General features: G+C 50.4%; 96 protein-coding genes and 9 tRNA genes (1 of these 105 running past the window's edge). 50 read left to right on the top strand and 55 right to left on the bottom strand.

What is annotated here, in order from left to right; genetic code table 11:
- Window positions 1–172: 172 nt before the first annotated feature.
- Entirely contained in the window at window positions 173–1,282 is a 1,110-nt protein-coding gene (apbC, locus tag J5224_RS03680; RefSeq protein ID WP_264624074.1) for an iron-sulfur cluster carrier protein ApbC, read from the bottom strand.
- Window positions 1,283–1,508: 226 nt separating this feature from the next.
- Between apbC and metG the strand changes: the two genes are divergently transcribed.
- From metG to fdnI, 5 genes are all read left to right on the top strand, one after another.
- Window positions 1,509–3,536: a methionine--tRNA ligase gene (metG, locus tag J5224_RS03685; RefSeq protein WP_264624212.1), complete on the top strand. Its 2,028-nt coding sequence runs from the start codon at window positions 1,509–1,511 to the stop codon at window positions 3,534–3,536.
- Between the two features lie 472 nt (window positions 3,537–4,008).
- Window positions 4,009–6,963 (top strand): hypothetical protein, encoded by a 2,955-nt coding sequence (locus J5224_RS03690; RefSeq protein WP_264624075.1) that lies wholly within the window; start codon window positions 4,009–4,011, stop codon window positions 6,961–6,963.
- A gap of 303 nt (window positions 6,964–7,266) precedes the next feature.
- Window positions 7,267–10,314 (top strand): formate dehydrogenase-N subunit alpha, encoded by a 3,048-nt coding sequence (gene fdnG, locus J5224_RS03695; RefSeq protein WP_264624076.1) that lies wholly within the window; start codon window positions 7,267–7,269, stop codon window positions 10,312–10,314.
- A gap of 11 nt (window positions 10,315–10,325) precedes the next feature.
- Window positions 10,326–11,216 (top strand): formate dehydrogenase subunit beta, encoded by an 891-nt coding sequence (gene fdxH / locus J5224_RS03700; protein ID WP_264624077.1) that lies wholly within the window; start codon window positions 10,326–10,328, stop codon window positions 11,214–11,216.
- Window positions 11,213–11,851, top strand: a complete 639-nt coding sequence (gene fdnI / locus J5224_RS03705; RefSeq protein WP_264624078.1) for a formate dehydrogenase-N subunit gamma — start codon at window positions 11,213–11,215, stop codon at window positions 11,849–11,851. Before fdxH ends, fdnI begins: the two co-directional genes overlap by 4 nt.
- A 71-nt stretch (window positions 11,852–11,922) precedes the next feature.
- On the opposite strand, the gene pgl is transcribed toward fdnI, so the two are convergent.
- Window positions 11,923–12,921 (bottom strand): 6-phosphogluconolactonase, encoded by a 999-nt coding sequence (gene pgl / locus J5224_RS03710; protein ID WP_264624079.1) that lies wholly within the window; start codon window positions 12,919–12,921, stop codon window positions 11,923–11,925.
- Between the two features lie 96 nt (window positions 12,922–13,017).
- Here pgl and J5224_RS03715 point away from each other — a divergent pair, with 96 nt between their 5' ends.
- Window positions 13,018–13,839, top strand: a complete 822-nt coding sequence (locus tag J5224_RS03715) for a pyridoxal phosphatase (protein ID WP_264624080.1) — start codon at window positions 13,018–13,020, stop codon at window positions 13,837–13,839.
- Between the two features lie 32 nt (window positions 13,840–13,871).
- On the opposite strand, the gene modC is transcribed toward J5224_RS03715, so the two are convergent.
- From modC to J5224_RS03735, 4 genes are all read right to left on the bottom strand, one after another.
- Entirely contained in the window at window positions 13,872–14,930 is a 1,059-nt protein-coding gene (gene modC / locus J5224_RS03720; protein WP_264624081.1) for a molybdenum ABC transporter ATP-binding protein ModC, read from the bottom strand.
- A complete protein-coding gene (gene modB, locus J5224_RS03725) occupies window positions 14,930–15,619 on the bottom strand; it encodes a molybdate ABC transporter permease subunit (protein WP_264624082.1) in 690 nt (229 codons plus the stop codon). Before modB ends, modC begins: the two co-directional genes overlap by 1 nt.
- Window positions 15,616–16,392 carry a molybdate ABC transporter substrate-binding protein gene (gene modA, locus J5224_RS03730; protein ID WP_264624083.1) on the bottom strand — a complete coding sequence of 259 codons (777 nt, stop codon included), beginning with the start codon at window positions 16,390–16,392 and terminating at the stop codon, window positions 15,616–15,618. The genes modB and modA overlap by 4 nt, the downstream gene beginning before the upstream one ends.
- A gap of 174 nt (window positions 16,393–16,566) precedes the next feature.
- Window positions 16,567–16,716 (bottom strand): AcrZ family multidrug efflux pump-associated protein, encoded by a 150-nt coding sequence (locus J5224_RS03735; protein ID WP_264624084.1) that lies wholly within the window; start codon window positions 16,714–16,716, stop codon window positions 16,567–16,569.
- Between the two features lie 363 nt (window positions 16,717–17,079).
- Here J5224_RS03735 and modE point away from each other — a divergent pair, with 363 nt between their 5' ends.
- Together modE and modF are read left to right on the top strand one after the other, a co-directional pair.
- Window positions 17,080–17,871 carry a molybdenum-dependent transcriptional regulator gene (gene modE, locus J5224_RS03740; protein WP_264624085.1) on the top strand — a complete coding sequence of 264 codons (792 nt, stop codon included), beginning with the start codon at window positions 17,080–17,082 and terminating at the stop codon, window positions 17,869–17,871.
- Between the two features lie 101 nt (window positions 17,872–17,972).
- Complete coding sequence (gene modF / locus J5224_RS03745; protein ID WP_264624086.1) at window positions 17,973–19,457, top strand: molybdate ABC transporter ATP-binding protein ModF; 1,485 nt, start codon at window positions 17,973–17,975, stop codon at window positions 19,455–19,457.
- A 182-nt stretch (window positions 19,458–19,639) separates the two neighbouring features.
- Here the strand turns inward: modF and J5224_RS03750 are convergent, their stop codons facing one another.
- The 3 genes from J5224_RS03750 to J5224_RS03760 all read right to left on the bottom strand — a co-directional run bounded on the left by J5224_RS03750 (window position 19,640) and on the right by J5224_RS03760 (window position 25,902).
- Window positions 19,640–23,674, bottom strand: coding sequence for a hypothetical protein (locus J5224_RS03750; RefSeq protein WP_264624087.1), 4,035 nt, complete (start codon window positions 23,672–23,674; stop codon window positions 19,640–19,642).
- 676 nt (window positions 23,675–24,350) lie between these two features.
- Window positions 24,351–25,067, bottom strand: coding sequence for a PAS and helix-turn-helix domain-containing protein (locus J5224_RS03755; RefSeq protein ID WP_264624088.1), 717 nt, complete (start codon window positions 25,065–25,067; stop codon window positions 24,351–24,353).
- 160 nt (window positions 25,068–25,227) lie between these two features.
- Window positions 25,228–25,902, bottom strand: coding sequence for a transcriptional regulator (locus J5224_RS03760; protein ID WP_264624089.1), 675 nt, complete (start codon window positions 25,900–25,902; stop codon window positions 25,228–25,230).
- A gap of 737 nt (window positions 25,903–26,639) precedes the next feature.
- On the opposite strand from J5224_RS03760, the gene galE reads away from it, so the two are divergent.
- The 9 genes from galE (at window position 26,640) to J5224_RS03805 (ending at window position 40,630) form a co-directional block, all read left to right on the top strand.
- Window positions 26,640–27,656, top strand: coding sequence for a UDP-glucose 4-epimerase GalE (gene galE, locus J5224_RS03765; protein ID WP_264624090.1), 1,017 nt, complete (start codon window positions 26,640–26,642; stop codon window positions 27,654–27,656).
- Between the two features lie 19 nt (window positions 27,657–27,675).
- On the top strand, window positions 27,676–28,719 hold the full coding sequence (gene galM, locus J5224_RS03770; RefSeq protein WP_264624091.1) for a galactose-1-epimerase: 1,044 nt from the start codon (window positions 27,676–27,678) through the stop codon (window positions 28,717–28,719).
- Window positions 28,720–28,858: 139 nt separating this feature from the next.
- Window positions 28,859–29,269 carry a hypothetical protein gene (locus J5224_RS03775; RefSeq protein ID WP_264624092.1) on the top strand — a complete coding sequence of 137 codons (411 nt, stop codon included), beginning with the start codon at window positions 28,859–28,861 and terminating at the stop codon, window positions 29,267–29,269.
- A 64-nt stretch (window positions 29,270–29,333) separates the two neighbouring features.
- Window positions 29,334–29,720: a copper-binding protein gene (locus tag J5224_RS03780; protein WP_264624093.1), complete on the top strand. Its 387-nt coding sequence runs from the start codon at window positions 29,334–29,336 to the stop codon at window positions 29,718–29,720.
- Between the two features lie 12 nt (window positions 29,721–29,732).
- The gene (locus J5224_RS03785) at window positions 29,733–31,010 is read left to right on the top strand and encodes a TolC family protein (RefSeq protein ID WP_413544640.1); all 1,278 of its coding nucleotides are present in this window, start codon (window positions 29,733–29,735) and stop codon (window positions 31,008–31,010) included.
- Entirely contained in the window at window positions 31,007–32,533 is a 1,527-nt protein-coding gene (locus J5224_RS03790; RefSeq protein WP_264624094.1) for an efflux RND transporter periplasmic adaptor subunit, read from the top strand. Before J5224_RS03785 ends, J5224_RS03790 begins: the two co-directional genes overlap by 4 nt.
- Window positions 32,530–35,661 (top strand): efflux RND transporter permease subunit, encoded by a 3,132-nt coding sequence (locus J5224_RS03795; protein WP_264624095.1) that lies wholly within the window; start codon window positions 32,530–32,532, stop codon window positions 35,659–35,661. The genes J5224_RS03790 and J5224_RS03795 overlap by 4 nt, the downstream gene beginning before the upstream one ends.
- A 207-nt stretch (window positions 35,662–35,868) precedes the next feature.
- Window positions 35,869–36,621 carry a 2,3-diphosphoglycerate-dependent phosphoglycerate mutase gene (gpmA, locus tag J5224_RS03800; protein ID WP_264624096.1) on the top strand — a complete coding sequence of 251 codons (753 nt, stop codon included), beginning with the start codon at window positions 35,869–35,871 and terminating at the stop codon, window positions 36,619–36,621.
- Window positions 36,622–36,892: 271 nt separating this feature from the next.
- Window positions 36,893–40,630, top strand: a complete 3,738-nt coding sequence (locus J5224_RS03805) for a hypothetical protein (RefSeq protein ID WP_264624097.1) — start codon at window positions 36,893–36,895, stop codon at window positions 40,628–40,630.
- 182 nt (window positions 40,631–40,812) lie between these two features.
- On the opposite strand, the gene aroG is transcribed toward J5224_RS03805, so the two are convergent.
- The 3 genes from aroG to J5224_RS03820 all read right to left on the bottom strand — a co-directional run bounded on the left by aroG (window position 40,813) and on the right by J5224_RS03820 (window position 43,694).
- Entirely contained in the window at window positions 40,813–41,868 is a 1,056-nt protein-coding gene (aroG, locus tag J5224_RS03810; protein ID WP_264624214.1) for a 3-deoxy-7-phosphoheptulonate synthase AroG, read from the bottom strand.
- Window positions 41,869–42,081: 213 nt separating this feature from the next.
- Window positions 42,082–42,810, bottom strand: a complete 729-nt coding sequence (gene pnuC, locus J5224_RS03815; RefSeq protein WP_264624098.1) for a nicotinamide riboside transporter PnuC — start codon at window positions 42,808–42,810, stop codon at window positions 42,082–42,084.
- A 167-nt stretch (window positions 42,811–42,977) separates the two neighbouring features.
- Complete coding sequence (locus J5224_RS03820) at window positions 42,978–43,694, bottom strand: DUF554 domain-containing protein (protein ID WP_264624099.1); 717 nt, start codon at window positions 43,692–43,694, stop codon at window positions 42,978–42,980.
- Window positions 43,695–43,965: 271 nt separating this feature from the next.
- Between J5224_RS03820 and J5224_RS03825 the strand changes: the two genes are divergently transcribed.
- Window positions 43,966–44,817: an SDR family oxidoreductase gene (locus tag J5224_RS03825; protein ID WP_264624100.1), complete on the top strand. Its 852-nt coding sequence runs from the start codon at window positions 43,966–43,968 to the stop codon at window positions 44,815–44,817.
- Window positions 44,818–44,865: 48 nt separating this feature from the next.
- Here J5224_RS03825 and J5224_RS03830 read toward each other — a convergent pair whose 3' ends face one another.
- From J5224_RS03830 to J5224_RS03840, 3 genes are all read right to left on the bottom strand, one after another.
- Window positions 44,866–45,297 carry a winged helix-turn-helix transcriptional regulator gene (locus J5224_RS03830; RefSeq protein WP_264624101.1) on the bottom strand — a complete coding sequence of 144 codons (432 nt, stop codon included), beginning with the start codon at window positions 45,295–45,297 and terminating at the stop codon, window positions 44,866–44,868.
- Between the two features lie 98 nt (window positions 45,298–45,395).
- On the bottom strand, window positions 45,396–45,980 hold the full coding sequence (locus J5224_RS03835; RefSeq protein WP_264624102.1) for a TetR/AcrR family transcriptional regulator: 585 nt from the start codon (window positions 45,978–45,980) through the stop codon (window positions 45,396–45,398).
- A gap of 208 nt (window positions 45,981–46,188) precedes the next feature.
- Window positions 46,189–47,238 (bottom strand): aldo/keto reductase, encoded by a 1,050-nt coding sequence (locus tag J5224_RS03840; RefSeq protein ID WP_264624103.1) that lies wholly within the window; start codon window positions 47,236–47,238, stop codon window positions 46,189–46,191.
- 109 nt (window positions 47,239–47,347) lie between these two features.
- Between J5224_RS03840 and J5224_RS03845 the strand changes: the two genes are divergently transcribed.
- Window positions 47,348–47,863 carry an SDR family NAD(P)-dependent oxidoreductase gene (locus tag J5224_RS03845; protein ID WP_264624104.1) on the top strand — a complete coding sequence of 172 codons (516 nt, stop codon included), beginning with the start codon at window positions 47,348–47,350 and terminating at the stop codon, window positions 47,861–47,863.
- A gap of 110 nt (window positions 47,864–47,973) precedes the next feature.
- Here J5224_RS03845 and J5224_RS03850 read toward each other — a convergent pair.
- From J5224_RS03850 to sdhC, 22 genes are all read right to left on the bottom strand, one after another.
- Window positions 47,974–48,049 (bottom strand) — tRNA-Lys (locus J5224_RS03850).
- Window positions 48,050–48,106: 57 nt separating this feature from the next.
- Window positions 48,107–48,182, bottom strand: a tRNA-Lys gene (locus tag J5224_RS03855).
- A gap of 57 nt (window positions 48,183–48,239) precedes the next feature.
- Window positions 48,240–48,315 (bottom strand) — tRNA-Lys (locus J5224_RS03860).
- Between the two features lie 172 nt (window positions 48,316–48,487).
- Window positions 48,488–49,279: a cell division protein CpoB gene (cpoB, locus tag J5224_RS03865; RefSeq protein WP_264624105.1), complete on the bottom strand. Its 792-nt coding sequence runs from the start codon at window positions 49,277–49,279 to the stop codon at window positions 48,488–48,490.
- A 9-nt stretch (window positions 49,280–49,288) separates the two neighbouring features.
- Entirely contained in the window at window positions 49,289–49,795 is a 507-nt protein-coding gene (pal, locus tag J5224_RS03870) for a peptidoglycan-associated lipoprotein Pal (protein ID WP_264624106.1), read from the bottom strand.
- 31 nt (window positions 49,796–49,826) lie between these two features.
- Window positions 49,827–51,119 (bottom strand): Tol-Pal system beta propeller repeat protein TolB, encoded by a 1,293-nt coding sequence (tolB, locus tag J5224_RS03875; protein ID WP_264624107.1) that lies wholly within the window; start codon window positions 51,117–51,119, stop codon window positions 49,827–49,829.
- Between the two features lie 151 nt (window positions 51,120–51,270).
- The gene (gene tolA / locus J5224_RS03880) at window positions 51,271–52,461 is read right to left on the bottom strand and encodes a cell envelope integrity protein TolA (RefSeq protein ID WP_264624108.1); all 1,191 of its coding nucleotides are present in this window, start codon (window positions 52,459–52,461) and stop codon (window positions 51,271–51,273) included.
- Between the two features lie 77 nt (window positions 52,462–52,538).
- Window positions 52,539–52,961: a colicin uptake protein TolR gene (gene tolR / locus J5224_RS03885; RefSeq protein WP_222160037.1), complete on the bottom strand. Its 423-nt coding sequence runs from the start codon at window positions 52,959–52,961 to the stop codon at window positions 52,539–52,541.
- 12 nt (window positions 52,962–52,973) lie between these two features.
- Entirely contained in the window at window positions 52,974–53,657 is a 684-nt protein-coding gene (gene tolQ, locus J5224_RS03890; protein WP_222160036.1) for a Tol-Pal system protein TolQ, read from the bottom strand.
- Window positions 53,654–54,058 carry a tol-pal system-associated acyl-CoA thioesterase gene (gene ybgC / locus J5224_RS03895; RefSeq protein ID WP_264624109.1) on the bottom strand — a complete coding sequence of 135 codons (405 nt, stop codon included), beginning with the start codon at window positions 54,056–54,058 and terminating at the stop codon, window positions 53,654–53,656. Before ybgC ends, tolQ begins: the two co-directional genes overlap by 4 nt.
- Before the next feature lie 134 nt (window positions 54,059–54,192).
- Complete coding sequence (gene ybgE, locus J5224_RS03900) at window positions 54,193–54,486, bottom strand: cyd operon protein YbgE (RefSeq protein WP_195314803.1); 294 nt, start codon at window positions 54,484–54,486, stop codon at window positions 54,193–54,195.
- Window positions 54,483–54,605, bottom strand: coding sequence for a cytochrome bd-I oxidase subunit CydX (gene cydX / locus J5224_RS03905; RefSeq protein ID WP_195314819.1), 123 nt, complete (start codon window positions 54,603–54,605; stop codon window positions 54,483–54,485). The genes ybgE and cydX overlap by 4 nt, the downstream gene beginning before the upstream one ends.
- Before the next feature lie 15 nt (window positions 54,606–54,620).
- The gene (gene cydB, locus J5224_RS03910) at window positions 54,621–55,760 is read right to left on the bottom strand and encodes a cytochrome d ubiquinol oxidase subunit II (protein WP_264624110.1); all 1,140 of its coding nucleotides are present in this window, start codon (window positions 55,758–55,760) and stop codon (window positions 54,621–54,623) included.
- 13 nt (window positions 55,761–55,773) lie between these two features.
- Entirely contained in the window at window positions 55,774–57,342 is a 1,569-nt protein-coding gene (gene cydA, locus J5224_RS03915) for a cytochrome ubiquinol oxidase subunit I (protein WP_264624111.1), read from the bottom strand.
- A gap of 704 nt (window positions 57,343–58,046) precedes the next feature.
- A complete protein-coding gene (sucD, locus tag J5224_RS03920) occupies window positions 58,047–58,919 on the bottom strand; it encodes a succinate--CoA ligase subunit alpha (RefSeq protein WP_264624112.1) in 873 nt (290 codons plus the stop codon).
- Window positions 58,919–60,085: an ADP-forming succinate--CoA ligase subunit beta gene (gene sucC / locus J5224_RS03925; RefSeq protein ID WP_264624113.1), complete on the bottom strand. Its 1,167-nt coding sequence runs from the start codon at window positions 60,083–60,085 to the stop codon at window positions 58,919–58,921. The genes sucD and sucC overlap by 1 nt, the downstream gene beginning before the upstream one ends.
- Window positions 60,086–60,240: 155 nt before the next feature.
- On the bottom strand, window positions 60,241–61,461 hold the full coding sequence (odhB, locus tag J5224_RS03930; protein WP_264624114.1) for a 2-oxoglutarate dehydrogenase complex dihydrolipoyllysine-residue succinyltransferase: 1,221 nt from the start codon (window positions 61,459–61,461) through the stop codon (window positions 60,241–60,243).
- Between the two features lie 15 nt (window positions 61,462–61,476).
- On the bottom strand, window positions 61,477–64,284 hold the full coding sequence (sucA, locus tag J5224_RS03935) for a 2-oxoglutarate dehydrogenase E1 component (RefSeq protein WP_264624115.1): 2,808 nt from the start codon (window positions 64,282–64,284) through the stop codon (window positions 61,477–61,479).
- A 312-nt stretch (window positions 64,285–64,596) separates the two neighbouring features.
- Window positions 64,597–65,313, bottom strand: coding sequence for a succinate dehydrogenase iron-sulfur subunit (locus tag J5224_RS03940; RefSeq protein WP_264624116.1), 717 nt, complete (start codon window positions 65,311–65,313; stop codon window positions 64,597–64,599).
- A gap of 18 nt (window positions 65,314–65,331) precedes the next feature.
- A complete protein-coding gene (gene sdhA, locus J5224_RS03945; RefSeq protein ID WP_264624117.1) occupies window positions 65,332–67,098 on the bottom strand; it encodes a succinate dehydrogenase flavoprotein subunit in 1,767 nt (588 codons plus the stop codon).
- Window positions 67,098–67,445: a succinate dehydrogenase membrane anchor subunit gene (gene sdhD / locus J5224_RS03950; protein WP_264624118.1), complete on the bottom strand. Its 348-nt coding sequence runs from the start codon at window positions 67,443–67,445 to the stop codon at window positions 67,098–67,100. The genes sdhA and sdhD overlap by 1 nt, the downstream gene beginning before the upstream one ends.
- Window positions 67,439–67,828 carry a succinate dehydrogenase cytochrome b556 subunit gene (gene sdhC, locus J5224_RS03955; RefSeq protein WP_264624119.1) on the bottom strand — a complete coding sequence of 130 codons (390 nt, stop codon included), beginning with the start codon at window positions 67,826–67,828 and terminating at the stop codon, window positions 67,439–67,441. The genes sdhD and sdhC overlap by 7 nt, the downstream gene beginning before the upstream one ends.
- A gap of 651 nt (window positions 67,829–68,479) precedes the next feature.
- Between sdhC and J5224_RS03960 the strand changes: the two genes are divergently transcribed.
- Window positions 68,480–69,766, top strand: coding sequence for a citrate synthase (locus J5224_RS03960; RefSeq protein ID WP_264624120.1), 1,287 nt, complete (start codon window positions 68,480–68,482; stop codon window positions 69,764–69,766).
- A 57-nt stretch (window positions 69,767–69,823) separates the two neighbouring features.
- Here J5224_RS03960 and nei read toward each other — a convergent pair whose 3' ends face one another.
- The 9 genes from nei to J5224_RS04005 all read right to left on the bottom strand — a co-directional run bounded on the left by nei (window position 69,824) and on the right by J5224_RS04005 (window position 77,411).
- Window positions 69,824–70,615 carry an endonuclease VIII gene (nei, locus tag J5224_RS03965; RefSeq protein WP_264624121.1) on the bottom strand — a complete coding sequence of 264 codons (792 nt, stop codon included), beginning with the start codon at window positions 70,613–70,615 and terminating at the stop codon, window positions 69,824–69,826.
- Window positions 70,616–70,653: 38 nt separating this feature from the next.
- Window positions 70,654–71,301 carry a pyroglutamyl-peptidase I gene (gene pcp, locus J5224_RS03970; protein WP_264624122.1) on the bottom strand — a complete coding sequence of 216 codons (648 nt, stop codon included), beginning with the start codon at window positions 71,299–71,301 and terminating at the stop codon, window positions 70,654–70,656.
- A 35-nt stretch (window positions 71,302–71,336) separates the two neighbouring features.
- Window positions 71,337–72,074: a 5-oxoprolinase subunit PxpA gene (pxpA, locus tag J5224_RS03975; protein ID WP_264624123.1), complete on the bottom strand. Its 738-nt coding sequence runs from the start codon at window positions 72,072–72,074 to the stop codon at window positions 71,337–71,339.
- Window positions 72,064–72,996, bottom strand: coding sequence for a 5-oxoprolinase subunit PxpC (gene pxpC, locus J5224_RS03980; RefSeq protein WP_264624124.1), 933 nt, complete (start codon window positions 72,994–72,996; stop codon window positions 72,064–72,066). The genes pxpA and pxpC overlap by 11 nt, the downstream gene beginning before the upstream one ends.
- Entirely contained in the window at window positions 72,990–73,646 is a 657-nt protein-coding gene (gene pxpB, locus J5224_RS03985; RefSeq protein WP_264624125.1) for a 5-oxoprolinase subunit PxpB, read from the bottom strand. The genes pxpC and pxpB overlap by 7 nt, the downstream gene beginning before the upstream one ends.
- Before the next feature lie 167 nt (window positions 73,647–73,813).
- Complete coding sequence (locus J5224_RS03990; protein ID WP_264624126.1) at window positions 73,814–74,557, bottom strand: type 2 GTP cyclohydrolase I; 744 nt, start codon at window positions 74,555–74,557, stop codon at window positions 73,814–73,816.
- 8 nt (window positions 74,558–74,565) lie between these two features.
- Entirely contained in the window at window positions 74,566–76,020 is a 1,455-nt protein-coding gene (gene phrB / locus J5224_RS03995; RefSeq protein WP_264624215.1) for a deoxyribodipyrimidine photo-lyase, read from the bottom strand.
- A gap of 22 nt (window positions 76,021–76,042) precedes the next feature.
- Window positions 76,043–76,999 (bottom strand): DUF523 and DUF1722 domain-containing protein, encoded by a 957-nt coding sequence (locus J5224_RS04000; RefSeq protein ID WP_319802417.1) that lies wholly within the window; start codon window positions 76,997–76,999, stop codon window positions 76,043–76,045.
- Between the two features lie 205 nt (window positions 77,000–77,204).
- Complete coding sequence (locus J5224_RS04005) at window positions 77,205–77,411, bottom strand: YbfA family protein (RefSeq protein WP_264624128.1); 207 nt, start codon at window positions 77,409–77,411, stop codon at window positions 77,205–77,207.
- Window positions 77,412–77,790: 379 nt separating this feature from the next.
- On the opposite strand from J5224_RS04005, the gene kdpE reads away from it, so the two are divergent.
- The 3 genes from kdpE (at window position 77,791) to J5224_RS04020 (ending at window position 80,867) form a co-directional block, all read left to right on the top strand.
- A complete protein-coding gene (kdpE, locus tag J5224_RS04010; protein WP_264624216.1) occupies window positions 77,791–78,474 on the top strand; it encodes a two-component system response regulator KdpE in 684 nt (227 codons plus the stop codon).
- 112 nt (window positions 78,475–78,586) lie between these two features.
- The gene (locus J5224_RS04015) at window positions 78,587–79,015 is read left to right on the top strand and encodes an EamA family transporter (protein ID WP_264624129.1); all 429 of its coding nucleotides are present in this window, start codon (window positions 78,587–78,589) and stop codon (window positions 79,013–79,015) included.
- 1,237 nt (window positions 79,016–80,252) lie between these two features.
- Window positions 80,253–80,867, top strand: a complete 615-nt coding sequence (locus tag J5224_RS04020) for a response regulator transcription factor (protein WP_264624130.1) — start codon at window positions 80,253–80,255, stop codon at window positions 80,865–80,867.
- A 159-nt stretch (window positions 80,868–81,026) separates the two neighbouring features.
- On the opposite strand, the gene pgm is transcribed toward J5224_RS04020, so the two are convergent.
- Both pgm and seqA read right to left on the bottom strand, forming a co-directional pair.
- On the bottom strand, window positions 81,027–82,670 hold the full coding sequence (pgm, locus tag J5224_RS04025) for a phosphoglucomutase (alpha-D-glucose-1,6-bisphosphate-dependent) (protein ID WP_264624131.1): 1,644 nt from the start codon (window positions 82,668–82,670) through the stop codon (window positions 81,027–81,029).
- A 39-nt stretch (window positions 82,671–82,709) separates the two neighbouring features.
- Entirely contained in the window at window positions 82,710–83,243 is a 534-nt protein-coding gene (gene seqA / locus J5224_RS04030) for a replication initiation negative regulator SeqA (protein WP_264624132.1), read from the bottom strand.
- A gap of 345 nt (window positions 83,244–83,588) precedes the next feature.
- On the opposite strand from seqA, the gene ybfF reads away from it, so the two are divergent.
- Both ybfF and ybfE read left to right on the top strand, forming a co-directional pair.
- Entirely contained in the window at window positions 83,589–84,374 is a 786-nt protein-coding gene (gene ybfF / locus J5224_RS04035) for an esterase (RefSeq protein WP_264624133.1), read from the top strand.
- 174 nt (window positions 84,375–84,548) lie between these two features.
- A complete protein-coding gene (gene ybfE / locus J5224_RS04040) occupies window positions 84,549–84,836 on the top strand; it encodes a LexA regulated protein (RefSeq protein ID WP_264624134.1) in 288 nt (95 codons plus the stop codon).
- Between the two features lie 75 nt (window positions 84,837–84,911).
- Here ybfE and J5224_RS04045 read toward each other — a convergent pair whose 3' ends face one another.
- The gene (locus J5224_RS04045; RefSeq protein WP_264624135.1) at window positions 84,912–86,588 is read right to left on the bottom strand and encodes a methyl-accepting chemotaxis protein; all 1,677 of its coding nucleotides are present in this window, start codon (window positions 86,586–86,588) and stop codon (window positions 84,912–84,914) included.
- Between the two features lie 454 nt (window positions 86,589–87,042).
- Here J5224_RS04045 and fldA point away from each other — a divergent pair, with 454 nt between their 5' ends.
- Both fldA and fur read left to right on the top strand, forming a co-directional pair.
- Complete coding sequence (gene fldA, locus J5224_RS04050) at window positions 87,043–87,570, top strand: flavodoxin FldA (protein WP_264624136.1); 528 nt, start codon at window positions 87,043–87,045, stop codon at window positions 87,568–87,570.
- A gap of 336 nt (window positions 87,571–87,906) precedes the next feature.
- Window positions 87,907–88,353 (top strand): ferric iron uptake transcriptional regulator, encoded by a 447-nt coding sequence (fur, locus tag J5224_RS04055; RefSeq protein ID WP_264624137.1) that lies wholly within the window; start codon window positions 87,907–87,909, stop codon window positions 88,351–88,353.
- 79 nt (window positions 88,354–88,432) lie between these two features.
- Here fur and glnS read toward each other — a convergent pair whose 3' ends face one another.
- Both glnS and nagE read right to left on the bottom strand, forming a co-directional pair.
- Window positions 88,433–90,091 (bottom strand): glutamine--tRNA ligase, encoded by a 1,659-nt coding sequence (glnS, locus tag J5224_RS04060; protein ID WP_264624138.1) that lies wholly within the window; start codon window positions 90,089–90,091, stop codon window positions 88,433–88,435.
- A 227-nt stretch (window positions 90,092–90,318) separates the two neighbouring features.
- A complete protein-coding gene (nagE, locus tag J5224_RS04065) occupies window positions 90,319–91,815 on the bottom strand; it encodes an N-acetylglucosamine-specific PTS transporter subunit IIBC (protein WP_264624217.1) in 1,497 nt (498 codons plus the stop codon).
- Window positions 91,816–92,119: 304 nt separating this feature from the next.
- Here nagE and nagB point away from each other — a divergent pair, with 304 nt between their 5' ends.
- The 10 genes from nagB (at window position 92,120) to J5224_RS04115 (ending at window position 98,196) form a co-directional block, all read left to right on the top strand.
- Window positions 92,120–92,920, top strand: a complete 801-nt coding sequence (nagB, locus tag J5224_RS04070; protein ID WP_264624139.1) for a glucosamine-6-phosphate deaminase — start codon at window positions 92,120–92,122, stop codon at window positions 92,918–92,920.
- Window positions 92,921–92,941: 21 nt separating this feature from the next.
- Entirely contained in the window at window positions 92,942–94,090 is a 1,149-nt protein-coding gene (gene nagA, locus J5224_RS04075; protein ID WP_264624140.1) for an N-acetylglucosamine-6-phosphate deacetylase, read from the top strand.
- A gap of 78 nt (window positions 94,091–94,168) precedes the next feature.
- Window positions 94,169–95,392 (top strand): DNA-binding transcriptional regulator NagC, encoded by a 1,224-nt coding sequence (gene nagC, locus J5224_RS04080; RefSeq protein ID WP_264624141.1) that lies wholly within the window; start codon window positions 94,169–94,171, stop codon window positions 95,390–95,392.
- A gap of 280 nt (window positions 95,393–95,672) precedes the next feature.
- Entirely contained in the window at window positions 95,673–97,334 is a 1,662-nt protein-coding gene (gene asnB, locus J5224_RS04085; protein ID WP_264624142.1) for an asparagine synthase B, read from the top strand.
- A 245-nt stretch (window positions 97,335–97,579) separates the two neighbouring features.
- Window positions 97,580–97,656, top strand: a tRNA-Met gene (locus J5224_RS04090).
- A gap of 9 nt (window positions 97,657–97,665) precedes the next feature.
- Window positions 97,666–97,750: transfer RNA gene (locus J5224_RS04095), tRNA-Leu, on the top strand.
- A gap of 40 nt (window positions 97,751–97,790) precedes the next feature.
- A tRNA-Gln gene (locus J5224_RS04100) sits at window positions 97,791–97,865 on the top strand.
- Window positions 97,866–97,894: 29 nt separating this feature from the next.
- Window positions 97,895–97,969 (top strand) — tRNA-Gln (locus J5224_RS04105).
- A gap of 69 nt (window positions 97,970–98,038) precedes the next feature.
- Window positions 98,039–98,115, top strand: a tRNA-Met gene (locus tag J5224_RS04110).
- Window positions 98,116–98,121: 6 nt separating this feature from the next.
- Window positions 98,122–98,196, top strand: a tRNA-Gln gene (locus tag J5224_RS04115).
- Between the two features lie 133 nt (window positions 98,197–98,329).
- Here J5224_RS04115 and dinQ read toward each other — a convergent pair.
- From dinQ to ubiF, 3 genes are all read right to left on the bottom strand, one after another.
- Window positions 98,330–98,413: a damage-inducible type I toxin DinQ gene (gene dinQ / locus J5224_RS35760; protein WP_413544641.1), complete on the bottom strand. Its 84-nt coding sequence runs from the start codon at window positions 98,411–98,413 to the stop codon at window positions 98,330–98,332.
- A gap of 411 nt (window positions 98,414–98,824) precedes the next feature.
- Window positions 98,825–99,154 (bottom strand): SMR family transporter, encoded by a 330-nt coding sequence (locus J5224_RS04120; protein ID WP_264624143.1) that lies wholly within the window; start codon window positions 99,152–99,154, stop codon window positions 98,825–98,827.
- Window positions 99,155–99,230: 76 nt separating this feature from the next.
- Window positions 99,231–100,412, bottom strand: coding sequence for a 3-demethoxyubiquinol 3-hydroxylase (gene ubiF, locus J5224_RS04125; RefSeq protein ID WP_264624144.1), 1,182 nt, complete (start codon window positions 100,410–100,412; stop codon window positions 99,231–99,233).
- Window positions 100,413–100,621: 209 nt separating this feature from the next.
- Here ubiF and miaB point away from each other — a divergent pair, with 209 nt between their 5' ends.
- From miaB to J5224_RS04170, 9 genes are all read left to right on the top strand, one after another.
- The gene (gene miaB, locus J5224_RS04130; protein ID WP_264624145.1) at window positions 100,622–102,046 is read left to right on the top strand and encodes a tRNA (N6-isopentenyl adenosine(37)-C2)-methylthiotransferase MiaB; all 1,425 of its coding nucleotides are present in this window, start codon (window positions 100,622–100,624) and stop codon (window positions 102,044–102,046) included.
- Between the two features lie 167 nt (window positions 102,047–102,213).
- Entirely contained in the window at window positions 102,214–103,296 is a 1,083-nt protein-coding gene (locus J5224_RS04135; RefSeq protein ID WP_264624146.1) for a PhoH family protein, read from the top strand.
- Window positions 103,293–103,760 carry an rRNA maturation RNase YbeY gene (ybeY, locus tag J5224_RS04140; RefSeq protein ID WP_264624147.1) on the top strand — a complete coding sequence of 156 codons (468 nt, stop codon included), beginning with the start codon at window positions 103,293–103,295 and terminating at the stop codon, window positions 103,758–103,760. The genes J5224_RS04135 and ybeY overlap by 4 nt, the downstream gene beginning before the upstream one ends.
- A gap of 282 nt (window positions 103,761–104,042) precedes the next feature.
- A complete protein-coding gene (corC, locus tag J5224_RS04145; protein ID WP_264624148.1) occupies window positions 104,043–104,921 on the top strand; it encodes a CNNM family magnesium/cobalt transport protein CorC in 879 nt (292 codons plus the stop codon).
- 7 nt (window positions 104,922–104,928) lie between these two features.
- Window positions 104,929–106,458 (top strand): apolipoprotein N-acyltransferase, encoded by a 1,530-nt coding sequence (gene lnt / locus J5224_RS04150; protein ID WP_264624149.1) that lies wholly within the window; start codon window positions 104,929–104,931, stop codon window positions 106,456–106,458.
- A gap of 438 nt (window positions 106,459–106,896) precedes the next feature.
- Window positions 106,897–107,796 carry an amino acid ABC transporter substrate-binding protein gene (locus J5224_RS04155; protein ID WP_264624150.1) on the top strand — a complete coding sequence of 300 codons (900 nt, stop codon included), beginning with the start codon at window positions 106,897–106,899 and terminating at the stop codon, window positions 107,794–107,796.
- A gap of 215 nt (window positions 107,797–108,011) precedes the next feature.
- The gene (locus tag J5224_RS04160) at window positions 108,012–108,752 is read left to right on the top strand and encodes an amino acid ABC transporter permease (protein WP_264624151.1); all 741 of its coding nucleotides are present in this window, start codon (window positions 108,012–108,014) and stop codon (window positions 108,750–108,752) included.
- On the top strand, window positions 108,752–109,429 hold the full coding sequence (gltK, locus tag J5224_RS04165; protein ID WP_264624152.1) for a glutamate/aspartate ABC transporter permease GltK: 678 nt from the start codon (window positions 108,752–108,754) through the stop codon (window positions 109,427–109,429). The genes J5224_RS04160 and gltK overlap by 1 nt, the downstream gene beginning before the upstream one ends.
- Window positions 109,426–110,151: an amino acid ABC transporter ATP-binding protein gene (locus J5224_RS04170; RefSeq protein ID WP_264624153.1), complete on the top strand. Its 726-nt coding sequence runs from the start codon at window positions 109,426–109,428 to the stop codon at window positions 110,149–110,151. The genes gltK and J5224_RS04170 overlap by 4 nt, the downstream gene beginning before the upstream one ends.
- A gap of 71 nt (window positions 110,152–110,222) precedes the next feature.
- Here J5224_RS04170 and J5224_RS04175 read toward each other — a convergent pair whose 3' ends face one another.
- Window positions 110,223–110,708 (bottom strand): zinc ribbon-containing protein, encoded by a 486-nt coding sequence (locus J5224_RS04175; protein WP_264624154.1) that lies wholly within the window; start codon window positions 110,706–110,708, stop codon window positions 110,223–110,225.
- Window positions 110,709–111,117: 409 nt separating this feature from the next.
- On the opposite strand from J5224_RS04175, the gene leuS reads away from it, so the two are divergent.
- The 4 genes in view from leuS to nadD are tightly spaced (at most 14 nt apart) and all read left to right on the top strand, a layout consistent with a single transcriptional unit that may run on beyond the window.
- On the top strand, window positions 111,118–113,700 hold the full coding sequence (leuS, locus tag J5224_RS04180; protein ID WP_264624155.1) for a leucine--tRNA ligase: 2,583 nt from the start codon (window positions 111,118–111,120) through the stop codon (window positions 113,698–113,700).
- A 14-nt stretch (window positions 113,701–113,714) separates the two neighbouring features.
- A complete protein-coding gene (gene lptE / locus J5224_RS04185) occupies window positions 113,715–114,272 on the top strand; it encodes an LPS assembly lipoprotein LptE (protein WP_264624156.1) in 558 nt (185 codons plus the stop codon).
- Complete coding sequence (gene holA, locus J5224_RS04190) at window positions 114,269–115,306, top strand: DNA polymerase III subunit delta (RefSeq protein WP_264624157.1); 1,038 nt, start codon at window positions 114,269–114,271, stop codon at window positions 115,304–115,306. The genes lptE and holA overlap by 4 nt, the downstream gene beginning before the upstream one ends.
- Window positions 115,299–115,343, top strand: partial view of a nicotinate-nucleotide adenylyltransferase gene (nadD, locus tag J5224_RS04195; RefSeq protein ID WP_264624158.1) — the 5' end (the start) only. 612 nt of this gene lie beyond the right edge of the window; the window shows 45 of its 657 coding nt (coding positions 1–45); its start codon is at window positions 115,299–115,301; the stop codon falls past the right edge of the window. The genes holA and nadD overlap by 8 nt, the downstream gene beginning before the upstream one ends.

A 115,343-nucleotide genomic window follows, 5' to 3' on the forward strand; every position in this document is an offset into this window, starting at 1 on the left:
AAACAGTAACGAGCGAATTATAGGGAGTTAAGGCAGGCAGCGCCAGCCCTACTCATGGTCATTTCTGGTTTGCAAAAGGATCGGTGAACACGGTCGCTATATTCGACGTTAACACGTGCAGAAATATCAACTGAAGCGCGGGAACGCTATAGGTTCCCACGCCGTTAACCGGTCACACCGCGCGGAACGAAATCTCGGTCGGAATGACTTCACCCAGCCAGTACAGTTGCGCAGCCACTTGCCCGGCCAGTTCGCGATACAGTGAGGTGAACTCGCTGTCTGGTTTGCAGGCAACAGTAGGTTCACCGCGATCGAGATCCTCACGCAGAGAAATATGCAGCGGCAGTTGCCCCAGCAGAGCACAGTTGTATTTCTCCGCCAGTTTCTGCGCGCCGCCCGTGCCAAAAATCGGCTCCAGATGACCGCAGTGGCTGCAAATATGCACGCTCATGTTCTCGACGATACCCAACACCGGCACGCTGACTTTCTCAAACATGGTGATGCCCTTCATGGCATCCACCAACGCAATGTCTTGCGGCGTCGTCACCACCACCGCGCCCGTCACCGGCACATTCTGCGCCAACGTCAATTGGATATCCCCGGTGCCCGGCGGCATATCCAATACCAGATAATCGAGATCCGGCCAGAGCGTATCTTGCAGCAGTTGCAACAGCGCTTTACTCGCCATCGGGCCGCGCCACACCATTGCATTATCATCCGTCACCAGATAACCGATAGAGTTGGTCGCCAGGCCGTAAGCCATGATCGGTGCCATGTGCTGACCATCCGGCGAAGTCGGGCGCTCGCTGGCGGTGCCTAACATGGTCGGAATGGACGGGCCATAGATGTCAGCATCGAGAATACCCACCGACGCACCCTCTGCGGCCAGTGCCAACGCCATGTTCACCGCGGTGCTGGATTTCCCCACGCCGCCCTTACCAGAGCTAACGGCAATAATGTTTTTAACACCTTTGACACCCGCTTGGTTGTTAACGCGGCGCAGTGTGGCAATACTGTGCGTCAGGCGCCATTCCACATCCTTGGCACCGGTTAAACGCATCAACTCGGGACTGACGGTCTCTTTTAATACTTCTAACCCACTCAACCAGGCAAACGGCATCACCAGTTCAATGCGCAGCACCCCATCCAGCAAAGCGCAGTGATGCAGGGCATTAAGCGTCGTCAGGTTATTTTTCAGCGTCGGGTGCTTAAACGTGGAGAGGACACCGGTCACCAGTGCCTTCAGCGTATCGGGGGTTTGCTCAGGGATTGTTGCGTTCATCCCGGCTCCTTATCGTTCTCATTATTTTGTGGAAAAACAGCCATAGCATAACAGAATGCCCCGCCCCGATCGTTGACCTCAGTGAAAAAATCGGCCCAAGCTGCGTCAACGCCGTATTGCCGGCGTTTGGCAGTATTTTCCGCTTGCAGCGGTTTACGCCGTAAGGACCTATCGGTTAACATCGGGATTCCTTCTCATCATCATGAAAGAAAGTAAGTTCCCCACTATGACTCAAGTCGCTAAGAAAATATTGGTAACCTGCGCGTTGCCTTATGCTAACGGATCAATCCACCTCGGCCACATGCTGGAGCATATCCAGGCTGATATCTGGGTCCGTTATCAGCGAATGCGCGGTCACCAGGTTCACTTTATCTGTGCGGATGACGCCCACGGTACGCCAATCATGTTGAAAGCACAGCAGATGGGTGTGGCACCGGAGCAGATGATTGCGGACGTGAGTCAGGAACATCAGCGGGATTTCGCTGGCTTTCAGATTAGCTACGACAATTATCACTCCACTCACAGTGAAGAGAACCGGGAGCTGTCCGGTCTTATCTATGGTCGTTTGAAAGAGAACGGTTTTATCAAGAACCGCACTATTTCGCAGCTCTACGATCCGGAAAAAGGCATGTTCCTGCCGGACCGTTTCGTCAAAGGCACCTGCCCGAAATGTAAAGCGGCCGATCAGTATGGCGATAACTGCGAAGTGTGTGGCGCGACCTACAGCCCGACAGAACTGATCGATCCCAAATCAGCGGTTTCCGGTGCGACGCCGGAGATGCGCGAGTCAGAACATTTCTTCTTTGATTTGCCCGCATTCAGCGAAATGCTGCAAGCCTGGACGCGTTCCGGCGCATTGCAAGAGCAGGTCGCCAACAAGATGCAAGAGTGGTTTGATGCAGGCTTACAACAGTGGGATATCACCCGTGACGCGCCCTACTTCGGTTTTGAAGTGCCGGATGCGCCGGGCAAATATTTCTACGTCTGGCTGGATGCGCCAATCGGTTACATGGGGTCGTTTAAAAACCTGTGCGACAAACGCGGTGATATCGATTTTGATGAATTCTGGCGTAAAGAGAGCAGCGCTGAACTGTATCATTTCATCGGTAAAGACATCGTCTATTTCCACAGCCTGTTTTGGCCTGCCATGTTGGAAGGCAGCGGTTTCCGTAAGCCAACCAACCTGTTTGTGCACGGCTATGTGACGGTAAACGGTGCCAAAATGTCCAAATCGCGCGGCACCTTTATCAAGGCCGAGACCTATCTGCAACATCTGGATGCGGATTGCCTGCGTTATTACTACGCGGCCAAACTGTCGTCACGCATTGACGATATCGACCTCAATCTGGAAGATTTCGTACAGCGCGTTAATGCCGATATCGTTAACAAAGTGGTTAACCTCGCGTCGCGTAACGCCGGTTTCATCAATAAGCGTTTTGGCGGGAAACTGGCGGAAACGCTGGCCGATGCCGAGCTTTATGCCACCTTCGCCACTGCGGCTGACAGCATTGCCGAAGCCTACGCCAACCGCGAATCCGGCAAAGCCATCCGCGAGATCATGGCGCTGGCCGATATCGCCAACCGCTATGTGGACGAACAAGCCCCGTGGGTGGTGGCAAAAGAAGAAGGCCGCGATGCGGATTTGCAGGCGATTTGCTCGATGGGCATCAACCTGTTCCGCGTGCTGATGACCTACCTGAAACCGGTATTGCCAGCGCTGGCCGAGCGCGCCGAAGCGTTCCTCAACACCACGCTGACCTGGGATGCAGTAGCACAACCACTGCTGGGTCACGACGTGAAAGCGTTCAAAGCGTTGTTCAACCGTATCGATCTCGACAAGGTCAATGCGATGGTTGATGCCTCCAAAGAGGACATGAGTGCCAAGAAAGTGGTGACCGGCCCGCTGGCTGACGATCCGATTCAGGACACCATCTCTTTTGACGATTTTGCCAAAGTGGATATGCGCATTGCGCTGATCAAACAGGCTGATTTCGTGGAGGGATCTGACAAGCTGCTGCGATTGACGTTGGATCTCGGCGGTGAAACGCGCCAGATTTTCTCCGGCATCCGCACGGCTTATCCCGATCCGAAAGCGTTGGAAGGCCGTTTGACCATCATGGTCGCCAACCTTGCTCCACGTAAAATGCGTTTCGGCGTATCGGAAGGCATGGTGATGGCCGCAGGTCCTGGCGGCAAGGAAATTTTCCTGCTCAGCCCGGATAGCGGTGCACAGCCGGGCATGCAAGTGAAATAACCCATCAAGCCGCCTCCGGGCGGCTTAGCGCCGACTCAAATAGATGTTATTGGCGTAGCCAGTTTGGACACGGAAAGTGTGCAGAAACCGGAGCCTACACGAAGTACGTGAAGGTTTCGGACACTGCCCAGGGACAATTGTAGTAGGCTCTTAGCTTACGCTTACCCCCTTCCCCTTGAATCCCCCTAGCATTACCGATACTCGCCTCCCAATACCAGCAAGCCTTGCCTGCCTTGCTCTCTGCACACTTTTACTAATTCAAGAAATACATCAACGACAGCTATTTAACTAAACGGAGCTTGAACATCAGATGGTATAACTCACAGATTCACACAAATATGCTATTTCGGTTAAAGAATAAAATAGAATCCTTATTCTATTATTCGTTATAAAAATACACTGTAGTACGCTTCACTCATTCGTCGATGTTGTCTTCAGGTATGCAATCAAATTCATTATTTTGGAGTTTATAATGGTTTCAGTAAACACGCTCAACTCTAGTGTCATTAAAGAAAGGATAGAATCAAAATCTCATAAATCTCCCCCAAAAACAAAATGGATAGAACAAGAGCAAGATAACAGCAACCTCTCCCCCCCACACATCACCCCATCATTATATGAACGCATCAACACTTTAAAAGCATTACATGAAGTAAAAAAATCAAAAAAAACACAGCAAACCGACACTCCATACATCATGGTTAATAATCAAGATAAATTAATTGAAAAACGTTCAGAAATAGATGGCGAGGTGAAAATAAATTTAGAAAAAATGCCCACATTCAAACATTTAGACTCTCAAGAAAATGAAAAATTACTAGATTATTTTTTCCCTAAAAATAACATTAACACACCAAATATTAAAAAAGAAAAATTGATTTCGGCGGTAGCGAATTACATGTACACAGATCCAACAGACGATATGTCAATCAATACAAACAGGATCATCGCCCTAGCGACCAACGTTTTCTCACCAATAATCAACTCCAAACAAAATGGTGGTCTTAGATTTCAAGAAGCAGAGTCTATGTTATACCAATGGTTTTCCCAAAGTATATTTGAAGAAAAATCCCCAATAGAATATTGCGTGTCCGAGATCGCCAAAAGAAATAGCGACATTGACACCATAGGTAAATTACATGCTTACTTGCTGAATAAAAAAAACAGTCTATTTTCAACACCATTATTCTCTGATAGCGATCGAAAAAATATCGATAGAATATGGAATGACACTCTATTTAAAGAAATGCCTTTTCTCAAAAAAACAGACAGTGAAATAGAAAAAATGAAACTGAAAGATTACAATTTTATATCTCTTTACACTGGTTCTCTTTTTCTGGATAAGATCGGATTAGAGACGTACACATCACAAGAGGCTATAATGGCAGGTGAGTTATTGTGGGATACAGTTGAAGACAGTGAACAACTCGATAAAATCAATTTCTTTCAATCTCCAGCAAAGATTTTCATGGCAACACATGCATCAAAATGGTTTGATGAAAATAAAAAAGAAAAAAACATAGGTGATTTCTGCATTCAAGAGCATAAAAAATACCGTGATGGAATTAAGAGTATCAGCCAGGATATTTCAAGAATTTACAATAACTATAGTACTGCTGTGAGTAATTGGCTAAGCAAAGGAAAACTCGCAGATAAAATTATTAGGCAATGTCCTAAAAATGAACTCTCCGAGTTTTATAAGAAGGAAACCGTACAGTCTACTTACAAAGAATTATACTTAAATGGTTTTACAAAACCCTGCGATAGCGCACCAGAAAACCTAGATGATGAATATCAAAAACTGACAAATGACATTGCAGACAACTTTTATGAGATTGATAGATATCTCATTTCCTCTGCATTAAACAGTCTTCCCTATGAGGAACGTGAATTCATCTCATCCATTAAATCCACAATCTCCCATGTAGATTTTAATATGAGAACAGTAAGGCCTTTTGTCGGTGGTTTTTTTCAAGGACTAACACATAATGAAAATATCAATTTAAAAAACACAATGTTATTGGGCATTATTAATGATAAAGAAGAAAGAATTTACGCGCTACATGATAAAAAAGACGGTCATATCGAGGGTTATGATATGATTAGAGTCGATCGAGATATAAAAAAATACATCGAGAAAAATCTTCTTGAAAAGAATAATATCAGCGAGGATTACATCATAAAAGAAAACCTTATAGAATCAAAGCTAGAAGATGTTAGATATGAAATTAAAATAAACAATGACAAGGTGATTTCTAAAAAATTTAGGCCAACTGATTTAGTAGACTACATTAGCAAAATTCATAGAGACGATTACTACAACTATCTCTATGCTGCTGGAGATGATAAATCTGATCTTCAAAAAAAATGGGAATTTTTGAAGATGTTCATCCCTTTCTACCAATGCGCAGAAGGGATTAATAAAAATGCTCCAGAAGAATATATCCCAGATTGTCTTATAGATGCACTCTCATTTATACCTACTTTTCGCATGGCTGCAAATTTGGGTAAAAATTTTAGCACATCAGCGATCTTAACATTCCTTTCAGTAAAGAAATTATCTTTTAAAGAAGTATTCCAAAAATCAAGTAAAACCATATTAAATAGAATTCCCACCCCAACTGCAAAAGAGATAAAAACCATAGGAAAAACCATATTAAAAGACGCAGACCCCGGTTTTATATTATTGGGGAAATTGAGCAACAGATTATCCAACAAATTATCATCATCAGTAACAACACCTGATTTTATAAAAAAGCACATAGGAAAATTATCAACAAATGGAAGCTCCACGCCATTATCTATAAATAAAAACACCGTAGCAAAAAGTAATAAAGCCACAAAAACGAACTCTTCCTACATACCTAATCCATGTGTAGGTGCATCAGGCCGAGCAAAACGACAGCCATGTCAATTAGATAATGAAATGAATGCAAACTCTATTTTTGAACAATCTGGTTTCTCTCAACCGCTTTATCGCGCAGATAGAAAAAGTTATGAAGAACTAAAAATAACAAATGGCTTTACTCCTTCGGAAGACTTTGGTGCTGTGTCCAACATGCTAAAAGACACCGAAACATTGATCGTTGCGGAGGATTTAACAGGGCTACTACGTTACATCAGAGCTAATAGGGCAAGTTATCATATTTATAAAATAGACGGGTCAACAGTAAGGGGAGCATCGCTAGTCACTAATATTGAAAAAAATCCGGTAGGGTTAGCTAAATTCCTTGAGGCAACCTCAGACGCAGACAACACCATAGACTGGCTCTATGAAACTCAAGGTGCCAATAAATTATATGAGGCACATGTGAAACTTTCAGATGTGACCTTGGATAAAATTACTTATCTGGGTAAAGGCTCCAGCAAGGAGCTCAGCGATAAGATCGATTCTCTAGAGCCCGGCGATTGGCAGGATTATCTATAACGACTCCGACCAACATAGCAACATCGTAGCATATCCCCCTCTTTTCTGTTGCTTAATTGTATCTTTTTTGTACGGCGATTTTTTGCCGTTTTGGCTATTTTTGCAGCGAAAAAACAACCAGCAGATTACAAAAATGAAACCAAACGCTATATAATCTATTATATATCGCCATAAAAACATACCTTTAAAGGAGTAAAAAGGTGTTTTAAATACTTAAATTTTGATTTCGCGCAAAACCCCTATCGTGAGTGTTGTTAAATTGCCTGCAACAAAAAATAAACAAACAATCACATAGGGAAACTAATGCAAATCAATCGAAGAGGTTTCTTTAAAGTTTGTGCAGGAGGGATGGCTGGCACCACCCTCGCTGCACTGGGCTTTGCCCCCACGGAAGCAATGGCATCGGTACGTCAGTACAAGTTACTGCGCGCCAAGGAAACACGTAACAACTGCACCTACTGCTCTGTCGGGTGCGGTGTGTTGATGTACAGCCTGGGTGATGGCGCGAAAAACGCTAAACCGGCCATTTACCATATCGAGGGGGACCCAGATCATCCGGTAAGCCGTGGCTCGCTGTGCCCGAAAGGCGCGGGGCTGGTTGACTACATCCACAGTGAAGGCCGTCTGAAACACCCCGAGTATCGCGCGCCAGGCTCCGACAAATGGCAGCGCATTAGCTGGGATGACGCCATTGACCGCATTGCACGCCTGATGAAGGCAGACCGCGATGCCAACTTTGAACGCGTCAACGCCAAAGGCACCGTGGTTAACCGTTGGTTGACCACCGGCATGCTCTGTTCTTCTGCCGCCAGCAATGAAACCGGTATCCTCGATCAGAAATTTGCCCGCTCACTGGGCATGATCGCTATCGACTGCCAGGCACGCTTGTGCCATGGCCCAACCGTTGCCGCACTCGCGCCCACGTTTGGTCGCGGTGCCATGACCAACAACTGGGTGGATATCAAAAACGCCAACCTGATTATCGTGATGGGCGGTAACGCCGCAGAAGCCCACCCGGTGGGCTTTAAATGGGCGGTCGAAGCGAAAACCCATAACGACGCCAAGCTGATCGTGGTGGACCCGCGCTTTAACCGATCCGCCGCCGTGGCCGATCTCTATGCCCCGATCCGGGCAGGTTCTGATGCTGCGTTCCTGCTGGGGATTATCAACTACCTGATCACCCATGATAAAATTCAGCACGAATACGTGAAGTCTTACACCAGCGCCAGCCTGATCGTGCGTGAAGATTTCGGATTCGATGAAGGGCTGTTCAGCGGTTATAATGCGGATGCCCGCCAGTACGACAAAACCAGTTGGAACTATGAACTGGATGCCAACGGCTTCGCCAAACGCGACATGACGCTGACGCATCCGCGCTGCGTTTGGAACCTGCTGAAAAACCACGTTGCTCGCTACACGCCTGAAATGGTGGTTTCCCTGTGCGGTACGCCAGCGCACCATTACGAAGAGATCTGCCGCTCTCTGGCAGAAACCAGCGCCCCCGATAAAACCGCGACCTTCATGTACGCGCTGGGTTGGACACACCACACCAACGGCGCACAGATTATCCGTGCCGCAGCCATGATCCAACTGCTGCTGGGCAATATCGGCATGGCCGGCGGCGGTGTCAACGCCCTGCGCGGTCACTCTAATATTCAAGGCTATACCGACCTGGGGCTACTGAGCCTTAACCTGCCGGGCTACATGCCGCTGCCGTCGGAAAAGCAAACTGACCTGAAAACCTATCTCAAGCAGATCACGCCGGATGCGCTGCTGCCGGATCAGGTTAACTACTGGAAAAATACGCCAAAATTCTTTATCAGCATGATGAAGAGCTTCTATGGCGACCACGCGCAAGCGGACAACCAGTGGGGCTACGAGTGGCTGCCGAAGTGGGATCGCAGCTACGATGTCATGATGCAGACCGAGCTGATGGTTGAAGGCAAGATGCACGGTTATATTGTGCAAGGCTTCAACCCGCTCGCCGCGTTCTCCAACAAGAACAAAGCGACGGAAGCACTCTCCAAATTGAAATACATGGTGGTTATCGACCCACTGGCGACCGAGACCTCCACCTTCTGGCAGAACCACGGCGAATTTAACGAAGTCGACAGCGCCTCCATCCAGACCGAAGTGTTCCGTTTGCCCTCCAGCTGTTTTGCGGAAGAGAACGGCTCCATTGCCAACTCCGGCCGTTGGTTGCAATGGCACTGGGCGGCGGCTGAGCCACCGGCAGAAGCGCTGCACGACGGGAAGATCCTCGGCAAACTGCTGATGCGCCTGCGCGAGCTGTATCGCGAAGAAGGCGGCGTGTGCCCTGAGCCGTTGATGAACATCAACTGGAACTACCAGGACCCGGAAGACCCTACGCCGGAAGAAATTGCGCGTGAAAGTAACGGGATGGCGCTGGCGGATATTTATGACGACAAAGGCACGCTGATCCTGAAAAAAGGCCAGCAACTGGCTGACTTCTCACAACTGCGCGACGATGGTACCACCTCCAGCTTCTGCTGGATTTACGCCGGTAGCTGGACGGAAAAAGGCAACCAGATGGCGAACCGCGACAACAGCGATGCCGGATTGGGGGCAACGCCGGGTTGGGCGTGGTGCTGGCCGCAAAACCGCCGCATCCTGTATAACCGCGCCTCCGCTGACCTGCAAGGGAAACCGTGGGACAGCAAGCGCAAGCTGCTGGAGTGGAACGGCCAGAAATGGCAAGGCATTGATGTGCCGGATTTTGCCGCCACCGTACCGCCGGGCAAAGACACCATGCCGTTTATCATGTTGCCGGAAGGTGTGGCGCGTCTATTCTCCGTGGACAAACTGGTCGATGGCCCGTTCCCGGAACACTACGAGCCGATTGAAACACCGCTCGACACCAATCCATTGCACCCGTCCGTGGTTTCCAGCCCGGCGGCGCGACTGTTTGCCCGCGATGCGAAAACCATGGGCAAGGCAAGCGACTTCCCGTATGTCGCCACCACCTACTCCATTACCGAGCTGTTCCGTCACTGGACCAAGCATGCGCGCATCAACGCCATTATCCAACCCGAGCAGTTTGTCGAGATTGGCGAGAACCTGGCGCAGAGCAAAGGGATCAAAGCGGGAGATGAGGTGAAGGTTTCCTGCCAGCGCGGCTATATCAAAGCCAAAGCGGTGGTCACCAAACGAATCAAGACCTTGACCGTCGCCGGTAAAGCGATTGAGACCGTCGGGATACCTTGCCACTGGGGCTTTGAAGGCACCACGCGCAAAGGCTTCCTGGCAAATACCCTCACGCCCAGCGTCGGTGACGCTAACTCGCAAACGCCAGAGTTCAAGGCGTTTTTGGTGAATGTGGAAAAGGTGTAAGGTAGCGCGCTATGTCAATGCAATCTCAAGATATTATCCAACGTTCGGCTACCAGTAGCCTGACACCGCCACCGCACGTGAGAAACGACAAAAGCGAAGTGGCGAAACTGATTGACGTCACCACCTGTATTGGTTGTAAAGCCTGTCAGGCGGCTTGCTCCGAGTGGAACGACATCCGTGACGAAGTGGGCCATAACCACGGGGTGTATGACAACCCGATGGATCTGAGCGCCAAATCCTGGACGGTAATGCGCTTTTCTGAAGTGGAAAGTGCCGATCGTCTGGAATGGCTGATCCGTAAAGATGGCTGTATGCACTGTAGCGATCCGGGCTGTTTGAAAGCGTGTCCGTCTGCCGGTGCCATCATTCAGTACGCCAACGGTATTGTCGACTTCCAGTCCGAGCACTGTATCGGCTGCGGTTACTGTATCGCAGGCTGCCCGTTCAACGTTCCGCGTCTGAACAAAGACGATAACCGGGTGTACAAATGTACCCTGTGCGTGGACCGCGTGAGCACGGGTCAGGAACCGGCCTGTGTGAAAACCTGTCCGACCGGTGCCATTCATTTCGGCACCAAGGAAGACATGAAGGTGCTGGCGGAAGAGCGCATCACGCATCTGAAAAAACGTGGCTATGACAACGCCGGCCTGTACGACCCGCAAGGGGTGGGCGGTACTCACGTGATGTACGTACTGCACCATGCCGATAAACCGTCGCTCTACAACAATTTGCCCGACAATCCGCAGATCTCCACACCGGTTAATTTGTGGAAAGGTATCCTCAAACCGCTGGCAACGCTCGGCTTTGTCGCGACCTTTGCCGGTTTGATTTTCCACTATGTTGGCGTTGGGCCAAACACGGAAGAAACGGAGCATGACCACGACGAGGAGGAGAAGCAATGAGCAAGCAGAAAATGATTGTGCGCACCAAATTCGTTGACCGCATCTGTCACTGGATTGTGGTGATCAGCTTCTTCCTGGTGGCGCTGTCCGGGATTGCGCTGTTTTTCCCCACACTGCAATGGCTGACGCAAACCTTTGGTACGCCGCAGATGGGGCGCATCATGCACCCGTTCTTCGGCATTCTGATCGTGGTTTGTCTGGTGCCAATGTTCTTCCGGTTTGTGAGCCACAATATTCCGAAACGAGGCGATATTCCCTGGTTCCTGCATATTGTTGAGGTACTGAAAGGCAATGAGCACAACGTCTCGGATGTAGGCAAATACAACCCGGGCCAGAAGCTGATGTTCTGGAGCATCATGGGGTTGACGCTGGTGTTGCTGATTACTGGCATCATCATGTGGCGGCCTTACTTTGCTCACCTGTTCCCGATCGATATCGTGCGTTACGCCATTCTGGTGCACGCGGCGGCAGCTATCGTATTGATCCACGCCATCCTGATTCATATGTACATGGCGTTCTGGGTACGTGGTTCCATCAAGGGCATGATCGAGGGCAAAGTCTCTGCCAAATGGGCGCGTAAGCACCACCCGCGTTGGGCGCGTCAGGTGCTTAACGAAGAAGAAGAGAAGAAGTAAATCGAGCTTCCCGGCGACAGGCCGGGAATATCCTGTTGGGGTTCCCTCACTGCGCGGGAACCCCGTCTGGCTTAATCAAGCGCCAATACACTCACCCACATCGGCCCCTGCCCTACGGCATAGCGCGCCAGTGGTTGCAGCTTTCCGCTTTCCTGATCGATGCGATACACCTCAATGTGCTGAGACTTCTGCCCAGCAGAAATCACAAACTCACCGCGATGATCGATGTTAAAACCGCGCGGTTGTGTCTCCGTCGGTTGATGTCCCACCAGCGTCAAGGTGCTGCCATCCTCGGACACCTGGAAAATACTTAACAGGCTGGCAGTACGATCGCTGCAATAAAGGAAACGGCCATTCGGCGTCAAATGAATATCCGCTGCCCAGCGAGTATCCGCAAAGCCCTGCGGCATGGCATCCAGCGACTGCACGGTGCGCGCGTTGCCCGCCACTGAATGCAGCTCAATCACGTCAACCGTACTGTTCAACTCATTGACACAGTAAGCAAAACGCTGGTTGGGATGAAAATCCATATGCCGTGGGCCAGCCCCCTCCACCGCGTGCAGGTCCGCTTGCGCCGCAACGGACAGCTCACCCTCGGCAGAAACGTCATACAACCGAATGCGATCTTCTTTCAAACACGGTGCCCACAGCACCCGGTTTTCAAGATCGATATTGCTTGAATGGCAACCTGATAGCCCATCCAGTTGTTGAATAGGCTCTCCTACAATACCTTCGGCATCAATCGGGCTGACGCTCAACGTTTCACCACTGTAGGATGCGCTAAACAGAAAACGCCCTTGGCGGTCAGTGGACAAATGCGTCGGACTTCCCGGCAACGAAGCAGAACCAACCTGCGTCAACAAACCTTGTGCATCGATACGGTAACTGATGGCCGAGAACGTCGGGCGTACCCCAACGTAAAGATGCTGTTTGTTGGGGGATATCACCATCGGCTGCACCTGACCCGGCGCATCAACAACCTGTAACAACGTGAGTTGCCCCGAGGACGCCAACTGCCAGACGTGAATCTGCTGGCTTTCCGGACTGGCGATATAGACCACTTGCTGCATGCTTTTCTCCTTGGTTTGTCGCATTTTGCGCCATGCCACTTAGGGTGTAACATTATGGGCATTAACGCAATTCTAGACTCTCTTAATAGGACCGCTATGACGTATCGTATCATTGCTCTTGATTTGGATGGCACATTGCTGGACAAACAAAAGAAAATTTTACCGGAGTCCCTCACTGCGCTGGCGCTGGCGCGCCAACAAGGGGTCAAAGTGGTGATCGCCACTGGGCGGCACCATTCCGCGATTCATCCGTTCTATCAGGCGTTGGATCTGGATACACCCGCGATTTGCTGCAATGGCACCTATCTGTACGATTATCAGAATAAACAGACATCGCAAGCCAATCCATTGACAGCGACACAAGCTAAAAACGTGCTGACCTTGCTAGGCGAGTATGGCATTCACGGGCTGATGTATGCCGATGACGGCATGCTGTATCAAGAACCGACCGGCCATGTGATTCGCACTCAGGCGTGGGGTGAAACCCTGCCGCCACACCAGCGCCCCACCTTCGTTCACGTTGACAGCCTGTTGAACGCTGCCGATCGGGTGCAAAATATCTGGAAATTCGCCCTGTCGCATTCGGATACGCAAGCGTTAGACAACTTTGCCAATCGGGTTATGGATGAGTTTGGCCTGACCTGCGAGTGGTCCTGGCAGGATCAGGTTGACGTTGCCCAAAGCGGAAATAACAAAGGCAAGTTGCTGAGTGAATGGGTCACATCTCAGGGGTATTCCATGAGCGAAGTGCTGGCCTTTGGCGATAACTTCAATGACATCAGTATGCTGAAAGCCGCAGGGCTCGGCGTTGCTATGGGCAACAGTGATGATGCCGTTAAAGCGCACGCCGATCTGGTTATCGGGCACAATGAAGAGCCTGCAATTGCACAGTTAATTCGCCAGCGCGTATTGCAGTAACACCGTTATCCCCGGCGAACGCCGGGGAATGACTACGCCGTTATCGACACGCTCTTGATCTGCGCATACAGCCACATATCGGCATGCAGTCTCAGATCATCGCGCGCCCAGGGTGAAATCCGCGCCCACAGGATTTGTCCCCCCACTGACAGCTTCACTTCGACCTGTTCATCGACGTCGATGCATTCCAACACCTTCGCGGGCAACACGTTACGAATACTGCTCGCCGTTGGTGGTTGCAGCACCAAAGAGACATCGACCGCGTTAACACGAATACGCAACGGCGTTTTCAACGGCATGGAAACCCGATTCACCCACAGCCGTTGCTCGCCCAGCGACAGCGCCGTCATAGCATAACGCTCATGCTGTTCCATCACTTTCACGTTGAGAATGCTGCTTTGCTCATCGCTCGGTAACCAGGGACGCATCGCGCTGCTCGCCCATACCTCTTCCAACCGACCTTCCGCTTTAACCTTACCTTTATCCAGCACCACCACCCGATCGGCAAGCCGCACGATCTCTTCCATACTGTGGCTGACATACAGGATAGGAATATTGACCTCTTTCGCCAACGTTTCCAGATAGGGCAGCAGCTCACGTTTGCGCGGCAAATCAAGCGACGCCAGCGGCTCATCCATCAGCAGCAGTTCCGGTGCGGTCAGCAACGCACGACCGATCGCCACACGCTGTTTTTCGCCACCGGAGAGGGTGAGGGGTAAACGGTTTAACAGTGCCTCAATGCCCAGCAGTGCCACAATGGCATCAAACTGCGATTTCATGGATGATGCCATGCCATAGCGCAGATTACCTTGCACACGGTAGTGCGGAAACAGCCGGGCATCCTGAAACACATAACCCACATGGCGCTTTTCGGGCGGCAGGCAGATACGTTTTTCCGCATCCATTAGCACGCGGTCGTTGAGCACAATTCGACCAGACTGTGGACGCGTCAGGCCCACCACCGCATTGATCAGCGAGGTCTTTCCTGCGCCTGATACGCCAAACACCGCAGAAATGCCTGATGCGGGCAATTGGGTATCCACACGCAAATCAAGATCGCCGAGGCGTTGATGAAAATTAAGCTCCAGCATTACACCCCCAACCGTTTGCGGCCCCAGCGGGTTAACCACTCAGAGAGCAGCAACGACGCCATTGAGAGCAGAATGGCAATCACACACAGGCGCGCGGCGTCAGCTTCTGCGCCAGGGGTTTGAATCAGCGTGTACATCGCTGACGGAATCGTGCGCGTTTCTCCCGGAATATTGGACACAAACGTAATGGTTGCACCAAACTCACCCAGCGAGCGAGCAAATGCCAATACGGTGCCTGCCACAATGCCGGGAAATGAGAGCGGTAACGTGATGGTCAGAAATACGCGCCAAGGATTGGCACCCAGCGTTCGGGCAGCCAGCTCCAGTCGCGTATCCACCGCTTCCAGCGCCAAACGGATCGCACGTACCATCAGTGGAAACGCGATCACCGCAGAGGCTAATGCGGCACCGCGCCAACTGAAACTGAAGCTGAGGCCAAACCATTCATAAAGCCACTGGCCAATAACGCCTTTTTTGCCCATCCCGATCAGCAGCAAATAACCAATCACCACCGGTGGCAACACCAGCGGCAAATGGATAATGCTGTCCAACAGCGACTTTCCGGGAAAACGGCAACGCACCAACACCCATGCCGCCAGGATCCCTAGCGGCAGGCTGAATATTACAGCGGTGATGGAAACTTTAAGACTGAGTTCAATGGCTTGCCATTCGTAATCCGTGAGAATCATCCGCGCGGCGTGAAACCATAGCGTTTGAACACGTCCGCAGCGGCAGGGGTTTTCAGGTAGTCGTAGAAACCCGTCACCGTCGCGTTGTTATGATCTTTGATGATAGCCATCGGATATTCGACCGCCTTGTGGCTCTCTTTCGGGAAAATGCTGACCACTTTCACCTTGTTACTGGCAACCGCATCAGAGCCATACACAATGCCCAGAGGGGCTTCTTCACGTTCTACCAGCGCCATAGCGGAGCGCACGTCATTAGCACGCGCCATCAGCGGTGATAACTCATCCCACGCTTTCAGATTTTGAAGTGCTTCTTTCGCGTAGATCCCTGCAGGCACATGGTCTGGGTCACCAACGGCCAAACGTCCACCTTTCAGCAGGCTCTTCCAGTCGGTTTTATCCGTGATGGCAAAATGCTTCACGTCGCTGGTTTTCGGTGCAATCACCACCAGCGCGTTACCCAGCAGGGTGTAGCGGGTCGCGGTATCCGTCAGTTTTTTATCCTGAGCGTAATCCATCCACTGCTGGTCGGCAGAGATAAACAGATCCGCAGGTGCGCCTTGCTCAATCTGGCGAGCCAGCGTTGAAGAGGAGGCAAAAGAGGAAACGATATCGACGTTTTTCTCTTTCTTATATTGCGCGGCAATTTCCTGCAACGCATTGGTGAGCGAAGCGGCGGCAAACACAGTGATTTTTTGTTCTGCTGCGAAGGCTGGCACCGCCAGGGTTGCACTCAGGGTTAGTGCAACACCCCATTTCATCCATTGCTGTTTCATCGGTCTCTCCCAAGAGTAATTACATCAGGACGTTATCGTTGTATTCGGGATAATATAACGATAAATCCTATAATGTCATGCGCTTTTGATCGCATACTCCGAAGAGAGTACATACAAAAAAATAATGCCCGGTCGACGAGACCAGGCATCAGAAAAAGAGAAAACGTGGCGGGATTATTTTCTTACAATGCGTTCATCGGCATGACCAATGCGGGAAAAGACGTTAAAGACTTCGCCTAAACCGTAGATAGCACCGAGGATGATCGCCATCATCACGGGCACCATGGCAACTGCAAACAGCAGGCTTTTGAGCAATTCCAACATGTTTACCTCACTTATCGGTAACGGTCCGTTTCTCAATATACCCGTCATACTTCAAGCTGCAGGTGCGTTGGCTACACGCATTCACCCGAATCACTTACCTGAGTAAGCTCATCGGGATTCATTCGCTTGCCGCCTTCCTGCAACTCGAATTATTTAGGGTATACACGCGACATTCATCGCGAATCTCAACGTACCGCAACGAAAAATCATTACGGGTGATGATGAATAGTGTACCGTAACTGTAAGAATTAATGCGACCATTTGTGCGGTTTGCCCAACACAGCTCAAACGCGCGACAATAGCGCTGTACCGAACGTCACACACGCTCGGTTTTGTCTTTTTTAATCTCCCTGGACCGTGACCATGCAAGCTGAAATCCTTCTGACACTCAAATTACAACAACGTCTTTTTGCCGACCCACGGCGCATTGAGCTGATCAAACAGATTCGTCACACCGGTTCCATCAGCCAAGGTGCCAAGCTCGCAGGTATCAGCTATAAAAGCGCCTGGGATGCCATCAACGAAATGAATCAACTGGCAGAACAGACCATTATAGAACGCATGACCGGCGGCAAAGGCGGCGGTGGGGCCACGCTTACGCGCTATGGCGAACGACTGATTCAGCTCTATGATTTGCTGGCACAAATACAGCAAAAGGCGTTTGACGTTCTGCAAGATGATAATTTGCCGCTGGACAGCCTGCTGGCTGCCATCGCGCGTTTTTCACTGCAAACCAGCGCCCGCAACCAGTTCTTTGGGACGGTACAAGCCCGCAGTCGGGATACGGTTCAGCAGCACCTGAGTGTACTGTTGGCCGATGGAAAGACGGCGGTGAATGTATTACTGACCCAACAGAGCGCCGAGCGATTGGGGCTTAATGAAGGTAAAGAAGTGCTGGTGTTGATCAAAGCGCCCTGGATTGCGGTATACGATGCCACAGCACCCCGACCACAATCCGATAACGAACTGACAGGTGCCGTGTCATCGCTGGAAGTGGGACAGGATAGCAGTGAAGTGCTGATTGCGCTGGCAAGCGGTGAGACACTTTGCGCCACGGTGCCAAACGAGCAAGTGACACAACAGCAACTGCGCGTGGGAATGGCGGTGACAGCCTGCTTTAATGCCGATCGTGCAATTGTCGCAACCTTGTGCTGATCGCTGGCCCCGCGCGACAAACTTCGCCATAGGAACAGCTTGACAATGGCGGCAATGCCCTTTATTTCTGAGTGCATTACTTGCTAAAAAAGAGATAAAGAATGTCGTCATTGCAAATTATGCAAGGTGTTTTTCGCATAAATGACACACGCGTTTTGCGCATTGATGCCTTAACGCTGGAAGGAAAATCACAGTGGGCCTTTGTGGGCGCGAATGGCAGCGGAAAATCTGCGCTGGCACGTGCACTATCGGGAGAACTCCCGTTGCTGGAAGGCTCACAACACAGCGATTTTCCTCGCGTGGCACGTCTCTCCTTCGAGCAGTTGCAACAGTTAGTCACGCAAGAGTGGCAGCGTAACAATACTGATATGCTCAGCGCTGATGAAGACGATACCGGGCGTACTACCGCTGAAGTGATTCAGGACGATATTCACGATCCTGCCCGTTGTGCCACACTGGCCGCCCTGTTCGGTATCACTCCTCTGCTCTCTCGCCGGTTTAAATACCTCTCTACCGGTGAAACACGCAAGGTCATGCTGTGTCAGGCGCTGATGCCAAAGCCCGAACTGCTGATTCTGGACGAACCCTTCGATGGTCTCGATGTCGCTTCCCGCGCACAGTTGGCAGAACATCTGGCAGAGCTGGCGCAGCGCGGCTACACGCTGGCGATCATCGTGAACCGGTTCGATGATATTCCTGAGTTTATCAACCATGTCGGTATTCTGGCGGACTGCACGCTGACCCGCACCGGTACGCGTGAAGCAGTATTGGCCGATGCCTTGATCGCCCAACTCGCGTTTAGTGAAACGCTTTCCGGCACTGCGCTACCGGCCCCTGAAGACCCGCTGCATACGCCGGCGCTCCCTGCCGGTCAAGCGCGCATCCTGCTGAGAGATGGCGTAGTGCAATATAACGATCGTCCCATTCTGCACCATCTTAATTGGGAGGTGTTACCCGGTCAGCATTGGCAAATCGTCGGCCCTAACGGTGCAGGAAAATCCACGCTGCTAAGCCTGATTACCGGCGATCACCCACAGGGATACAGTAATGATTTAACGCTGTTTGGACGCCGGCGTGGCAGTGGTGAAACCATTTGGGATATCAAACGGCATATCGGTTACGTCAGCAGCAGCCTGCATTTGGAATACCGCGTCAGCAGTAGCGTACGCCATGTTATTACATCAGGCTTTTTCGATTCGATCGGCATTTATCAGGCCGTGTCCGATCGTCAACGTTTCTTAACGCAGCAATGGCTTGACCTGCTGGGGCTCACTGCACAAGCGGACTCCCCGTTCCACGCATTGTCATGGGGGCAGCAGCGTCTGGTCTTGATCGCACGCGCGCTAGTGAAACATCCGGCACTGTTGATTCTTGATGAGCCTTTGCAAGGGTTAGATCCGCTCAACCGGCAGTTAGTACGGCGCTGGTTGGATGTCTTGATCGGCGAAGGAGAAACACAGTTACTGTTTGTTTCCCACCATGCGGAAGATGCCCCGGAATGCATCACACACCGCCTCACCTTTGTGGCGCAGGGAGAGGTCTATGGGTATCAGTTTGAAACACTGGAATGCAGCAACAGTGGTTAAGATAGGAAGTCAGTCCGCGTTTTTGTCCATGTGTGCAATGAATTCAGTGGGGCCTGTCTGTTCGAAATAGGGACATCTTACACCTACTGTCGCCATGATATCCCCGTAAAAAAGTGAGGATTATTGACTACAAAACCTATTGGATATATTAACACACAAGAGCCTATCCCATTATGGCTATTTTACTTGGATTTAAATTCATCAAGGGGTTCAATGAGATCGAAAAAAATTTTATTTTTTTCGTCAATTTCTGATATTAAATACTTACTCATTTCTACATTGAATGCTTCATTCAGTTGAGTCATTTGCGTTTTCGCTGTTGTATTCCAACTCAGCCCTGTACTTTCTTCAACTATTTTTTGAACAATGGGCGTTAGTTCATTTATACGCTCATCTATAATGGATTCCCATACTGCATAATGATCCAAAAAGTTATTTAGATAATTTTCGTCACCCTTAGCTTTCGCTAAAATAATAATAATCTCAGTGAGTGAATCTGCATTATTAGAAACCTCTGGCAATTCCAACTTCGATTTAATTAACAATTTTGTTATATCATGTTTCCCATCCAAATGTAATAACTCAATATACCCGGCACGGTCAGTTGTATTTTCAATAATGTGAGAAAACTCATGTATTATAGTTCTGACTAAGTTTTCCTTTGCTAGTTTTAATTTTTCAGCACGCGAAGCTGAAAATGAACCTGAAGTGATATGATCGACACTTTTCTTATAGGCCGCATAATTAACAGCAATATACTTTTCATTATTTTGTGCATACGGTGTTATTTGCGCGAGAAAGTCTGAGGTTTCATCAATAACAAACACGGTTTTTTCCTGTAAGTTAGTATTTAACAATGCATTTCTAAGACCATTTAATAGATCAATAAATCTTTGTTCATTTTGTCTATTCGTAAATATTTTCAGCAACGCACGAACTCTGGGTAGATATTTATCATCAGTTGCAATTTCATGTGCTGCCTTTATTTTTTTTATGGATTTTTTTTGCGCTGTCACTAAAACTTTATTGATTTTTTTAAGTTTTTTATTATTCTTCAACAATTCTTTGTTAAAAAGTGAGTCATCGATAAAATGTGATGAATTTGCAGGTATATCTTTACTCCCCGCAATAAAAGAGGTAGCGTCTGCATCAACATCAGAAATTGATTCAATAAGATTGTCACTTTCTAGCCCCCCTCCCAGCAAGCCAACATTATCATTATAGTTCCATTTATCTTCCGATAAATATTTAATTGCAGGACCATAGTTTAATCCGGTCGGTGTATCTTCTTCAACCATTCTCCATGTATATAGGTTTGAGTCCCACTTGACTTTATATACATCATTATTATTTTTAATATAATAGTTAGGGTATGATAATTCATGTTCTGAGACTGCTTTATACACTCCTTTGAATCTCCCTTGCTGAATGCAGGGCTCTAATTGAAGATTGTTCTCTTTGTATTGTGAAATAATATCATAAACTTCGCCCTTTACTTTTACTATTCCACTTTTTTTTGTTAGCGTTGCGTTGGTTATTTCTCTAGAAGAGAGAGGGCTAACCTCGCTAACTAAAGAGTTATCCAATGAAATGTACTCATTTATTACATTTGTTTTCGTCGATGACTTTGCAATGAATTCAGACAGTCTCGCTCCAGATAATTTATTTTTTTTGCCTACGGCATATAAGTGATTTATTCCTAACAATATCTCATTGCTTATTTTTTTTAAAGGAAATGATATTTGAGATAATAAAGGACCCATAAATACAACATCCATTATAATGCTAAACCTATCCATTTTATAATGTTTGTCTGTTATTTTATAATAAAACTCTCTGTAGAACGGGATGAAAGACTCTGTTATTTCCTGGAATATACCTTTTATATCCAGTTGTATTTTTTTATATTTTGCAATTTCATTTAAACATAAATGAATGGATTTTTGGACAGAGTCTTTGACTGATGAAGGATTATCGTGCTTGCTCTCAATTATCAGTTCGTACCGAATGTCTGAGTTATTAGATTCAAAATCATCACCAATAATTAACTCTGTGATGAGGTTTTTCTCAGTTAAAGGTAAAAAGTCTAATGGTTTTTTATTTTTTACATGCTTAAGTAATTCTTCAAAAACAATACCTCTAACTAACTTCACTTGAAAATCCCCTTGCAGCGCACTGATAATTATATAATCAGAATTTTTTAGTTTAATGATGTTTATTTTTTCTTTTTGAGTTTTATATGACTTTACCGGCCATCTCAGACCAGACATTTTAGTTTCTTCAATTGTTAATTCTAATGTGAACCACTGTGTTGGTTTAAATGACAATGTCTCAGGGTAGATATTTAGTTGACTAAGAAATAAAGGTGTTAATAATTTCGACTCATATTCACTCGAACCATTATCAATATATTCGTTAAATTGTGATGTGAACTCTGATTGAGAGTTACATTTTTTTGATGTTTTGAAGTTATTACTCGATATGTAACCTTGTGGTTCCTCATCAACGAATGTATAAATTTCTTTGATTAACGCAGTTATTCTTTGGTCATGAAAAACTCTGGCTTTAAGAAAATCAAAAACACTGATATTGTATGGGTAATTTAATTTGTAAAATATAGCTGATGTGATGTTTTCCAAAATATCAGAAACTTTATTATCTGAAGCAATAATCCTATCATACTCCATGAGCAATTGAGCATCATTCAACTTGAAAGTATCTATATCGACGTTCTCATGTATTTTATAGTATATGGGTAAAGCTAATTTTTTTGACTCATTTATCGTATTGAAATCGTTTATGCCATTGGTATTAAATTTTCCCATATCTATTGCATTGATCATTTCCAATGCCGATGTATAAGTATCTATATATTTATATAAAGTATACGCATGATATTTTGCAATATTCAGATAGGCTAATTCGTCTTTATCGCTTGAAGATATATTTTTTTTATCTTTAATCAGCAACTCATTTTTTGTGATATTGAATATTGCTTGCCAAAATAATTTTATAGGTGCTGAATTACTGTGGGCATGCATTAGTCCCTCGGTGTATGCAATTCCTTTGATAAATAATATGTTATCTTTTTTATTTATTTCTTCTGCCGAAGGAAAAATTGTGTAATAATTATGAAGATTCTCTATGTACTTCTCTTTATCAATCTCATCAGGATAAAGATCATAAATCATTTTTTTGATATTATCTATGTCTATTGGTATTGACAGTGCGTTAATTATCTTTATTTCTTCGTCTTTTATTGGCATTTCATTCTGACTATTGGTTGCCAGGAAAATCATTTTCCGTAGCTTTAGTAAATCATTACACAGTATTTTATTATCTATATTTAAAGCAATTAATATTAGTAACTCATTGCTAGAATATCGCAGCGAATTACTTATGGATTCGCCCGGATTTTGATGGAAGATTATTTGTAATAATTTATCAAGGATTGCAGCACTTTGATTGTCGAGATCATTTAATTTTATGTTTTTGAAATAAAAAAAGGCTCTCTGTTGCTCCCACCCCCCTAAACTCCATTTACTATTCTCATGACGTATCTGTATTTGTTCTCCTTTTTTGTTTTTTAAAAAAAAGGTTAAATTACTGGTATCTTCTATCACCTCCCAATAATGAGGTTTAATGAAAATGTATTGTTTTTCTTTGTATGACAGTATACCATTTTTTTCATAGTCAACCAAAAAAGGACTGATATCAACATTTGTTCCTTTCCATTTACTCTCAAGCCACCAAGATAGATTTGATTCATTTGTATTAATCCAGTCATATGCACTGGTATTATAGAAAGATTTTATAGTATTAAGGTCTAATTTAAATCGATTCTCCAGTTGTTCTAATAAAATCTCTAATGCACTTTTCTTAAATTCAACCTGAGACTCCTGTATTAAATGATTATTTTTCGGAACATATTCATTCCCAAGGATTAAATTGTGCTGAGTTTCTGTTTTTTTATGCATTACACTTTCTACAAATTCAATTAAATCTTGTTTCTGCACCGAACCCTGCGTTGTTACCTTTCCTTTAATCTCTTCATTTTTTATATTTTTACTTATTACAGAAGTGCTTTTTTTAGACAAGTTAAATATACTGTTATTTATAATTAAGGTTTTTTCTATACTTTGTATTTCCCTAACCTCTTCAATTTGTCTAAAATGAGAGGAGATATATTGATATGAACTAATATTAGTTATTGACATGAATTACCACCTGCCATTTTATTGCTACTCATTTATATGATTAAATTACCCCACGCTCCAATATAAAAATACAGTCATCACAATTGCATTTATCAATGTAAATAAATACTCATTATCTTTATGATAAAAATAATAAATTTAATCTCATACGTTTCTCTCTTAGATAGAACAGACACCGATTCAAAGGGCAATAGCATACTAATAAAGATAGCGCATCAGGTAAGTAATAGGGAACGTCTGGCGACGGATTAAATTATTTAACGAATTGCTTAGCCCTTCATATTTACATAAATACACACTCTCATAAATATATAATAAACGAAGGAGCAACACATAAAGATAAATTTTATTAATCACCAAAATAGCTCCTTGTGTTGGTTTTAGAAAGTATCGTCTTTGATGCTTTACAGTATTTGTTATCCGGTAACATGGATCAATAAAAAATCACTCCTTACCGATACCAGAGAATAAATTCAGATAATGGTTTAATTTACGTTCAAGTGAGAATTAAATTTATTTAAAAAACAGGAAGTTGCCGTGATGAGGGACAATGATTATTATCCATAGAAAAAAGAGAGTTGAAGATATCAGTTTGAATATAGCGAAAATGAAAGGAATAGCAGGCCAGAAGACGATTTGCTAACGCCCCCGGATGTCCCCGAGGGCGGAGCACAGGTTACCATTCATCCAAATCGTAGTTGTTTTCAAACATCGCACGTTTACATTCGAGAAAACGGCGCGGGAGATAGCGATGATAATTTCTGTTGTGGCAAAACTCTGCAAAATCATCAAAATGAGAAACACCCACTTTGGTGTAAAGCCGTTGCAGGGCACTTTCAATGGTACGAGGTGAAAGAAAAAGCATATCACCAATCGTTTTGCATGTCTGACCTTGAAGCTTCAAAAATATGATTTCACATTCTTTTTCGGTAAAAAAATCATCAGGTCGATTCAGCAATAAAGAACCGGGACAGCGTCCATTAATAAAATCATTGGGCGTGAAGGTTTGTAATGTTTTTGCATAAGTAATGACTCCAACGCATTGGTTATTATCATCATAAAAAGGCAGCTTTTTTACAATGTAAGGGTAACTAACAGCTTCAGGATGAATTTCCAACATATTGAGCCCCACCTTAGACGTACTAACTTGCTTGTCTTGGCATTGCCACTCTTTAACCACACTTTCATTCTCAGTCAGCCTTGAACAAAGTTCATATTCAGTTCTGTGCAAAAAATCATTTGGCGATCTCACACCAGCCAGCTTTGCCGTAGGCAAATTAGCATATATATAACTAGAATGTAAATCCTTGATAAAATATGGATCAGGAAGTTGATCTAAAAAATTTGTAAAAACTCTAGGAAGATAATTATCATTGTGAACATCGCCATTCATAAGTGCCTCCATTTGTTTTATATAAAAATACAAATCGCTTATATAAATTACTTATAATAAAATCAAAAAAACAATGAAATCATCATCTGGCGATATCAAGAACCACAATAAAGCATATGACCACATACCTCAGTCACTGAATCATCTAAAAGATTATGGACTAACTTTCAATAAACCGCCTTGGTAGATAACGATGATAATTTCTTTTATTACAAAACTCCGAAAAATCATCAAAATGCTTCACGCCAGCCTTATAATATAACTCTTGCAACATATTTTCCACATCGAGGGGTGAGCTAACAAGTCGCCTAGCAATACTCTTCGACATTTGACCTTGCAGTTTTAAGAATATAATTTCAGATTCCTTTTCATCAAAGAAATCGTCAGGCTTTGTCAATAAAAATGAACCTGAAAGATGACTAGCGAATAATTCATTAAAAGCAAAACCTTCAATATTTTTGCAATAAACAACTATTCCCTTACATTGATTAATCTCATTGTAAAAAGGGAATTTCTTGACAATATAAGGTGATGAAATAGTACTAGGATTTATCTCTAACGTATCTATATTCTTCTTAAACTCAGTTACCTGCTTATCCTGCCATTGCCACTCTTTAATAATATCTTTATTCTCCGTTAAGTGGGATGAAAGATCATTCTCATTTTTGTATAATAATTCACTTGGCGAATTCAACCCCAATTTTCTAGCTGCAGGGGCATTAGCATAAATAAAAGTTGAATCCACTCCCTTAATAAAATATGCATCATGATGTTGATCGAGCAGCGTGGTCAACATTCTGGGTAGAACTACATTGTCATGTTTATCACTATCCATAACAACCTCTTTTCCGTGGATGAGTTACTTCAAACTCAGTGTCATAAAATAGAAATATCAAAAAAATGCTCAACGGAGTACCACAATTCGATTTACATTACACGAAGGCTAAAGGGTTTAGAAACCACTACAGTAAAATTATTCGCACGGCATTTAGCTTTCATTTAATAAACATTATACGTTAAGCGAGAGCAAGCACTAATACATAAAAAAATCTCATCACCACGATATCAGGCGTTTTTTTATAGTAACAACTACCTATTCTACCGCGTAGCTATCTCGGCTAATTTTTGTGGTGCAATACGCTCCCCAATAAATAAAAATAGATTATGATGCTTATCAAATAAAACACAATATTCTGTTTTCCCTAAACATATTATAAAAATATTGCTGCATTTGCCTTCACCAGGGACCTTATAGCTAATCGAGTAAACTATCACGCAGAGTGCCCTCCCCTTTTCACGACATATGAAGTACCCCTCATCTCCCATATATGGTATTTTTCCCCTGCCTGCGCGGCGCAGGAGGGAGGGTTTCTTATTGATGGATCAAAGTGATAGCGATACCACGCTATGATGACGCCACTATTTGATGGATTTTTCAGGTGTGAAACGGATTACTCTTCTCGGCAAAATTGATGAAAAACCTCATAATTTCAGCGAATTTCTTCGTTGCAGATCACCTTTTCCCCCCACAGGCTATGCTAGTTTTATTCAACATTGGTTATCGAGGTTCTTATGAATGTTTTAGTGACAGGTGGTAGCGGTTACATCGGCAGCCATACCTGTGTTCAGCTGTTAGAAGCCGGGCATCAACCGATTATTCTGGACAATCTGTGCAACAGCAAAGCCAGCGTGGTGGAAACCCTTACTCGCCTCACCGGAAAAACCGTGCCGTTTTATCAAGGCGACATTCGCGATGGCGTCTTGTTAGACCGCATTTTTGCCACTGAAAATATCGATGCCGTGATCCATTTTGCTGCACTAAAAGCGGTCGCAGAATCCGTCAGCAAGCCCGTTGAATACTATGATAACAACATCTACGGGACTCTGACGCTGGTTAAAGCGATGGAAAAAGCGGGCGTAAAAAACCTGATATTCAGTTCCTCAGCAACGGTCTATGGCGATCAGCCACGCATCCCTTATCAGGAGAGCTTTCCTACCGGCATGCCTGCCAGCCCTTACGGGCGCAGTAAGTTGATCGTCGAACAGATCCTGACAGACTTACAGAAAGCCCATCCAGAATGGAGCATCGCCTTGCTGCGCTATTTCAATCCGGTGGGGGCCCACCCTTCGGGAGAAATGGGTGAAGATCCGCAAGGCATACCTAACAATTTAATGCCCTTTATCGCACAAGTCGCCGTTGGTCGCCGCGAATCACTTTCTGTTTTCGGTAGTGACTACCCAACGGAAGATGGCACTTGTGTCAGAGATTACATTCACGTGGTCGATCTGGCCGATGGTCACGTGGCAGCAATGAAAGCGCTGCACCAACGCCCGGGAGTACATATTTACAATCTGGGTGCAGGTGTCGGCTACAGTGTATTGAATGTCGTGCAAGCATTTAGTCAGGCATGCGGCAAACCGCTGCCCTATCACTTCGCCCCGCGCCGCGAGGGCGATCTTCCCGCCTATTGGGCCGATCCAGAAAAAGCAGCCAATGAACTTCATTGGCGCGTTACCCGGACGTTAGCGCAAATGGCGGAGGATACCTGGCGCTGGCAATCCAAACATCCCAATGGCTATCCCGACTGATACCCTGAGGAGCAGGTGTATGCTGAACGAAAAAAGTGCTGAGTTGGCCCCCGATGGCCAGCCTTTTACCCTGACTACACTACAAAACCGCGCAGGAATGCGCGTTATGTTGATGGATTGGGGCGCAACCTGGCTCTCTTGTCAGGTCCCTCTGCCAGAGGGAGAAGTGCGTGAAGTACTGCTCGGCTGCACAACACCTGCGGATTATCCGCGCCAACAAGCCTATCTTGGCGCGTCTATCGGGCGTTATGCCAACCGAATCAACCACGCGCGTTTACAGCGCAACGGTGCAACCTACACACTGACACCTAATCAGGGCCAGCACCAGTTGCATGGTGGGCCCGATGGATTTCACGCGCGCCGCTGGCGCATTGTGCAGCAGGATGCTACGCAAATAACGTATCTGCTGGTTTCTCCCGATGGCGATCAGGGCTACCCGGGGCAACTGACCGCACAGGCTCGCTATCGCTTAACCGAGCACAATGCGCTGGAAATTGAGTATTCCGCCCTGACGGAAAAAACCTGCCCGGTGTGTCTGACTAACCACGCCTATTTCAATCTGGATGGGCATACCAGCGATGTGCGCCACCACCGTTTACAACTGTTCGCCGATCATTATTTGCCCGTGAACAGTGAGGGGATCCCCGTTGACGGGCTTGCTCTGGTAAACCAGACGGGTCTGGATTTCCGCCAGCCTAAGACGCTATTGCAGGATTTTTTGCGCGATGACGATCAGAAAGCAGTCAGCGGTTACGATCACGCTTATCTGCTGCATCGTACCTGCGGCTCCAGCGAATGCCCTGCGGCAAATCTGTGGTCTGCGGATGAGAAAGTGATGATGAGCGTCTTCACCAGCGCTCCAGCCTTGCAGCTTTACAGTGGAAACTTTCTTGCCGGAACCCCCGCCCGTGGCGGCAATCCGTATGACAACTACGCTGGGGTGGCGCTGGAAAGTGAATTTTTGCCCGACAGCCCCAATCACCCGGACTGGCCACAACCAGACTGTTGGCTGAAACCCGGTAAGCAATACTGCTCACTGACAAGTTATCAATTCTTTACATAACGCCAGCAAGACAGACTGGGCACGCTTTTGCACGGTAAATTTATGTCAAGAGCGTGCGCAGCGAACAATTCACGCTTTCGCTTACGCAAGATTTATTGTTATATGTAGGGCTATTCGACTACTCCGTAGGAAACTCCGCATGTTTGGGTTGCCTTTCAGACAATTACCGCAACGCAAGCGCCGCCTCTTGGCGTTTGGCGTGGTTGTCTGTTGGCTGATGCTCAATACCCAACTGGCGTTGGCAGCCCATCTGTGCGATGTTCAACCGGTGGTGCAAACCACGCAAGTGGTCAGTCACCACGGCATGAACATGACGCAGGCGCCTCACCACGCCTCAGTCATGGTGAAAGCGCCGCTGTGTGATAAACACTGCACCCCGGATACTGCGCAAAAAACCGCTTCCCCGCTGCACCTCGATGCCATGGCGCATGACACGAGCACACTGCTGGTGTTGGCGAGCGATACCAACATCCCTGACCAACACACGTGGTTAACCCCGCCGCGAACCGGGCCACCGGCCGAGATCGTATACTGCCGTTTTAGAGAATAAATCCAGATAAAACAACATATTGGTTTTCTATCATTTGTTATGTTTTATTCTGGAGATATTGATTATGCGCACGTTACTGACCGCTATTGCCCTGTTTGCTGCTGTTACCTCTACTTCTACAGCCCCTGCTTTTGCCGAAACCTCACCTGCCTCCGCACACGATCACAATGCCATGATGTCCATGCCAATGGATCACAGCAGCATGAACCACGGCACTCAACCCACCAGCGCCGCTACCGTATATCAAGGCACCGGAGTGGTAAAAGCCTGGTCGGACACCAGTGTTACCTTTGCACACAAACCGATTCCCGCACTTAACTGGCCCGCCATGACCATGCGTTTTGGCCTCAGTGCCTACAAAGGCGGCCCGTTAAGCGTAGGACAAACGGTGAACTTCACCTTTATCCAAAGCGCCTCCGGCTACGATCTGATTTCAGCATCCGCTAACTGATTCGAGGTCGATATGTTGACGCTTCGTCTACAACAGGCGGGCTATGCCCTGCCGTGGTTTTTTGGCTGTGCGATGTTTACGGCTCAGGCCACAACGCTCGATCAAACCCTGGCGGCCGCTGAACAGTATTCGGCAGAAATTTCTGCCAACCATCACCAAGTTAACGCCTTGAATAACATGGCGGATTCCGCCATGCAGTTGCCCGATCCCAAGCTGAAAGTCGGGATTGAGAACTTTCCGGTTAGCGGCCCCAATGCCCACCGCTTTACACGAGCCGATATGACCATGCAACGGGTCGGCATCATGCAGGATTATGTCAGCAGCACGAAACGCGAGCGCAAATCAGATGCGATTCGCGCAGAAGCGCGTAAAGCGGAGGCTAATCAGGACGTGATTCGCGCCGGGTTGCAGCGAGAAGCTTCGCTGGCCTGGTTCGAGCTGGCGCTGGGGCAACATGCACAGGAAGCCATTGAACGTCTGCTGAGCGACACGCAGCGGCAGCTTGGCATGCAAAAAGCCGGAGTCGCGAGTGGTAGCAACAGCGCGAGCAGCGTTCTGGCACTACAACTCACTGTCAATGAAATGAAAAATCAATTGGATAACGCCAAACGTGACGTGGAGGTAGCGCGTTCTCGGCTTAAACAATTGACAGGGACCGACATTACGCGCGTCAGCGGCGATTTCCCCGTCATCACCCGGCTTCCCGCCAGTCAAAGTGCGTTGATTGATGCCATCAAGCAGCACCCCGAAATCATTCAGGCCGCGCGCGAAGCGGATGCCGCCAAGGCAAAATCAGCGCAGTCTGCCGTTGCCGCCATTCCCGATGTCGGGGTGGAAGTGTATTACGGCAAGCGGGCCGATGGATTAGAGGATATGGGCGGTGTGATGCTGACGGTCGATCTGCCCTTATTCAAATCACAGCGGCAAGATAAAGATTACGCGGCTGACCTCTCCCGAACCTACGAAGCCAACGATCAGTTGACCTTACTGACACGTGCGCATCAGGCCGCGTTGGATGCACTTATCGCGCAGTATCAGGCGGCGAAATCCATCTACGATCGTCAGGCCAATGAGGTGATCCCACTGCAACGCTCTCGGCTCAACGTGCTGGATGCGGAATATCGCACTGGCAGCAGCGGGCTGGCAGAAAACCTTGATGCCAGACGCGCGCTGCTGAACAGCGAAATTGAACAGATCAACGCGCAAAAAGCACTCGCTGCCAGTTGGGCCGCTATTCGTTATTTGATCCCTCAGGATACCAAGCTACTACCGCAGGATACAAAACAATGAAACCGATCGTTACGTTAAGCGTCGTCGCTATTGCCGTTGCTGCTGCGCTCGCCGTGGGATACCAACTGGGTGCCTCCTCTGGCCACGGTGCAAGCCCGGTTGCCAGTGCAGCAACGACTGCGCCACAAGAAACGCAAAGAAAAGTGCTCTATTGGTATGACCCGATGACGCCAGGGCAGCGCTTTGATAAACCGGGTAAGTCGCCTTTTATGGACATGGACCTGGTGCCGCGTTACGCGGATGAAACCCAGGATGACGGCGGTATCACCATCAGTGCACGCCAACAGCAAAATCTGGGCGTGAAAACAGCGCAGGCAACGCAGCGCACGTTAGATCTGCAACTGTCGGCCTTTGGTACCGTCGCCACGGATGAACGTGGTATTGAAACCCTGTCAGCGCGAGCAAACGGGCTGGTAGAAAAACTGTATGTGAAAGCGCCACAGCAGTTCGTTCAACGTAACGATCCACTGGCACAGTTGTGGATGCCGCAGTGGTCAGCCGCACAGCAGGAATACCTCGCCATTCGCCAGTGGGGTGATGCATCTCTGGTTGCCGCCGCACGCGAACGCCTGCAATTGCAGTTTATGCCGGAAGAGATCGTCAAAGCCGTCGAACGTTCGGGAAAACCGCAAACCCGTATCACGCTGCGCGCACCCACGCAGGGGTACATCAACAAACTGGACGTGCGTGAAGGCGCGCAGGTCAATGCCGCTCAATCCCTGTTTGAATTGGCGACGCTCGACCCGGTATGGATTGTGGTGGATTATCCAGAAAGCCAGGCCAGCCTGCTGTCGCGCGGCAGTGACATCAGCGCCACCACGGACAGTTGGCCGGGGAAAACCTTTCATGGCAAGGTTGACGAGCTGTTGCCCAATTTGGAAGCCTCAACGCGCACGCTGAAGGCCAGACTGACACTGGAAAACCCGGAACATTTGCTCAAACCCGGCATGATTCTCAACGTGACGCTGACGCACCCTGTCACTACGCCTCCTGTGGTTGCCATTCCCGACGAAGCGCTCATCACCACCGGCACGCACAATCGGGTGCTGCTGGCGGACGGTAACGGCCACTTCACGCCAGTCGAGGTGAAAACGGGCCGTAGCCAACAGGGTTGGATAGAAATTACGCACGGCCTTAAAGCAGGCCAGTCTGTGGTTACGTCCGGCCAATTCCTGATTGATTCTGAAGCAAGCCTGAAAAGCGCACTGCCGCAAATGACAGGCGATCAAACCCAGCAGGAGTCCTCAGCGACCAGCGCTGCCCCCACCTACAAAGCGGAAGGGAAAATCGAGGCGATAGACGGCGATACCATTACGATTTCGCACGGCCCGGTTGCCGCGCTGAACTGGGGCCCGATGACCATGGACTTTGTTGCCTCTGCTGAACTGCGTCCTGCTTTGACCGTTGGTCAGCACGTCAGCTTCACCTTCGTGCTGCCAGAAGAAGGTGCTCGGTTGGTCAGCGTGACACCCGTTGCGACAGGCGATGCGAATGCCCGCCAACATGAAGGACATCAACAATGATTGCTGCCATTATTCGTTGGTCACTGCACAATCGGCTATTGGTGCTGCTCAGCGCCATACTGATGGCCGCCTGGGGTTGGTGGGCGATACAAAAGGCCCCGCTTGATGCGTTGCCCGACCTCTCCGATGTGCAGGTGATCATCAAAGTCGGCTACCCCGGCAAGGCACCGCAGGTGGTGGAAGATCAGGTGACCTATCCGCTCACCACCACCATGCTCTCCGTACCCGGTGCCAAAACGGTACGCGGCTTCTCCATGTTCGGCGATTCTTACGTCTACGTGCTGTTTGAAGACGGCACCGATCCCTACTGGGCGCGCTCGCGCGTGCTGGAGTATCTCAGTCAGGTGCAGTCAACGCTGCCGCCTCAGGCAAAGGCCTCTCTTGGTCCCGATGCCACCGGCGTTGGCTGGGTGTATGAATATGCATTGGTAGACAAAACCGGCCAGCACAGCCTTGGCGACCTGCGCGCCATTCAAGACTGGATCATCAAATATGAGCTAAAGACCGTACCCAACGTATCGGAAGTCGCGAGCGTCGGCGGCATGGTTAAACAGTACCAGATTGTGCTTAATCCGGACCGATTGCGCGCCCTCAATCTCTCCCACGAGATGGTGATAAGCGCGGTACAAAACGCCAATCAGGAAGGCGGCGGTTCCGTTGTCGAGCTTGGGGAAGCGGAGTACATGGTGCGTACCTCGGGCTATCTCAAAACACTTGATGACTTTAAGCACGTGGTGATCGCCACCCGAGACGGCATTCCCATTATGCTGTCGGATGTCGCTACCTTGCGCATCGGTCCAGAAATGCGGCGTGGCATTGCTGAACTCAATGGTGAAGGCGAAGTCGCGGGCGGCATTATCGTGATGCGTTCAGGAAAAAATGCGCTGGAAACCATCGATGCGGTCAAACTCAAGCTGAACGATATCAAGCGCAGCCTGCCCGCAGGCGTGGAGATTGTTCCCGTTTACGATCGTTCGCACTTGATTGAAAACGCCATTACCACGCTCACACACAAGCTGATCGAAGAGTTTATCGTCGTTGCTCTGGTGTGTACGCTGTTTCTGTTCCACTTCCGCTCGGCTCTGGTCGCTATGGTGACACTGCCGCTGGGGATTCTCGGCGCGTTCATCGTCATGCACTATCAGGGGGTGAACGCCAACATCATGTCGTTGGGCGGCATTGCTATCGCCATCGGAGCCATGGTGGATGCGGCCATTGTGATGATAGAAAACATGCACAAGGTGCTGGAACAGTGGCGGCACGAGCATCCTGACAGACAACCCGCCTCCGATGACTATTGGAAGATTGCCGAAAAAGCCGCCGTGGAGGTTGGCCCGGCGCTCTTCTGTAGCTTGCTGATCATTACCCTGTCGTTTATTCCTGTGTTTTCGCTTGAAGCGCAGGAGGGGAAAATGTTTGCCCCGCTCGCCTTCACCAAAACCTACGCTATGGCAGTATCCGCAGGGCTGGGCATTACGTTGGTGCCGGTGCTGATGGGCTACTTTATTCGTGGCAAAATTCCCGATGAACACGCCAACCCGATCAATCGCTGGCTGATCCGCGCCTATGAGCCGTTGCTGGATCGCGTATTACAGTGGCCGAAAGTGACATTGGCGGTAGCCGCTGCCCTGTTAATCGCCACGCTTTATCCGCTTTCCCACTTGGGCAGCGAATTCATGCCCGCATTGGATGAAGGCGATTTGCTCTATATGCCTTCCACCCTGCCGGGAATTTCCGCGCGGGAAGCTGGACGTTTGTTGCAACAAACCGACCGACTCATCAAAACGGTGCCAGAAGTCGACACCGTGTTCGGCAAAGCCGGTCGGGCTGAAACCGCTACCGACCCCGCCCCTTTGACCATGATCGAAACCACGATACGCTTTAAGCCCAAAGATCAGTGGCGACCCGGTATGACCATGGACAAGCTGGTCAGCGAACTCGATAGCATTGTGAAAGTACCGGGGATTGCCAATATCTGGGTACCGCCCATCCGCAACCGACTGGATATGCTGGCAACAGGGATCAAAAGCCCGGTGGGCATCAAAGTGAACGGCAGCAACATTGCACAAATTGAAGCCGTAGCCGAGCAGATTGAGCAAGTGGTGCGTGGTGTGCCTGGCGTGACATCCGCGTTGGCAGAGCGTTTGGCGGGTGGTCGCTATATCGATATCGATATCGATCGTGCCAAGGCGGCGCGTTATGGCGTGTCGGTCAAAGAGTTGCAATCCATCGTTTCTGTGGTGGTCGGCGGGGAAAATATTGGCGAAACCATTGAGGGGCGCGAACGTTATCCCATCAACCTGCGCTACCCACGCGAGATCCGCGATTCGCTGCAAAAACTCAAGAATCTGCCAGTAATTACCGCGAGCGGTGGGCAAATTTCGCTCTCGGAGTTGGCTAATATTCGCATCAGCGATGGGCCGCCTATGCTAAAAAGCGAAAACGCGCGTCTTTCGGATTGGATCTACGTCGATATTCGCGGCCGCGATCTGAAATCTGCCGTGCAGGATATGCAACGTGCGGTAGAACAGCAGGTGAAATTGCCAGAAGGCGTGTCATTGAGTTGGTCCGGGCAATTTGAGTATCTGGAACGCGCGACGGCTAAGCTCAAAGTGGTATTGCCGTTCACACTGCTGATCATTTTTATTCTGCTCTATGTGACATTCAGCAAGGTGAAGGATGCGTTGTTAATCATGGGCACCCTGCCGTTCTCACTGATTGGTGGCGTATGGCTGCTTTATCTGCTGGGCTATAACTTATCGGTGGCAGCAGCGGTGGGTTTTATCGCGCTTGCCGGGGTGGCAGCCGAGTTCGGCGTTATCATGGTGTTATACCTCAACCACGCCATTGAAAAACGTCAACACACTGATGAGACGCTGGCGTTACCTCTGTTGCGCGAGGCCATCCATGAAGGTGCCGTGTTGCGCGTGCGACCCAAAGTGATGACAGTCGCCACCATCATGGCCGGGCTATTGCCTATCATGTGGGGCGGCGGCACCGGAGCAGAGGTGATGCAACGCATTGCCGCACCGATGGTAGGCGGTATGGTAACCGCCCCCCTGCTCTCGATGCTGGTGATCCCCGCGTTCTACCTGCTGACACACCGTAAACGAGGCGATAGCGCCTGAGTGGCAATTCCGTGATGTCGGCCCATACTCATCTTGGGTCGACAGACCATTGCTGTGAGCTGAAACGAGCAAGCGATAACGTGATAATGAGCAAAGTTAATGCAGATAAATCAGGTTTATCGGTGACTATTGATTGCCGTTAATTGCGGCGCAGCAATATAATGAGATCAGTTATCACTGAAATCTTAGGAATGAAGGAGTTTAGCTATGGCTGTAACTAAGCTGGTACTGGTGAGACACGGTGAAAGCCAGTGGAACAATGAAAACCGCTTCACAGGCTGGTACGACGTTGACCTGTCCGATAAGGGCCGTTCAGAAGCCAAAGCCGCTGGTACATTGCTGAAAAATGAAGGTTTCTCCTTCGATTTCGCGTATACCTCTGTGCTGAAACGCGCCATTCACACACTGTGGAACATCCTGGACGAGCTGGATCAGGCTTGGCTGCCGGTGGAAAAGAGCTGGAAACTGAACGAACGCCACTACGGCGCGTTGCAGGGTCTGAACAAAGCAGAAACCGCAGAAAAATACGGTGATGAACAGGTTAAACAATGGCGTCGTGGTTTTGCTATCACCCCGCCTGCGCTGACCCGCGAAGATGAGCGTTTCCCGGGTCACGACCCGCGTTACGCCTCTCTGACTGATGCTGAACTGCCGCAGACGGAAAGCCTGGCGCTGACTATTGAACGCGTTGTTCCGTTCTGGACCGAAACCATTCTGCCACGCATCAAGAGCGGTGAGCGCGTTATCATCGCTGCACACGGTAACTCCCTGCGTGCGCTGGTGAAATACCTGGACAACATGGGTGAAGATGAAATTCTCGAACTGAACATCCCGACAGGCGTACCGTTGGTATATGAGTTTGATGAGAACTTCAAGCCGATCAAGCATTACTATCTGGGTGATGCTGATGAAATCGCTGCTAAAGCCGCTGCTGTTGCCAACCAAGGCAAAGCGAAGTAATTTCATCCCTACAGAAATAACCTAAGTAAGATGAATTAGGTAAATAAAAGAGGTTGTGATGCATTGCATTCAACCTCTTTTTTATTTTTTTCACCTGAAATCCATACGTTTCTCACCCCAAACATCATTTTCTCAGTGAGATTTCTTCACCCACTGCCTTTTCAACAAGTATAAAATACAATACTTATTGTATTTTATATCCATTTTTATAAAGAATATATGCCCACTATTGTTTATATATTTAGCCTTTATCAAAATGGAGTTTTTTCCGATGCCTTTACCTATAAAAGAACCAGACTATTCAGCACTGAACTTATCCCCATCGGTATCATTTGAAAATGAAAATAATGGTGACCATACTATTTCCATTCTCAACGATGTGTCAAATATATCTATATCTCAAGGCACCTCTCTTAATTCAACTCAACATCATCTAGAAAAAAGAGAACAGAGTGGTATATTAAATAAAATTAAAAATATTTTTTATGGCAATAACGTATCTTCTCAAGATGAAAATGACACCACATTAGAACATATTCTAAATGAAGGGAGTCATCTTAGAAATGAAGTATTAAACATGCAGTGCAGCCCTGTTTCAGAAAACGCCCATTCCGCCATGAACCTTACGCACAAACATAAAATTGGGTTTGGTTTATTATTATTAGGTAGTGCAGCCGGTGGCGCTGCATTTTTTTTGCATAAGAGGAATGAAGCTCATCATCACGCTCAGCAAAAACTATCTTTATCAGAAGGCCTTCCAGAGTATTTTTCACCCTTCTCTATGAATAATATCTCCGATTCATCTCATAACAATACACTTACCTCTACCCATAAAAGACATTTACCTTTTCATCACTCACCTATTTTAGACGAAAATTTATTTGAAGAAAATGCAGAATATATGCACGACATTAAACATGACATGACGATCAACACGATAAAAAAAAGAGCGTACATACCTGATAAAAAATATAATTCCACACCAATACCTGATGATGTGAAAATTAAAAAACTCACCTATTGCTACGACGAAAGAGAGTCTCTTTCATCAGCAAGAATAATGAGAATCGTCAGTAAAACACTACAAAGCCCTGTCAGTTCACTGATCAAAGAAGGGCGAATTGTACTTAACTATAACGTCTATGGTAATGGTTGCATAGGGAATGAATCCTTCGATAGCATGGCGGAAAAAATAGAATCAGGAATACAAAATTTATTATCATCACTTCCTATATATGGTAGAGTCAGAATGGTTACACTCCTCGCATCATCACTTATAGATATGATAGCTGACGCCATAGAGAATAAAAATCTTTCTTTAACCAGTGCGAGTGAGGTGCAAGATTACACCATAAGCCTTGCGAAAGACTTAGTCATATCATCACTAACCAAACAATTTGCAAAAAAAGAAAACCCACATGAAATTGATGACATCATAAAAAGCATTAAGTTTGAAAAAAATAAAATGTATCTTGATGCTGGTTCTGGAAAAAAAAGAATTGAAGTATATGATTATAACCATCATATCACTGACGTTAATAGCAATGGCTATTTATTTTATACCAATGAAAAAAAGTGGGTACAAAGAAATGATCCAAAATTCATGGGAAACATCAAGAAATCTTTAAATAAAGCATATAGGCTTTGGGGAGAAGATGCGAATATTGATTTCCTTCAAAATAGTGGCCCTGCATTATACCGCGACGGACTGCTCATTAATCACAAGGCAACCTTATACAGTTTTGTCGAAGACACATTACTCCCTGTATCTGAAGTTGAAATTACAGATGATGTATTTAGATATATGGTCACTCAGAACGAAAAAGAAAATCCGATTGTCGTTAAACAAGGAAAGTGGGTTTTTGAAGATGCGACATCATCAATCCTCACTAAAAAGTCTCTCTCTTTCTTTAACGACCATGATGTCATAAGAAAAAGGCTTATCGATAAATCAATAGCACACCAGGATGTTGGGCCAACAGACCTTAATATTCCCTTGCATTATGACAAGTTTCATAATAAATATATAAAAATAAAAAATGACTACTATGCATTGAAAGTAGACAAGTACAACGATTACTATCTTTCAGGAGAATATGATGTTCTTCCGTTAAAAATAGCGGGTAATAAATATGCATTGCAATCTCAATATTTAGATGGTGTTTACGACTGTTATCGGGAGCAGTTAAATACACTACCGTTTAAAAAGAATCAAGAAATTTATTATCTCGACAACACCATCCTTAATGAGATAAAACAGAAATCCCCTTCATGGAAAGAAATAAAATCATTATCTACATCTTTTTTTAACAAAGAACAGAGGTTCTCAGAAAGCACTATACCAGGAGCTTTAAATATAGCTGAAAACGATTACATCTCTCATAATGGAAAACTTATTAAAATAAGATCAAATGGTGATGACACTTTTATTTTAGGGTATGATGATGACGCTAAAAATCTTATTCGAGCTTATAAAAACCCCAAGAGTAACACCTATTTTTTAATGCCAGACAAAGTTAATGGCATTAAAAAAAATAAAAACTATCGTCCACGAAAAGGACATTGCATATCAAAAAGACAAATATTTTCCTTATGTAATGCAGAATTCAACGAATCAATAAACATCTCAAAAAAACTAAAAGACAATAAAATTAACGGAATAGAAATTAATGATCCAACAAAACACCTTGATCCTTATGGGGATATAAATGGGTTTTATAAGAAAAAAAACAACCCCGATGAAATATATTATCAATCTAGAGATGGAGTTTTTTTTCATGCTGAAGAAGTACGGCAAATTTCTAATCAGCTAACCCCAGAATATTTTAATCTTTATGGTAAAAATAAAGATGGAAGTATAGACAAAAATTTTCTTATTGAACAGGTTTGCGTAATCAAAGATTTTGACACGCATAAAATGATATTGAGTACACCAGACGAAGCGATGAATACTATTTTTGGCACAGATCTGAAAATGTCGAAACAATTATTGGAACGAAATAAAAACAGTGAATTAAAAGAATCCTTCAACATTGAAGAAATAAAAGATGAACTGGTAAATAGCCATAATCGTGATGATATGGATGATGTCCACGATTTATTTGACCGTTTTGCCAAGAAAAATATATTTTCTAAACATGAAACTATCGATATGATTTCCGGTCTCAAAACGTTAAAAATAGATGATGTGGGTTCTTCTGATTTTAAACGTTTTTCAGAAATCGCTGATGAAAATATAGGTTCAAGTAGATTAAGAGTGAAGCTCAGCATATTTGAAGATGCATTGCATAAAGCCTCTAAAGAGTTAAACAACGTTATCTTGGAAATGAATAAAAGTGATAGCAAATTTAATTCTTATTTTTATCAAAACACAAAAATCAACAATAATACATTAATAAATTTTTTCAAATACACTTTAATAAAAAAACTTAAGAGAATGAATTTCATTTTAGATGAGAAAAACAAAGATAACATTATATTTATTGTTAATAAGTTCATAAGTAAAGGTATCACACCAGGCATGACATTAGGGTTTAGTTATACTGGTGATCCTCTGGATAGAATCTTTATTAATTCGGCAGTGATCCCCGACGATTTTAATCCTAACTTAAGTTCACTTACAGATTTCCAAAACAGAGAAAAATATATAAACTCGATATCTAACACTATGCTACATGAATCGGTACATGCAACGGGAGTCCCTTTTGACTTTTTTTACATTAATACTAATGAGTCATTGGATTATGTTAGTCTTGAAGATTCACTACAACAAATTGAAAATGTAATAAGCAGTAAAACACTTACGACTAACAGTGATTTTATCTACCTTTGTAAACTGTATTTTGCCAGTAACCCGATTTATAATAAGTATCATTTTAAAAGTTTAATTACACCAGATAATCTGGCACACATATTTAAAAATGATGATTACTTCAAACTGATATTATTATTAAATAATCCAGATTCGATTAGTCATATAATCCGTGATTACGCTAAACATGGTTTCTGAGCAAAAGAGCTAAGCGATTCTGATGACACGTAAAGATATGGCGATGAGATAGCGTAGGTGGGTAGAGATACGTTTGGCTTATTATTTTCTCACCAATTCGTTCGTGATGGGTCACTCATCACACCGTTATCTTCGGCAAATGCCGAGGATAACGGCGGTAAGTGTAGAAAAAGTGTTAGCTATCAGCCCATGCGGCGCAGTTTAACCGCATCTGCTAATTGACGCAGCAGTGTATCGGTATCTTCCCAACCAATACACGCATCCGTCACGCTGCGGCCATAAACCAGCGGCTCACCGCTTTCCAGGCTCTGGTTGCCTTCTACCAGGTGGCTTTCCACCATCACACCAGTGATGGCACGTTCACCGCCCGCAATCTGCGCGCAGACATCAGCTCCCACTTCCATCTGCTTCTTGAATTGTTTGCTGCTATTAGCATGGCTGAAATCGATCATCACCTGCGGGCGCAGCCCGGCTTTTTCCAGACCATCCTTGACGGCGCTGACGTGCTCTGCGCTGTAATTTGGTGCTTTCCCACCGCGCAAAATAATATGGCAGTCGTTGTTGCCGCTGGTGTTGACGATGGCGGAGTGACCCCATTTGGTCACCGACAGGAAGCAGTGCGGCGCACTCGCGGCGTTAATGGCATCGATCGCTACTTTAATCGTGCCATCGGTGCCGTTTTTGAAGCCAACCGGACAAGAGAGACCGGAAGCCAATTCGCGGTGTACCTGAGATTCCGTAGTGCGTGCGCCGATGGCACCCCAGCTCATCAGATCTGCCAGATACTGCGGCGATATCATGTCCAGAAACTCACCCGCAGCAGGTAACCCGCTATCGTTGATTTCCACCAGCAGTTGACGGGCGATCCGCAATCCATCGTTAATCTGGAAGCTGTTATCCATGTGCGGATCGTTAATCAGCCCTTTCCAGCCCACAGTGGTGCGCGGTTTTTCGAAATAGACACGCATCACAACTTCCAATTCGTCGCTCAGTTCGTTGCGCAGCGTAAGCAAACGGGCGGCGTATTCTTTTGCAGCCTTGGTATCGTGAATCGAGCACGGGCCAATCACCACCAGCAGACGATCGTCAGTGCCATGCAGAATCTTGTGAATTGCCGAGCGGGTAAATGAGACCGTTTCTGCCGCGCGCGCGGTAGCTGGAAATTTCTCTAACAGCGCGACAGGAGGTAACAACTCACTGATCTCTTTAATTCTTAAGTCATCATTTTGGTAATTCATCATTCATCCATCGATTCTTGCGCAGAACATGCCACATCTTGCCAATAGGAAACGGTTGCAGGGTGATTACCCTGGCGTTTAAAAACGGAACTGTTCATATTGCAGCGCGCAAATGATAAGTCAAGCGTATGGCGTACCCACGGCAATATCGCGTAATTTTACGCGATAAAATGCTGTTAGCTTACCGCTATGCCGCGTTTTCCAACGCGCTTTTTACACTCGACGCTGTAGGTACGATGGCGTTGGATGCTGGCGCGCGTCCTTGATCCACAGCCAGGTGCCGTTGAGGGCAATTCCCGTCAAGATCAGGTATTCCAACGCCATCACATAAACCCCCTGGTAAGTGAAGATCACCACGCTGATAATGTTAACCACGACCCACAGAATCCAGTTCTCCACATACTTACGCGTCATCAAGATCATCGCTATCATGGAGAGCACCATCATGCAGGAATCCCAGAAGGGAAACGCATCCGGCTGCAAGGTCGGCATGGTCACCTGTACCCCCGCCCCCTGCATCACGCTCACCGCGACGCCCGTCAGCACGGCAAACACCGCATCAATATAGACGGTCATCAAACCAATCGTGAGTGCGCCCAACACTGACCAGGCAAGCAATCTGGGGAGCGACAGCCAGCGTATTTTCAAGGCAATATCCTGCTGTTCCGTGCGGCGTGTCCAGGCATACCAACCATAAACATTGGCAACAAAGAAAAAGATTTGCAGCAGCAGGCTGGCATAAAGCTGAATCTGGAAAAATATAACGGCAAAGAGCGAGACGTTGATCAAACCAAACAGGTAATTGATGGTTTTTTCCAGGCTGGCGAGCCAGATACAGAGCAGGCCACACAGCGCGCCAACGGCTTCAATCCAGGAAAGATCGTACCCTCCCGCTCCGAACGGGATATGAATCAAAATGTTGCTGGTACTGAAAAAGTCCATCTTGCCACCCCATAGTTATCGTCAAATGAGGAAATCCTGCTTCTGCCAGACTCCCAAGCGGGGTATATGGTAGCAGTCGGTTAGCAAGAAGGCACTTAATGTTTTACATACTAAACAAATAAGGGGTGATTCGTTCAATTATCTCCTTTTGTTTAGCAAATACAAAACTAACCAAACCAGCGATGCCAATAAATCGACAGTGGGATGATAAACAGCAGTGCAGGCAAGAAATTCACCACGGCGAACATTTTGATCTGCGCGATACGCAGTCCTACCGCCATCATGATAATGCCGCCACAGGCTGCAAAATCCCCCATGGTGATGTCATTCATAAACGGCATGATCAATTGCGCAGAAAAAAATAACAGCGCCTGAACCAGAAATTGTGGTACCGCGATTGAAATCACTGCCGCGCCGAGCGTGATAGAAAAAATCAGCGCAGTGAACACATCCAGTGCCGATTTGATAATCAGCAGTTGATAATCACCCGTCAACCCTTCCGTCAGCGCACCAACCACGCCCGTACCACTGGCACAGAACAGCACGATCAAGGCAGTAAAATTCTGCGTATACACATCCGCAGGCAATTTGTGCCGAGGCGGCGGCAGAACACGGCTTAACACCCGTTGGATCCAGATGCCTGCGAGCTGTATACCGTGCTCCAATCGCAACAGTTCACCCAAGGCAACCCCCAGCACCACCGCCAGTGCGACCGCGGGTAACTGATGCACCTTGATCACCAAGGTTATTCCCATCGCAATGGAGATCATGGCAAACGCAGGGGGGAGACCATCGCGAAGACGCTGGGGAATAAAACGACTCAGGGAAATACCCAGTAGGCCGCCAATAATAATGGCGGAACCGTTAATCAGAGGACCAATCATAATACTCCTTACACCCACATCTGCGTATTACAGACAACGAGACTTCAGTGGGTTTGCCCCGGTAATCACAGCGGGCAGAAAAATACAAAGAACCTACTATACTCCCACCAGACCCCGGCAGGATGCAATATCAGGTATAAGTCAGCCAGGCACGCTCAGGTGAGTCATCAGGATTGTAGCACTTACGTTTATGTAAGTACTTACTAAAAGTTATTTAAGGTCTTATAGTGAGTTCCACATCAATCACGCCATCCGGCGAAGGAGTAGGATCATGACGATTGCCGTAACGGGAGCCACCGGCCAACTGGGCCAGTTAGTTATCGCCAAACTCAAACAAAAAACCGCAGGCAGTAATATTGTTGCGCTGGTGCGCAGCCCAGAAAAAGCCAAAAGCCTGGGTGTCACCGCGCGCGCGGCCGACTATGCACAACCGGCCACGCTCGAAGCTGCCTTGTCCGGTGTAGAAACCCTGCTGCTCATTTCTGGTAATGAAATTGGCCAACGCGCGGTACAACACGCCAATGTGATCGCTGCGGCGAAAAAGAGCGGCGTAAAGCGCATTGTGTATACCAGCTTGTTGCACGCTGACACGTCACCGCTCAATCTGGCACCGGAGCACGCTGAGACAGAAAAAACCCTGAAAGCCTCTGGCATTGACTACACGATCCTGCGCAATGGCTGGTACACCGAAAACTATACGGGCTCTATCGCTCCAGCACTGGCTAACGGTGCTTTCTACGGCAGCGCCGGAGAAGGGAAAATTGCCTCTGCCGCACGTGAAGATTTTGCTGAGGCTGCCGTTGTGGTGCTCACACAGCCAGGTCACAGCGGGAAAACCTATGAATTAGCCGGCGATGAGCCTTATACGTTGGCACAGTTGGCTGCTGAAGTATCGAAGCAAAGCGGTAAGCAGATTCCGTACAACGATATTCCTGAAGCTGATTACGCCGCAGCACTGAAAGGCGCGGGACTACCGGAAGGGTTCGCCGCCGCTATCGCATCATGGGATGTGGGTGCGTCAAAAGGTGGGTTGTATGAAGCCTCACATCAGCTCTCCGCGCTGATTGGTCGCCCAACCACACCGCTGTCCGTTTCAGTCGCGGCAGCATTAAAAGCACTCTGATGCTACCCGTCCTGCCTTTCTGGCAGGACGGTTTGTGTAAACGACCGGCTATTCCAACGGGTTTTCCGCTGACAGCGGTGTCTGTTCCTGCAAAATGGCCGGTAGATTGACTTCTATCCAATCCGCCAGGTCACGCACCTTTTCCGCCGCTTCCCGCCCTAAGGGCGTAAGGGTGTATTCCACATGCGGGGGAACGGTGTTGTAGACATGGCGATGAACCATGCCATCGGCTTCCAGCCATTGTAACGTCTGTGACAGCATCCGCTCGCTAATGCCCTCAATGCTGCGCCGTAATGCGCTAAAGCGCTGTGTGCCCGGCAGTAACACAATCATCACCAACACGCCCCAGCGGCTGGTGAGATGCTTAAGCACCTCGCGTGAAGGGCAATTGGCCGCCAAGACATCACCGCGTTCGAGTTTTTCCGAGAGGGTGCGAGTTTGCTGGTCAATATCAGTCTGTGGTGTAGGAGATGTGGTCATTACACGCTTACCTGGGTGCTCGTACTAACTAAAAGTAATTGAATGCTACGCCAGTCGCTGTCCACACGTCAATCAGGCCAAAGCCGTTTTAGATGCGTTTATACCGCAGCGCCGATCAATGCGTTTTTGGCCGACAGAAGAAACGCATCTGACAATGCATCCCCGGCAGTGGCTCGCGCCAGTGTCAACGCGCCCAACAGTAGTGATAATTGCACCAACGTGTGCTGTCTACGCTGTTCGACGTCTTGAATATCGGAAACAGACTCCAGCCGCTCCAGCAGCGCCTTAACGCCATCAAGATAGACGTCGCGCACCGGTTTAGCTTCCCCCTCGCGGGCCACATCGCTGGCTAACGCGGTTATTGGACATCCATCCTTCGCCGCGTCGCGGTGTGTTGAGGACAGATAAGCCTCTACCAACGTGCGAAAATTATCATGGTGTGGCTGATGCCTGATTTCCTGCCAGCGGGAGGCAGAGTCATCAAGCGCCTTACGGCTGGCAATCGCCGCCAACTCATCTTTAGAAGAAAAATGCCCATAAAAACCGCCATGCGTTAATCCCGCGGCAGCCATCAGATCATTAACACTGACCCCATTCAGACCGCGTTCACGGAAAAGCTGTGAGGAAACCTGAATAATTTCCTCTCGATTACGCGCCATCTGCTGTTTTGATACACGGGCCATGATGTTCTCCTTTTCAGTCAGGCATCATCTTAAGTGATGGAAAAATAAGACTCAATATACCCGTCATACTTCACGTTGCAGTTGTGTTGACTGCGTTCGCTCACCCAAATCACTTACCTGAGTAAGCTCATCGGGATTCACTCCCTTGCCGCCTTACTGCAACGCGAATTATTTAGGGTATAGATGATGCCTTTCATCAATACTTCGCTCAGGCGCGTGGTGCCCGCGGAGAAATATAGTGAACGCCCTCTCCCCCCTGTGCCCGAGGCAGCGTACCAGCGATTTGTTCGTGTGGTGTACCGAGTGAAATTGCACTGACTTCATCCAGCCGCGCAACCTGATCGTCGCTCAGCGTGATATCCAAAGCCAGCAGCGTGTCATTCAATTGCGCCAGCGTGCGCGAACCCAGAATAGGAATCAGGCTGGTGCTGGCACGCGCGGCTTTATAGCGCAGCCAGGCGATAGCAACCTGCACAGGGATCGCGTTCAATTCCTGTGCAATGGCAAAGACCGTATCCAGTAAGGCTGTGTCCTGCTCAACGTGTACCAATCTTCCGCCGAACCCCTTCAATCGTCCTTCTGCACTTTGGCGATATTTTCCCGTCAGTAGCCCCCCGCCCAGCGGCGACCACGGCGTCACCGCCAGCCCTAGTGCTTCTGCCATCGGCAGCAGTTCTCGCTCGGCGGTACGTTGAACCAGGCTGTACTCCACCTGAACGCCAGCAATACGCGACCAGCCGCGTAGCTCTGCGATGGTATCGGCGCGAGCAATGCGCCACGCAGGAAAGTTGGATAATCCGGCATACTGGATTTTCCCTGCGCGGATAAGATCGTCAAACGCGCGCACGATCTCTTCGATGGGGGTCAGTTGATCGTCAAAGTGGGCCCACAGCACATCAATGCGATCGGTGCGCAACCGCTGAAGACTGTTTTCAACCGACGAAATCATATTTTTACGGCTGTTACCGCTGCGAGAGATACCGGCATTGGGCAAAGCGCTCAGGGTGTATTTTGTCGCTACGACAAAATGATCGCGATCGGCAGCAATAAACTCCCCGACCATCTGCTCAGATTGGCCAAACTGATAGGCATCTGCCGTATCGATAAAGTTACCACCGGCATCCACATAACGATCGAAAACCTGTTTTGCCTGCTCTTTTTCAGAACCGTATCCCCAGCCCGTGCCGAAGTTACCGGTGCCAAGCGCCAATTCAGATACCCGTAAACCCGTGTTACGTCCAAACGTGGTGTATTGCATAGGGCCGCCCTCATTTAAATGTCGATTGACATTTAAAATATATGTCATGCATCATCTATAATGCAAGCATGATATTCATCCTCTATTTATCAGACACGAGAGCACATTTATGAACACAGACCTTTCCGTTCTCATCACCGGCGCCTCATCGGGCATTGGCGCTACCTATGCTGAACGCTTCGCCCGTCGCGGCCACAACCTGGTGTTGGTCGCTCGTGACTGTGCGCGCCTGGAAACCTTAGCCACCCGCATGCGGCAAGAGCATGGCGTTACCGTCGATATTCTTCCCGCCGACCTCACCCAACCAGACGACCTCGCCGCCGTAGAAGCGCGACTACGCGATGACGATCGCATCGGGATTCTGGTAAACAATGCCGGTATGAGTCTCTCGGGGAGCTTTGTTGAGCAGACAACCGACGATATCGCAAAGCTGGTAACGCTCAACACAACAGCCTTGGTGCGTCTTGCCAGCGCAGAGCAACTGTCTGAAATAGGTTCCCTGATTGAGTCCGGCGCAATCAAACCGATCATTGATCGGGTATTTCCATTTGATGCAACAGCGGACGCACTGGCTTACGTCGAAACCGGGAGAGCAAAAGGGAAAGTTATCATCAGCATGAAATAGCGTTGCTGTCTCGCTTCGCGAGACTAGAACCTGAACGCAGCTTCTCACCTGCACGACAGGTGCAAATAAACATTCAGCAATTGAGATTTATAAAAAGGGTATCTAGAAGATGGTGGGTCGTGCAGGATTCGAACCTGCGACCAATTGATTAAAAGTCAACTGCTCTACCGACTGAGCTAACGACCCGCTGTACGCTATGGCAATGTATCGCGGTGACAACAACTTCAATTTCAACGTCGTAAATGGTGGGTCGTGCAGGATTCGAACCTGCGACCAATTGATTAAAAGTCAACTGCTCTACCGACTGAGCTAACGACCCGCTGTACGCTATGGCAATGTATCGCGGTGACAACAACTTCAATTTCAACGTCGTAGATGGTGGGTCGTGCAGGATTCGAACCTGCGACCAATTGATTAAAAGTCAACTGCTCTACCGACTGAGCTAACGACCCATCATGGTGCTACCTTGGCGTTTTCACCTTGCCTTGGCAACGGCGGCATATATTACTAACTTATCCGCTCAGTGCAACCTATTTTCCTGAAAAACGGTTCAACTGCTTAATCATCAAACGACAAAGCACAAAAATCGCTCATAGCGCGCAATTTTTGTGCCTGAAAAGGGGGTTAAAGCCCAGTCAGCCGTTTTTGTGCCTGCTTGGCACTTTCGGTGTTGGGATACTGCTTGATGACCTGCTGGTAGACAGCCTTCGCTTTATCCGTCTGCCCCTTTTCCTGCATGATCACCCCAACCTTGAGTAAGGCTTCAGAACTTTTGGGGGATTTCGGGTAATTCTTGACCACGTTCGCAAAATAGTAAGCGGCGTCGTCTTTCTTACCTTTGTTGTAGTTCAACTGACCCAGCCAATAGTTGGCATTCGGCTGGTAGGTTGAATCAGGATATTTTTTGACAAATGCCTGAAAAGCGGCAATTGCTTGATCGTACTGCTTTTTCTCTAGCACCAATGCCGCCGCAGCGTTGTAGTCACTGTTGGCGTCACCGGTACTCGCTGGCGCAACAGCCGCGCCCGCACCATTGCTGGCGGGGCTAGCGGTGGATGCACCCGTATCGGTTGCTGGCGCAGAAGACGCCGACGGCGTTGACGACGAGGAGCCCATACTATCCATTTGCTGATAGATTTGCTTCTGGCGTTCAACAACCTGATTCAACTGGTACTGATTTTCCTGAATCTGCCCGCGTAAACTGTCAATATCGCGCTGCGTATCAGAAAGCTGCTGCTGAAGTTGAGTTAATAGCTGGCTATGAGCGTTAGAAATACGCTCCATTTGGGTGACTCGGTCTTCCACCGAGCCAGAGCCGACATTACTGATTGGCGCTTGGGCAGTAGCGGCCCAAGGGACCGCTACGCCAACCAATAACGACAGACCCACGAGATGACGTCTGAAGTTACTGTTCATGCAATGCTCTTAGTATACCAGGACCGCACGACGGTTTTTGGACCATGCAGCTTCGTCATGACCCAGAACCGCAGGTTTCTCTTTACCGTAAGACACGATAGAGATCTGATCGGAAGAAACACCTTTGCCTTGCAGGTACATTTGAACAGCGCTCGCACGGCGTTCACCCAGGGCGATGTTGTATTCCGGCGTACCGCGTTCATCCGCATGACCTTCGATAGTCACTTTGTAGGACGGGTTGCTGCGCAGGAAGGAAGCGTGCGCATCCAGCATCTGAGCGAAGTCAGAACGGATATCGTACTTGTCCAGATCGAAGTATACGATGTTGTTGCGTTGCAGTTCTTGCATTTGCAGGCGAGCCTGCTCAGAAGAAGACATATTGCCGTTTTCATAACCGCTGCCTGCAGTGCCAACGGTAGACTGGTCATTGCCGTCTTTCTTGTGTGAACTACATGCGGCGATAGCCAGCACCGGCAGAGCCAACATCAGGCCTTTCAGTACTTTATTGAATTGCATCTCTTATGTCCTTTGAAAAAATTATTTATGTTTATAAATACGGCGACCAGGCAGGGAATTTAACCTGTCCATCAGTTGCCGGAAGACGCGCTTTGAAACGTCCGTCAGTAGACACCAGTTGCAGCACTGAGCCCAGCCCTTGTTTAGAGCTGTAAATTACCATCGTGCCGTTCGGTGCGATACTCGGCGTTTCGTCCAGATAGGTGCCCGTAATGACTTGAACGGCCCCCGTCACCAGATCTTGTGTAGCAATATGCTGAGCGCCACCGTTGGAGCTCACCATCACTAGCATTTTTCCATCGTCACTGACTTCTGAGTCCTGATTCTGCGACCCTTCCCAGGTGATACGCTGCGGGGCTCCGCCATTGACGTTAATTTTGTAGACTTGTGGACGTCCAGCCTGATCCGAAGTATATGCCAAAGTCTGGCTATCGGGGAACCAGGTTGGCTCAGTATTGTTGCTGCGACCATCCGTCACTTGACGGATCTGACCGGAACCAATGTCCATAACATACAAGTTCAGGCTACCGCTTTTGGAAAGCGCAAAGGCCAGTTTGCTGCCATCCGGGGAAAACGCCGGCGCACCGTTGTGACGCGGGAAGGACGCTACCTGACGGATCGCACCATTGGCCAACGTCTGAATCACCAGCGCAGAACGACCGCTTTCAAAGGTGACATATGCCACTTTGCTGCCATCCGGCGACCAGGCCGGTGACATTAGCGGTTCTGGAGAACGGTGCACCACAAACTGGTTGTAGCCATCGTAGTCAGAGACGCGCAGTTCATAAGGGAACTGACCGCCGTTGGTCTGCACCACATAAGCGATACGGGTACGGAAGGCACCTTTGATACCGGTTAATTTCTGGAACACTTCATCACTGGCGGTATGCGCGGCATAACGCAGCCACTGTTTGGTGACCTTGAACTGGTTTTGCGCCAATACGCTGCCCGGATTACCCGAAGTATCAACCAGTTGGTAAGAGATCACGTAGCTACCGTCTGCACCGGGCTGAACCTGACCCACGATGACAGAGTCAATCCCCAGCGCCGTCCAGGCAGCCGGCGTGACTTCCGAGGCAGAACCCGGTTGCTGCGGCATACGGCTGGGATCGATCGGATTGAATTTACCGCTGTTGCGCAAATCCGCACCAACGATACCACCAATATCTTCCGGCGCTGCGCCACCGCCAGCCCACTTGAACGGAACCACAGCGATAGGGCGTGCCGAGTCAACCCCTTGGGTAATCTCGATACGCACTTCGGCGTGCAGTGCTGTGACCCACAGCATTAAAAAACCTAGTGCAACTTTACATGCCTGCTTCATTTCATCTCCCTTATCCAGAGGTATCGCCTCGGATAAATTAGCAGAATTTTAACAAACCGGTATCACCAAAACACAATACCCATGGGTGGTGCTATCATCCTTGTCCTAAAGGTGCTGTGCGGCACCGTTAGGCTCGTACTGCACGCCACGATTATTGCGGTTTGAAATCAATCGGTGCGTTTTTGAAAGCTTCATACACATCTGTACTTGGTGGCTTCGGTATTCTTGCCTGCTTCGCAGCGGCAATCGCCGCCTGACACAGTGCCGGATCGCCACTTTCCGCTTCAACGGAAACTAACAGACCGTCCGGTGCCAGTTTGATGCGCAATGTACAGGTTTTCCCCCGATAAAGCTGCCAGTCATAGAATTTACTCTGGATCGCCGCGCGCACCTGGCCGCCATAACTGTCCAGAGCGGCACCTGAAGCACCGCTCTTTTTCGCCGCACCAGCACCGGCTGGCGCACCGCCACCTGATTTAGGCGCGTTTTTCGACGACGCCAAACCACCGAGCAGATCGTCAACGGAATCAGACTGTGCAGCGGCTTCCGCGGCGGCTTTTTTATCCGCCGCTGCCTTGGCTTTTGCGTCTGCGGCGGCTTTGGCTTTGGCATCAGCAGCCGCTTTCGCTTTCGCATCGGCTTCCGCTTTCGCCTTGGCGTCTGCTTCCGCCTTCGCTTCTGCGGCCTTCGCTTTAGCATCGGCTTCCGCTTTCGCCTTGGCCTCCGCATCCGCTTTGGCTTTCGCATCAGCGACCGCTTTGGCCTTCGCTTCGTCTTCCGCCTGCTTTTTCGCAGCAGCAGCGGCGGCGGCCTGTTTCTTCACTTCTTCTTCAGCTTTTTTCTTCGCGTCAGCAGCAGCTTTGGCTTGTTGTTCAGCTTCGGCTTTCGCTTTCGCGGCAGCGGCTTCCGCCTGCTGTTGCTGTTCTTTGGCCTTAGCGGCAGCGGCTTCCGCCTGCTTACGCTGTTCGGCCTGCTCTTGCGCCTGCTGCTTAGCGTTTTCTTGCGCTTGAAGACGTTCTTTCTCAAGCTCTTTTAAACGCTGTTGCTCAGCAGCCTGCTTTTGCTGCAACTCTTCAGCCTGCTGTTCAGCCTGCTTTTTACGCAACTGTTCCGCGCGTTTTGCATCACTCTGTTGCTGCTGCTGGCGGTTGTACTGTTCAACGACGGCATTGGGATCAACCATTACCGCATCGATTGCCGAGCCGCCACCGCCGCCGCCACTGGCATCCATAGAGGAGTGGAATGAGCTCCACACCAGCAAAGCAATCAGTATGATGTGCAAAACGGCCGAGACAATAATGGCGCGTTTCAACTTATCAGGTTTTTCGGTGGCCTTTAGCACAAGCGGTTCCCAAATACTGTGTTGCCGTAATAAACGATTGCCAGAAAAAACATCACGCTTTGACTGCAACGCATTGATTATATAGGCTGAGTCATCAGACCTACTGATTTGACCCCAGCCTGGCGCAGCAAGTTCAGCGCTTTGATGATCTCATCATAAGGCACGTCTTTCGCCCCCCCGATCAGAAACACCGACTTGGGGTTTTCAGCCATACGCGCCTGGGCTTCTGCCACAATCTGCTCAGCGGGAAGTTGTTCCATCCGCTTTTGTTCAATCACCAGACTGTACTGACCGACGCCAGACACTTCGACAATCACCGGTGGATTATCGTTGCTGGAGACGGTTTTGGAATCTGTCGCATCAGGCAAATCCACTTCCACGCTCTGCGTGATGATAGGTGCCGTCGCCATGAAGATCAGCAACAACACCAGCAGCACGTCCAGCAATGGAACGATGTTAATTTCGGATTTTAGATCCCGGCGACCACGTGAACGAGCCATGCTGCCTCCTGATTACTTACTACTTTCAGTGAAGGCCTGACGATGCAGGATAGCGATGAACTCTTCCATGAAGTTGTCGTAGTTCTGCTCCAGTTTGTTCACACGCTGATTCAGGCGGTTATAAGCCATTACCGCCGGGATCGCCGCAAACAGACCAATCGCGGTCGCAATCAGTGCCTCGGCAATACCCGGAGCAACCATTTGCAACGTGGCCTGCTTAACTGCCCCCAACGCGATAAAGGCGTGCATGATCCCCCACACGGTACCAAACAGGCCGATATACGGGCTGATAGAGCCAACGGTTCCCAAAAACGGGATGTGGGTTTCCAGCATTTCTAATTCGCGGTTAAAGGAGATGCGCATCGCACGCGAAGCACCCTCTACCACCGCCTCTGGCGCATGGCTGTTAGCCCGATGCAAGCGGGCAAATTCTTTGAAGCCGGAATAGAAGATTTGCTCTGAACCTGCCAGCGAATCGCGGCGCGTCTGGCTTTCCTGATACAGTCGGGAGAGTTCAATGCCTGACCAGAATTTATCTTCAAAGGCTTCAGCTTCACGCGTGGCGTTGTTCAAAATACGCGTGCGTTGGATGATGATCGCCCAAGAGGCGATAGAAAAACCAATCAAAACCAGCATGATAAGTTTCACTAAAAGACTGGCTTTCAGGAACAAATCAAGGATATTCATGTCAGTCACTGCTTAAACTCCGCGACAATAGACTTAGGAAGCGCGATGGGCTTCATGTGATGTGGATCGATACAAGCGATCAATACGTCGGCCTGACTCAACAGATCGCCGTGAGAATTGAGAATACGCTGAGCAAACGTGAGAGAAGCACCGCGTATCACTGTGATTTCACTCTCTACGTTCAATAAATCATCCAGACGCGCCGGAGAAAAATACTCGACCGCCATACGGCGCACAGCGAAAGCCACATGCTCTTCCAGCAAGGCGCACTGATGAAAGCCGTGCTGGCGTAACATTTCTGTCCGCGCACGCTCATAGAAGGCGATATAACGGGCGTGATACACCACGCCACCGGCGTCTGTGTCTTCATAGTAGACACGCACAGGCCAACGAAACAACGTATTGCTCACTCTACATCCCGGTAATACAACGAAACACCGCTACTATACGCAAGAGAAATGAGGTTTGGAATGGGTTGCTTAGAGGGAAATAAAATAATTATGGGTTGCGGGCAACCCATAACTAAACGGAATAGAACGTAATACTAGCGAAAGAAGTAAATAAGCCCTGCGAGCAGGATCACAAAGGCAGGAAAAGGCGCAAAAATCACGCGCCACAGCAGGCGCTGTTGGCGGAACCCTACCCCGTAGATCACCCCGGTGCAAACGGCCCATACCAGCAACGGGCCTTGCCACACTTCCAGCGCGCTGGTGCGCGCCGCAAAGCGTGTTGGGTCCCACATCACACAGCCGGCCATCAGCAACGCCATGAGCAGGGCAAGAGCCCGTAACGGGCCCTTGTCCATCAGTTGGTAGAGTTTATCAACCAGACTGCTCATTGCGCGTTGTCTTCTGCCGCTTTCGCTTTAGTGGCTTCACTCTGCTCTAACGCCAGAGCGGTAATAATCCCCAGCGAGCAAGCAAGAAGCGTTCCGAGTATCCAGGCGAAATACCACATCATTAAGCTCCTTACTTAGTACAGAGAGTGGGTGTTCTGTTCAATATGCTCTTTAGTAATGCGACCGAACATTTTGTAGTAACACCATGCCGTGTAAGAGAGCACGATGGGTACAAAAATAATGGCGACGATCGTCATCACTTTCAGCGTGTACAAGCTGGAGGTGGCATCCCACATGGTCAGGCTCACGTTCGGTTGCGTGCTGGACGGCATCACAAACGGGAACATGGCAACCCCAGCGGTCAGAATAACGCAGGCGATAGTCAGCGAGCTGAACAGGAAAGCCAGACCGCCCTTGTCCGCACGCGCCATTGCGATGGTCAGCAGCGGCAGCACTACGCCCAGCAACGGGATAGCCCACAGCACCGGATGCGCCGTGAAGTTCGCTAACCAGGCACCGGCCTGATGCGCCACTTCTTTGTGCAGCGGGTTAGACTCAGCAGCCTTGTCCAATACGGAGGTAATGGTATAACCATCAATACCGTAGATCACCCACACACCCGCCAACGCAAAGGTCACCATCATCACCAACGCTGACAGTTGAGCCGCACCTTTTGAGCGAACATGCAGGTCGCCATTGGTACGCATCATCAGGTAGGTAGCGCCTTGCGCCAAGATCATGGTCAGGCTGACAATGCCTGCCAACAGGCCAAACGGGTTCAGCAGTTGGAAGAAGTTACCAGTATAGAACAAGCGTGCATTGGCATCGATATGGAACGGCACGCCCTGCAACAGGTTACCGAACGCCACACCGATCACCACTGGCGGCACAAAGCTACCAATGAAAATGCCCCAGTCCCACATGTTACGCCAGCGCGCATCTTCCAGCTTGGAGCGGTAGTCAAAACCGATCGGGCGGAAGAACAACGATGCCAGCACCAGAATCATCGCGATATAGAAACCGGAAAACGCTGCGGCATACACCATCGGCCAGGCAGCAAACAGCGCCCCGCCCGCGGTGATCAGCCACACCTGGTTACCGTCCCAGTGCGGAGCGATGCTGTTGATCATGATACGGCGTTCTACATCATTACGCCCCATCACGCGCACCAGCACACCGACACCCATGTCAAAGCCGTCAGTAATGGCGAAACCAATCATCAGCACGCCAATCAACAGCCACCAGATAAAACGTAATACTTCATATTCAAACATAGTGGACTCCTGTTTACCGTGCGTCCTGAGCCAGCGTCAACGGCTGTTCAAAGTGGTAACGCCCTGTTTTCAGGCTGCTTGGGCCGAGGCGCGCGAATTTGAACATCAGATACATTTCGGCGACCAGGAACAGGGTGTACAAACCGCAAATCAAGCCCATCGATAGCAGAATGTCACCCGCCGTCAGCGAAGAGTTCGCCACTGCCGTCGGCAACACTTCACCGATAGCCCACGGTTGACGACCGTATTCGGCAACAAACCACCCGGCTTCAACCGCAATCCACGGTAACGGAATACCGAACAAGGCAGCACGTAACAGCAGCTTGTTTTTACCGATACGGTTTCTGATCACGCTCCAGAACGACAGGCCGATAATCAGCAGCATCAGCACGCCACAGGCCACCATGATACGGAACGAGAAGTAGAGCGGCGCAACGCGAGGAATGGAGTCCTTAGTCGCCTGCTGAATTTGTGCTTCAGTCGCATTAGCAACGTCTGCGGTGTAACGTTTGAGCAGCATGCCGTAACCCAAATCCTGTTTGGACCGGTTAAAGGCTTCACGCACGGCCGGATCGGTATTACCCGCGCGCAGTTGCTCCAACAACTCATACGCTTTCATGCCGTTACGAATACGCACCTGATGACCATCCATCAGTTCACGCAGCCCCAGCACCACGCCGTCCGTCGAACGCGTGGCGATAAGCCCCAGCATAAACGGAATGCGCACCGCGAACTGGTTCTCCATTTTCTCCTGATTGGGAAGGGCGAACAGCGTAAAGCTGGCGGGTGCCGGTTGAGTTTCCCACTCGGCTTCAATCGCGGCCAATTTGGTTTTTTGTACGTCACCCATTTCATAGCCGGATTCATCACCCAGTACGATAACCGACAGCACAGCAGCAGTGCCGAAGCTGGCAGCAATGGCGAATGAACGTTTAGCAAAGGCCAAATCACGGCCCTTAAGCAGATAGTAAGCACTGATACCCAGAATGAACATGGCACCGGTGGTGTAACCTGCGGCAACGGTATGAACGAACTTCACCTGCGCAACCGGGTTCAGTACCAGTTGTGAGAAGCTCACCATTTCCATACGCATGGTTTCGAAATTGAATTCAGAAGCGATGGGGTTTTGCATCCAGCCGTTCGCCACCAGAATCCACAGCGCGGAGAAGTTAGACCCCAACGCCACCAACCAGGTCACGGCCATGTGTTGCACTTTGCCCAGACGATCCCAGCCAAAGAAGAACAAGCCAACAAACGTTGATTCGAGGAAGAACGCCATCAAGCCTTCAATCGCCAGCGGCGCGCCGAAAATGTCCCCGACATAGTGAGAGAAATAAGACCAGTTAGTACCGAACTGGAACTCCATAGTCAGCCCGGTGGCCACGCCCAGCGCAAAGTTGATACCAAACAATTTGCCCCAGAACTTGGTCATATCCTTGTAGATTTGTTTGCCCGTTAACACATAGACCGTTTCCATGATCGCCAACAAAAACGCCATCCCCAGCGTTAATGGTACGAAAAGGAAATGGTACATTGCGGTTAAGGCAAACTGTAAACGTGACAGTTCGACTATATCAAACATCTTGACTCCTTGCTCCTCGCAGGAAGGTTTTAGCTTGTCAATGCAAACAAGCCGCTAAACACCCAAAAAGAACACAACAGAAAATTGCTTCAGAACCGGCTTTTATAAACAGCGAGAGTTCACCGTTAACCCAATAACACGCCAAAGAAAACACGTTAAGAATAGCTAAGAACGCTACCACAAATAGGGTAGCGGCTATATTACGCCTGTAATCCCCTACAATAAATAGGTTTTTACGTGACACAGATTGTGTTTTTGGTTTCAAATCAACTTTCCTTCTCCGGCGCACCTTAGACGAAAATTGATATGGCGCAATTTAAACGTATTTCTCTATTTATAGCCAGCTTAAGATTTTGATCTGACGCAAATAGTACATCCAATGTTAATTTCTGGTTTGCTAAGGTTTCGTCATACGATTAGTTGTTAACTAAATGTAGAAATAAAAACAACGACAGCATCAATTAGCAAACCAATTGTTGACTTACTCGCACAGATTTAATTTAAGGCACTATCAAGCGTAGATGATTTAATCATAACCACAGCGTTTAAATTGTTAATTTAATGTTGCCACGGTTAATATATTGAGTGGTGAGTTAATAACGGTTCTTAATTATTTTTTGTTTTCATCTTTTATTACTGTACTGACAATAAAAAAGGGCCATCCAAAGATGGCCCCTGTTGCTCACCGCGCAATAATAAAGAAACTAGCGCGCCAACACAGCTTTCAGCGCATCGCCGATATCCGCAAGACTGCGCACCGTTTTCACGCCAGCGGCTTCCAGCGCTGCGAATTTGTCATCCGCCGTGCCTTTCCCCCCGGCAATGATGGCACCGGCATGGCCCATACGCTTGCCCTTCGGTGCCGTCACACCAGCGATGTACCCTACCACTGGTTTGGTGACATGCGCTTTAATATAGGCGGCCGCTTCCTCTTCCGCTGTACCACCGATTTCACCGATCATTACGATGGCCTCGGTTTGCGAATCCTGTTCGAACAGCGCCAGAATATCGATAAAGTTAGAACCCGGAATCGGGTCACCGCCGATCCCCACACAGCTTGACTGACCCAATCCGATGTCAGTGGTCTGTTTCACCGCTTCGTAGGTCAGCGTTCCTGAGCGAGAAACGATTCCCACCTTGCCCGGTTTGTGAATATGGCCGGGCATAATACCAATTTTGCACTCACCGGGGGTGATAACGCCGGGGCAGTTAGGGCCAATCATCCGCACGCCGCTTTGTTCCAGCTTCGCTTTCACGACCAGCATATCCAGCGTTGGGATACCTTCTGTGATACAAATGACCAGCTCAATGCCCGCATCAATAGCTTCCAGAATAGAGTCTTTGCAAAATGGTGCCGGGACGTAAATCACTGAAGCCGTCGCACCAGTCGCGTCCACCGCTTCGCGCACGGTATTGAACACAGGTAAACCCAAATGTTCTGTGCCGCCTTTACCGGGCGTTACACCGCCCACGAGCTTAGTACCGTAAGCGAGTGCTTGCTCAGAGTGGAAGGTGCCTTGGCTGCCGGTAAATCCCTGGCAAATGACTTTAGTGTGTTTATCAATCAGAATAGACATTATTTACCCTCCGCTGCCTTCACAACCTGCTGAGCTGCATCTGTCAAACTGGTGGCGGCGATAATATTCAAGCCGCTGTCAGCCAGTTTCTTGGCACCCAGTTCCGCATTGTTTCCTTCCAGGCGCACCACCACAGGTACGTTAACGCCCACTTCGGCTACCGCACCGATGATGCCGTCAGCAATCAGGTCACAGCGCACGATACCGCCAAAGATATTGACCAGTACCGCTTTCACGTTATCGTCGGAGAGAATAATTTTAAAGGCTTCGGTCACACGCTCTTTGGTTGCGCCACCGCCCACATCCAGGAAGTTGGCCGGCGCGCCACCGTGCAGCTTGACGATGTCCATGGTACCCATGGCAAGACCTGCACCGTTCACCATACAACCAATATTGCCATCGAGCGCCACATAGTTCAGTTCCCACTGTGCGGCATGCGCCTCACGGGAATCTTCCTGGCTCGGATCGCGCATTTCGCGCAGTTCCGGCTGACGGAACAGCGCATTGCCATCAGCACTAAGTTTGCCGTCCAGACAGACCAGATCGCCCTGCTTGGTGATCACCAGCGGGTTAATCTCCACCAGTGCCAGATCGCGTTCCAGGAACAGCGTTGCCAATCCCATGAAAATCTTGGTGAACTGCGCCACTTGCTTGCCGCTCAGCCCCAGTTTAAAGGCCAATTCACGCCCCTGATAAGGCTGCGGGCCAGTCAGCGGGTCGAGCGCGGCTTTATGAATCAGTTCCGGCGTCTCTTCCGCCACTTTTTCAATTTCCACCCCGCCTTCGGTCGAGGCCATAAACACCACACGACGCGTAGCGCGATCAACGACGGCACCGAGGTAGAGTTCTTGATCGATGTCGGTTGCGGCTTCCACCAGAATCTGATGCACAGGCTGGCCTTGCGCATCTGTTTGGTAAGTAACCAAACGTTTGCCCAGCCAATTTTCCGCAAACGCGCGAATATCTTCTTTGCTGCTCACCACTTTTACGCCGCCCGCTTTACCACGGCCACCCGCATGCACCTGGCATTTCACCACCCACGGACCGGCACCAATTTTCGAGGCGGCCTCTTCTGCTTCGCGCGGCGTGGTGCAGGCATAACCGGTCGGCGCCGGCAGGCCATATCGAGCAAAGAGCTGTTTTGCCTGATATTCATGTAAATTCATGATGTTCTATCCATCTCGGTTTGAAGATAAGTCGCATGACTTTCTTGATATTATTGGATAACGCCGCCTAAGGCGGCTGCATAGCACAATGTAAACCAATACCTTTCCCGTATGACCGCCGCTCGGCAGGCGGCGGCGGTCTACGCCATCACGCGCTATACATCCAGCAGCAGGCGTGTTGGATCTTCCAGCATCTCTTTTACCGTGACCAAAAAGCCCACGGATTCACGACCATCAATCAACCGGTGATCGTAAGAAAGCGCCAGATACATCATTGGCAGAATCACCACCTGCCCCTCCACGGCCATCGGTCTGTCTTTGATGGCATGCATGCCCAAAATCGCACTCTGTGGCGGGTTAATGATAGGGGTGGACATCAGGGAGCCGAACACGCCACCGTTGGTAATGGTAAAATTACCGCCGGTCAGTTCTTCTACCGTCAGCTTGCCGTCGCGCCCTTTCACCGCGAGATCTTTGATTTTCTTCTCAATGTCAGCCATACCCAGCGCATCGACATCGCGCAGCACTGGCGTAACCAGACCGCGCGGCGTGGAGACCGCGATACTGACATCGAAATAGTTGTGGTACACCACATCTTCGCCATCGATGGAGGCGTTCACCTCGGGGTAGCGTTTCAGCGCTTCCACCACGGCTTTGATGTAGAACGACATAAAGCCCAGACGCACGCCGTGGCGTTTTTCAAACGCTTCACCGTACTGCTGACGCAGGTCCATAATCGGCTTCATGTTGACTTCGTTAAAGGTCGTCAACATAGCGGTACTGTTTTTCGCTTCAAGCAGGCGTTCAGCAACGCGCTTACGCAGGCGCGTCATTGGCACGCGTTTTTCGCTGCGATGCGCCAGCGCCGGTGCTGCTTCTGCGGCTTTCTCCGCTTTTTTGTCACTGCCATTGGCAGCCTGCAACGCCAGATGTTTTTCAACATCTTCACGCGTGATACGGCCACCGACGCCACTGCCTTTGATCGCAGCCGCATCCAGACCGTGCTCACCAATCAGGCGACGAATCGCCGGGCTGAGCGCGTCGCTGCTCTCTTCCGTCAACCCTGCAGTATGACGCTGGGCTGGCGTAGACTCTTTGCTCTGCGCTTTTTCGCTGGTTTGCTTGCCGGAGCTGTCGCCACGGCGCAGACGCCCAAGAATTTGGCGCGATATCACCGTCGCGCCTTCACTTTCCAGCACGGCATCCAGCACGCCCGCTTCGGGTGCAGGCACTTCAAGCACCACTTTATCCGTTTCAATTTCGACCAGCACTTCATCACGCTGGACGCTGTCACCCGGCTTTTTGTGCCAGGTCGCCACGGAAGCATCCGCTACCGATTCGGGAAGGTCAGGGACAAGAATATCTACGCTACTCATTATCTATCCTTTTATTTAATCAACGTTCAGCGCGTCGTTAACCAGATCTTGCTGTTGTTTCTGATGCACAGACATATAACCGACCGCCGGAGAGGCGGAGGCCGGGCGTCCGGCGTAACGCAAAGACGCCCCAAAGGGAATCACTTCGCGGAAATGGTGCTGGCTGCAATACCATGCTCCCTGATTGAGCGGCTCTTCCTGACACCAGACAAAATCATGCACGTGTGCAAACGGCGCTAACGCTGCCTGTACCGCCTGTAGCGGGAACGGGTAGAGTTGCTCGATGCGCACAATCGCCACATTGTCCTGCTCATTCTTACGACGCTGTTCCAATAAATCATAGTAGACCTTGCCAGAACAGAGCACGACGCGCTTCACTCCTTGCGGATCAAGTTCGTCAATTTCACCGATAGCCGGTTGGAACGCGCCGTTTGCCAGCTCTTCCAGCGAAGAGATCGCCAGAGGATGGCGCAACAGCGATTTCGGTGACATCACCACCAGCGGACGACGCATACCGCGCAGCGCCTGGCGACGCAACATATGGTAAACCTGCGCCGGCGTCGACGGAATGCACACCTGCATGTTTTGCTCAGCGCACAGTTGCAGATAACGTTCGAGACGCGCGGAGGAGTGCTCAGGACCTTGGCCTTCATAGCCATGCGGCAGCAGCATCACCAGGCCGCACATGCGTCCCCACTTCTGCTCACCAGAGCTGATGAACTGATCGATCACCACTTGAGCACCGTTGGCGAAATCACCGAACTGCGCTTCCCAGATGGTCAACGTGCGCGGCTCTGCCGTGGCATAGCCGTATTCAAACGCCAGAATCGCCTCTTCGGACAATACTGAGTCCCAGACGTTAAAGGTGCCCTGCGCGTTATGCACGTGTTCCAGCGGCGTGTAGCTTGAGCCATTCTTTTGGTTATGCACCACAGCATGGCGATGGAAGAAAGTGCCACGACCGCTGTCTTCACCGGAGATACGGATAGGAATGCCATCATCAACCAGCGTGGCGTAGGCCAGGGTTTCCGCGCCGCCCCAGTCGAAGGGCTTGTTACCCAGCGCCATTTCGGCACGATCGGCATACACCTTGACGACGCGCGGATGCATTTCAATGGCTTCCGGCACTTCACTGATGCGTTTTGCCAATTCTTGCAGGCGTTTCATCTCCACTTTGTGCGGATAAGGCTCATCCCACTCGTGGTTCAGGTAAGGCGTCCAGGTGAAGGATTGCATGTCCATTTCACGCCACTCTTCCACCACACATTCGCCGGCATCCAGTGCGTCGCGATACAGGTTAACCTGCTCGGTGGCATCCTCCAGCGTGATGTTTTTTTCCAGCTCCAGGCGATCGGCATACACCTTGCGCGGCGTCGGGTGTTTTTTAATCTTCTGGTACATCATCGGCTGCGTCGCACTTGGCTCATCCGCTTCGTTGTGACCATGGCGGCGATAGCAAATCAGATCGATAAACACATCGCGTTTGAATTCATTGCGGAAATCCAACGCCAGACGCGTCACATAAGCGACCGCTTCCGGATCGTCAGCGTTAACGTGGAAAATCGGTGCCTGCACCATCTTGCCAATGTCGGTACAATATTCTGTGGAACGAATATCCAGCGGGTTAGAGGTGGTAAAACCAATGCGGTTGTTGATCACGATACGCAGCGTACCGCCCACTTCATAGCCACGTACGGTGGACATGTTCAGCAGTTCCTGCACCACGCCCTGCCCGCTGATGGCGGCGTCGCCGTGAATGGTCACTGGCAATACGCGCGGACCGCTCTCACTGCTGAGACGATCGAGACGTGCACGCACGGAGCCGGTCACTACCGGGCTGACAATTTCAAGGTGCGAGGGGTTAAACGCCAGCGCCAGATGCACCAGACCGCCTTCGGTGGCGAATTCGGACGAAAAGCCCTGATGGTATTTCACATCACCGGTGCCGAGATGCTCTTTATGCTTACCGGCAAATTCATCGAACAAATCCTGCGGCTTTTTCCCCAACACGTTAACCAGTACGTTGAGGCGGCCACGGTGCGCCATGCCCAACACCACTTCGCGCGTGCCGTTGTTGCCCGCGTGGCGGATCATCTCTTTGAGCATCGGTACCAGCGCATCGCCACCTTCCAGCGAGAAGCGTTTCGCACCCGGGTATTTGGCACCCAAATAGCGCTCCAGCCCTTCCGCCGCCGTCAGCTCTTTCAGGAAGCGACGTTTCTCTTCCAAACTGAAAGCAGGCTGACCAGAAATGGATTCGATACGCTGCTGAATCCAGCGTTTCTCATCGGTGCTGGTGATATGCATGTACTCGGCACCGATAGAACCGCAGTAGGTGCGCTTCAGGGCATCATATAATTCACCGAGTTTCATGGTTTCTTTGCCGATGGCGAAAGAACCCACGTTATAAGAGTCCTGAAGGTCATCAGCCGTCAGGTTATGGTAAGCCAGATCCAGTTCGGCAACCGGCGCTTGCGGACGTAAATCGATCGGGTCCAGCTTGGCCTGCTGATGTCCACGGAAACGAAACGCGTTTATCAGCTGCAATACTTTGACCTGCTTGGCGTCAATGTCAGGATCGGTCACAGAGGGGCTAAAGCGCGAGGCATCTTTCGCCAGACGGCGGAAATAGTCGCGCGTTTTGGAGTGCAGTTGATCGGGTTTGACCCCCGCCGTAGGCAACTGCTGGAAGATAGACCGCCAGCTAAGATCGATAGAATCCGGATCGGTTAAAAAATCTTCATAGAGCTGTTCTATGTAGGACTGGTTCGCGCCCGCCAGATAGGAGGAATCCAGCCAGGCCTTCATTGCGCCGTTCTGCATTGTGATCCCTTAAGCTAATAAGCTTCAGTTTTCGCCGTGGTTAACATGTCCTGTGCCGTAAAAAAAACAGGCACCGTAAACGGTTCATCTCCCTGCCAGATACGCAGGGCCAGGGTGTCCTTCCCCTTTAAGGAACCTTTAAAAACCGGTTTGGCGCACAAGCCCGTTTTTAAAGGTTTCCTATCATCCCCCCGCAGCGGGCCGGGGGGATAATCATGTTACGTCTTACCACTGCACAATACGGCAGTTTTACCTCTGCGCCGCGCTGTAATTTCTCTGCGCGGCGGCGTTTACGTTGTTTCGCGCTGCGCCTTAGGCACCGCGTTGCAACAACATCGATTTGATGTGACCAATCGCCCGCGTTGGGTTGAGGCCTTTCGGACAGACATTAACGCAGTTCATGATGCTGTGGCAGCGGAATACGCTGAATGCATCATCCAGCGAATCCAGGCGTGGCTTGGTTTCCGTGTCACGACTGTCGATCAGGAAACGGTAAGCCGCCAGCAGCCCCGCCGGGCCCACAAATTTATCCGGGTTCCACCAGAACGACGGACAAGACGTGGAACAGCAGGCACACATGATGCACTCATATAATCCATCTAGCTTGGCACGCTGGTCCGGTGACTGCAAATGTTCACGTGCCGGTGGATTCTGCCCATTATTCAACAAGTAAGGCTTTATTTTCTCATATTGGGCATAGAACTGTCCCATGTCCACCACCAAATCACGGATCACTGGCAATCCCGGCAGCGGACGGATAACAATTTTACCTTTGGCCCGCTTCAGCACCGAGACTGGCGTAATGCAAGCCAGCCCATTCTTGCCGTTCATATTAAGGCCGTCAGAACCACACACCCCTTCACGGCAAGAACGGCGAAACGCCAGCGTAGGATCTTGCTCTTTGAGTTGGATCAGCGCGTCAAGCAGCATCATGTCGCGCCCTTCTTCCGCCTCCAGGGTATAATCCTGCATGTGCGGCGCGTCATCGACATCCGGGTTGTAGCGATAAATTGAAAATTCAAGTTTCATCGTGCCATCTCCGCGACATTAATAAGTACGTATTTTCGGCGGAAACGCCGGACGTAATTTAGGCTGCATGTTCACCTCACGGCGCGTCATGCTCTCGTGTTGCGGCAAATACAACGAATGACACAACCAGTTTTCATCATCGCGATCCGGGTAATCGAAGCGGCTATGTGCTCCGCGACTTTCAGTGCGGTAGTTGGCGGAGACAGCCGTGGCATAGGCCGTTTCCATCAGGTTATCCAACTCGAGACACTCAATGCGCTGGGTATTGAACTCCGTAGAGGTGTCATCGAGGCGCGCGTTTTTCAGACGCTCGCGAATCACCTTCAGCTCTTCCAACCCTTTCGCCATTGCATCCCCTTCACGGAACACCGAGAAGTTGTTCTGCATGCAGGATTGCAACGCCTTGCGGATTTCCACCGGATCTTCTCCGGTACGGTTATTGTTCCAGCGATTCAAGCGTTCCAGAGCGGCCTCAACATCGCTATCGCTGGCATCACGCAGTTCACCCTGCTCTTGCAATGATTCGTGTAAATGCATGCCCGCAGAGCGGCCAAATACCACCAAATCGAGCAGCGAGTTACCGCCTAAACGGTTAGCGCCGTGTACAGAAACGCAGGCAATTTCACCGACGGCAAACAGCCCAGGCACCACCACATCTTCGCCTTTTTCATTGACCGTCAGCGCCTGACCACTCACCTTGGTAGGAATACCTCCCATCATATAATGGCAGGTGGGAATGACCGGAATCGGTTCTTTCACTGGATCGACGTGCGCAAAGGTACGCGACAGCTCCAGAATGCCCGGCAGACGAGATTCCAGCACATCTTTACCCAGGTGATCGAGTTTCAGCTTGGCGTGCGGTCCCCACGGGCCATCGCAGCCGCGCCCTTCACGAATTTCAATCATGATGGAGCGCGCCACAACATCACGCCCCGCCAAATCTTTGGCGTTAGGCGCATAGCGCTCCATAAAACGTTCACCGTGCTTGTTGAGCAGATAACCCCCTTCGCCACGGCACCCTTCGGTCACCAGCACGCCCGCGCCCGCAATCCCGGTCGGGTGGAACTGCCACATTTCCATATCCTGCACCGGCACGCCTGCACGCAGCGCCATACCGACGCCGTCGCCGGTATTGATGTAGGCGTTGGTGGTGGATTGGTAGATGCGGCCTGCACCACCGGTTGCCAGTATCGTTGCACCCGCTTTGAAATAGACCACTTCGCCGGTTTCGATACAAATAGCGGTACAACCAACCACTGCACCATCCTGATTTTTCACCAGATCCAGCGCATACCATTCAGAAAAGATGGTGGTGTGGTTTTTCAGGTTTTGTTGATAGAGGGTATGCAGCAAGGCGTGTCCGGTGCGGTCTGCCGCCGCGGCGGTACGCGCCGCCTGCTCACCGCCGAAATTCTTCGATTGGCCGCCGAACGGACGCTGATAGATACGGCCATCATCCAGACGAGAAAAAGGCAGCCCCATGTGCTCCAGTTCCAGAATGGCTTCCGGGCCGGTTTTGCACATGTATTCGATGGCATCCTGATCGCCAATATAGTCCGACCCTTTTACGGTATCGTACATGTGCCATTCCCAGTTATCCTCATGGGTATTGCCCAGTGCTACCGTAATACCGCCTTGAGCAGACACAGTGTGCGAGCGCGTCGGAAACACCTTGGACAACAACGCACAGGAAAGCCCCATTTGGGAGATTTGTAACGCAGCGCGCATACCTGCGCCGCCTGCGCCGACAACAACGGCATCAAATTGCCTAATTGGTAAATTCATCACGCACCCCACACCACAACGGTTCCATAAATAACGTACACCAGCAGAGCCACCACGATGGCGAGTTGCAATATCAAACGCAACGCCAGCGGCTTGATGTAGTCAGTCAGCACTTGCCACATCCCTATCCAGGCATGAACCAGGATGGCGAATAGCGTCAGCAGCGTGAACACTTTGGTAAGGGGCATCGCGAAGAAACCGCGCCAGACGGGATAGGTAATATCCCCCGCTGTCGCGATGAAACCCACGAGATAAATCACGTAGAGCACGATAACAATGGCAGAAGCGCGAATGAGCAGCCAATCGTGAACGCCATTACGTCCTAATGCAGAAGCATTGCTTACCATACGAGGACTCCAGCCAGTAGTGAAAGCACGACAGTAATGATAAAAGAGAGCCTTGCGGAACGATTTCCCGATGCGAGATCTTCTTCCAGAAAGCCAAAGTCCATCATCAGATGGCGTACTCCGCCAACGATGTGGTAGGCCAGCGCGGTGAGGATGCCCCACAGAATAAATTTAACAATCACGCTATCCAGAATGGCCGCGGCGTACAGAAACCCCTCTTCTGAAGCAAGAGAGTGCCCGAGCAGCCACAGCAGGATGCCGACGGCCACAAAGGTAATGACGCCAGAAACACGGTGAAGAATTGAGGCTATCGCAGTTACGGGAAACTGGATCGTTTGCAGATCCAGATTGACAGGTCTTTGTTTTTTCACGGATTTGCCCACACACCTTTATTATTTTTCGTTCCTCCGGACCTGTAACTAGGTCAGACAGCGCGAAGAATGCAGCCACATGCTTCCGGGTAATACGTTGGCCTTAACGTCAACATCCCATGTTAAACGGCACATGACTTATTCACGCTGGGTGCTCCTACTTCAGGGGGTTCCGGAGACCTGACGCGAGTATAAGTACTTCACAATCTTATTACAATTAGCCCACAAATTGTTTAGTGACATTTCAGCTAAACAGTGAGTTAGATCACTTATTTCACATTTTATATAAAATTAACCAACTCATTTGACATATATTAAACAATTAAATTACAAATAGGGCTGTAATCTGTAAGTCGCCCGTTAAAGAATTTAAGATAGGCTTTCCCAAGTGACATGACTTGTGTAACAGTGGAAAGTCGAATTCCACGTAGAAAGTCATGTTAATGACTAGAGTAGACTAGAATTTAGAGAATCGTTACTAACCAGAAGAACACGGTTTTCCTTTGATGGGGTGGTGTGCCCTGCCACTGCCCGATGCTGTACCCTGATAGGTGCAAATAATGAGACTTCGGCGTTTGACCGAGTTTCTCCATTAGGTGTACAGGCATAACGGTATTTCTTCGGTGATAAATTTTTAAAATTAAAGCGCTAAGGAGACTGTAAATGGCTGATAAGAAAGCGATACTTACCCTAAATGGTAAAGAGCCCATCGAGCTTGATGTGTTGTCCGGCACGCTTGGGCAAGATGAAATCGATATCCGTAGCCTCGGTTCCAAAGGCTTTTTTACCTTCGATCCGGGATTTACCTCCACGGCGTCTTGTGAATCTAAAATCACCTACATTGACGGTGACAAAGGCGTACTGCTGCATCGTGGCTTCCCTATCGACCAATTGGCGGAGAAATCCACTTATCTGGAAGTCTGCTACATTCTGCTGTTCGGTGAAGCCCCCACCGCCGAGCAGTTTGACACCTTCCAAACCACCGTAACCCGTCACACCATGATCCACGAACAGATTACGCGTCTGTTCCACGGTTTCCGTCGCGACTCTCACCCGATGGCGGTGTTGTGCGGCGTAACGGGTGCATTGGCGGCGTTCTACCACGATTCATTGGATATCAGCATTGAGCGTCACCGCGAAATCGCCGCGTATCGCCTGCTGTCCAAAATGCCGACCGTGGCGGCCATGTGTTACAAATATTCTCTCGGTCAGCCGTTCGTTTATCCGCGCAACGACTTGTCCTACGCCGGTAATTTCCTGCACATGATGTTTGCTACGCCGTGTGAAGAGTATGTGGTGAATCCAGTGCTGGAACGCGCTATGGACCGCATTCTGATTCTGCATGCCGATCATGAACAGAACGCGTCCACCTCGACGGTGCGTACCGCAGGTTCTTCTGGCGCAAACCCGTTTGCCTGTATCGCTGCGGGCATCGCGTCTCTGTGGGGACCGGCGCACGGCGGTGCCAACGAAGCCTGTCTGCGTATGCTGGAGGAGATCAACTCAGTTGAGCATATTCCTGAATTCGTCAGACGCGCCAAGGACAAGAACGACTCCTTCCGTCTGATGGGCTTCGGTCACCGGGTGTATAAAAACTATGACCCGCGTGCCACCGTGATGCGTGAAACCTGCCATGAAGTGCTTAAAGAGCTGGGCATGAAAGATGACCTGCTGGAAGTGGCCATGGAGCTGGAGCACATTGCGCTCAACGACCCCTACTTTATTGAGAAGAAACTCTACCCGAACGTGGATTTCTACTCAGGCATCATTCTGAAAGCGATGGGCATTCCGTCTTCGATGTTTACTGTAATCTTCGCGATGGCACGTACCGTCGGCTGGATTGCCCACTGGAACGAAATGCACGACGATGGCTTGAAAATCGCGCGTCCGCGTCAGCTATATACCGGCTACGACAAACGCGACTTCACCTCTTCGCTCAACCATCGCTAAGCATCATCAGTAAGGCAAACACATCAAAAAGCCGGGTTTTCCCGGCTTTTTTACGTCTCAATGTTGGCAATGTGGACACCAAAAAAACGGGCGCGACGAGAGCATGGTGCGCACGATGGGGTGCCCGCAGCGCTCGCACGGTTTACCTTCACGGTCAAAAACCTTGAAACGGAACAACGCACCGTGATGGTGGTTGTCATCCACCGTTCCTCGCGTGTGATAGGAAAGGCGCGGCAGTGATAATAATATGTCGCTCAGTGCGGTCAGTTGCCCCTCATCCAACGTCATCGCCGTGTGCTGCGGCGACAGTGCGGCTTGCCATAAAATTTCCGCGCGCAAATAGTTGCCCAGCCCGGCTAAAAAAGCCTGATCGAGCAACAAACCGCTCAAACGGCGACGGCAGAATCGCTGACTCAGCACTCTGGCTCGCACCTGTTCTGGGGTGACAGCGCTATCAAGCACATCAGGGCCAATGCGCTGCAAGAACGGGTGGGTGGCTAGCGCATCCGGCGTGAGCATGACAATATCCGAGGCGCTATACAGCAGAATTGCACGGTGTTGCGTTTCCAGACGAACGCGCAAATCGCGTTTAGTATCGGGCATTACGCCCGCGTCAACGATGCGCCACAGGCCATAAAGCTGGTTATGGGTATAAAGCACCCGGCCATTCGAAAAGTAGGTGAGCAGCGCTTTACCGCGCGTTTCCAACTTTTCAATTCTCTGCCCCGTAAGCTCCGTTTCATAAGGCTGTAATTCAGGAAACGCAAACCAAACCCCGGTTAACGGCTCCCCCACCACCGCCGCGGCTAACGCATCGGCGGCACGGCGGATCTCTGGCCCCTCAGGCATCCCTCTCTCCTTTCTTGTCGCGGAATTTTCCCCAGTTGCTAATGCGTCGTGCCGCCAGAAATAATCGCGTCTTGTCGCTGGGTCACCGCGACGGCAATCATGGCAACAAGCGCCTGAGTCACCATCGCGATCGGCATTGATGGCTCCCCGGGATGGCGCGCTGCCTGTTCCGGTGCATAGGGGATATGAACAAAACCACCGCTGGCGACACCGGGGCGCTGTGCCAGCGCGTGCAATAAGCCATACATCACATGGTTGCACACAAAGGTGCCTGCGGTGTGGGACACCGAGGCGGGAATACCCTGCGTGCGTAATGCATTAACTATCGATTTGATCGGCAAGGTGGAAAAATAGGCGTCTGGGCCGCCTGCAATCACGGGAGTATCAATCGGTTGTTGGCCGTGATTGTCAGGAATACGCGCATCATTGATATTGATGGCAACGCGTTCGATGGTGATCTCGGCGCGGCCTCCTGCTTGACCAACAGCAATCGTGCAATCGGGCTGATGCTCAGCCAGCGCGGCATCGAGCTGCTGCAAAGCCAGCTCGAACACACAGGCTAACTGGCAGGTCACCACCCGCGCGCCGGCAACCTCACGCCCTTGTAATACCTTTACCGCTTCCCAGGAAGGGTTAATGGCTTCTCCATCAAAGGGTTCAAACGCCGTCACCAATACGGTTTTCATGCTTGATATTCACTCATTTTGCTTGTGCGGCGTCATTACGCCGCCCTGACTTGAATCTGGTGTTCATTGAAACACTGACGCAATTTGCGCGCAAACAGCAGTGCATGATCGCCATCGCCGTGCAGACAAACCGTATCAGCCTCTACATCAACCCAGGTGCCATCACTAGCCCGCACCCTTCGCCGCTTAATCATCTCCAGCGTTTGCGCCAGTGCCAGCTCATCGCTTTTGATCAATGCAGCAGGTTGGTCGCGCGGCACCAGCGTGCCGTCCGGCAGGTAACCGCGATCGGCAAACACCTCCTGCCGTGTAGCCAAGCCCAGACGCTGTCCCGCGTGAATCAGTTCACTTCCCGCGAGCCCGACCAACCGCAACGTCGGATTCACCGATTTGACCGCACGTGCAATGGCATCGGCCAGCATGGGGTCGCGTGCAGCTTGGTTATACAGCATGCCGTGCGGTTTGACATGCGTCAGCCTGCCGCCTTCAACCGCCACAATCGCACTGAGCGCCCCCAGTTGATACACCACCTGTGCGAAGACGGTGTCTGCGGATACCGACATTGCTTTGCGGCCAAAGTTTTCCCGATCCAGAAAGCTGGGATGGGCACCCAGCGCCACGCCGTAGCGCATCCCCCAACGCACCGACTGGCGCATGGTTTGAGCATCCCCCGCATGGAACCCACAGGCAATATTGGCAGACGTGACTAACTGCAATAGCGCTTCATCATTGCTGCCGCCTTCGCCCAGGTCAGCATTTAAATCAATAATCATTGAGCCTCCACGCCAGTTGTTCCAGATAACGCCGCTGCGCCTCTGACGCACGTAAAGCGTCGTCCAGCGTGCAGGGAATGAAATGTATCGGTTCACCGAGCCGAATCTGCGCCAGATGGAATAAATCCGCGTCAATCACACAGGCAATGCGAGGGTAGCCCCCGGTGGTCTGCGCATCTGCCAGCAACAAGATCGGTTGACCACCGTGCGGCACCTGAATCACGCCCGGCAGTACGCCGTGAGAAAACAGCTCTCGCGGCGTTATGCGTGTCAATGCAGGTCCCTGTAACCGATATCCCATACGGTTACTCTGCGGACTTAATTGCCACCCCGTTCGCCAGAAGGTGTCGCGCGCCTCTTCACTGAATTCATGATATTCCGGCCCGGGGAGTACCCGCACCCGATTGCTGAACAGAATCTGCTTGATGCCCACAGGCTTGTGCGGCTTGCGGTAGGCGGCCTTTTTCAGTGGAATCGCATCGCCATCCTGAAGCGGGCGACCAAGATAGCCCCCAAACCCAGCTTTCAAATCGGTACTGAGTGACCCGAGCACCTCTGGCAGCCCCAGACCACCAGAAATAGCCAAATAGCTACGCATGCCCCGTCGCGGCATGCGTAGCCTGAGCGTTTGGCCTGCTTTCACGTGAAAGCGCCACCCGGTCCAGACCGGTTTTCCGTCAAGATCAGCGTGACTATCAGCGCCGGTCAACGCAATCCAACACGATGAGGTAAAGGTCGCGGCGAATTTTCCGAGCGTAATTTCCAGCCCGGCCTCAGACATCGCGTTGCCCACCAACAAATTGGCAATGTTTAACGCCGGCGTATCCAGCGCACCAGACTGGCTGATGCCCAGATGACGCAGATGATGACGCCCCGCATCCTGCACCGACGTATGCAGCCCGGCATGAATGACCTTTAGCATACTCCCTCCGGTTGCGGTACAAAGCGCACATTGTCACCGGGACGCAGCAACGTGGGTGGCTCCGCGCTCGGATCGAACAGCGCCGCCGACGTTCGGCCAATCAACTGCCACCCGCCGGGGGTTGCCAGCGGGTAAATGCCGGTTTGCCGACCACCAATGCCGACACTGCCAGCAGGCACACTCAGGCGCGGCTCTGCGCGCCGTGGCGTATGCAGCTGCTCTGGCAACCCCGCCAGATAAGGAAATCCCGGCTGAAACCCCAGAAAGTACACCACGTAATGCGCTGCTGCATGCGCCTCTACCACCTGGCGAGGAGAAAGTTGGCAATGATCCGCCACCTGCAACAAATCCGGGCCAGCATCACCGCCGTACACCACAGGGATGGCGATATCCCTCGCTTCAAGCGTTACCGATTCACTCTCCTCCCACCAGCGCTGCAAACGTTCGATAGCATCGCGTGCCGCCTGCTGCGGGTGGGTTAACACCACAGTCAGGTTATTCATTCCAGGGATCGCCGCCTCAACCGCTTCATGCTGTTGAAGACGTTCAGCCAGCCCCCAGATACGCTGTTGGCTTTGCAGTGACAGCGGCGGCTCCAATTCCAGCACCACGGCCCGCTCGCCCAATAAGTAGCACCGCGCTCGTTGCACGCTCTTCTCCCCATCGCGGTAGGGCATTGCTATGCCATGCCGCCTTGATACGCCCCTCGCCCGACACGCTCTGGCGATAAGGTTTCTTAATAGACAAGCAATAAAGATGCCACTTTTTTCCACTAAAATTTTTATATTATTTTTAAAAAACAGTGGGTTGATTAACACTAGGCGGGATTGGGGATATCAATAAAGGTCACATCAAGCCCATGATGCTGTGCCAACCACTCCCCCAGCGCCTTGATACCGCCACGCTCTGTCGCGTGATGGCCTGCCGCATAGAAATGCAGCCCCATCTCACGAGCGACATGAATCGTTTGTTCCGAGACTTCCCCGGTGATGAACGCCTGCACACCAAAACGCGCCGCTTGCTCAATAAAGCCTTGGCCACCGCCGGAGCACCAGGCCAACCGTGTTATCTGCGACGGTGCATTATCCCCACAATGCAGCACGGAACGCCCCAATCGCGTCTCCAGGCGCTCACGTAACGCCTCACCACTCACAGGCTGTGACAGTTCGCCATAAGGCAGCAATTGCTCAATCTCACCCAGCACGGTGATATCTAGCAGCGCCGCCAGGCACGCGTTATTGCCTAGCTCGGGGTGCGCGTCCAACGGCAAATGATAGCCATACAGGTTGATATCGTTCGCCAGCAAGGTTTTCAAGCGGCGCCGCTTCATGCCGGAGATCACCGGAGACTCGTTTTTCCAAAAATAGCCGTGGTGTACCAGCACGGCATCGGCCCGTTGAGCAACGGCCACATCCAGCAGTGCCTGCGAGGCGGTTACTCCGGTGATGATCCGTTGCACGTTTTCACGCCCTTCAACCTGCAACCCGTTAGGCGCATAATCCTGAAATGCGGTCACATTCAGTTGCTGATTGATCACTGTTTCCAATTCGCTGTTGCGCATAACGCTCCTTAATATGCCTGATTCTGGCTTTTTTCCTGCGACGCTTTCGCGGCTTCAAAGGCCTCCAACGTCATTTGTCTGGCTTGCTTATGATCGACCATCGGCATCGGATAATCCAACCTACGCCCTTCCCGCTGTGCCCAGCGATGCGGCTGGTGAATATCACGCTCTGGCACGTCGGCCAGTTCGGGCACCCAACGGCGGATAAACGTCCCTTGTGGATCGAAACGCTCCCCCTGCGTGGTGGGGTTAAAAATGCGAAAATAGGGTGCGGCGTCCGTACCGGTAGAGGCCGCCCACTGCCACCCACCATTGTTCGCGGCCAAATCACCGTCCAGCAACTGAGTCATAAAATACCGCTCCCCTGCCCGCCAGTCGATAAGCAAATCTTTTACCAGAAAGCTGGCGCAGATCATGCGTAGACGATTGTGCATCCAGCCGGTAGCGTTCAGTTGACGCATCGCGGCATCGACAATCGGAAAACCGGTTTTACCCTGCTGCCAGGCTGCCAGCGCTTTTTCATCTTGTCGCCATTGCACCTGCTGCGTCCACGCCACAAACGGGTGGTGTTTACACAAACGCGGCCAGGCCACCAGCAGATGGCGATAAAACTCACGCCACACCAACTCGCTCAACCAGGTAAATGCCCCACCGTCAGACTGCTCGAGCAGAGTGGGATGCTCTGCACGTAAGCGATTAAGGCACTGACGCGGGGAGAGGACGCCCAATGCCAGATAAGGCGAAAGCTGGCTGGTGCCTTGCTGTGCGGGAAAATCACGCTGTTGGTCATAATCCGCCACTGTGGATTGGCAAAACTGGCGTAATCGTACCAACGCAGCCTGTTCGCCTGCCGGAAACAGCGCCTCATCAACCGCCTGCTGAGGGTAATCGAAGGGGGCCAACGCAGCCAATGTCCCTACCTCTCCATTGGCGCGCGTTTTCGGCGCAGGGAAACAGGTCAGCGCCCTCTCCAGCAAACGCTGTATAAACGCTTTGCGAAACGGCGTAAAGACTTTGTACATCTCCTGTTTTCCCGTCACCAGACTGCCTGGCGCTAACAGTACGCTGTCATCAAACCCCTGACACACCACCTGACCGTGCAATTTGGCTTCCAGCGCGCGATCCCGCTCACGTTCATTGATTTCGTACTGGTAATGATAAAACAGGTGCGAAACATGCTGCTTTTTGCAAAACGCGTCAACCGCATTAACTGCCTGAGAGAAGTCGTCACACTGCTGATAAAACAGGGGAATGCCTTTAGTTGCCAACGACTGCTGTAATGCCTGGAGATTGCGTAGCAGAAACGTCGCCTGTCGCGGTGCCATGCCGTGCGCCTGCCATTGGCCTGGCGTAGCAATATAGAGCGCAATGACCTTCGCATCGGCGTTCTGACAGGCCGCATGCAGCGCGGAGTGATCGGTGATCCGTAAATCATGGCGAAACCAGACCAGATGCGTGGTCATCATTGCTCCTTACTGAAAAACATTAATGTCCATAGCGTAAACGCAACGCTTCGGGATAGGGGTCAAAGTAACGCTGCTGCGCCAGGTAATCATCAGGGTATTCGGTCATGTAATGACGCAATAGCGTCATCGGTGCCAGTAGCGGTTGCATACCTTGCCGATAGCGATCGATGAGATTGGCCAACTCCTGACGCTGCTGAGAGGTAAGGTGGGGACGAAAATAACCCTGAACGTGCATCAATACATTCGTATGATTACGACGCGATGCCGGGTGCGATAACAAGCGCATAAAACGCAACCGGTATTCCGTAGCAAAAGCTTCCAGAGATGGCCATTGCGCCATGCCTGCAACAAAAGGCCCCAACTCTCGATATTCAGGCTGTGAGTGCGCCAGTAACAACAGCTTGTAGCGACTATGGAACGCCATCAGTGCACCACGCGAAAGCCCCTGCTGCCAGAGCTGCTGCAATTCATGCAAGGCATACACCCGGGCAATAAAGTTTTCTCGCAGCACCGGATCGCTCAAGCGGCCATTCTCCTCTAACGGCAACCACGGCATGTGCCGTTTCAACGCCTGCGCAAACAGCCCTTCTCCACTTTTTCGGGCATTTTTCCCCTGACTGTCATACACCTTTACGCGTTCCATTCCGCAACTGGGGGATTTGGCACACAGGATAAAACCACACAGCTCGCTTAACGCGGCTATTTTTTGCTCGGAAAACGCGAGCATCTCATCGGTAACATCGAGGCCAGAACCGTTGCTGGCACAGAGCCTAACACCTTGCTGACCCGCGTTGACCAGTCGCAACGCGGGGCGCGGCACCGGTAATCCAACCGCCATTTCGGGGCATACGGGCTGAAAATGGCAATATGGGGCTAATTGATCAGCAGCAAAATCAAAGCGCTTATGCCCCCCGTCAAACCGCACTGTCGCACCGAGTAAACATGCACTTATTCCAACAGGAATAGGAGCTGACATCATAAACGCTCTCCCGTTCGTCAACATTCCCTCAGCATAGCGGATTTCAAGCGGTTACGGAGCACAACGACGAAGATCGAGCGAAAACAAAAACCAAGGCGTATCAGGGGGAAAAGCAAGGGGAATAAAAAGATAGAGCTACTGTCCGAGGGGATTTTGAGGCCAGTAGCGCACAATAAGATTTTTTACTTAAACGCAGTGCCGCTTAGAAAAAATCACCGGCTGCCGCTTCAGATTGCGCCATCCAGACCGGCTGATCGCTGGTTTTCAACCAAACACGGTGCAAATAGCTGTAAAAGCGGGCGCGATCGCTACGAAACAGCATCACAGGCAACGCCAGTGAACCGAAAGCAACAACAGCAACGCGACGCAGGAGAACGCGATACAAGGGATAAGCAGTATAAATCGACATAGCGATCCTCCTTCATCAGTGAGCAGTCACTGCAACGACCTTGCTCACAAAATCAACATAACGATGAATAACTGCTCAAAATAGTACCGCTTTTGCTGAAACTTTACTACTCATCGGACCAGAAAAAGATCGTGTTTTCGTCATTTTTCCCGAACATTCTGTTATTGGGTTACAAAATGGTTAATGAATTACATTTGATGTATAAATCAATGTTGCGTTTATTGGCTTTTAATCCACGCCTGCTGCCCTGCCCTCTTTCTATCATCCGAAAGGCTTTTGTCGCTAACGCGCAGAAAGATATGATAGCGTCATCACGTATCACTTAACGTCGTGCAAACGGCTTAGCGCCAGCAGCAACGAGACAGAAGGAGTAGATGCCCTGCTATCCGCCAGCGTTTTGATCATCGAAGATGAAAAAGAGATCCAGCGCTTTGTACGCAGCGCGCTGGAAAGCGAAGGGCTGCGCGTTTTTGATGCACAGACCTTGCAACGTGGTCTGCTGGAAACCGCTACCCGTAAGCCCGATCTGGTGATTCTCGACCTCGGATTGCCTGATGGTGATGGCACCCTTTACCTCCGCGACGTTCGCCAGTGGAGCAGCGTGCCGATTATTGTGCTGTCCGCGCGCAGTGATGAACGGGATAAAATCGACGCGTTGGATGCAGGTGCTGACGATTATCTCGCCAAGCCGTTCGGGATTGGCGAGTTACTGGCCCGCGTACGCGTTGCGTTGCGCCGCCACAGCGCCAATGCAATGGAAAGCCCAGTGGTGACATTCGGCAGCGTTACCGTTGATCTCAGCCAGCGTTTGGTCAGCCGAGACGGCGAAACACTGCATCTGACACCGACGGAATTCAAACTGTTGGCGCTGCTGCTGGCGAATGCGGGCAAAGTTCTGACTCAGCGCCAACTTCTGGTACACGTTTGGGGGCCCAACGCAGTGGAAAGCAGCCATTATCTGCGCATCTATATGGGGCACTTGCGACAAAAACTGGAAAGCGACCCCACTCGTCCTCGTCACTTCATCACCGAAACCGCCGTAGGTTACCGTTTTATGCCTTGAGCTACCGTACTGAATTAACAGCGGATAACACTGGTTATCCCCCCTGAGCAGGCGTAACATCCCACGCTCATTCTGTTGATCTCCATCCCGATTTTTAATGCTGAGGCTCATCATGAGTAGCTGGTTACTTTATGCATTACTCTCCGCCCTGTGTGCCGCCGCCGTGGCTTTGTTTGGTAAAGTGGGATTGCAAAATCTTGACGCCAACACGGCAACTGCGGTTCGTGCCGTGGTGATGGCGCTGTTTTTGGTGGGGGTTGTGGTGGTGCAAGGAAAAACAACCCTGATCGGTGAAGTGCTTGCCAATAAAAAAGCACTGACATTTATTCTGTTAAGCGGGGTAGCAGGAGCGCTTTCCTGGCTATTTTATTTTCTGGCATTGAAAAATGGTAATGTGGCTCAGGTTGCCCCAATTGATAAACTCAGCGTTGTGTTTGCCGTTATTTTGGCAGCAGTGCTCCTTGGCGAGAAAATATCGCTATTAGGCGGCGTTGGCGTAGCCATGATATCCGTTGGCGCACTGCTGGTTGCATTAGGTTGAAGGTGGCCCTCGGCTTAGGCCGAGGGTTTATAAAAAGAAGAAACAACTGACCGTTAGCAACAGGTTTAGATTAAGAAAATCGCATCGTATGACAACCGAGGTTCTTTCTCTTTTCATGCAAGCGACAGATTGAATAAAATATGAATTGAGAGTGCTGCTTATCCCTGCCTGTGAAATAAAAATACAGATCGTATTTATTTCTCAAGTTATTCATTCTCTCCTTATAAATATGTGTCATCATTAAATAAACAGAATCACTCGCTTTCTTAGCATTGTTCTTTTTCAATGAACGCGCCGCACATGATTTATATTGAAGAAAAATATCTTTTCTGTCCATATCGCTATCCCATGAGATAATAATTAAAAAGAACGCTGCGGTATAACAGGTTAACGCACCATAAACTTATATCATTCCTACTTCAAGCTACAGGTGCGTTAACTGTATTCACTTACCCGAATCACTTACCTAAGCAGGCTCATCGGATGTCTTCATTTGCCGTCTTCCTGCAACTCGAATGAGTTAAGATATCGTTGTTGTCACTTTTTCCTGCGATTAACCTAATTTAAGGGGGCGGGCCTCAACCGGGCTGCCGTAGCACGAGTACTGCGCCCTGTACTGAACATCTGCAACGAAAAATAGCCTCAATACTGAGAGCGTCGGTTTCACCGTTAATGGTTACAGGTATACGTAATGATAATATCCAACAAACGATAAACGAAAGGCAAACCAATAAAAAATGTCCTTATTATTAGTCGCAGCACGAGATAAAACTGATGACCAACCGACTAAGCAAACGATTACCATTGAAAATCTCAATGAATATCTTTCACTTTTATCTCTTTAGAAAAAGTCTCAAGATTGAAAAAATATAAATCCCAAAGCTGTTTTCATTTTAAGAAAATGATTACTATTCAAATGTTTTGCTACGGATATCGCACGATTACAATGAGTGAGATTTCAAAAGATAACATTTACACAACGACTAAACAAAAAAAATGGACATTGGAGAAAACCATGCTATTAAATATTAAGACGAATCATTGTAGGCCAAGAGGAAGATTAATCTGTAAACATAGATATCCATAAAACCAGATAATAAAATAATCACAATAAAGTTTTCACATCAATCATTTATTAACTCAGCATCGATGGATGTATTCACCCTACATAGCATCCAGGTGCATTTGCCCATGCAGACATTTTTTCGGGAACAACCGGTTAAATAGGTACTAGACGATGGAAAGAACTGTTGTGCTCCTTCATTTTGATCGCTATTTTACTGTCGGCCTTGGACACCTCATCCATCAATGGTTCCATACCCAAAAACTTGAGGTCAATATTCAACACAGCGCTGAGCAGCTTGAACAAGCGGATATTATTTTCACTACAGCGACAGAGCATACACCGCGCTGGTGGCGTCAATTTCGCCGCAAACGACGTGCTACCTTACTTTTCTTGCTGGTAAAGCAGAAAAACACGCTCTGCTGTGGTTACGAAGACGGACAATTGGCGCTAAGCGATCCACCAGAAACGCTGTCCACGTTGCTAAATACCTTCGTTGCCGACCCTTCATCGTCTGGGATTCCATCCCACGTACAGCGATATAATATCGTGCAGTGCCTCAGTCCACGCGAGCGGGAGGTATTATGGGGCTACAAACAGGGGTTAAGTAACAGTAAAATCAGTGAATTATCAGGAATATCCATTAAAGCTATCAGCGCATACCGTAATCACGCGATGCAAAAGCTAATGCTGAAAAACCATGCAGATCTTCACGAGTGGTTACACAGTATCGCCGCCGAGAACCTTTCCTGTTATTTCAAGCAGAAAAAAGAAAGGGTGAAACGGTGAACAACGCAGCAAAACCCACTGGCATGGCGATAGCATCCGCCACCTATCTGACAACAGTACTCGTAAAAACAGATCAAGATTAAATAACAAAGGACGCACAGTGCGTCCTTTGTTTCTCTTCCTCAGCGGCCCCCTAAAGACGGCGAACTGATGGAGCGCTTATTTGGCATTTGCCAGCACAGCGCTGACAATATCTACCGCTTCTTTCTCAATCCGCGCGCGATGCTCCGCGCCCAGGAAACTTTCGCAGTAAATCTTGTAGGCTTCTTCCGTGCCCGACGGACGCGCCGCAAACCAGCCGTTATCCGTCATCACTTTCAACCCGCCAATAGAGGCACCATTACCCGGTGCAGCCGTCAAACGTGCCGTGATCGGATCGCCAGCCAACGTACTGGCGGCAACTTGTTCCGGTGATAACCGCGACAGTGCCGCTTTTTGCGCGTGCGTTGCAGAGGCTTGAATACGGTTGTAGCTCGGCGCACCAAAACGGGCCGCCAGCGCATCATAATGTTGCTGCGGATTTTTACCAGTTACCGCAGTGATCTCAGCCGCCAACAGGCACATGATGATGCCATCTTTATCCGTTGACCATGGCGTGCCATCGAAGCGCAAGAAGGATGCCCCTGCGCTCTCTTCACCACCAAAACCGAAGCTGCCATCGAATAAACCATCAACAAACCATTTGAACCCTACCGGTACTTCCACCAGTTTACGTCCTAGATCGGCCACCACACGGTCAATCATGGCGCTGGAAACCAACGTTTTGCCGACAGCAACAGAGTGTCCCCACTGCGGACGATGACGGAACAGGTAGTCGATAGCAACCGCAAGGTAGTGATTCGGGTTCATCAGGCCGGCGGGCGTCACAATGCCGTGGCGGTCATAATCCGGATCGTTGGCGAAAGCCAGATCGAATTTATCACGCAGCGCCAGTAATCCCGCCATCGCTGACTCTGAAGAACAGTCCATACGAATAACGCCGTCATGATCCAAGGTCATAAAGCGGAACGTCTGATCGACCGCATCGTTGACTAAGCGTAAATTCAACTGGTAGTGCTCTGCGATGCGCTGCCAGTAGGCAATGCCCGAACCGCCCAACGGATCGACACCCAGAGTCAACCCTGCTTTCTGAATGGCAGGGATATCCACGACCTCACGCAATCCCTCGACATAAGGTTGCACCAGGTCTTGCTCGTGCACATGACCACTCTGCCAGGCTTTATCCAGCGTCAGGCGTTTCACTGCTTTTAAGCCATCGGCTAACAGGGCGTTGGCACGTTTTTCAATAACGCTGGTGACGTTGGTATCAGCAGGCCCGCCGTTAGGCGGATTATATTTGATACCGCCATCTTCCGGCGGATTGTGAGACGGCGTAATTACAATCCCATCGGCCTGCGCATGGCCTTTGCGGTTATGCACCAGAATGGCATTGGAAATAGCAGGCGTCGGTGTAAAGCCGTTGTCCTGCTGCACCACCACTTCAACACCGTTCGCTGCCAGCACTTCCAGCACCGAGATAAAGGCCGGTTCCGACAGCGCATGGGTGTCTTTACCGACAAAACAGGGGCCGGTGATCCCTTGCTTTTGGCGCTCTTCAGCAATCGCCTGAGCGATAGCCAAAATATGCGCCTCATTAAAACTGTGGCGCGCCGCGCTGCCGCGGTGGCCTGATGTGCCGAACTTCACGGCATGTGCGGCATTATCCACATCGGGGCGTAATACATAATACTGTGACGTTAATTGCGCCACATTAATCAAATCACTTTGCCGGGTGGGTTGTCCGGCTCTGGGGTGATTAGCCATTGGCGTTCTCCCTGACGCTATTCGTTAAGACGCTGTTTGCTAAATAGTACCGCACACTTTTTCGACAAGTTCCGAGGGGAACTGCATCGATTGCATGATTTGTTCAACCATGCTGCGTTTGCGATCCGTATTGGTATTGGTGATGACCCAGTAAGGCGTGCCCTGAATATGCTTGGGTTTGGTATGGACGCCATGCTGAAGCAGTGTGTGTTCGTCGCCAGCAAAATAAACGCGCGTGCGGCCATGAAGCTGCTCGGTTGCCGCAGAAAAGGCGTTCGGTTCGAGGCAATATAAGGTGGAGAGCACCAGCATAAAGCGATTGATGGCTTTACTTTGCGCGGCGTATTCATCGGACAACAACAGTTCACGCACCGCCCTTACACCATCACGCGGTTTTGTGGCGACGCTAACTGGCGCCTGCGCTTTCGTTGTGGTTGTTTCAGAAGCGGCAACAACCTGTCCTGCCCGGAAATTCAACATGCGACGCAGAATATCCGAGGCGCTTTCACCAATGTGCTGCGTGTGGCTGGCAATATAACGATACAGCTCTTCGTCGACCTCAATAGTTTTCATCTTTATCCAGTACTGTTTTTTACTCTAATTAATCGGCAAGAAGTATATAGGCGAATCAATACCACCGAACAGCGGCATAACACAAACAATATCGAAAGTCAGACGATCCCCCATCTGCTCCCTCGCCCCATTACCTGTAACCTGCAAAGCATATACCCTAAATAATTCGAGTTGCGGGAAGGCGGCAATCGAATGAATCCCGATGAGCTTACTCAGGTAAGTGATTCGGGTGAATGAGTGCAGCCAACGCACCAGCAACTTGAAGTATGACGGGTATAGTCTTCATTTTCCACAGGGCAACATCATCGACAGCAGTCATGATACCCTAAGCACCTGTGTCTCTGAATGAACTTCACCATGAAATTGAATTATCGCCTGCAAAATGCGCAACACCCCACGCATGCGCTGCCTATCGTATTGATTCACGGTCTGTTTGGTAACCTGGATAACCTGGGTATTCTGGCGCGTGACCTGCAAAAGCAGCACGATGTCATTCAGATCGATTTACGCAACCACGGATTATCACCGCGTACGCCGGAAATGAACTACCCGGCCATGGCTGGCGATGTGAAAGCATTACTGGATGCATTAACCATCGATAACGCCATTATCATCGGACACTCCATGGGGGGAAAAACCGCCATGGCGTTAAGCGCACAGATCCCTGACCGCATTGAGAAAATCGTCACCATTGATATTGCGCCGGTGGATTACCAACTGCGTCGCCACGATGACGTTTTTGCAGCACTGCGTGCGGTTAGTGCGGCAGGCGTCACCACGCGTACCGACGCCGCTGCCATCATGCGTCATCACCTAAAGGAAGAGGGCGTGGTACAATTTCTACTGAAATCCTTTGCGCAGGGGGAGTGGCGCTTTAATGTCCCGGTGCTGTGGGAGCAGTATGAACACATCGTCGGCTGGGAAACCGTACCCGCCTGGCGCAAGCCCATCCTGTTCATTCGCGGTGCATTATCCCCTTATCTGGACGACCGCTATCGGGAAACGCTTTTACAGCAGTTTCCCAATGCTAAGGCACACGTGATTGCAGGCAGCGGCCACTGGGTTCATGCAGAAAAACCCGATGCGGTTCTGCGCGCCATTCACCGTTTTCTTGAAGAGCCCCCCGCATAATCCGTAACGATTGGCGGCAGTTACCCATTGTCGCCGCCAGCCTCGCTGGGGTATGATGGCGCCCGCAGTAGAGGGACGGCTGAATCAGCCTTATGCACCGTAACCACATCATCAAAATGTCACGCTTAACCGATGCGTGCATTTTGGTCAGACTTCCTTGCAGCAGCACTACCTATGGCAAAAGAACAAACGGACCGTACCACGTTGGATCTGTTCGCGGATGAACGTCGGCCTGGTCGTCCCAAAACCAATCCGCTTTCACGCGACGAGCAGCTTCGCATTAACAAGCGCAATCAATTGCGTCGTGACAAAGTGCGGGGCTTGCGCCGCATCGAATTGAAAATTAATGAAGACGCCGTGGAAGTACTCAATAGCCTGGCTGAAATGCAGAATATCAGCCGTAGTGAACTCATTGAACGCATGTTGCTGGCGCAACTGGCGGGCAAAGACCTTTCATCCTGATACGTTGATTTCCGGCGTCATCCATGACGCCCTATCTTCCTCCCTGGTAACGACATTGATGGGTAAACCGCTCGGTTAAAATTGTTCCCAGTTATCGTTTTCCGGTGGCAGTGCCTTTTTGGCAACAGTACTACTGCCGGCGCGCGCCAAGGCGGCAACCGGCACCACAGCAGGAGCGGCAACGGGCACGACGGACTCAGACAGTTGGAACACCGCCACAGTCTGGTTAAGCACCGCGGCCTGCTCTTCCAACGACCGCGCTGCCGCAGACGCCTGTTCCACCAATGCCGCATTCTGCTGCGTCACGCTGTCCATTTCCGCCACCGCTTGTCCAACCTGTGCAATACCCTTGCTTTGCTCGCCGGAAGCGGAGGCAATTTCCCCCATGATATCCGTCACATTGGTCACGGCACGCACAATGTCACTCATGGTAACCCCCGCATCTTCAACCAGCTGCGAGCCAGTACCAACACAGTGTGCGGATTCGGCGATCAATCCTTCTATCTCTTTTGCCGCCTGCGCGCTGCGTTGTGCCAAGCTACGCACCTCACCGGCAACCACGGCAAAACCGCGCCCTTGTTCACCCGCTCGTGCGGCTTCAACCGCGGCGTTAAGTGCCAGAATGTTAGTCTGGAACGCAATACCGTTGATCACCGTGGTGATCTCAGCAATGCGTTTTGAACTTCCCGAAATCTCCGCCATGGTTTTCACCACGTTATCGACGATCTCCCCCCCTTTTCGCGCTGTATTGGATGCTTGCAACGCCAATTGGCTCGCGTGATTGGCATTTTCCGCATTCTGTTTAACGGTTGCCGTCAGCTGCTCCATGCTAGCCGCTGTCTCTTCCAGTGCAGAAGCCTGATGTTCAGTACGCGATGAGAGGTCGTTATTACCGGAAGCAATTTCAGAGGCTCCGAGGTAGATGGCATCCGTACTGGAGCGGATCGTACTGACAGTCTTCGCCAGGCTGGTTTGCATATCCCGTAGTAACGGCAACAAGCGCCCCACGCAGTTACGACCAAAATCATGAATCGGTTTGCCGAGTTGTCCTGAAGCGATTGCACTGAAGTGTTCGCGTAACGTATCGAGTGGTTTAACCAAACAGGCCACCAGATAGCGATCGGTGAAGAACAGCAGCAGCAACCCTACAACCAGTCCTGTCAGCAAAATGTTTTGGCCAATGGCGGTGATTTGCTGAAAACGCTCGCCAGCTGCGGCGAATTTTTCGGAACCAGCCTTATTAAAAGCATTGACCGAGGCGCCAAATTGACGACTGAGCGCCGGCACCGTTTCCTTGGCATAGCGTTGATATTCATCCAAGGCGTTGGTCTGCGCCTTTTGAAACATCGGATCAACGCCCTGGGTAATCAGGTTACCCCAATCGCGCACCACTGCCTCAGCCAGCGCGGCATCCAGCCCCGCATGATCGATACTGCTAAAGGTAGCCAAGTCGGATTTCAGATTATTCAATGCCGTCAATGCTGACGCCTGTTCTTTATCCGCCAGCGTGTTTTCACCAGTGCGACGCCAATCCACCACACGTGCTAAACGGGTCACCATACGAAAGTATTGATCGTTGCCCTGATTGACTAAATTCATGTTATGAACCAGTAAGGTGCTAGTCTGTGAAGTTGTGGTCATCTCCTTGAAGGAGAAAATGGTGTAGACGGAAACACCGCCCCACAGCACACAGAAAACCCCTAAAACCCATAACATTGCCGTTCTGATGGCGATGTTTCTCAAGAATTGCATAAGCAAGCTCCAGATATAAAATAACGTGCGGTAGGGTTATTATTTTTAAAAAAATCATCAGGTTTGAAACAATCCCCAAAGGGGAAAACGCGCGATGCCTTACGCCTACAAGCACACGGCGAACCTTCTAGTTTCATCGTCAATATTAAAAGAATATTTAGTAGTTTCCCTCCGTGATCTACAGCACGCTGTCACTAAAAAATAGTGATTAGTGATATTTTTCACAAAGATAGGGCAATGGGTGCTAACTATGTCGCCGCTAAAGTAATTAAAGAAACTGGCGATATGGCAAAAAAGAACTATCCGATAAATACCCTTGTTTAATAGCGGTTATTTCCACTTTTGGCCAGGGGAAAGATACAAGTTTCTCCCACCCCCAGCGTCTGATACTATTACTTGATATGTAGGTGATAAACCGCACCATACCATTAAGAATAAAGAGGTTATTTTATCCATGGCACTCATAGGCATTTTCTTTGGCAGTGACACCGGCAATACCGAAAACATTGCCAAGACAATCCAACAGCAACTGGGCAGTGATGTTGCAGAGGTTCATGACATCGCCAAAAGCAGCAAAGAAGATATCGAAGCGTTTGATATCCTGCTGCTTGGCATTCCGACTTGGTACTATGGTGAGGCCCAGTGTGACTGGGACGATTTCTTTCCGACACTAGAAGAAATTGATTTCAATGGAAAAATTGTTGCCCTGTTTGGCTGTGGCGACCAGGAAGACTACGCAGAATACTTTTGTGACGCGATGGGAACGCTGCGCGATATCATTGAACCGCGCGGGGCAACGATTGTCGGCAACTGGTCAACCGAAGGTTACTATTTTGAAGCGTCTAAAGGGCTGGCAGACGATAACCACTTCATCGGTCTGGCTATTGATGAAGATCGTCAACCTGAACTGACCGGTGAACGCGTGAGTGCCTGGGTCAAACAAATCAGCGAAGAACTCAACCTGAAAGCGCTGGTGGGTTGATCGCCCCCTGTTTTACACAGAAGCCCTGACAGCAATGTCAGGGCTTTATTAATAGATAAAACCGATTAAATTAATAGAAACATTTTTTTAACTTCCCGGTCTAAGCCTGTACAATAGTACCCATCGGTTTTGTACGTTTATCAATTTTCTCCATTTTACAACAAGAGATTGCGCGCGAATGCACACTTTCTTTATGGAGACGGTATTGTTAACATCCCATGGTTTTCATTTTTAATGCGCGGTTCTATAATTGAGACGCCATTACAATTTTTGAGCCGACCGATGTCATAGGCTTAATTGCCCCCATCGACGAGAAAGCAACAGGACTAAACCCGCATGACTGACAATAACACCGCATTAAAGAAGGCCGGCTTGAAAGTCACTCTGCCAAGACTGAAGATTCTGGAAGTGTTGCAGGATCCGGAGTGTCATCACGTCAGCGCGGAAGATTTGTATAAAAAACTGATAGATATGGGCGAAGAAATCGGTCTGGCGACCGTTTATCGCGTGCTTAACCAGTTTGATGATGCCGGTATTGTCACCCGTCATAATTTTGAAGGTGGTAAGTCAGTGTTCGAGCTGACACAACAACACCATCATGACCATCTTATTTGCCTGGATTGCGGACGCGTTATTGAATTCCGTGATGAATCTATCGAAGTGCGTCAGCGCGAAATCGCAGACAGACACGGTATTAAACTGACTAACCACAGTTTGTACTTGTATGGCCATTGCAGTACGGGCGACTGCCGCGAAGAAGAAACGCTCCACGACCCGAAATAAGCCAGGCTTTGTTCTGATTGATGCCGTAAAAAAACCGCCCAAAAAACAGGCGGTTTTTTCATTTCAGTCAGCGTTGGCCTCAACCAACCCAAGTATCACGCAGACCTACCGTACGGTTAAACACCAGATGTGTTTCGCTTGAATAACGGCGATCGGCACAGAAATATCCTTCGCGTTCAAACTGATACGCTTTTTCCACTTCTGCTTTTACCAAACTCGGCTCAACAAAGCCCTGAGCCACTTTTAGCGAATCCGGGTTAATCGTTGCAAGGAAGTCATCCGCAGCGCCTGGATTTGGCACGCTGAATAGACGATCGTAAAGGCGGAATTCAGCTGGCAGCGCATGTGCGGCAGAAACCCAATGGATAACCCCCTTCACTTTACGCCCGTCAGCCGGGTCTTTACTCAAGGTTTCGGCATCATAGGTGCAATATAGCGCGGTGATAACACCCTGTTCATCTTTCTCAACGCGTTCCGCCTTGATGACATACGCATTGCGCAAGCGCACTTCTTTACCCAGCACCAGACGCTTGTACTGTTTGTTCGCTTCTTCACGGAAATCGGCACGATCGATATAAATCTCACGGCTGAACGGCACCTGACGCGTGCCCATTTCCGGCTGATTCGGGTGATTTGGCATGGAAACCCACTCTTCGTGGCCTTCTGGCAGGTTCTCGATAATCACTTTTACCGGATCCAACACCGCCATGGCGCGCGGTGCATGCTCATTCAGGTCATCACGAATACAGGATTCCAACGCCGCCATTTCGACATTATTGTCCTGTTTGGTCACGCCGATACGACGACAGAATTCGCGCACGGAAGCGGCAGTGTAACCACGGCGACGCAGGCCGGAGATAGTCGGCATGCGGGGATCGTCCCACCCTTCAACCACTTTTTCAGTCACCAACTGATTCAGTTTGCGTTTAGACATCACCGCATATTCCAGATTCAAGCGCGAGAATTCATACTGGCGCGGATGACAAGGAATGGTGATATTGTCCAACACCCAATCATACAGGCGTCGGTTGTCCTGGAACTCCAGCGTGCACAGTGAGTGCGTAATCCCTTCCAGCGCATCGGAAATGCAATGCGTGAAATCGTACATAGGATAGATGCACCATTTTTTCCCGGTCTGATGATGTTCGGCGAATTTGATACGGTACAGCACAGGATCGCGCATCACGATGAACGGTGATGCCATATCAATCTTGGCGCGCAGACACGCAGTGCCCTCAGCGAAGCCACCATTACGCATTTTTTCAAACAGGTTCAGGTTTTCCTGAACGCTGCGATCGCGGTAAGGACTGTTTTTACCGGGAGAGGTCAGCGTGCCACGGTATTCGCGGATCTGCTCGGCAGAGAGTTCGTCCACATAGGCCAGCCCTTTACCAATCAGTTCGACCGCGTACAGATGCAACTGGTCAAAATAATCAGAAGAATAGCGAATATCACCGCTCCAGGAGAACCCTAACCATTGCACATCCCGCTTGATGGACTCAACATACTCGATATCCTCTTTCACCGGGTTGGTGTCATCAAAACGCAGATTACACTGACCGTTGTAATCTTTCGCCACCCCGAAATTGAGGCAAATGGACTTGGCATGGCCGATATGCAAGTAGCCATTGGGTTCCGGCGGAAAACGGGTTTGTACCAGGCTGTGTTTTCCAGACGCCAGATCTTCATCAATGATCTGACGGATAAAATTGGTTGGGCGGGCTTCTGCCTCACTCATGCTTGATTCCTCGATGCAAAACGACACATAACCCGCAATGATCCAACAAGCTACGGCAGGACACAACTGTTACTTGCACTAAATCTTATGAATTACACAGAAAGAAGCAAAACGGCTGATGATTACGCATGAGGTAACCGAAAGCGGGCGGATGGTAATACCAACAGCGATAAAAAATGCGGCGTCAGGAATGCCCCACGCCGCACCATTCAACAACGACACTACCCTTATTGCTGGTTTTGAATATCCTTTAAGGCCGTGGCGATGGCTTCTGCCTGCGTCCCCACGACAATTTGTACATTCTGTTTATTCAAGCGGATAACCCCCGCCGCGCCCAAGCGTTTTGCCTGGGCTTCGTCCACGTGCGCAGAATCCACCACATTCAGCCGCAGACGCGTGATACAAGCATCGATCCCGACCAGATTGGCCTTACCGCCCAGCGCCGCCAAATATCCCTGGGCCAGAGACGTCGTATCATTCACCTTCTTTTCGGCAACGCTTTGATTTAACGTAAAACCATCGGCTTCACTGCCGTCAACCGACTGCTCGCGCCCCGGCGTCAGCAAGTTGAAACGTTTGATGGTGAAACGGAACGTCACATAGTAGATAACAAAGAACACTAGCCCTTGCGGGATCAACATATACCACTGGGTTGCCAGCGGGTTGCGCGAGGAGAGCGCCATATCGACCAGCCCGGCGCTGAAACCAAAGCCCGCAATCCAATGCATACTTGCGGCAATGAACACTGAGATCCCGGTCAACACGGCATGCAACACATACAGCACCGGGGCAACGAACATAAATGAAAACTCAAGCGGTTCGGTGATCCCGGTAAAGAAAGCGGCGAACGCGGCGGCCATCATAATCCCCGCCACTTTGCTTTTATTTTCCGGACGAGAACAGTGATAAATTGCCAGCGCAGCACCCGGTAAACCAAACATCATGATGGGGAAGAACCCGGCCTGATAGCGCCCCGTGATGCCAACCACCGCTTTGCCCGCATCAATGGACTGCTGCCCACCGAGGAAGTTTGGAATATCGTTAATGCCCGCCACATCAAACCAAAATACCGAGTTCAACGCGTGGTGCAGCCCGACAGGAATGAGCAAGCGGTTGAAGAACGCATACACGCCCGCCCCTACCGATCCCAACTGCTGGATATGCTCGCCAAGAGTCACCAACGCACTAAAAATCACTGGCCAGACATACATCAGGATAAAAGCAACAACGATCATCAGGAACGAGGTCAAGATCGGCACCAGCCGACGCCCACTAAAAAACGATAATGCTTCAGGCAGTTTGACATGGCTGTAACGGTTGTAGAGTTCAGCCGAAATAATACCGACCAGAATACCAATAAATTGGTTTTGGATTTTGCTGAATGCCGGAGGCACTTCCGCCAGCGGGATATGCTGGATCATTGAAACGGCTGCGGGAGAGCACAGCGTGGTCAGCACCAGAAAACCGACGAACCCGGTTAACGCTGCCGCCCCGTCTTTATCTTTGGACATACCATAAGCGATGCCCACCGCAAACAGCACCCCCATGTTTTCAATGATTGCGGCACCGGATTTAATCAGCAGGGCTGCAAGCGCACTCTCACTCCCCCACCCATTGGGATCGATCCAGTACCCTATCCCCATGAGAATCGCTGCGGCTGGCAACGTCGCCACTGGCACCATCAGCGCTCGACCAACCCTTTGCAAATAGCTAAGAACACTCACATTATCCTCTCTCTCCCGCCAGGGGATACCAAACTGCCCGTTAAACCGATTCACAGCAGCCATCTCATACCAGGCGGCTTGTGCTTGAAGTGTAAAAAAAATAATTTGCCACGCAAATTAAACCCTAACATTCTGTGACATGACGCGCAAAATACCCGCATATTAAATCATTATACCTCTCAATTTCCTCACCTTATTTCAAGATAAAAAAAAACAAGCTAGACTCACTAATAACCTATCTTTATCATCCAGGCAGTAGCAAATCGGTTCACTGGTTTTGGAACGCTTATCCGGAGATTTATGTATGAGACTTATTCCCGTCACCACATCAGAGCAGGTAGGCAAATGGGCAGCACGGCATATTGTGCAGCGTATCAATGCCTTTAACCCCAGCGCTGAGCGCCCTTTTGTGTTAGGCCTGCCAACAGGCAGCTCACCGTTAGAAGCTTATAAAGCGCTTATCGTGATGCACAACGCGGGGCTGGTCAGTTTTAAGCACGTGGTGACATTTAATATGGATGAGTATGTCGGTCTGCCAGCCGCACATCCACAAAGTTATCACACGTTCATGTATGAGAATTTCTTCAATCACGTTGATATTCAGCAGGAAAATATTAACCTGTTGAACGGTAACGCTTCAGATGTGGTGGCAGAATGCCAACGCTACGAAGAGAAAATGGCCTCCTATGGCAAGATTCACCTGTTTATGGGCGGTGTAGGTAATGACGGGCATATTGCGTTTAATGAACCCGCCTCGTCCTTAGCCTCCCGTACGCGGATCAAGACGTTAACCGAAGAGACCCGCACCGCCAATTCCCGTTTCTTCGAAGGGGATGTGTCTCAGGTTCCCAAATATGCGCTTACCGTCGGCGTCGGCACCCTATTAGATGCTGAGGAAGTGATGATTTTGGTGTCTGGCCGTAACAAGGCACAAGCGTTACAGGCAGCCGTAGAGGGCAATGTCAATCACATGTGGACCATCAGTTGTCTGCAACTGCATGCCAAGGCAATCATTGTTTGCGATGAGCCCTCTACCATGGAGTTGAAAGTAAAAACCGTGAAATACTTCCACGAGTTGGAAGCTGAAAGCATTATCGGTCTTTAATCTGTAAGCCGGGAGTTCAAGATGTATGCGTTAACCCATTGTCGTATCTATACCGGGCACCAAATACTGGATGACCATGCCATCGTTATCAACGGTGACACGATCGACGGCGTGTGTCCCGAATCCGATCTTCCCGCCCCCCTGCCACGCCACGATCTGAATGGTGCCTCGGTGGCCCCCGGCTTTATCGATTTGCAGCTTAACGGCTGCGGTGGCGTCCAGTTCAATGACAGCCTTGATGCCATTTCCATTGCCACGCTAGAAACCATGCAGCAGGCCAATCAACGTTCAGGCTGCACCAGCTTTCTCCCTACGCTTATCACTTCCAGTGATGCCTTTATCAAGCACGCGGTTGAAACCATGCGCGCGTATCTTGCGTTACACGCCAATCAGGCTCTCGGCCTGCATATTGAAGGACCGTGGCTGAATGTAGTGAAAAAAGGTACGCACGATGCCCGCCTGATCCGCGCGCCAGAGCAACAACTGGTCGACTATCTTTGTGCCAATGCGGATGTGATTGGCCAAATCACGCTGGCACCAGAAAAGGTGCCAGCCGCCATGATTCGCCAGCTAAGCCAGGCAGGGATCGTGGTGTCGGCCGGTCATTCCAATGCCACCTGGCAGGAAGCGAAACGCGGATTTGCTGCCGGTATTCGCTTTGCCACCCACCTGTTTAATGCCATGCCGTATATTAGCGGGCGCGAACCGGGTTTAGTGGGCGCTATTTATGACGCCCCAGAGATCTACTGCGGCATCATTGCCGACGGGATGCACGTTGATTGGGCCAATATCCGCAACAGCAAACGGATCAAAGGTGAGAAACTCGTACTGGTCACCGATGCCACGGCCCCGGCTGGCGCTGATATCGATAGGTTCACTTTTGCCGGTAAAACCATATACTACCGGGATGGGTTGTGCGTGGACGACAACGGCACGCTGAGCGGTTCGGCACTGACGATGATCGATGCCGTCAAAAACAGCGTGAAACATGGCGGTATTGCGCTGGATGAAGCGCTGCGCATGGCAACCCTTTACCCAGCGCGCGCCATGCATCTGGACGATCGGTTAGGCAGTATTGAAAATGGAAAAATCGCCAACCTGACAGTATTTGATGATGGGTACCACGTCCTTCATACCTTCGTAAATGGCAACAGCGTCTATACGCAATAACACGTGTAGCAAACGCTTAGGCTATCTGAGGTAGGGTGGATATAAAATGAGGCCGAAAAGATAAGCGAGCGTTCAAGAATGACGACAGGCGGACAAGCACAAATAGGGAATGTTGATCTGGTCAAGCAGTTAAATAGTGCCGTTGTCTATCGTCTGATTGATCAACAAGGCCCTATTTCCCGCATTCAGATAGCCGAATTCAGCCAGTTGGCCCCTGCCAGCGTCACGAAAATCACCCGTCAGTTGTTGGAGCGTGGGTTAATCAAAGAAGTTGACCAACAAGCTTCTACGGGCGGGCGACGTGCCATTTCCATCATTTGTGAAACGCGGCCTTTTCACGCGATCGCCGTGCGTCTGGGTCGTCATGGTGCCACGATTGCGCTCTACGATCTTCAGGGTAAATCGCTGAGCGATGCCCACTACCCATTGACAGAAAGTACGCAGGATACGCTGGAAGCCTCACTGTTTGACGCGATCAGCGACTTTATCACCATCAATCAACGCCGTATTCGGGAACTTATCGCCATCTCGGTCGTACTCCCCGGTTTGGTCGATCCCTCGGCGGGAATCGTACATTACATGCCGCATATCAGCGTCGATAAATGGCCGCTGGTACAGTTGCTACAACAGCGCTTCAAGGTCACGTGCTTTGTCGGCCATGATATTCGCAGCCTGGCGTTGGCTGAACACTATTTTGGTGCCACTCACGACTACCCCGACTCTATTCTGGTCCGCGTTCACCGTGGCACCGGCGCGGGCATTTTGGTCAACGGACAAATATTCCTCGGTAGCAACGGCAACGTGGGCGAAATCGGACACATTCAAATCGATCCTCTCGGCGAGCGCTGCCACTGCGGCAACTTTGGCTGTCTGGAAACCGTGGTGTCCAACGGTGCGATAGAGCAACGTGTCGCTCATCTTCTGTCCCAAGGATTCAGTAGCAAACTGACACCCGAAGAGTGCACCATCACCGCCATCTGCAAAGCCGCTAATCGGGGTGATACGCTAGCGCAAGATGTGCTCGAACATGCGGGTAAGTATTTAGGCAAAGCGCTTGCCATCGCCATCAACCTGTTCAATCCGCAGAAGGTCGTGATTGCGGGTGAGATAACCGATGCCGAGAAAATTCTGCTGCCAGCCATTCAACGCTGCGTCAATACTCAGGTGCTGAAAGAATTTCGTCAGCATCTGCCGATTGAAGTCTCCACACTGAACCACCTCTCTCCCATTGGGGCTTTCGCGCTGGTAAAACGCGCCATGCTTAACGGTGTGCTGTTGCAGCATTTACTGGAACCCTCTTGATGGTGGACGTTTGCGGGATTATGAAATCCGCAAAAATCCGTCCTCAATAGCCACACTGATTATCATTTTTTCACAAACAAGCCTTTCGCATTGAATAAAACACATGCCAAAGGCTTTTTTCATTAAATGATATTGAATTCAAGTGGCATTTTGATGCTAAATCATTGTCATTGGTACAGCAAAAGGCAACGCGAACCGTTGTGGCATTGTCCCACTCAAGGTTGCTGACGCCATAACCGTGTTATTTCACTTCAGACAGGTGAGCAAGAGGGAGTTCTTTATGTGTTCTATTTTTGGTGTGTTGGATATCAAAACCGATCCGGTTGAATTGCGTAAAAAAGCGCTGGAGCTATCTCGACTGATGCGCCACCGCGGCCCGGACTGGTCTGGTATTTATGCCAATGAAAAAGCGATTTTGGCCCACGAACGTCTGTCTATCGTTGACGTCAACACCGGTGCCCAACCGCTCTACAACCAGGCTCACACCCATATTCTGGCTGTCAACGGTGAAATCTATAACCATCAAGCATTGCGCCAGCAGTACGGCGACCGTTATGCCTTCCAGACCGGTTCTGACTGCGAAGTCATTCTGGCACTGTACCAGGAAAAAGGGCCGGAATTCTTAGACGACCTGCGAGGCATGTTCGCTTTTGCACTGTATGACAGTGAAAAAGACGCTTACCTGATTGGCCGTGACCATTTAGGTATTATCCCGCTGTATATGGGTTACGACGAACACGGCAACTTGTACGTAGCTTCCGAAATGAAAGCGCTGGTGCCGGTATGCCGCACCATTAAGGAATTCCCGGCAGGTAGCTACCTGTGGAGCAAAGACGGCGAAATTCGCGAATACTACCATCGTGACTGGTTCGACTACGATGCCGTCAAAGACAACGTGACCGACAAAGAAGCGCTGCGTGAAGCGTTGGAAGAATCGGTGAAAAGCCACCTGATGTCCGATGTGCCTTACGGCGTACTGCTTTCTGGCGGCCTGGATTCTTCCGTTATTTCCGCAATCACCAAGAAATTTGCCGCACGCCGCGTGGAAGACGACGAACGTAGTGAAGCCTGGTGGCCGCAGCTGCACTCTTTCGCCGTTGGCTTGGAAGGCGCGCCGGATCTGAAAGCCGCGCAAGAAGTGGCAAACCATTTGGGCACAGTGCACCATGAAATCCACTTCACCGTGCAGGAAGGGTTGGATGCCATTCGCGACGTGATTTATCACATCGAGACTTACGACGTGACCACCATTCGTGCGTCTACGCCGATGTATCTGATGTCACGTAAAATCAAAGCGATGGGCATCAAAATGGTGCTGTCCGGTGAAGGCTCTGATGAAGTATTCGGTGGTTACCTGTACTTCCACAAAGCGCCTAACGCCAAAGAGCTGCACGAAGAAACGGTGCGTAAACTGCTCGCGCTGCATCAATACGATTGTGCGCGTGCCAACAAAGCCATGTCCGCCTGGGGCGTGGAAGCACGTGTACCGTTCCTGGATAAAAAATTCCTGGATGTGGCAATGCGCATCAACCCTCAGGACAAAATGTGCGGCAACGGGAAAATGGAGAAACACATTCTGCGTGAATGTTTTGAGTCCTACCTGCCACACAGCGTCGCCTGGCGTCAGAAAGAGCAGTTCTCTGATGGCGTAGGGTATAGCTGGATCGACACGCTGAAAGAGGTAGCAGCAAAACAGGTTACCGATCAGCAACTGGAAACCGCCCGCTTCCGTTTCCCGTACAACACGCCAACGTCCAAAGAAGGCTACCTGTACCGCGAAATCTTCGAAGAGCTGTTCCCAGTACCGAGCGCCGCAGAATGCGTGCCTGGAGGCCCTTCTGTCGCCTGTTCTTCGGCAAAAGCGATCGAATGGGATGAATCTTTCAAAAAGATGGACGATCCATCAGGTCGTGCGGTTGGTGTTCACCAATCAGCGTACTGAGCGTAGCCGTTATAGAACATTGCCTTATGGTGATTGTCTCGAATAAAAATGGGCCCTTTATGGGCCCGTTTTTTTCCCTTTTGTCACAGGAAAACCTGTTTTATTGCCGCTTTTCTCATCATACTGTTCACAACCCAAACAAACGAACCGTCACAGGCGTTTTTAGGGAAAAAATGTGTTGACGCAATTCGGCCAACTACGCATAATGCGCCCCGCAACGCCGATGAAGGTGACGCGGAAAAGATGGCTACGTAGCTCAGCTGGTTAGAGCACAGCACTCATAATGCTGGGGTCACAGGTTCGATTCCCGTCGTAGCCACCATCTTTTCTTGCGGGAGTGGCGAAATTGGTAGACGCACCAGATTTAGGTTCTGGCGCCGCAAGGTGTGCGAGTTCAAGTCTCGCCTCCCGCACCATTCCTTCACGGTTGTTAAGCAACAAGGCATGTTAGGGTATTGGGGTATCGCCAAGCGGTAAGGCACCGGTTTTTGATACCGGCATTCCCTGGTTCGAATCCAGGTACCCCAGCCACCTTAATGCCGCATCGGATTGCACGTTGTTGGGGTATCGCCAAGCGGTAAGGCACCGGTTTTTGATACCGGCATTCCCTGGTTCGAATCCAGGTACCCCAGCCATGTAATTGATGCTATGTGATTGAAGTTAAAAGTTTTTGTTGAAAAGCAAAAATCCAAGATGTACTATTTGGCTACGTAGCTCAGCTGGTTAGAGCACAGCACTCATAATGCTGGGGTCACAGGTTCGATTCCCGTCGTAGCCACCACATTTTTGGGGTATCGCCAAGCGGTAAGGCAGTGGATTCTGATTCCACCATTCCGAGGTTCGAATCCTCGTACCCCAGCCAAAAAAACGCTGGTAATGCAGCGACAAACAGGGCGACAGTCGAAAGACGTCGCCCTGTTTGCTTTTGTGCGTTATTCAATAAAGATTAAAGGCCACCGGGCGGTAACCCGGTGGCCTTAGTTACGTTTCCGACATTATGTCAGGAAAATGCGGATCAGTTCCAAAAACGCTAATAGCGCCTTTAGGACGATGATGGCCGATTCTACAATCGCTCTCATCCGTTTGCTCCGGTTGGGAGCGCGATTCCCCTGATCGTTACCTTTACGCTGCCTGTTCGATCGGGTTCCTTCAGTGTTAGTTGATAAGAGTCACGCTCCGGCTGAGGCACTAAATCGGCACCACCCGTATCTAGCCAGGGCTTATCTATACAATCTTTATGTAACGTCTTTACCAGCCGAAACGCGCTCAACTAACCGGGTAAATTATAGACAGGCAATGAGCAGAAACCATCAACGAACGATAAATGAAAAAGCCCAACGGGTGAAGTTGGGCTTTTTCATAAACTGACGGAATTTAGCACTTACCTGAACAGTAAAAAAACTGTCCTCAGCAGCGTGACTCTCATCAACTAACGCTCACACTATATCGTCTGGCGAAAAAAAACTCAACCTAACAGGATAGAAGTGATATCAATGCGCCACCGACTTGGAGAACAGGTTAATGACAATCACGCCCAGAACAATCAGCAACATTCCCAGTATCGCAGGCAAATCGAGCTTCTGGCCGTAAAATAGCCAGCTTACCGTGGCAATCAACACGATCCCAACGCCAGACCAGATGGCATAAATGATGCCCGTCGGCAGCGTGCGCATGGTCAGAGAAAGGCAATAGAACGACACACCATAAAAGATTACAGTAACGATGCTGGGCATCAAACGACTAAAGCCATCCGAAAGTTTGAGCGCCGACGTGGCGATCACTTCCGCCACAATGGCGAGAGAAAGAAACAGATACGTCATAAACAACCACTACCTTACAAAATCGCGCTCGTGCGCCTGAAAAATCGACAACCATCACCACGCTAACACCAGCACATTACACACCGATGGCATATTTCAGCGCCAGCGTTTTGAGATGACCGGCACGCTCAGCGGCCAGCAATGCCATATTTCGGGCAAAGGTCAACGGCGGTAAACGATTACTGAACGCGTTATAAAACAGATCCATGCCATTTTGCATTAACAGATTATCGGCCTTACGCCGACGCTGATAGCGCAGCAAAACGGCTTCACTGTGCCAGCACTCCCCGGCATCCCGCGCGCCCGTCACAACATCAATCAACGCGTCGGCGTCGCGATAACCGAGGTTCACGCCCTGCCCGGCAAGCGGATTAATGGTATGAGCGGCATCCCCTACCAAGGCAACCCCTTCAGCCACATAACGTTGTGCATGACGACGCACCAGTGGGAACGCCCCGGCGGCAACCGACTTCACGGGCCCCAAACGCGCGGGGAAAGTCTCTGCAATCGCGCTGTCCAACTGCGGCGACGACAGTGATTGAAGCTGACGAATGCGGCGCGGGCTGTCATACCACGCCAACGCGCCCCATGATCCAAACAGCGGTAAAAATGCACGCGGCCCCTGAGGTGTAAACTGCTGCCAGGTACAATCCTGCTGAGGTTGCTGGGTATCAACGGCAATCAACATACACGATTGTCGGTACTGCCATCCATTAATGCCGATACCCGCCCACTGGCGCACACGCGAGTTCGCGCCATCCGCGCCGAGCACCAAAGGCGCACTCAATGACTCTCCGCTCTCCAGCACGATCTGCCAGCACGCAGGCGTGCGAACCATGCTGCGTATCTGCGCGGGGCAACGAATGTCACACCGCTGCTGCTCTGCCAGGCATTGCCACAGCGCCAGTTGCAATACCCGGTTTTCTACCATAAATCCCAATTCGGGCAGGTGCAGGTCGGCGGCGCTAAAGGCAACCCGAGCGTCATCCCATTCCCAGGTTTCCAACCGGCGGTAAGGCGCACAGCGCATCTGCTCAACGCCCGACCATGCCCCCAACGACTTTAACAGTGCAACAGAGGCATATCCTAGCGCTGAAACCCGAATATCCGGCACACTGTCGTCCATAAAAGCAGCGGGGGCAGCCTGCTCTAACACCGCGACCTGAAAACCGTTGCGCGCGAGCCCGAGCGCGACTGCGGCACCGACCATCCCGCCACCGACCACGATGGCATCATACCGTTGATTTATTCCGTTCATCGTGCCTAAACCGACTCAAACTGTGTGACTGATAGGCACAGTGTACTGGATTTTCGACAACCGCGTTGACTCTGCGAAAAAACGCTTAACAAATTTCGCGCTCTGGTCACAACCGCAGCAAAAGATTACAATGCGTGCCCCGTCCGTATTTCCGGGCATCTATGATTTGGTAATACGCTTTTTCACCCGCACTGAGTAATGACAAGTCGATGACAAAGAAACTGCACATTAAAACCTGGGGCTGTCAGATGAATGAATACGATTCATCCAAGATGGCTGACCTGCTGGAAAGTACACACGGTTATGAGCTGACCGAGGTGGCCGAAGAGGCTGACGTTCTGCTGCTGAATACCTGTTCTATCCGTGAAAAGGCACAGGAAAAAGTTTTCCATCAACTTGGCCGCTGGAGAGCACTGAAAGAGAACAACCCCGACCTGATTATTGGTGTGGGCGGTTGTGTTGCTTCTCAGGAAGGTGAGCATATTCGCGAACGCGCCAGCTATGTCGATCTGATTTTTGGCCCGCAAACGCTGCACCGCCTGCCAGAAATGATTAACCACGTTCAAGGCACGCGTAGCCCAGTGGTGGATATCAGTTTCCCGGAAATCGAAAAATTTGACCGACTGCCGGAACCTCGTGCCGAAGGGCCGACGGCGTTTGTGTCCATCATGGAAGGGTGCAACAAATACTGCTCATTCTGCGTGGTGCCTTATACGCGCGGTGAAGAAGTCAGCCGCCCCTGTGACGACGTCTTATACGAAGTTGCACAGTTGGCCGCACAAGGGGTACGCGAAGTTAACCTGTTGGGTCAAAACGTCAACGCCTATCGTGGCGAAAATTTTGATGGCAGCATCTGCACGTTTGCCGATTTGCTGCGTCTGGTAGCGGCAATAGACGGAATCGATCGCCTGCGCTTCATCACCAGTCACCCGATTGAGTTTACCGACGATATCATCAGCGTCTATGAAGATACCCCTGAATTGGTGAGCTTCCTTCATCTGCCGGTGCAAAGCGGTTCCGATCGTATTCTGACCATGATGAAGCGTCGCCATACCGCGCTGGAATACAAAGCGATTATTCGTAAACTGCGCAGCGCGCGACCGGATATTCATATCAGTTCCGACTTTATTATCGGCTTCCCTGGTGAAACCCAGGAAGATTTTGAACAAACCATGAAACTGATTGGTGACGTCAATTTTGATATGAGCTTTAGCTTTATCTACTCTGCGCGTCCGGGTACTCCCGCTGCAGACATGGTTGATGATGTCAGCGAAGAAGAGAAAAAACAGCGCCTGTATATTCTGCAAGAACGTATCAGCCAGCAGGCGATGCAGTTCAGCCGCCGTATGTTAGGCAGCATCCAACGTATTCTGGTGGAAGGTACATCGCGTAAAAGCGTGATGGAACTGTCAGGTCGTACGGAAAATAACCGCGTGGTTAACTTCGAAGGCACACCGGATATGATTGGTAAGTTCGTCGATGTTGAAATTGTCGACGTTCGTCCGAATTCACTGCGCGGTGTGGTTGTTAAAACGGAAGACCAAATGGGCCTGCGCATCAGCGAGTCTCCGGCCTCCGTGATTGCACGTACCCGCAAAGAGAACGATATCGGCGTCGGCCTCTATCAGCCATGATGGATGACCCGCACGGGCGATACGTTCGTTCGCCCGTGCACTTGCCAACCGCGCGTCATCACCACTTGCACCTTTCCCTATTACCGATAAATAATTCAATCATCATCTTGCACCTTATTGCTCTCATCACCCACGATGACGAGCGCTGATATACCAAGAGGAATAATTTGAACGTTACGATAAAAGAGATTGCCCTCGAACCTGCTGATAATAAACGCCTGCTTAATCTGTGCGGCCCCTTTGATAGCAATATCAAACAGTTGGAGCGCCGTCTCGGAATCGAAATCAACCGTCGAGACAATAAATTCAAACTGGTCGGAAAAGGCCTGTGCATTGAGGCGGCGGCAGATATTCTGCAACGTCTCTATGTGGATACCGCGCCCGTGCGTGGCGTGGAAGGGGATATTGACCCGGAGCAGATTCATCTGTCCATCAAAGAATCAGGCGTGCTTGAGCAAAGCGCCGAGAGCGTGCCGGATTTTGGCAAGGCGATCAACATCCGTACCAAACGCGGCATCATCAAGCCGCGCACACCGAATCAGGCGCAGTATATCGCCAATATCCTCGACCATGATATCACCTTCGGCGTAGGCCCTGCGGGAACGGGGAAAACCTATCTGGCGGTCGCGGCGGCGGTGGATGCGCTCGAGCGTCAGGATATCCGCCGCATTCTGTTAACGCGCCCAGCCGTTGAAGCGGGAGAAAAACTTGGCTTTCTGCCCGGTGATTTGAGCCAAAAGGTCGATCCTTATCTGCGCCCGCTCTACGATGCATTATTCGAAATGCTGGGGTTTGAGCGCGTGGAAAAACTCATTGAGCGCAACGTGATTGAAGTAGCGCCGTTGGCCTATATGCGCGGTCGCACGCTGAACGACGCCTTTATCATCCTCGATGAGAGCCAGAACACCACCATCGAACAGATGAAGATGTTCCTGACCCGTATTGGCTTCAACTCCAAGGCCGTCATCACGGGTGACATCACCCAGATTGACCTGCCACGTAATATCAAATCGGGGCTACGCCACGCGATTGACGTGTTGGCCGATGTGGAAGAGATCAGCTTTAACTTCTTTCACAGTGAAGATGTGGTACGCCACCCGGTGGTTGCGCGCATCGTCAACGCCTATGAAGCCTGGGAAGAAGCCGACCAGAAACGCCGTGCCGCGCAGGCCGAAGAGCGCAAACGCGAAGCACAAGCAGCCAGTGCCCCCGCCGTATCAGAAGCGGGTGATAAGCAGGAGTCACAATGAGTCAGGTTATTCTCGATTTACAAATCGCCAGCGACAATACAGCAGGCTTGCCCAGCGAGCAGGATTTTCAGCGTTGGCTGGAGGCAGTACTGCCGCAGTTTCAACCAGAAGCGGAAGTCACTATTCGTATCGTTGATGAAGCGGAAAGCCACGAACTGAATCACACCTATCGCGGCAAAGATAAGCCCACCAACGTGCTCTCTTTTCCGTTTGAAGCGCCGCCTGAAGTCGAATTGCCGCTATTAGGCGATCTGATCATTTGCCGCCAGGTGGTGGAGCAGGAAGCCATTGAACAGCAAATAACCGCAGAATCCCACTGGGCACATATGGTGATACACGGCTGTCTGCATCTGCTGGGTTATGATCACATCGAGGACGATGAAGCAGAAGAGATGGAAGCGCTGGAAACCGAGATCATGCAGCAAATGGGTTATGCTGACCCTTACTTGTCCGAAAAAGAGTAAGCCAAGGCAGCAACGTGAAGTATGACGGATATATTCTGTTATCATGAAAAATACAGTAGATTACCGTGAGCCTCGGTATTTTTCTTGATGGCGCATTTTTCGTTATGATGCCCTCTTCGTCATCATAACTTAACGGCGTTATGGTTAAACATAACGCCACGCGCGGTAATCACCGTGCACCTTTATGTCAACCCGCCCGCACGCCTGATGGTCTTACAGCGCATGCCCCTTTTGCGTGGTTGATGATAATTGACTAACCAGAGAGACAGTAAATAAAACGCCATGAGCGACGACCATTCTCAAAACAGCGATAGCCCCAGCCCCAAGAAAGGATTCTTCTCACTGATCCTTAACCAGCTTTTTCATGGTGAACCCAAGGATCGTAGTGACCTCCTCGCCTTTATCCGTGATTCCGAACAAAACGATCTGATCGACCCAGACACCCGCGACATGCTCGAAGGGGTAATGGATATCGGGGAGCAGCGCGTACGGGATATCATGATCCCTCGTTCGCAAATGATCACGTTGAAGCACAATCAAACGCTGGAAGAGTGTTTGGATGTGATCATCGAATCAGCGCATTCGCGCTTTCCGGTGATCAGCGAAGACAAGGACCACATTGAAGGCATCCTGATGGCCAAGGATCTGCTGCCGTTTATGCGCAGCGATGCCGAGCCGTTCAGCATGGAACAGGTGCTGCGTCCCGCCGTCGTGGTGCCGGAAAGTAAACGCGTGGACCGTATGCTGCACGAGTTCCGTTCCCTGCGTTATCATATGGCTATCGTCATCGATGAGTTTGGCGGTGTTTCTGGTCTGGTCACCATTGAAGATATTCTTGAGCTGATCGTTGGCGAAATCGAAGATGAGTACGATGACGAAGAAGATCGCGATATTCGTCAACTGAACCGACACACCTATACCGTAAGAGCGTTAACGCTGATTGAAGATTTCAATGAGGCGTTTGGCACCCAGTTCAGCGATGAAGAAGTGGACACCATCGGCGGGCTAGTAATGCAAGCCTTCGGCCATCTGCCAGCGCGTGGTGAAACCATCGACATCAACGGTTACCTGTTCAAAGTTGCCATGGCGGACAGCCGACGTATTATTCAGACTCATGTCAGAATCCCTGACGAGGCGCCTCAACCAACACTGGAACCTTAATTCGACAATGTCTGTCATGTCTGTTTTACGACGCCAGCGGGTGCGCATCCTGCTGGCGCTGTTCTGCGGTGCCTGGGGCACCTTGGCGTTTTCACCGTTTGATTTCTGGCCCGCCGCGCTGATTTCTCTGTGCGGATTGCAAGCCCTGACGCTGAACAGAACCTGGCGGCAATCCGCCGCTATTGGTTTTAGCTGGGGCTTTGGCCTGTTTGGCAGCGGTGTGAACTGGGTGTATGTCAGTATCGCCGAGTTCGGCGGCATGCCGGAAGCTATTAACGTATTTCTGGTGGTGTTGCTGGCGCTGTATCTGTCACTTTACCCCGCGCTCTTCGCGGGGCTGTTAACGCGCATTTGGCCGCGAACGACGCTGGTGCGTCTGATCGTGGTCGCGCCAGTCCTGTGGCAGTTCACCGAGTGGCTGCGCGGTTGGGTACTCACCGGCTTTCCCTGGCTGCAATTTGGCTATAGCCAGATTGACGGGCCGCTGCAAGGCCTAGCGCCACTGCTTGGGGTTGATGGTATCAACCTCTTGTTGGTGATCATTGCCGGCCTGCTGGTATTCGGTACCACACGACGCAAAACCATCCCGCTTTACTGCGCCATTGCGCTGCTGCTTCTGCCTTGGCCGTTGAAGTTTATCCACTGGTTCACGCCTCAACCAGAGCGCGCGGTCAACGTTGCGTTGGTGCAAGGCAATATTGCCCAGGCGCAAAAATGGGATCCCAACGCGCTGCAACAGATTCTGAACATCTACCGCGACGCCACGGTTCCTTATCTGGATAAAGCGCCGATCGTTATCTGGCCAGAATCGGCCATCCCTGATATAGAAACGCGCCAGCAAGACTACTTGCAGCACATCGACGACTTGCTGCGTGCACACAGCAGCAGTCTGGTCACCGGCGTTGTAGATGCACGCCGGCGCACCAACGAGCAGGTTGACTTCTACAACAGCATTATCGTGCTGGGTGGCAGCGAGTCGTACCGTTATCCCAGCAGCAACCGCTACAACAAGAATCATCTGGTGCCGTTTGGTGAGTTTGTTCCGCTGGAAACGCTGTTGCGGCCGTTGGCACCGTTTTTCGATCTGCCAATGTCTTCGTTTAGTCGTGGTCCATACCAACAACCTCAACTTATGGTAAACGGTATACGGATGACGGCCACGGTCTGCTATGAAATTATTCTCGGGCAGCAAGTGCGCGATAACTTCCGACCTGACACCGATATGCTGCTGACTATCTCCAACGATGCCTGGTTTGGTCGTTCTATCGGCCCATGGCAACATTTTCAGATGGCTCGCATGCGTGCGCTTGAGTTAGGGCGTCCGCTACTGCGTGCGACCAACAATGGCGTGACTGCCGTGATCGGTCCACAGGGTGAAATCAGTGCCGAACTGCCGCAGTTTACGCGCAAGGTGCTGCTCACCAAGGTGACACCCACCACGGGTATCACCCCTTACGCCCGCTTTGGTGCCTGGCCAATGTGGATCATTCTCGCCGTGCTGGTCGTTGTAGCCTGCATCGCGCGTCTGCGTCGTTAACACAATAACCGGCAGGCGCGACCTGCCGGTTTCCCGTCAATACTTACCATACCTTCGTGTAATACCCGCCCTCTCCTATTTGCATAATTGGCACATCATTTGCTTATTATTCATTGAATAACAGAGTGTAACGGGATGATTCCGTTGTTTGCTTTCTGAAAACCAGCGAAAAAGCACCCTGATGGGGCAATCAGCGCACCAAAATAGTGCTAAACGATTTTAGTGCAGTGATTTAGTGCAGTTGAGTTCTCAAAAGACAAACAAATTTATTTCATTTTGTTCACAATCGGCTATTTTTTAAAGATAAAGGCAAGTACTCGCTCTTTTATGGTGCATAACCTGTCGCACCCGAGAGAGCGCTCTATCGGCATGATTGAATTCGCAACCGCCTTAGCGTCATAGCGACTGCCGTCATCACAACAGCAAAGGAGTTACAACATGCAAATGCGTAAACTGGCACTGTCACTGCTTCTGATTGGTACAGCCGCAAGCAGCCTGGCTCATGCAGAAGAATTAACGGGGACGCTGAAAAAGATCAAAGACAATGGCGTCATCGTTGTTGGCCACCGTGAGTCTTCCGTGCCATTTTCCTACTATGATAACCAACAGAAAGTGGTTGGTTACTCTCAGGATTACTCGAACAAAATTGTCGATGCGGTCAAAGCGAAAATTGGCGTTGCCGATCTTCAGGTCAAACTGATCCCGATCACGTCCCAGAACCGTATCCCGTTGCTGCAAAATGGCACCTTTGATTTTGAGTGTGGTTCCACCACCAACAACCTGGAACGTCAGCAACAAGCCGCCTTCTCCAATACCATCTTTATCGTTGGTACGCGCCTGCTGACTAAAAAAGACTCGGGCATTAAAGACTTCCCGGATCTGGCGGGTAAAACCGTGGTCGTTACCTCTGGCACCACCTCTGAAAAACTGCTTAACCAGTTGAACGAAGAGAAAAAACTTAACATGCGTATCATCAGCGCCAAAGACCATGGCGATGCCTTCCGCACCATGGAAACTGGCCGCGCCGTTGCCTTTATGATGGATGATGCGTTGCTGGCCGGTGAACGCGCCAAAGCCAAACAGCAGAGCGACTGGGTGATCGTCGGCACAGCGCAATCTGAAGAAGCCTATGGCTGTATGCTGCGTAAGGACGACCCGCAGTTCAAAAAACTGGTCGATGACACCATCGCGACGTTGCAAACCTCCGGTGAAGCGGAAAAATCCTTTGATCGCTGGTTCAAGCAGCCAATTCCGCCTAAAGATCTCAACATGAACTTCGATTTGTCAGCCGAGATGAAAGCGCTGTTTAAAGCGCCTAACGATAAAGCATTAAACTAACAACAAGTGAAAACAAGGGCAGACAGCTTGCCCTCGATTGTTGACTCGTGGCTGGACAGACAGGCGTCAGACGGTCGTTCCCCGTCTGGCGTCCCGGCCCAAGCAGTGGATATCGCAGGTGTTGATTAACCGCACTGCCCTTTCCCACCAATGGGTTATCGCCACTCATCAATCTTCAGGGTAGCTCTGCTACCCTTTTTTTACCGGAGTTTGCTATGTCTATAGATTGGAACTGGGGTATTTTTTTACAAGCCGCCCCGTTCGGTAATACCACGTACCTTGGGTGGATTTGGTCTGGGTTGCAGGTCACTGTGGCGCTGTCAGTCTGCGCCTGGATCATTGCCTTCGTTGTCGGCTCGATTTTCGGCATCTTACGCACCGTACCCAACCGTTTTCTGTCAGGTCTCGGCACCTGCTATGTGGAAATGTTCCGTAACGTTCCGCTTATTGTCCAATTTTTCGCCTGGTATCTGGTGGTTCCCGAATTACTGCCGCAAAACATCGGCATGTGGTTTAAAGCGGAACTGGATCCCAACATTCAGTTTTTCGTCTCTTCCATGGTTTGTTTAGGCCTGTTTACCGCCGCTCGCGTCTGTGAGCAGGTGCGCGCCGGCATCCAATCTTTGCCGCGCGGCCAGAAAGCGGCGGCGCTCGCGATGGGACTAACGTTGCCGCAAACCTACCGCTACGTTCTGCTGCCCAACGCGTATCGCATTATCGTACCGCCCCTGACGTCCGAAATGCTCAACCTGGTGAAAAACTCGGCTATCGCCTCGACCATCGGGCTGGTGGACATGGCGGCACAGGCGAACAAGCTGCTGGATTACTCTGCGCACGCCTATGAGTCCTTTACCGCCATCACGTTGGCGTATGTCGCCATTAACGCCATCATCATGCTTATTATGCAAGTGGTTGAGAAAAAGACCCGTTTGCCCGGCAATATGGGGAGTAAATAATGTACGAATTTGACTGGAGCTCCATTGCGCCAAGCATGCCCTACCTGCTGCAAGGGCTAGTGGTCACACTGAAAATTACGGTGACTGCCGTGGTGTTTGGCATCCTGTGGGGAACCGTTCTGGCAGTAATGCGACTGTCGACTTTCGCCCCGATTCGCTGGTTTGCCAAGGGCTACGTTAACATCTTCCGCTCCATCCCTTTGGTGATGGTGCTGTTGTGGTTCTACCTTGTGGTTCCTAGCTTATTACAAAATGTGCTTGGGCTATCACCAAAAACGGATATTCGTCTGATCTCCGCTATGGTAGCCTTTTCGCTGTTTGAAGCCGCCTATTACTCTGAAATTATCCGTGCGGGCATACTCAGCATTTCACGCGGGCAATCATCCGCCGCGTTGGCGCTCGGCATGACGCAGTGGCAATCCATGAAGCTGGTGATACTGCCGCAGGCGTTTCGCGCCATGGTGCCGTTGCTTCTGACGCAGGGAATCGTTCTGTTCCAGGACACCTCGCTGGTGTACGTACTGAGCCTGGCGGATTTCTTCCGCACCGCGTCAACCATTGGTGAGCGCGACGGAACCCAAGTGGAAATGGTGCTGTTTGCCGGATTGGTTTATTTCGTTATCAGCATTAGCGCATCAATGCTGGTCAGTTACCTGAAAAGAAGGACTGTTCGATGATTACGCTAAAAAATGTTTCCAAATGGTATGGTCACTTTCAGGTGCTCTCCGATTGCTCAACAGAAGTGAAGAAAGGTGAAGTGGTGGTCGTTTGTGGGCCGTCAGGCTCCGGGAAATCCACATTGATCAAAACGGTTAACGGCCTTGAACCCGTGCAGCAAGGTCAGATTGACGTTAACGGCATCTCGGTTAACGACAAGAAAACCAATCTGGCGCAATTGCGCTCCAAAGTGGGCATGGTGTTTCAGCATTTTGAACTGTTTCCGCACCTCTCCATCATTGAGAACCTGACGCTGGCGCAGGTGAAAGTGCTCAAGCGTGACAAAGGGGCCGCGCGTGAAAAGGCCACCAAGCTCCTCAATCGCGTGGGTTTGTCTGCGCACGCTAACAAATTTCCCGGCCAGCTATCCGGCGGTCAGCAACAGCGTGTCGCCATTGCGCGCGCACTTTGCATGGATCCGATTGCCATGCTGTTTGACGAACCGACTTCCGCACTCGATCCGGAAATGATCAACGAGGTGCTGGATGTCATGGTTGAGCTGGCGCAAGAAGGCATGACAATGATGGTCGTTACCCACGAAATGGGCTTTGCACGCAAAGTGGCACACCGCGTCATTTTCATGGATGAAGGCAAGATTGTGGAAGATACACCAAAAGATGAGTTCTTCAACAATCCCAAATCTGAGCGCGCGAAAGACTTTTTGGCGAAGATCCTGCACTAAGCCACGACTCAGTATCGCAACGTCAGGCGTTCCCGCGCAAGCGGGAACGTACTTCGCGTAAACCACCCCGCTCAGGGCTGAAAAGGCTGGCGCTGAAACTGATCGTGCTCGCACTTCGGGCAACGAGGCAGCACTTCTGGCGTATAGAATGCCACGTGGTGATGGCAGTTTTCACACACCAAATTACCCAACCCAACCACTTCGCCACTGTGGTAAACGCCGTGATGGCTGACATCTTTAAACAGCGCCTGCCATTCCAACTGGGTTTTATCCGTGATATCCACCAACTCTTGCCATAGGCTCTCCTTGATCACACGCAGAAACACGCTATCGGATAAATCCTCTTCCTGGCTATCCGTGTAACGCTGAGCAAATTCGGCCAAATCGCGCTCCACGGACTGAAGAATATCGTCACGCTCGCGGTGGGTGAGATCTTCACTGTCATGTAAGCTCTCCCGGGCGTGATGTAGCATCTGCGTCAGATCGCGTTCACCGGCGCTTAAACGCGCCATGATGGAAGACATCAGCGCACGATAATGCCGGGCTTTCTTGTTCATGGTGCCTCCTGAATACGCGAGTTGGTTAACATTGGCGAAGAAATGACGATGTCTGCTTAGCTATCCCTCTCTATTTTAGACGGTTTTAAGCACTATTCTTGCACCTCACCTCGCTTTACCCCACTTTTTACCAACTTTGTGGCTTGCATCCATATACCCTAAATAATTCGAGTTGCAGGAAGGCGGCAAGGGAGAGAATCCCGATGAGCTTACTCAGGTAAGTGATTCGGGTGAACGAGTGTAGCCAACGCACCTGCAACTTGAAGTATGACGGGTATAAATCGGCGCTTAGGGTGCAGAGACGGTTGTTGCCAGCATTGCTTATCAGCTATGCTATGCGGATCATTATGATGAATCGGAACACGCTACGGGTGTAGCGCTTCTTTACTAAATAGGACCCCTGGCTGCCATGCAAGAGCAATACCGCCCAGAAGAGATAGAAACTCGCGTCCAGCTTCACTGGCAAGAAAACAAAACGTTTAAAGTGACCGAAGAGCCCGGCAAGGAAAAGTACTACTGCCTTTCCATGCTCCCCTACCCTTCTGGCCGCCTACACATGGGGCACGTACGTAATTACACCATCGGTGACGTTATTTCCCGCTACCAACGTATGTTGGGGAAAAATGTCCTGCAACCGATCGGGTGGGATGCCTTCGGTCTGCCAGCGGAAGGGGCTGCGGTAAAAAATAACACTGCACCAGCTCCCTGGACCTATGCCAACATCGATTACATGAAAAACCAGTTGAAGCTGCTGGGCTTTGGCTATGACTGGGATCGTGAAGTTGCTACTTGTAAACCCGATTACTACCGTTGGGAACAGTGGTTCTTCACCAAGCTGTATGAAAAAGGTCTGGTCTACAAGAAGACGTCTGCGGTGAACTGGTGCCCGAACGATCAGACGGTACTGGCTAACGAACAGGTTATCGATGGCTGCTGCTGGCGCTGTGACAGCAAAGTGGAGCGTAAAGAGATCCCGCAGTGGTTTATCAAAATCACCGATTACGCCGATCAACTGCTCAACGATCTGGATACGCTTGAAAGCTGGCCGGAGCAGGTCAAAACCATGCAGCGTAACTGGATTGGCCGTTCGGAAGGGGTGGAAATCACCTTTGACGTGGCAGACAGCGCTGACAAGCTGACCGTTTACACCACGCGTCCGGATACCTTTATTGGTGCCACCTATGTCGCCGTTGCTGCCGCGCACCCGCTGGCGCTGCGCGCCGCCGCGACTAACCCGGCGTTGACCGCGTTTATCGATGAATGCCGTAACACCAAGGTTGCCGAAGCCGATATGGCGACCATGGAGAAAAAGGGTATGGCGACAGGCCTGTTCGTGGTGCATCCACTGACCGGCGAAAAACTGCCCGTATGGGCAGCCAACTTCGTGCTGATGGATTACGGCACTGGCGCGGTGATGGCCGTTCCAGGCCACGACCAGCGCGACTGGGAATTTGCCACCAAATATCAGTTGACGATCAAACCCGTTATTCTAAACCTGGACGGCAGCGAACCCGATATCTCTGCGCAAGCCATGACGGAGAAAGGCGCACTGTTCAACTCAGGCGAATTCAGCGGTCTGGACCACGAAGCGGGCTTTAACGCCATTGCTGACAAGCTGGTCGCACTCGGCGTCGGTGCACGCAAAGTTAACTATCGCCTGCGCGATTGGGGTGTATCCCGCCAGCGTTACTGGGGTGCTCCGATCCCGATGATGACGTTGGAAGATGGCACCGTTATCCCGACACCGGAAGATCAGTTGCCGGTGATTCTGCCGGAAGACGTGACGATGGATGGCATTACCAGCCCCATCAAGGCCGACCCCAACTGGGCGAAAACCACCGTCAACGGTCAGCCCGCGCTGCGTGAAACCGATACCTTTGATACCTTTATGGAATCTTCCTGGTACTACGCGCGCTACACCTGCCCACAATACGATCAGGGTATGCTCGATCCGGCTGCCGCTAACTACTGGCTGCCCGTCGATCAATACGTGGGCGGTATCGAACACGCCATCATGCACCTGATGTATTTCCGCTTCTTCCACAAGTTGATGCGTGATGCAGGTCTGGTTACGTCCGATGAACCCGCCAAGCGCCTGTTGTGTCAGGGGATGGTATTGGCTGATGCCTTCTACTACACCGGCAACAGCGGCGAACGTATCTGGGTATCACCGTCTGACGTCACCGTGGAGCGTGATGACAAAGGACGCATCCTGAAAGCCTTCGATGCAGAAGGCCGCGAACTGGTGTACGCCGGGATGAGCAAAATGTCGAAATCGAAGAACAACGGTATCGACCCGCAGGTGATGGTAGAGAAATACGGTGCCGACACCGTGCGTCTGTTTATGATGTTCGCCTCTCCGGCAGAAATGACGCTGGAATGGCAGGAGTCCGGGGTTGAAGGGGCTAACCGCTTCCTCAAACGCGTGTGGAAACAGGTTTACGACCACACGGAAAAAGGCGCTACCGGTGCGCTGGATGTTTCCGCGCTGACCGAAGATCAGAAAGCACTGCGTCGCGACCTACACAAAACCATCGCGAAAGTCACCGATGATATTGGTCGTCGTCAGACGTTCAACACCGCTATCGCCGCCGTGATGGAACTGATGAACAAACTGGCAAAAGCGCCGCAAGAAAGTGACCAGGATCGCGCACTGACTCAGGAAGCGCTGTTGGCCGTGGTGCGTATGCTGTACCCGTTCACACCGCACGCCTGCTTCACGTTGTGGCAGGCGCTGGGTGGCAATGGCGATATCGACACGGCCCCGTGGCCTGTTGCCGATGAAGACGCCATGGTGGAAGACTCCAAACTGGTCGTGGTGCAAGTGAACGGCAAGGTACGCGGCAGAATTACCGTTGCTGCCGATGCCACGCAGGAGCAGGTTCAGGCGCGTGCCGCACAGGAACATCTGGTGGCAAAATACCTGGAAGGCGTTACAGTACGTAAAGTCATTTACGTTCCGGGCAAACTGCTTAACCTGGTTGTAGGTTAAGCCAAGGAGGCACTGTGCGACATCGTTTATTCACGTTGTTGCTGGGGTTGGCGGTGCTGGTCACCGCTGGCTGCGGTTTTCATCTGCGTGGCACAACACAACTGCCCAGCGAATTGAAGGTATTAACGCTGACCAGTAACGATCCTTTTGGTCCGTTAACCCGGGCTATTCGCGATCAGCTGCGTGCCAGTGATGTAAGAATCGAGGAAGACGCCACGCGTCAGGATATCGCATCCCTACGTATTCTCGGCTCCACGGAAACCAGAGACACTGTCTCTATTTTCCAGGACGGGACCACCGCAGAGTACCAACTGGTACTGACCGTTCAGGCGCAGGTGCTGCTGCCGGGTGAGGATATTTATCCGCTATCAGTCACAGTGTTCCGCACCTTCTTTGATAACCCACTCGCCGCGTTGGCAAAAGACGCCGAGCAGGACATCATACGTAAGGAGATGCGCAGTCAGGCTGCCGAGCAGTTAGTGCGTAAACTAGTGACCATCAACGGCAGTGATGAGGTGAAAAACCGTCAGCAACGTGCCGCGGCCGTCAGCGCTAACAACGGGCGTTCATGATTCGTATCTATCCAGAACAGCTTGCCGCGCAGCTCAATGAAGGGCTGCGCGCTTGCTATCTGCTGTTTGGTAACGATCCGCTGTTGTTACAGGAAAGCCTGGATACGCTGCGCCATCGCGCACGTGAGCAGGGTTTCACCGAGCATTTCAGTTTCACACTCGATCAAAGCACTGATTGGGATGCGGTTTTCAGCGTATGTCAGGCACTTAGCCTGTTCGCCTCACGGCAGAGCCTGCTGCTGCAACTGCCGGAAAACGGCCCCAATGCCGCCATGGCAGAAAATCTGGTTAAACTGGCTGGACTGCTGCATCAGGACGTATTGCCTATTCTACGCGGCAGCAAACTCACCAAAGCGCAAGAAAACAGCGCCTGGTATAAAGCACTGTCGCAAAACGGCGTAATCATCAACTGTTTAACGCCAGAACAGGCGCAATTACCGCGCTGGGTGGCGCAACGCGCCAAGCAACGCAAACTGCAGCTGGATGATGCCGCCACACAACTGCTGTGTTATTGCTATGAAGGCAATTTGCTGGCGTTGATGCAGGCGCTGGAACGTCTGTCACTGCTCTATCCTGACGGCAAGCTCACGCTGCCGCGCGTTGAGCAGGCGGTAAACGATGCCGCGCACTTCACGCCGTTTCACTGGCTGGATGCTGTGCTGGCAGGCAAAAGCAAACGCGCCTGGCATGTGTTGCAACAGCTACAGGCAGAAGACAGCGAACCCGTGATTCTGCTGCGCACGCTCCAGCGCGAGCTGACACTGTTGGTCACCTTGCAGCGCAACATGACAACGACACCGTTACGCACGCTGTTTGATCAGCATAAGGTGTGGCAAAACCGACGCGCGCTGCTCACTCAGGCACTCGAACGGCTCAATGGACGCCAGTTGCAGCAGGCCATGCACCTGCTGACGCGATTAGAACTGACGCTAAAACAGGATTATGGCCAATCCATCTGGTCAGAAATGCAAACGCTGACGCTGTTATTGTGCGGCAAAGCGCTTGCGCCGGGTATGGTCAACGCCGATGAATAACATTACTCCTGCTGAATTGATCGCCTACTTCGGCGGC

The organism is Candidatus Symbiopectobacterium sp. NZEC135 (assembly GCF_025962695.1).

Bases quoted from the DNA above. Each gene is read 5' to 3' on its own strand.
- apbC (WP_264624074.1), bottom strand. From the start codon at position 1,282: ATGAACGCAACAATCCCTGAGCAAACCCCCGATACGCTGAAGGCACTG.
- metG (WP_264624212.1), top strand. From the start codon at position 1,509: ATGACTCAAGTCGCTAAGAAAATATTGGTAACCTGCGCGTTGCCTTAT.
- J5224_RS03690 (WP_264624075.1), top strand. From the start codon at position 4,009: ATGGTTTCAGTAAACACGCTCAACTCTAGTGTCATTAAAGAAAGGATA.
- fdnG (WP_264624076.1), top strand. From the start codon at position 7,267: ATGCAAATCAATCGAAGAGGTTTCTTTAAAGTTTGTGCAGGAGGGATG.
- fdxH (WP_264624077.1), top strand. From the start codon at position 10,326: ATGTCAATGCAATCTCAAGATATTATCCAACGTTCGGCTACCAGTAGC.
- fdnI (WP_264624078.1), top strand. From the start codon at position 11,213: ATGAGCAAGCAGAAAATGATTGTGCGCACCAAATTCGTTGACCGCATC.
- pgl (WP_264624079.1), bottom strand. From the start codon at position 12,921: ATGCAGCAAGTGGTCTATATCGCCAGTCCGGAAAGCCAGCAGATTCAC.
- J5224_RS03715 (WP_264624080.1), top strand. From the start codon at position 13,018: ATGACGTATCGTATCATTGCTCTTGATTTGGATGGCACATTGCTGGAC.
- modC (WP_264624081.1), bottom strand. From the start codon at position 14,930: ATGCTGGAGCTTAATTTTCATCAACGCCTCGGCGATCTTGATTTGCGT.
- modB (WP_264624082.1), bottom strand. From the start codon at position 15,619: ATGATTCTCACGGATTACGAATGGCAAGCCATTGAACTCAGTCTTAAA.
- modA (WP_264624083.1), bottom strand. From the start codon at position 16,392: ATGAAACAGCAATGGATGAAATGGGGTGTTGCACTAACCCTGAGTGCA.
- J5224_RS03735 (WP_264624084.1), bottom strand. From the start codon at position 16,716: ATGTTGGAATTGCTCAAAAGCCTGCTGTTTGCAGTTGCCATGGTGCCC.
- modE (WP_264624085.1), top strand. From the start codon at position 17,080: ATGCAAGCTGAAATCCTTCTGACACTCAAATTACAACAACGTCTTTTT.
- modF (WP_264624086.1), top strand. From the start codon at position 17,973: ATGTCGTCATTGCAAATTATGCAAGGTGTTTTTCGCATAAATGACACA.
- J5224_RS03750 (WP_264624087.1), bottom strand. From the start codon at position 23,674: ATGTCAATAACTAATATTAGTTCATATCAATATATCTCCTCTCATTTT.
- J5224_RS03755 (WP_264624088.1), bottom strand. From the start codon at position 25,067: ATGAATGGCGATGTTCACAATGATAATTATCTTCCTAGAGTTTTTACA.
- J5224_RS03760 (WP_264624089.1), bottom strand. From the start codon at position 25,902: ATGGATAGTGATAAACATGACAATGTAGTTCTACCCAGAATGTTGACC.
- galE (WP_264624090.1), top strand. From the start codon at position 26,640: ATGAATGTTTTAGTGACAGGTGGTAGCGGTTACATCGGCAGCCATACC.
- galM (WP_264624091.1), top strand. From the start codon at position 27,676: ATGCTGAACGAAAAAAGTGCTGAGTTGGCCCCCGATGGCCAGCCTTTT.
- J5224_RS03775 (WP_264624092.1), top strand. From the start codon at position 28,859: ATGTTTGGGTTGCCTTTCAGACAATTACCGCAACGCAAGCGCCGCCTC.
- J5224_RS03780 (WP_264624093.1), top strand. From the start codon at position 29,334: ATGCGCACGTTACTGACCGCTATTGCCCTGTTTGCTGCTGTTACCTCT.
- J5224_RS03785 (WP_413544640.1), top strand. From the start codon at position 29,733: ATGTTGACGCTTCGTCTACAACAGGCGGGCTATGCCCTGCCGTGGTTT.
- J5224_RS03790 (WP_264624094.1), top strand. From the start codon at position 31,007: ATGAAACCGATCGTTACGTTAAGCGTCGTCGCTATTGCCGTTGCTGCT.
- J5224_RS03795 (WP_264624095.1), top strand. From the start codon at position 32,530: ATGATTGCTGCCATTATTCGTTGGTCACTGCACAATCGGCTATTGGTG.
- gpmA (WP_264624096.1), top strand. From the start codon at position 35,869: ATGGCTGTAACTAAGCTGGTACTGGTGAGACACGGTGAAAGCCAGTGG.
- J5224_RS03805 (WP_264624097.1), top strand. From the start codon at position 36,893: ATGCCTTTACCTATAAAAGAACCAGACTATTCAGCACTGAACTTATCC.
- aroG (WP_264624214.1), bottom strand. From the start codon at position 41,868: ATGAATTACCAAAATGATGACTTAAGAATTAAAGAGATCAGTGAGTTG.
- pnuC (WP_264624098.1), bottom strand. From the start codon at position 42,810: ATGGACTTTTTCAGTACCAGCAACATTTTGATTCATATCCCGTTCGGA.
- J5224_RS03820 (WP_264624099.1), bottom strand. From the start codon at position 43,694: ATGATTGGTCCTCTGATTAACGGTTCCGCCATTATTATTGGCGGCCTA.
- J5224_RS03825 (WP_264624100.1), top strand. From the start codon at position 43,966: ATGACGATTGCCGTAACGGGAGCCACCGGCCAACTGGGCCAGTTAGTT.
- J5224_RS03830 (WP_264624101.1), bottom strand. From the start codon at position 45,297: ATGACCACATCTCCTACACCACAGACTGATATTGACCAGCAAACTCGC.
- J5224_RS03835 (WP_264624102.1), bottom strand. From the start codon at position 45,980: ATGGCCCGTGTATCAAAACAGCAGATGGCGCGTAATCGAGAGGAAATT.
- J5224_RS03840 (WP_264624103.1), bottom strand. From the start codon at position 47,238: ATGCAATACACCACGTTTGGACGTAACACGGGTTTACGGGTATCTGAA.
- J5224_RS03845 (WP_264624104.1), top strand. From the start codon at position 47,348: ATGAACACAGACCTTTCCGTTCTCATCACCGGCGCCTCATCGGGCATT.
- cpoB (WP_264624105.1), bottom strand. From the start codon at position 49,279: ATGAACAGTAACTTCAGACGTCATCTCGTGGGTCTGTCGTTATTGGTT.
- pal (WP_264624106.1), bottom strand. From the start codon at position 49,795: ATGCAATTCAATAAAGTACTGAAAGGCCTGATGTTGGCTCTGCCGGTG.
- tolB (WP_264624107.1), bottom strand. From the start codon at position 51,119: ATGAAGCAGGCATGTAAAGTTGCACTAGGTTTTTTAATGCTGTGGGTC.
- tolR (WP_222160037.1), bottom strand. From the start codon at position 52,961: ATGGCTCGTTCACGTGGTCGCCGGGATCTAAAATCCGAAATTAACATC.
- ybgE (WP_195314803.1), bottom strand. From the start codon at position 54,486: ATGAGCAGTCTGGTTGATAAACTCTACCAACTGATGGACAAGGGCCCG.
- cydX (WP_195314819.1), bottom strand. From the start codon at position 54,605: ATGTGGTATTTCGCCTGGATACTCGGAACGCTTCTTGCTTGCTCGCTG.
- cydB (WP_264624110.1), bottom strand. From the start codon at position 55,760: ATGTTTGAATATGAAGTATTACGTTTTATCTGGTGGCTGTTGATTGGC.
- cydA (WP_264624111.1), bottom strand. From the start codon at position 57,342: ATGTTTGATATAGTCGAACTGTCACGTTTACAGTTTGCCTTAACCGCA.
- sucD (WP_264624112.1), bottom strand. From the start codon at position 58,919: ATGTCTATTCTGATTGATAAACACACTAAAGTCATTTGCCAGGGATTT.
- sucC (WP_264624113.1), bottom strand. From the start codon at position 60,085: ATGAATTTACATGAATATCAGGCAAAACAGCTCTTTGCTCGATATGGC.
- odhB (WP_264624114.1), bottom strand. From the start codon at position 61,461: ATGAGTAGCGTAGATATTCTTGTCCCTGACCTTCCCGAATCGGTAGCG.
- sucA (WP_264624115.1), bottom strand. From the start codon at position 64,284: ATGCAGAACGGCGCAATGAAGGCCTGGCTGGATTCCTCCTATCTGGCG.
- J5224_RS03940 (WP_264624116.1), bottom strand. From the start codon at position 65,313: ATGAAACTTGAATTTTCAATTTATCGCTACAACCCGGATGTCGATGAC.
- sdhA (WP_264624117.1), bottom strand. From the start codon at position 67,098: ATGAATTTACCAATTAGGCAATTTGATGCCGTTGTTGTCGGCGCAGGC.
- sdhD (WP_264624118.1), bottom strand. From the start codon at position 67,445: ATGGTAAGCAATGCTTCTGCATTAGGACGTAATGGCGTTCACGATTGG.
- J5224_RS03960 (WP_264624120.1), top strand. From the start codon at position 68,480: ATGGCTGATAAGAAAGCGATACTTACCCTAAATGGTAAAGAGCCCATC.
- nei (WP_264624121.1), bottom strand. From the start codon at position 70,615: ATGCCTGAGGGGCCAGAGATCCGCCGTGCCGCCGATGCGTTAGCCGCG.
- pcp (WP_264624122.1), bottom strand. From the start codon at position 71,301: ATGAAAACCGTATTGGTGACGGCGTTTGAACCCTTTGATGGAGAAGCC.
- pxpA (WP_264624123.1), bottom strand. From the start codon at position 72,074: ATGATTATTGATTTAAATGCTGACCTGGGCGAAGGCGGCAGCAATGAT.
- pxpC (WP_264624124.1), bottom strand. From the start codon at position 72,996: ATGCTAAAGGTCATTCATGCCGGGCTGCATACGTCGGTGCAGGATGCG.
- J5224_RS03990 (WP_264624126.1), bottom strand. From the start codon at position 74,557: ATGCGCAACAGCGAATTGGAAACAGTGATCAATCAGCAACTGAATGTG.
- phrB (WP_264624215.1), bottom strand. From the start codon at position 76,020: ATGACCACGCATCTGGTCTGGTTTCGCCATGATTTACGGATCACCGAT.
- J5224_RS04000 (WP_319802417.1), bottom strand. From the start codon at position 76,999: ATGTCAGCTCCTATTCCTGTTGGAATAAGTGCATGTTTACTCGGTGCG.
- J5224_RS04005 (WP_264624128.1), bottom strand. From the start codon at position 77,411: ATGTCGATTTATACTGCTTATCCCTTGTATCGCGTTCTCCTGCGTCGC.
- J5224_RS04015 (WP_264624129.1), top strand. From the start codon at position 78,587: ATGAGTAGCTGGTTACTTTATGCATTACTCTCCGCCCTGTGTGCCGCC.
- J5224_RS04020 (WP_264624130.1), top strand. From the start codon at position 80,253: ATGGAAAGAACTGTTGTGCTCCTTCATTTTGATCGCTATTTTACTGTC.
- pgm (WP_264624131.1), bottom strand. From the start codon at position 82,670: ATGGCTAATCACCCCAGAGCCGGACAACCCACCCGGCAAAGTGATTTG.
- seqA (WP_264624132.1), bottom strand. From the start codon at position 83,243: ATGAAAACTATTGAGGTCGACGAAGAGCTGTATCGTTATATTGCCAGC.
- ybfF (WP_264624133.1), top strand. From the start codon at position 83,589: ATGAACTTCACCATGAAATTGAATTATCGCCTGCAAAATGCGCAACAC.
- ybfE (WP_264624134.1), top strand. From the start codon at position 84,549: ATGGCAAAAGAACAAACGGACCGTACCACGTTGGATCTGTTCGCGGAT.
- J5224_RS04045 (WP_264624135.1), bottom strand. From the start codon at position 86,588: ATGCAATTCTTGAGAAACATCGCCATCAGAACGGCAATGTTATGGGTT.
- fldA (WP_264624136.1), top strand. From the start codon at position 87,043: ATGGCACTCATAGGCATTTTCTTTGGCAGTGACACCGGCAATACCGAA.
- fur (WP_264624137.1), top strand. From the start codon at position 87,907: ATGACTGACAATAACACCGCATTAAAGAAGGCCGGCTTGAAAGTCACT.
- glnS (WP_264624138.1), bottom strand. From the start codon at position 90,091: ATGAGTGAGGCAGAAGCCCGCCCAACCAATTTTATCCGTCAGATCATT.
- nagB (WP_264624139.1), top strand. From the start codon at position 92,120: ATGAGACTTATTCCCGTCACCACATCAGAGCAGGTAGGCAAATGGGCA.
- nagA (WP_264624140.1), top strand. From the start codon at position 92,942: ATGTATGCGTTAACCCATTGTCGTATCTATACCGGGCACCAAATACTG.
- nagC (WP_264624141.1), top strand. From the start codon at position 94,169: ATGACGACAGGCGGACAAGCACAAATAGGGAATGTTGATCTGGTCAAG.
- asnB (WP_264624142.1), top strand. From the start codon at position 95,673: ATGTGTTCTATTTTTGGTGTGTTGGATATCAAAACCGATCCGGTTGAA.
- dinQ (WP_413544641.1), bottom strand. From the start codon at position 98,413: ATGAGAGCGATTGTAGAATCGGCCATCATCGTCCTAAAGGCGCTATTA.
- J5224_RS04120 (WP_264624143.1), bottom strand. From the start codon at position 99,154: ATGACGTATCTGTTTCTTTCTCTCGCCATTGTGGCGGAAGTGATCGCC.
- ubiF (WP_264624144.1), bottom strand. From the start codon at position 100,412: ATGAACGGAATAAATCAACGGTATGATGCCATCGTGGTCGGTGGCGGG.
- miaB (WP_264624145.1), top strand. From the start codon at position 100,622: ATGACAAAGAAACTGCACATTAAAACCTGGGGCTGTCAGATGAATGAA.
- ybeY (WP_264624147.1), top strand. From the start codon at position 103,293: ATGAGTCAGGTTATTCTCGATTTACAAATCGCCAGCGACAATACAGCA.
- corC (WP_264624148.1), top strand. From the start codon at position 104,043: ATGAGCGACGACCATTCTCAAAACAGCGATAGCCCCAGCCCCAAGAAA.
- lnt (WP_264624149.1), top strand. From the start codon at position 104,929: ATGTCTGTCATGTCTGTTTTACGACGCCAGCGGGTGCGCATCCTGCTG.
- J5224_RS04155 (WP_264624150.1), top strand. From the start codon at position 106,897: ATGCAAATGCGTAAACTGGCACTGTCACTGCTTCTGATTGGTACAGCC.
- J5224_RS04160 (WP_264624151.1), top strand. From the start codon at position 108,012: ATGTCTATAGATTGGAACTGGGGTATTTTTTTACAAGCCGCCCCGTTC.
- gltK (WP_264624152.1), top strand. From the start codon at position 108,752: ATGTACGAATTTGACTGGAGCTCCATTGCGCCAAGCATGCCCTACCTG.
- J5224_RS04170 (WP_264624153.1), top strand. From the start codon at position 109,426: ATGATTACGCTAAAAAATGTTTCCAAATGGTATGGTCACTTTCAGGTG.
- J5224_RS04175 (WP_264624154.1), bottom strand. From the start codon at position 110,708: ATGAACAAGAAAGCCCGGCATTATCGTGCGCTGATGTCTTCCATCATG.
- leuS (WP_264624155.1), top strand. From the start codon at position 111,118: ATGCAAGAGCAATACCGCCCAGAAGAGATAGAAACTCGCGTCCAGCTT.
- holA (WP_264624157.1), top strand. From the start codon at position 114,269: ATGATTCGTATCTATCCAGAACAGCTTGCCGCGCAGCTCAATGAAGGG.